This is a genomic window from Paenibacillus provencensis (genome assembly GCF_042678545.1).
GTDB classification, from domain to species: domain Bacteria; phylum Bacillota; class Bacilli; order Paenibacillales; family Paenibacillaceae; genus Paenibacillus; species Paenibacillus provencensis.
Map to the genome: position 1 here is coordinate 1,326,043 of NZ_JBHTKX010000001.1, position 114,377 is coordinate 1,440,419.

Genomic DNA, 114,377 nt, shown 5'->3' on the forward strand with positions numbered 1-114,377 from the left:
CACCCATGATATTGATGAAGCTGTGTTCTTGTCCACCCGCGTAGTCGTTATGGACCGCCGTCCAGGCCGAATCAAGGCTATCGTGCCCATTGATCTGCCTTATCCACGGAAACGGACCATCCGTGCCTTTACCGAGCTGCGCACCTTAGTATTGGATGAGCTGGATCATCGTGAGGAGCAGGAAGCATACAGTATTTAGGTTTGCTATAAACTTAATAGCATCTGATGTTTAGCATTAACGATATAGAATCCCCAAGAAATAAAACCAATTCTACCTTCTCAATAATGATACTGTTTTATCGAAGTGCATAGTTGAAAAGATAAATTCAATGTAAGAGCAAACGATATTGACAAACACGCTACTAAGTGTTACTTTATAGCGGTAGTAAGTAATACATTATACCGGTCGCAATGAATAACAAGGAGAGACTGTCTTGTATAACCTAACAGAAATGCTCAAAGGCGTGCTTGAGGGCTGCGTTCTTGAAATAATAAGTCGCGAAGAAACCTACGGCTACGAAATTACTCGGCGATTGAACGCCCTCGGCTTCACCGATGTTGTGGTCGGAACGGTGTATACTATCCTGATCCGACTTGAAAAGAACAAATTGGTGGAGATTACTAAGAAGCCGTCCGACATGGGACCACCACGAAAATTTTACGTGATCAATGACGCGGGGCGTGAGGAATTGCAAAAGTTCTGGGAAAAATGGGAGTTCGTATCTTCAAAAATCAATGAGTTAAAGGAGAATTAATAATGAACTTTTGGGAGAAAATCACTGGCAGCGACATGACTAAAGAAATGAAAGCTTTTGACTCGCGCGCCAAAAAGCTGCCGGCTGATTATCAAGCAGCATGGGATCAAATTAATGCCCATCTCTGGCCGCACTCCGATTTCACGGGTCGTAACCTCATGCCAATCCTTGACGGTGTACTTGGTCTGTTCGAAGAAACAGCGGCGGACGGTCAGAGTGTTCAAGAGGTTTTGGGTGACGATATAAAAGGTTTCTGTTCAGCACTGACCGGCGAAGAAGGGGCAAAATCTTTTCGCGACAAGTGGCGCGAGCAACTCAACAATAATATTGCTAAAAAATTAGGTAAATAGGAGGGTAAAATGAGAATACAAGATATCATCGAAGGCAAAAAGGAGTGGCGAGCGCACGTTGCACGTGTCAAAGCGCTCCCGCAAGATTATCAGATGGTCTATAAAGAAATTCAAAAATATCTCTTTAAGGTTGGTCCTGTTGAGCTAACCGAAGGAACGGATTTACTCTCGGGGATTGTCGATCTTTTTGAAGAAGGTGCGGCCTCGGGCAAAGGTGTGCTCGAAGTAACGGGCAGTGACGTAGCAGCTTTCTGTGACGACCTCATCAAAGGTTCAAAAACATATGCTGATATCTATCAGGAGTCCAATAACCAAAGTACAGAATAATACGGGAAATAAAAGTCAGAGACATGGCAAAAGTGCAAGATATCAATTTCGGAAAAGGGTAAAATCCAAGTGAGTGTCTTGCAAGAGGACCAATTATTTCCTTTACTTGAGCGAGGATTGAGGCGTATAATTCGTTCAGACATCGTAGCGAGAAGAAAGGAAATTAAATATGAACAATGGGTTGGTTAACGCTATTATTGCGTATATCATGTGGGGAGTTCTCCCGCTTTATTGGAAGTTGTTTGACGATGTGCCGGCAGGCGAAATTCTGTCACATCGGGTTGTCTGGTCGTTCGTCTTCATGGGTATTCTTGTTACCGTCCAGCGCCGCTGGGCTGACATGAAGAGAATTGCGGCTAGCCGCTCACTCTTACTGTCGCTCGGCGCAAGCGGGCTACTGATTGCTGTTAACTGGCTCATCTTTATCTGGGCGGTTAACAATGGGCATGTCGTTGAGACAAGCCTTGGTTATTATTTGAATCCGTTACTGAACGTGCTGCTAGCGGTTGTCTTCCTTCGTGAGAAGCCAAACCGAGGCCAATGGCTTGCCATTGCCATCGCTGGCGCTGCTGTGCTCATCATCGCCATCGACTACGGACGGTTCCCGTGGGTCGCGATCTCACTGGCTGTGTCGTTTGGGTTGTACGGCCTCGCGAAGAAGAAAATCGTACAAGACGCTTCTGTAGGTCTGCTGTCAGAGACGGCTGTAGTCCTGCCCTTCGCGCTTGGCTATTGGGTCTATTTGGCCGCTGTAGGAAAGACAACGGCATGGACACTGCCTGCCCCTACGTTCGTTGAACTGCTGCTATCCGGAGTAGTAACGGCGCTGCCGCTGCTCTTTTTTGCCCGGGCAGCTGCCCGGATGGCGTTGTCTACGTTAGGTTTTGTACAATACATCGGACCGACGATTATGCTGTTTCTAAGTGTGTTCGTGTTCAAGGAATCGGTTTCGCCGGTTCTGCTCGTTGGTTTCGCGCTCATCTGGACAGCCCTCGTCGTATACGCTATAGCATCGGTTCGCAGCACGAAACTCGCGAAGGCGAGCTGACAGAGAAACGTTCTGGTACCATCTAAACGGCTATTCCCGCGGCATAGGAAGGGAATGGCCGTTTTTCGTTTGCAACTGCTCCCTATTGTAATTATTCTACTGACTATCACCGCGGACCAAATCAATACAGCGCTGTCTTAATCTAATATCACAAACCTTTACTCGTTTACTGTAAATTGAACGAATGATCGACCCACCGTTTGCGGTATTGAAGAGGCGTGACACCCATGTGTTCTTTAAACAATTTGCAAAAATACGACACATTCGTCAAGCCGATTTCCTCTGCAATTACCATAATCGGTTTGTTCGTCGTCGTTAACAAGTGAACAGACTGATGTATTCTGCGAGCTGCGATATATTGAGAAATACTGACCCCGGTTGCTTCTTTAAATACATGAGAAAGGTGGTAGGAGGATAGGTGCAAGGAATAGGCTAAGTCGTCCAAACGATAAGGAACATGATAGTTCTTTTCAATCCAGCTTAATATTTTTTCCACCTGGTGATTTCTGCGCTTGGCCGGAAGAACCCCCGAATTTCCTTCCCGTTCAACCCATAGGGGATGAAGAAAATGAAAAATATTGACGAGAAACAGTGAAATTTCCTCCGTGCGATTTGATTCATCTAAATAAGGCATACGCGCTTGAAAGGTTTTAAATTGATGAACCAGGATATGCTGCTCGTCAACGTTATACAGGCATGGGAAGAGCAGCTTCCCCAGACAGATATGTTTAAAAAAGGTATGAAGCTTAGGCCATTTTTCGAAATAGGATTCGAACAGCGTTGGTTCAAAAATAGCCAAAGATCTTTCGAAACATTGATCATTGGAATAATCTAATTTTAGATGATGAAGTTGATAAGGCTGAAAAATACAGAGCATGCCTGGTTTAATCTCATAGCTCCGGTTATTTACGATCATTGTTCCGCACCCTTTGTGGATTAAGAGCAATTCGATGCCTAGGTGGGAGTGAAATGTTTCGATATGTTCATTGTTCACACTTTTGCGTTTATACGCGAAATGAAGGGTTTGTTCATTAAAATTATAAAGATCATATCGCATAGTACTTCACCCTCCCGGCATGTTTGTATCCAACGTTACCAATATACCGGACCTGTTATAAAACCGCAATCCAGCGTTATTTAATCCACACTATAGCATCACATTGGAAAGTCTTGTTGAGGTACTATCATGTTGAGAACATCTTTAGGTAAGGGGAGGAGTTATTGTGCAAAAGGTTGCGATCATAGGTGCTGGAGCAATATCCAGAGCTCATATTCATGGTTTTTTACAGTTCAAGGATCGCTGTCAGATTGTAGCCCTATGTGATATGTATCCCGACAAGGCTGAAGCAAAGAAAAACGAATATGGACTTGATGCTAAAATTGTTAGCGATTACAAAGAGCTGCTTTATGAGGGAATCGATCTCGTCTCCATCTGTTTACCTCCATATGAGCATGCACCGATAGCGATAGATTTTCTGAACGCGGGATGTCATGTATTGGTAGAAAAGCCCATGGCATCATCGTTGGAGGAATGCGACCTCATGATAGAAGCAGCTCAGAACAGCGGCAAAGTACTGTCGGTTGTGGCTCAGAACCGATTCACAAATCCGATTATGAAGCTAAAAAAGATGCTGGACACCGGACTTGCGGGACCGATCTTGCATGCCCAGGTAGATTCCTTCTGGTGGCGCGGCCATTGCTACTATGATCTCTGGTGGCGTGGTACCTGGGAGAAGGAAGGGGGCGGCTGCACGCTGAACCATGCGGTTCATCACATCGACGCATTGGTTTGGATGATGGGTCGACCGAGCCAGGTTCAAGCGTTCATGAGCAATGTTGCACATGACAATGCCGAGGTTGAAGATTTATCCATTGCGATGCTTCGTTTTCCGAATGGTACACTGGGGCAGATCACAAGTTCGGTTGTGCATCATGGTGAAGAACAACAGTTTATTTTCCAGGGACGGCATGCTCGAATTTCGGCTCCTTGGAAAATTTCCGCTTCGTCGTCGAAAACGAACGGTTTTCCTGAAAAAAATGTTGTACTGGAAGAACAGCTGCAGCAAGCGTATGACAGCCTGCCAAATCTGCGGTATGAGGGACATATTGCTCAAATCGACAATGTCCTGTATGCCATTGAGTCGGGCGAGCCTCCATTGATTGATGGAGTTAGCGGACGTGCCACTTTGGAAATGATAATGGCCATCTATAAAGCAGCCAGCACGGGAGAGAGTGTCAGTCTTCCGCTGGCTGCTGGGGATCCATTCTATACACAAGCAGGCGTTAAACAGAATGCCATTCATTTCTATGAGAAAAGCGCCCATATTGATAATTTCACTGATCAACAGATTACGGTCGGACCTTCATTGGAATAGCGTAAACCTAGCCCAGAAAGAAGCATTGATTATTCAATAGTAGATTGCTCTACAGTTGCACAAGCATATATTCCCATTGAAAGTCGCTAATTTAGCGGCTTTTTTATTTCATCGTGCAGGAGTTCTATTGTTATCGTGCTGTCGGAAGGTGCTCCTCGGAGTATCTTATATCTCTGCCGCACAGTTTGTTGTATCCAGACATTATGTTCGACAATCATCGACACAGACTTGGCTCTGTCGGCGGGTTGAGAGGTTAAATATACGAAAATATTAAGTAACAAACTATCAAAATACTAAAAATTATTTACCTTTATTTTCCATAAATATGTTATTCTGTTGGTGTTAGACCAGTATTGTGTTTGATCGATAGAGAAAGGAAAGGAGGGGCGAATTCTCGAATCAATCAATCTATATAGGAGAGTAGCTGTACTGCTGATTAAGACAAAAATAAGATAAGCGGAGGTTTGGTTATGCTCACACAAATGAAGAAATTTGGCGTTCTCAGCTTAGCTCTTGTATTGCTGGCGACTGTTGTCCTTACAGGGTGGAACACCCGCGTATCAGCAGCTAATTTCAGATCATTGTCGGCTTCTCAAATAGTGCCGGAGATGGGTGCAGGATGGAATTTGGGTAATCAGCTGGAAGCATCGGTGAATGGTACACCGAATGAGACGGCCTGGGGCAATCCAGTCATTACCCCGCAGCTGATTCAAAAGGTAAAGGCTGCCGGCTTCAAAACAATTCGAATTCCCGTATCCTATTTGAATCATATTGGAAGCGCTCCCAATTATACTATTGATTCTGCATGGCTGAATCGAATTCAAACAGTGGTTGACTATGCTTACAATGAAGGGCTTTATGTCATTATTAATATTCACGGTGATGGATACAATTCCGTGCCCGGTGGATGGTTACTGGTGAATGGAAGCAATCAAAATGCCATTAAGGAAAAATACCAGAAGGTGTGGCAGCAGATTGCTACCAAGTTCAGCAACTATAATGAACGTCTAATTTTCGAATCGATGAACGAGGTGTTTGATGGAACCTACGGCAATCCGAATTCGGCATATTACGCTAATCTGAATGCCTACAATCAAATCTTCGTGGATACGGTCCGTAAGACCGGAGGCAATAACAATGCCAGATGGCTGCTCATTCCAGGCTGGAATACCAATATTGATTACACGGTAGGTAATTACGGCTTCGTTCTTCCAACGGATAACTTCAGATCCTCAGCTATTCCTAGCTCGGAGAAGAGAATCATGATCTCGGCACACTATTACTCTCCATGGGATTTTGCAGGTGAGGAATCGGGTACCATTACACAGTGGGGAGCAACAGCAACCAATCCTTCCAAGAAGTCTACTTGGGGACAAGAAGACTATCTGGAATCGCAAATTAAATCCATGCACGATAAGTTTGTAACCCAAGGTTATCCGGTGGTCATTGGTGAATTCGGCTCAATCGATAAAACAGCGTATGATTCAAGTAATAATGTATATCGTCAAGCTTTTGCCAAAGCTGTAACGGCAACCGCCAAGAAATACAAATCAGTTCCGGTTTATTGGGACAATGGTCATAACGGTCAGCATGGTTTCGCTTTGTTTAACCGTTCGAACAACACAGTTACCCAACAAGGCATCATTAATGCCATCATGCAAGGTATGCAATAAACAAACCTTGCGCCTAAAACGTATAAACGGCGTGTTCCCGTAGAAGGGGACACGCCGTTTTGATGCGAACGAATGGTACACCAGAAACATACGTTAATTTTTCTGATGGAATAGGTAACCAACACCAGTTGTATGTCTAAATCAAAACACAAGCGACAGAGAATGTAAAACTGGAATTTGAGTGGTGAAATTCGCTGATTCTTAGAACTCTTCTATTGAAGCGATATGTTATTAAAACCGTAATAAAGAGATCAACTAATTCATTGGGATGTAGACACTAAATGTGGCACCTTCCCCTAAGCGACTATTCACTATCACTGTCCCACCATGAGCATGAACGATGGTTTGAGTAATAGAAAGACCTAGACCGGCTCCACCATGCTGTCTTGTTCGAGAACTGTCAACTCGATAAAAGCGATCAAATACATATGGAAGGCTCTCGGCTCCTATTCCTGGACCGTTATCCTGAATCGACAACACAAATTGCCTGTCAGTGACCATCAAAGCCATTGTTATTTTTCCTTTTACCGGATCTGTATGCTGAACCGCATTCTGAAACAAATTTAAGATCACTTGTTTTATTTTATCGGCATCATATTCACCCTCTATGCCTTCTGTGAGGTCATAAATGATCTCCCGTTCTCCTCCTAGAACGCGAAGTTGTGATTTCATTTCCCGAACAAGATTGGTGATATTGGTTTTTGATAAATGGAGCCCGGGCTCACGGTCTATCTTAGCCAGGAATAAGAGATCTTCTACCAGCTTGATAATTCGCTTGGATTCACCATGCATACTATTTAATGCATTATAGAGCTGCTCAGGGCGTTCAGCCGCACCACGCAGCAACACTTCCAGAAAACCATGAATCGACGTCAGTGGGGTTCGCAATTCATGAGAAGCGTCTGCGATAAATCTCCCCATTTGCTCTTTCGTTTTCTTTTCATGTTCAAAGGAGGTTTCCAATCTCTTCAGCATCTCATTAAAGGTATTCGACAAGCGATCGATTTCCTCTTGACCTTGTCGTGTAGGTAAATGCTGTTGTAAATTTCCTGCGTTTGTATTTTCAACAGCGTCCACAATGTTAGAAAGAGGTACAAGCGTTTTTCTTAGAACTGTTAAATAAAGCGCCAGACCAGCAAACAATGCAAAGACGGAAAGGCTGATGAAGGTGAGCAGCTGCTGAAACAGAACATCACGTAAAGTGCCAGTTTCGGTTCCTACTTGAAGAAAATATAAAGGACGGTCAATTGTACTATTAGGTATTCCGCCAATGGGTCTGAATACTAATAATTGCTCTTCTCCGTTTTCATCATGTGCGATTCTATAATCCATTTGTTGTGGATTCATTAAATCTGACATAGTGCTCGTATACTCTTCAAGTGACAATTGGGGGGAGGATAAACCGGTATTGCCAGTAAGATCTTCAAAGGCGCCATTCTGTCCGATAACGGCGACCGAAATATCTTGTAAGAACAAAAATCTGGAACGAACAGGTGCAGGAACCTCTTCCTCTAATCCTCGAAATGGAGGAACGATCATCAACAATTCTGATTCTGACCACAGCTCGTGAGGCAAGGACATCATTTTTGTTCGTAAAGACTCGGCTTCATTGTTATATAAAAAGTCTTTCATTACCCAATATTGCAGCAAACCGATGATGACAAGAATGAACGATAGAATAAATAATGTTCGAATGAGGAGTTGATTACGTAAGGATTGGGGAGAAAACACTCTTTGTATAAAGGAAGTAATCGTCTTCATCATGGAAGATCCACGCGATAACCCGCTCCCCTAATCGTACGAATGAGTCGATGCTCCTTGTCTTTCAATTTATCTCGAATAGAACGGATGTAAACTTCGACAATGTTCTGTTCTCCTTGAAAATCGTAGCCCCATACCTTCTCTAGTATCCTTCCTTTGCTCATTACGATGCCGTTATTAATGACTATGAATATAAGAACCTCGTATTCTGTGGGGGAGAGCTCTAATACGTTGTTGTTATAAACGATCTCTCTTCTCCGTTCATCAATCTTAAAAGGACCGTACACAACTTCTCCTAATAAACTTGGAAATTGATTACGTAGACGGGCGTGGATACGAGCCAACAGTTCCTCGAAACTGAAAGGCTTTATTACATAGTCATCTGCACCTAATGTAAGCCCTTTGACCCGGTCATCTACTTCATCCTTTGCCGTGAGCATGATGACAGAAATGTTAGTTCTATTCTTTTTGATCATACGGCATACTTCAAACCCGTCGATACCAGGCATCATGACATCAATGATAGCAACATGGGGTTCAAATTCTTCGACTTGGTTGATGGCGTTTATTCCATCTGCAGCTGTTCTAACCTCATAGCCCTCGCTTGTTAATCCGAGTTCCAAAAATTGTAATATATGTGGTTCGTCATCTACAAGCAATATTTTTATTCCTCTAAGAGAATTCAATTCTTATACCCCCTGAGTTGTACATGCTCCTATTATCAATGATGATCTTAAGTAATTTCAACTCATACTTTCATATTCAGGAAACTTTCAGCTTACCTTCAAGTCCGCTTCAGTTAGAAGATTCATAATACGACTTGTTAAATAAAAACCACATGTAAAATTAAGGAGTTGTATTCTATGATTTCACGATTCAGGACCCGATTGGATATACCTCTACTAGTAATCGCCATATTGGCTATCGTATTAAACTGCTTCAATATCTGGAACGATCAATACGCCAATACTTATTACACCACTGCAGTAGCAAGTATGTTGGAAAATTTACATAATTTCTTTTATGCCTCTCTTGATTCAGCAGGCTCTGTAACCGTAGATAAACCACCTGTCACATTTTGGATTCAAACTATAAGTGCCTGGATATTTGGATTACACGGCTGGAGCGTCATTCTTCCACAGGCATTGGCTGGGGTTGGGTCGGTGCTATTGATTTATTTTCTAATTAAACCGTCATTCGGTTCAGCTGCTGCAAGGATTGGAGCATTAGTTCTGGCGTGCACACCTATAGCAGCTGCTGTGAGCCGGACAAATAATATTGATAGTATGCTTGTGTTTACACTATTGTTGGCTACCTGGTTGTTGTTTAAGAGTGTTCAACGTACTAACATAGGCAGTCTCCTGGGAGCCTTCATGCTGATAGGTTTGGCCTTCAATATGAAGATGCTGCAAGCTTATATGGTGCTTCCTGCATTTTATCTATTCTATTGGTTGGCCGGCAATTTAAATTGGAAGGAAAAAATGAATTATCTTTCCATAGCAACAGTGAGCATGCTCGTCATCTCCCTCTCCTGGGCAGTCATTGTGGATTTAACTCCCGCAGACGAACGTCCTTATGTTGGCAGTAGTGAAACGAACTCCGTTCTGGAATTAGCATTTGGTTACAATGGTCTGACACGTTTGACCGGAAATCAAGGAGGCCAAGGAGGACCTTCGAGATCGGATAGACCTGACAATCAGCAGCAACCACCTCAATTCAACACCTCGGCTGGATTCAATGGAGACGCTGATACCGAAAATCTTTCTCCAAACCGTAATGATACTAATCAAGGAGTGCAGCCTGGCAGTTCAGCTGAAGGATTTCCAGCAGGTGATATTAGAGGTATGGGCGGTATGGCTGGCGGAAGTTTCGGTACGGGTGAACAAGGTCCCCTCCGTTTATTTCAATCAGGCTTATCTGGACAGGCCAGCTGGCTGCTCCCATTTGTAGGATTCGCTGTCGTATGCTTACTCGTCGGTTTACGGAGAAACCGTATCACAATGAAGCATAAAGAAACAATATTTTGGCTTGCGTGGTTAATCCCGGCAATGGTTTTCTTCAGTATTGCAGGATTCTTCCATCATTATTATCTCATTATGCTTGCTCCGCCAATTGCAGCTCTGTTTGGCGCTGGATGGATACAGCTCTTCAAAGACTACAGAAATCATGCAGGTTGGAAAGGGTGGTTATTACCGATTGCTGTAATATTAACTGCCGGTTTTCAATGGTATATCATCCATCCCTACAATGATGTAATTGGGCCTGCATGGTCTATAGGGATTGTTTTATCAGGAGTCATTTTCACTGCTGCTCTCATCATTTATAAGTTACGCAGAGTAGAATTCAATCATATCGCAAGCATTTTAGGATTATTTGTACTTTTGATTGGACCGCTGTATTGGGCTTTCACACCCATTGCGTATGGTGGAAACAGTATGCTGCCGCAGGCAGGTCCGGGAGGTAGCGGGAATATGAATAATTTTGCAATGTCTCCACCTGATGATAACCCGGATGTTCCCTCAGCTGAGGGTCGAACGATTGTAATGCCGAGAAATATGCAAGGAGGAATGGGTAATGAAGCGAGTCTTGATAGTAAAACGCTGGCATATCTGAAGGAAAACAATACGGGTGAGCCATATTTGTTTGCCACAACAAGCTATCAAACCGCCGCTCCTTATATGATAGATGAAAAAGAATCGGTGATCATCATGGGGGGATTCTCCGGTTCTGATCCCGTGTACACGATTGACGAATTAGAAAATTTGATTTCAACCGGGAAAGTTAAATACTTCCTTATTTCAGGAGACGGCATGAGAGGTGGAAGTTCCGAACTGACACAATGGATTCAGGAAAACGGAGAGGAAATACCTTCAGAAGAATGGCAGACGATGCAGAATACTGACGAACAAACGTTTAATATGGGTGGTTTCGGACGATCAAATACTTTATATAAAGTGACCCTGTGATAAGGAGGAAGGTAAATGACGAACAATGTCCGCTATTCAATCGTAGTTCCCATGTATAACGAGGAAGCTGTTATTGAAGAAACTTACCGGAGACTGAAGAAGGTCATGAAGGAAGTCAATGATACCTATGAGTTACTGTTTATCAATGATGGAAGTCAGGACAAATGTTTAGATATTATAAGAAACATTGCCAAATGGGATAAAACAGTGAAGCTTATTGACTTTTCCCGGAATTTTGGTCATCAGATAGCTATTACAGCAGGAATGGATTACGCGGTAGGAGATGCGGTGATTATCATTGACGCGGATTTACAGGACCCGCCTGAATTAATTCTTGAAATGATAGGAAAGTGGAATGAAGGCTACGAGGTAGTTTATGCAAAAAGAGTGAAACGTAAAGGGGAAACATGGTTCAAAAAGATGTCGGCAAGCCTGTTTTATCGAGTCCTGCGGGCATCCGCAGATATCAATATACCATTAGATACGGGAGATTTTCGTTTAATGGATCGGAAAGTGTGCTTGGAAATGAAAAGGATTCCTGAGAATAACCGTTTTGTCAGAGGCTTAGTAAGCTGGGTGGGATTCCGGCAAACGGCTGTGGAATATGTGCGGGATGAAAGGACGGCAGGAGAAACGAAGTATCCACTCAAGCGTATGATCAAGCTCTCTTTGGACGGAATTCTATCTTTCTCGTATAAGCCTTTGAAGCTGGCCATATATTCCGGATTAACCTTGTCCGGAACAGGCTTCCTGTACTTACTATACGTCATTTACCTTGCTTTATTTACCGACGCAACGATGCAAGGCTGGCCATCCATGATTAGCATTACACTGATCTTTAATGGCTTTATACTGCTTATGCTTGGCATAGTTGGAGAATATGTGGGGCGAATTTACGATGAAACCAAAGGGAGACCTTTATACATCGTACGAGAATTTTATTCGGGGCAGAACAACGAAAAGCCCGCTAACCATCCTGCGTCAGTATATGAATAAGACTTCGATGCAAGCCCTGAAATTCTTGATGGTAGGTGTATTAAATACGAGTATCGATCTTGCGATTTTTTTCGTGCTCTCGATCGCCGGTCTCCCGATTTTACTGGCACAGTGCTTATCTTATAGTTGCGGCTTAGTGAACAGCTATTTAATAAATCGAAAATGGACGTTTCAGCGCGCAGAAAAGCAGAGCATGCAGGAGCTGCTTAAATTTATAGGCCTCAATATACTGACACTTGGTGTAGTATCTTTATTACTTCTTGAACTGCAGTCTCTTGGGAATCAATCCTTGACCATTTCTAAAGTGATTGCAACCACAGCTGGTATCCTGATCAATTATTTAGGAAGCAGGTATTGGGTATTCCGTGTTTCCCAAGCTAAAGGAGGTAAATCCCATGAAAGTTAAAAAAGCAATAATACCAGCAGCAGGATTAGGTACCCGGTTTCTGCCAGCAACAAAAGCACAGCCGAAAGAAATGCTGCCGATTGTTGATAAACCTGCTATTCAATATATCGTTGAAGAGGCGGTGCAGTCTGGCATTGAGAGCATTATCATTGTAACGGGGAGAAATAAAAAATCGATCGAAGATCACTTTGACCGTTCAATTGAGCTGGAGCAAATGCTGTCTATAACAAATAAAACGGAACTTCTGGAGAAGGTCCGCTCCATTAATAATTTGGCTTCTATTCATTATATTCGGCAAAAAGAGCCGCTTGGTCTGGGACATGCGATCTTATGTGCCAAGCAATTCATAGGAGATGATCCGTTCGCTGTACTTCTAGGTGATGACATCTTCGTATCAGACCCACCTGCGATAGAACAGTTGATACAGACATATGAGGAGTATGACAAGCAGGTAATTGGAGTCAAACCCGTCTCGAAAAATCATGTAAATAAATATGGTATTGTACAGACAACCAGTAAAAAAGGAAGTATTCATGAAGTTAACGGACTCGTGGAGAAGCCATCTATTGAAGAAGCTCCATCCAATATCGCTATCATGGGGAGATATGTATTAAAACCGACTATATTCCCAATTATAGAAAAGCTGCAGAAAGGAGCAGGAGGGGAATATCAATTAACGGACGCACTACATCAAGTAAGCAGAGCAGAAGGCCTGCTCGCATTAGAATTGACAGGCAGCAGATATGATATTGGAGACAAGTTTGGTTACTTGCAAGCCATATTAGAGATAGGGCTGCAGAGCGAAGAGCTTGCTCCCGTATTGTACCCATATTTATTGGAATTGGTAGAGCGGACCACAGAACCCAAGATCAGCAAGTTGTAATCCATCTCAATAGCTTAGTTGTACAATAAGATTAGTACAAAACAAGGCAGCCCGTTACATTAATGGCCTGCCTTATCTTATTATTAGTATTGTAATTCAAGCGGAGTCAAGTACATATGATTATTGCTTTCCTGTCGCCTGAATGCTCCGGGAGTCTGACCGGTCCATTTGGAGAATTGCCTAATAAAGCTTTGAACGTTGCCGAATCCGATACGATATGCAATTTGTTCAATCGTTTCTTCACTGCTCATAAGTAATTGCATGGCCTCTTGCTGTCTCAAAATAGAAAGATACTCCCTAGGAGACATGGCAAAGGCTTCTTTGAACACTCGGCTGCAGTGCCTTCTGCTATGTCCTAGCTTGAAGGAAATATCCTCAAACCAATTGGTGTTCAGATCGGCCTCTGTGTTGATAGCATTTACCAACAATTCATCAATCTTTCTGGCGATCTTATAAGACAATTCAGTACCCAACAACAGTGCAGAAGCCTTCTCATCGCAGAATCTTTCAATATGAACTGAGATATTCAGGATAGTTTGGAAGATGGATACATAAGAAGCGTTATTCTCAAGTTTGCTCATTAAATCATAAATCAGAGGCTTCAATTGAACAGTTAATTCCATATTTCTCTGATGAATAAACAAGGGAGCAATGTTAGCTATTTTCTGCAAGAAATCTGCATCAATTATTTTAATGTGAGAAACAAAATACTTTACATATTGAGCTTTCTCTGCTTTGCACTGATGGACTGTCATTGGTGGAATTAATACCAGTTCTCCGGCATGTTGTTCATAGGAGAAGTCGTTAAACATCACAACCTGTGAACCCACAAGCACCATGTTTAGCTCAAACATCATATGATGCAAATGTTTTTGACATATCGTTCTTGCATTATTAAATCCTGACATATGTGCGCCATGTAAGTAGATTTCCATGCGTCTATCTTCAAATATGAGATGATGAGGTTTCGTTTTCTCCATATTCATTCCTCCCAAACGTAATACTCTGCAGTAATAAGGCCGAAAATTCATGTCCCAGTTTGTTCATTAATAATGCCTTGGAAGTCCTTGTTGGTTATCCATATACTTATTCGATAGCTATATAATAAATCTAAATATATTGTCCATATCTCATATACAAGAAGGAGCCAGCAACTATGGACTTATTAGATTATAGCCGCTTCACTTCGCATATGAAAGCGTTCTATTTTAATATCTTGACGAGGAGTGGATAAGAACATGAGAAGTAATACGACTGATAGGACCAAACACTTCTACCTCTTCATTTCACCGTGGTTGTTTGGATTCTTGGCTTTTACCGCCGGACCGATGATTTACTCCTTGTACATGTCTTTCACAGATTGGAAGCTATTTGGAGGCTCTGACTGGATCGGAATGGAGAATTATCGTTTGTTAACTCAGGATTTTATCTTTTGGAAATCTCTCTGGAATTCGTTCTATTACACTTTTGTTGGAGTGCCTTTGGGACTCGTGGTGGGCTATATGCTTGCTGTCCTGCTAAACACCAAAGTGAAATTTATGGGAGCTTTTCGTACATTATTTTATTTGCCTTCAAGTTAGTTCAGTATTAGAAGCTTCTATGTCTGAAAAGGAGAAAAAAATATTCGATTATTTAATTCTTAAACTGGATGATTATCTATATTTCATTTAACAGACTGGGTTGCTCTATAGAGCGGCCCTTTTTCGCTTCTCTTCACTTCCATCTATGCTAAAATAAGGAATGTAATATCGGACGTTTTAGGTAACGGAAGTGTATCATGATAGGAACACAAAAGGAGCTTTATGGAGATGACCAATGAGCAAATAAAGCATCTGCTAAATGCATACGAGATGGATCGGCCGGAGCCGACCTTTTTGCGGCATAACGAGAATAGGACTTACCGGGTGCAGGATAGCGACGGCAACCGGTATCTACTTCGTATCCATGAACCTTTTGTGCAGGAGATGAAGGGATTACAGCATACTGAAGCAGGTATTTTGGCAGAACTGGATATGTTGGAGCAATGGGGGCACTGGAGCCAGGATGAAGTGCAGATGCCAGTACGGAACAAGAGCGGTCAACTTGTCACGACTCTTGAAATAGATGGACACAGACAGAATGCATCGCTCCTTACTTGGATGGAAGGACGTGATCTGAGCAAGGAAGATACCCAAGATGCAGAAGTTGCTAAGAAATTGGGCACGCACTTGTCGGAACTCCATTCCTTTTTTAGGAAGTACAATCCATCCGGCATGGAATCACGTCCAAGCCAGGGGAAAGTTTATAACGAACGAATGGCGCAGGTGATATATTCAGGCATATCTCAAGGTCTGTTTAAGCCTGCCGATGCGGCAATCATTGAGGACACGTTGCGATTGGTAAACTCTCGTTTATCGGATGAAGGTGGGAATGACGGACCAGACCTTATTCACGGCGATATATGCTTGGGGAATGTGATCTTAACGGTGAACGGTGATGTACGTTTTATCGACTTTGGCTTCTATGGGAAGGGTTACGCACAAATAGACACGGCTATGAATGCGATGATGTTGCCTGCAAAACGACGGGATGCTTTCCTTGAAGCATATTATGGTGGACGCTGCTCAGAAAATGAGTTGTTGCAGTTGGAAGGTTTTATGCTCGCAGCGATCATCGGTTTCTATGTTTTTCAGTACGGGAACGTGAAGATGCATGATTGGATGCGTGAGCGAATGCCGATATTGTGTGCGGAACGCTGCCAACCTTTTTTGCAAGGAGAACGGATTTTTTATCAATAAATACTACCTCAGATTTCGATGTCATTGATTTAAGGAGGCTAAGGTAAGGAAGCATTTTTTAATAACATTATACTGCCTTACTCATTAAGCTAGCGGGCATATAATCGAAGAAATATAAAGATAAGAGCAAGTGGGCTATGATTCATATATTTTTCTAAAGGATGTGTCTCTACAATGAGATATTTTATTGGAATTACCCCTCCAGATGATTATAAAGAAAAAATAATGACATTTCGTGATCGTTGGTCCAGTAATCGTCTTAACGATGTAGTGGAGCCTCACATCACTGTAAAAGCGCAAGGTGGCCTTACAGCAGATCTACATTGGTTAGAAAGAGTAAGACAAACATGTTCTTTAATGCAAAGTTTTCAACTATCATTATCAGATCCAGGATCGTTTGGAAGTTATGTTACATTTCTTAGTGTTGATACGAGTGATGTAACCGAATTACATAGAAGATTGGTAAAAGCGGCTTCTCCATCACAAGAACTTATAGATCGTTATTTTGAAATGGATAAATATCATCCCCATTTGACCTTAGGACAAACCTATTGGGGTATGAACGAGACGGAGATTCAAGAGATGAAGCGGTTAGCAATTAATGACTTAGCTCCTTATCCAACCTTTGATGTAAATTATGTACGCGTATATAAAGAAGTTGAACCAAACAAATATCAGCCGTTTGTAGATATTCAATTGGGGAGTACTAATAATTAATGGGAAGTGTTTAATTTGAATAGCAGACTACAATCAGATTGTGAAAACTGTTTTGGGATATGTTGCGTGGCTTTACCGTATGCACAATCAGCCGATTTTTCTTTTGATAAAGAAGGGGGAGTCCCCTGTCGTAACTTGTATTCAGATCATCGCTGCAGCATACATGAGCATCTAAGAGAAAAGGGGTTTAAAGGGTGTGTTTCCTATGAATGCTTTGGAGCAGGACAACATGTTTCACAGGAAATTTTTAAAGGCAATGATTGGAGAGCGAATACAGAGTTATCCAAGCCAATGTTTGACGTGTTTCCTATAGTTCAACAACTACATGAAATGCTTTATTACCTAAATCAAGCTATAGTTCTGGAAGACGCTCAAACCATACATCATGAATTGCAAATTGTTTTTGATCAAATTTTAGCTCTAACCTATCTTAATCCAGAGGAAATTTTGAAATTAGATATACCTTTACATAGAAAAAATGTGAATGATTTACTATTGATAACAAGTGAATTAACTCGTAAAGATTTCATTCATCGTAATAAAAAACGTAAAGTGCGGACGGGTCTGGATTATTTGGGTGCAAATTTGAAAGGTGTTGACTTAAGAGGTGCAAATCTGAGAGGAGCATTATTGATAGCATCTAATTTGAGGAACGCTGATTTAAGAAAAGCAGATTTTATTGGCGCAGACTTAAGGGACGCTGACTTATCAGGTGCGAATCTTACGGGATGTATTTTCCTTACTCAAGCACAAGTCAATTCGGCTATAGGTAATCAACACACTATATTACCTCATTATTTAAAATTTCCTGCTCATTGGTTAATAGAATCGTAGTTTGCTATGAATAGTCAAATCAGAATATATAGTCCATTAAGTACAGAGAATTGTCAATTGTTCGCCTACTCTGAATCTTGTAATCTTGAGCTATGGCATGAATGCTTCGTATATCCGCATTCAGTCATCGACCAGATTAAAATCCGAAGAAAATTCAGGAATAAGCTTTGGAGTAGCTAGGATTGAGGGAGGTTACCAGAAGCTGCCGATGATTTCCAATAGGGTGATGGATCTGGATCCAGACCATCAAGGCGCATTGATCCACTGGGAGGAGAAAATATGAAACCGCTTACATTGAAGCTTAAGTCTGATGTGAAGACGATTCATTCGGGCAAGCTGGGAGATTGCTAGGGAACCAACCCAAAGGGTGAAAGCTGGAAGCCTTTGGAGCGGGTATCGCCCCGCTTGGAACTGAGCTGCCGCCGGGTTAATCCGAAATCCTGCCGGAGGACACAGAACAATTCGCTGGTGTGTACGTCAAGGGAATGGCAGCGGCTTTCTATTTTTGAATAACTTTCAGGATCATGCGGAGACGATGGACCATACCGAGGTACGTATTGAGCTTGACACAGGCAGAGGCATTGCTGCTTTCCCTCGACAAGGAACTCTTACGATGAGAAGCGGGATGGGGGCGGTTCTCTCATTTCATATGATCATACATGATATTGGGATTGTAACTGCTACCATACAGCCGTTGACCAAGCTGGATAACGGAAGCGGTGGAGCGAGGATACAATACGATTCGCATATGTGCCATGCCATTCATGCTATTCACGAGTGAAGGGAAACGTCCAGGTCACTTGAAATTCGGTAATCTAGGAAAGGTCGGCCAGCGCACCCGCTGGTACAATTGCCGGGGACGGACATGCTCATCTGCTGGAACTGTTTAAGCAGGCGCAAGCTCATAACTGTTATATTATGTTATCCTCCTGGGAGTATCAGCAAAGCCCCAAGGAATTCCAGAGACAAACACCCCAGAGCTTGTTGAAGTGATGCAGCCATATATTGAAGAGGCAGTAGGCTATCTACGCGAGCGCCACCCTGATATATTGATAACGGCTAGCTTACCCTGAATGAAGCATATTCAAAAAGCTATGTTGCTCGCAACCTTCAGGTCGCTCATTTTCATTTATACATAAAAGGCGTGCTGAACGAGCTAATGGATTTGGCTGGTCTGAACGATGATAAGCTGTTCCCGAATCCTTTTGTACAATCATTGCTTAGAGACGATGCGCCACCATTCGAGGATTGGACTCTGCCGAAAGGACAAGAATGGCGGATGGAAGGCGATCCGGTCGGGATGAAGCTAATATATTTACATGACTGGGTACGGCATAACGGTATTCCGGTTGTCATCGGAGAAGGTTATGTCGGTTATACACCGCTAAATGCAAGCTTTGAAGAAGGACCGGGCGGAAAGTATATCGCCGAATATGCAATCCGCAAAGGAATGGCGCTTGGCTTCTGGGGGATGACACTATGCTCCAACTGCGCACCGCATCATCCGTTCTGGGCCGATATCCCTTGGCAGCAGAGATGGAATCGGTTTATTTTGGATTATAAATAGACTTACTTCGTTTATCTGTGCTTATGTTTATTCCCAACATAATCGGACAATTAATTGTAGATTTTTTACATTAGTTTTGCCTATAATTAGTGTACAATTATAATCATTGAGAGAATCAAACAGCTGCAGTGATATAATTGTGGAAGCGCTTCAATCAAAGTATAAAATGGAGGAATAACCCATGAGATTTGAGGTGAAGAGCTTTGAGCTAAAGTGTTTGTTGAATGTATTAAGAAATACACGGGTGAGTGTAAAGCCGCAATATATTCGTACTATCGTAAAATTGTAATCATATAGGGACCTCTACTGTATGTTGAGTTTCCGGAAATGGAGGATTTATGAAATTAAATATTCCTAACACTGCTGCGGATTTAAGGCATATTACTGATCGTGTGGTGGATTACACATTTGGTATGGATTTAACTTGGGACTGGCCAGGCGGGGTTGCCTTCTACGGCGTAAGCCGGGCATTTGAAGTGACAGGTGAGCAGGCCTATTTGGAACGGATGGCGGATTGGGTTGATGAATATTTGGAAGCCGGTCTTCCGCGATGGACAGTGAACACTTGTGCCATGGGGCATATGCTGGTTACTTTATATGAGCAAACAAATGACCAGAAATACCTCGATCTTATTCTCAGCAAGGTGGATTATTTGGAGAACAAAGCACTGCGTTTTGGAGATTGTGTACTTCAGCATACCGTGTCTTCAAAAAATGATTTTCCAGAGCAATGCTGGGCAGATACGTTATTTATGGCCGCCTATTTTATGCTTCGTGTTGGGGTCAAGCTGAAGCAGAAGCAATTGATTGATGATGCACTTCATCAGTATTTCTGGCATATCAACTATTTGCAGGATGAGGACAACGGGCTATGGTATCACGGCTATAATCATATTAACAAAGACCACATGTCAGGAATTCATTGGGCGCGTGCTAACGCTTGGGCCGCCTATACGATGTCACGTGCAGCGAGAGGACTGCCGGAAAGCTATTTATATCCTCCGATGATGCATATATGGAGTTCACTTCGGGATCAGCTTGCAGCAATTAAAAAGCTGCAGAAGGAAGACGGACTCTGGGGAACCGTACTTGATTACCAGGATTCATATGGTGAAGTATCCGCTACATCGGGTATCGCTGCCGCAATGCTAATGCAAGGCAATCCGCTTCATGCTAAGTACGTTCGGAAGGCTCTGGACGGTGTGCTTGCCAACATCTCCCCGAACGGGCGAGTTATGAACGTATCCGGTGGAACAGCCGTTATGAACAACATTGAAGGATATCTCCTCATCGACCGGAAGTGGGCACAAGGCTGGGGGCAAGGCCTCGGTCTCGCTTTCCTTGCGGCAGTAATTGAGATGGTTCAAACACAGGAAGAAGGCTTAGTAGCTGAGGAATTGAAATCAATTCCTCCTAAGGAAAAGAACGAAGAAGAAATAGAAGCAAAATGAATGCAAGGCAGTACAGCTTACAATTAAGACGAATGGCTATAATTTTCTAAGATCGGGACGGAAGCTGCACGGACAATGCGGCTTCCGTCCTTTCTTTATGATATGCCGCGCTTTTTGCGACGACCTCATCAAGGCCTCGAAAACGTACGCTGAAATCTATCATGAGTCGGTTCGTAAAACAGATGAATAAAGTCGCTATTAATTGCGGCTTTTTTGGTTTGCAGAGGAGTTATATTGACACAAATAAAAAATAGGATTATAGTATTGTTTAATCGTAATCATTACGAATAAACTCATTTTCATCTCGAAGTACAAAGGAGGATTGAAATGGAATGAATACGGAGAAGGATGTGCGTATTCCCGTTACCATTATTACGGGATTTTTGGGAGCTGGCAAAACAACCTTGCTTAACCACATATTAAATGAGGATCATGGTCATAAAATGGCAGTCATTGTAAATGAATTTGGTGAAGTAGGCATTGATAATGAGCTGATTGTGAAATCCGATGAAGAGATTATCGAGATGAATAATGGCTGCATATGCTGCACGGTTCGAAGTGATCTCGTAGATATTATGGAGAATCTGCTGCATCGCAAATTTGTAAGTTCTCCTGAGCGTATTCATTATGATTGGGTGGTTGTTGAAACAACGGGATTGGCTGATCCTGCTCCTGTTATTCAGACTTTTCTCGCTGAACCCCTGATCTCCCAGTTCTTCAGAGTTGATGCAGTAATTACGGTTGCGGATGCAAAGCATGCAGAGTATCACCTGGACCACAGTCGTGAAACGAAGGGGCAAGTGGCTTTCGCTGATGTCATCCTGTTAAATAAAACAGATCTCGTCACCCGGGAAGACCTCGCACGATTAGAATCCAGATTAAAAAACATAAATAGTCATGCCCGCTTATTGTACACACAATATTCGGTGATCGACTTGAATGAGATTTTGGGAATTTACACCTTTGACATGGATCACAAGCTGGAGGTTGATCCTCATTTTATGGATCACCACCACCACCACCATCATGAAGATGATGTTTTTTCCATTGTACTAACTGAATCAAGACCGCTGGATTTGGAGAAGGTGAATAAATTTATCAATACATGGTTAGTTGAGCACGCCACTGATACTTACCGGTACAAAGGAATTCTCAATGTACAGAGAACGAACAAGCGAGTCGTGTTTCAGGGAGTACACATGATGTTCGGAGTGGATGCGGAGAGAGAATGGAATGCAGGAGAGGACAGGACAAGCAGGATTGTAATTATTGGGAAAAACCTGGATGAAGACTGGTTTAGATCCCAATTCAGCGAATGTGCGGTTGTCTGAGCGTGATCAGCTCATTCGGAAAGATTTGTGCCGGAGGATTTATATAAATGAAGATTATTGACAATAGAGTGAGTTTACTAGAACTAGATATGTTCTTCATGGGAGAACAGAGCATGATTCATCCCATGTTGATTCGAGATGACAATGTCCAAATTCTAATTGACGCAGGATTGCCCGGACAATTCGAACAATTAGAGAATGAGATGCTTCGTGCAGGAAGCTCGGCTGCGAGCCTGGATTATTTATTACTGACACATCAGGATCTGGATCATATCGGATGTCTTCCAGAAATCTCGGCGGTTAACCCTAATGTTCTGATCTGTGCGCATCCATTTGATGCTCCGTATATTCGTGGTGAGAACCGTCTACTGAAGGAGAACGTTGTACCTTGGCAAAAAGAATTGGAAGTTTTGCCATCTAGCAGAGTAGACCAGCTATTAACTCATAAAGAACGGTTAAATCTATGCGGAGGTATACATGTTATTCACACCCCAGGCCATACCGATGGACATATAAGTTTCCTATTGGAAGAAAGCCGTCAATTAATCATTGGAGATGCACTCTTTTATACGAACGGTGAAATTCAAGTTCCACCTCAGGAGCTGACGATCAATATGCCCCAAGCGATGAAATCGCTCGAACAGCTGCTTGATTATGACTTTGATCAAATTCTCTTCTACCATGGCGGCATTTGTCCAAATGGCAAGAAGAAGCTTGAGTCTTTGATTCATAGCTACTCCGGATAAGAGCAGGGGATTTATACAGGAGAACAGGGGGAGAACATCTGAACATTAACTTAAGAATCAATATATCCAATCCTGCTTCCGTTACGATTACTCCCTATTTACAATATGAATCTCGTGGCTTTTTCAGCTTTGAAGGTCATCATTTTAATTGTGATACACTCCCCATTTTTCATCATATGCAAATGATTATTCCGCTCGATGAGATTGATCAAGGGTTACTTTTTGAAGAAGAGTTCAACAGAACATGTGAGAACTATTGGGTAGACGAATATCAGAAAAAACTGATGATTGCAAAACTGGACATATCAGAATTTCGAAGTGAATGGAAAGAGAAAATAGGAGGAACTTGGTTTGATTGGTTAGATTCCGTAGACGGAGAACATTCCATTATTGGGGTTCGAGCAGATGAGATTGTGCAAACGAATAAGTATCCCAATTCACTGGATCATGGGAGTCTCTTTTATATTCAGAATTTAATCGTTCATCCTTTATTCAGAGGGAATAAATTAGGGGCACATCTAATCAAGCATTCGATTCAGAATCTATTTACCAATCAGCATGGCATTGTGTTCTTAATTGCTCAACCCCATGTGGATAACGCGCATTGTTCTCATTCCAAAGATCATTTGACTCATGGGTTGATTGATTACTATAAAAATATTGGGTTTGTTGAGACCGAACACTCTGACATTGATAAACATAACGTGATGGAATTGAAGCTTAGAAATTCGAAAGGTGAAAAATATGAAATTACTAAAAGATTATGACTGCGTAATTATTGGTGGAGGTCCAGCAGGAATAGGCATGGCTTCTGTCTTACAAGATCTTGGTATGAAACGGTTTGTTATCTTGGAGCAGCACGAGATTGGCGCAAGCTTCATGGCATGGCCGAAGGAAATGAGGCTTATTACTCCTTCGTTCACTAGTAATGCGTATGGAATGTTAGATTTGAATGCGGTTGTTCTAAACACATCCCCGGCATATACCCTCGGTTCAGAGCATCCAACCGGCAAGGAGTACGCAACGTATTTGCAGGCTGTGGCGCAGTATAAGAAATTACCTGTTAAAACAGGGGTCGTTGTCTCGGAAGTAATTCCGCAGGGCCAGGAGTATAAGCTGATGACATCACACGGTGAGATCAATTCACGGTTTGTAATTTGGGCAGCAGGGGAGTTTCAATATCCTAAATTGGATTCGTTCCCGGGTGCTGAATATGGTATCCACAGCAGCTTATTCACCGAATGGGCTGAAGTTCAAGGAGAGGAATTTATTATTGTCGGCGGTTATGAGAGTGGTATTGACGCAGCAATCCATTTAAGCGGCCAAGGCAAACAAGTGACAGTCATTGACCGGGATCACAGAAGCTTGGCCAAAGGTTCAAGTGATCCAAGCGTTGAACTTAGCCCTTATACAAAAGATAGGCTTCGATTAGCCATGGCAAATAATAAGATCACTATACTACACGGGTTCGAGGTACAGTGGATCGAAGCTGAAGACGATGGGGGCTACGTGCTGTATTGTGAGAATGAATCTGCTGATACACGCCTAATAAAAACTATGCAGCCGCCCATACTAGCGACCGGTTTTCAGAGCAGTTTGAAGACAATTGAACATCTGATTGAGCGTAATCAAGAGGGCGAATTAAAATTAAGCACTGCAGATGAATCCACTATAAATCCTGGTTTGTTTATAACGGGTCCACAAGTGGTACATGGTAATCTTCAATTATGCTTCATATACAAATATAGACAAAGATTTGCAGTTGTAGCACAGGCTATTGCACAGAGATTGGATATGGATGTCTCGATTCTTTCACAATATCGTGAGGCAGGCATGTTTCTCGATGATCTTTCTTGCTGTGGTGAAGATTGCAAATGCTAAACCAAGCCATTACCACAAGAGATGCCCTCAAGAACGTAGTATTCGTAGGCTTTGAATCAGCGGGTAAATCCGCTCTGTTCCGTTGTATTACCGGTATGGACACTGGAGAAGAATCCAATTACCGCGGTTCTACCGTTACCGTTCGCAAGGGTCAACTGTTTGATGTTCCATTAGAAGTTATTGATACTCCAGGAATACAATTGAAGGATGATTCTGCTACAACAATGCTTGCCTTGGAGCAACTCGCAGTTGGAGATACGATTGTACTTGTTGTACGTGGAACGAATGTCAATGAAGAGTTACCCTTGCTTCTTGAAATGCTTGATTTAAAAGAAAAAAATGTAGTCTTAGTTCTATCATATGCGGATAAGTGTTCTCCTGAGCTAGCCTCGCAGGTAGATTACTATCGCAAAGGTCTTGGCATATCTGTAATTCCCGGAAATACGAGACAATTAAGTGAAGATGAAAGATCGCTGATTCTAAAGGCAGTTTCTGTCGCCAGGCCCATGAAGAAAGTGCCAGAGATTGATGATCCACCCGTTTCATATGCAGTAAAACCACAATCGACTCTGTTTGAACACAGCTTCTTGGGGAGAATTGCAGCTCTAGTTGCACTTTTATTGTTATTTGCAGTGCCGGTGTACATTGCCTACTTATTCTCAGACTGGATTCAGCCGTTTATGGAATCCTGGATCCTTGATCCTTTAAATCGGATAACATCGGGTATAAGTGATCCGGTTAGATCATTCTTCTTGGGCGACTATGGAATGATTAGCTTGGGATTGTACTCCTTTATCTGGGCGTTTCCAGTAGTTCTGCTAATCGGTATCAGCGTCGCTATAACAGAAGAAAGTGGACTCAAAGATCGTATCACCGATTCTCTAGATGGTTGGATGATCAAGATTGGATTAAATGGTAAGGATCTAATCCCCGTACTTAGTGGATTTGGATGCAATGTCGTTGCCGTTTTTCAAAGTCGTACATGCAGCTCATGTACCCGAAGGGCTTGTATTTCCATGATTTCATTTGGATCAGCCTGCAGTTATCAGATAGGGGCATCATTATCCATTTTCAGTTCAGGGGGCAAACCTTGGTTATTTGTTCCTTATATTATTGTTCTTGTTCTTGTGGGAGCTATTCATACACGTATTTGGAATCGGGATAAGCTAGATGATCAGCAATTCCTCTATAATCGAACATATTTACAAATGCCAACGTGGAAATCCATAAGCTGGAGAGTTCGATCTGTTATTAAACAATTCTTGACACAGGCCATGCCGATATTCATAGGTATCTGTCTGCTAGCTACCATACTCGATCAGATAGGAATTATCACAGGACTAGTCCAAATTGTCGGTCCATTGCTCTCCGTCTTCCAATTACCAGAACAAGCGGCCAGCGGCATTCTATTCTCTGTCTTGAGAAAAGACGGACTACTCCTGCTGAATCAGGGCCAAGGGTCATTTGTGGAGTCATTAAGTGGTGGTGAGCTCTTTATATTGGTCTACTTAGCATCTACCTTGACAGCATGTCTGGTGACACTGTGGACAATCAACAAGGAAATGGGAGCTTCTTTTGCACTTCGGTTAGCGGGCAGGCAAATCGTTATGTCTGTGGGAAGTACTCTGCTGCTCGCCTGGTTGATCATATAAGCAATAAGTTTTCTAAAAAAGAAGGGGGATAGATATGGATCATTTTACTATAAAAAGAATCTGCTCCATTCTGGATGGTTATATCAGCTTGAAAATCCCTGCCGATTTACGCGGAGAAGTTCGTATTACTTACCATATTGGGGATAGAACGGTTACCATGTCCGAGGAAAGACCCGATTGGACCGAGAGAATGTGGGACTCAACTGACTTTGTTCAGTTTCGCCTTGAGGATCATGCATGGGCAGTGTATACCAAATCCGATGGTAATGAATGGCGTTCATTATCAACGATTACTCCCAGCCGTCATTTTGAAGAAGTGCTTGAGCAGGTTGAAATGGATACCAGTGAAGTGATTTGGGTCACCTAATTTTTGAATTAAAGAGGTGCCACGTAAATTTGTAGCCACTTACTTCATCAGAGCTAGATACTTTCACAATCATTATATAGGAATGACTAAGATGTCAGCTTATCATGATAAAAGCCTGCTTCCCATCATCAGTATTTAGCCTTTTATCAATACCTTCACAATGAATTTGAGGCGGATGCGATTCTGCATGTTGGAACCCACGGTACTTTGGAATTTATGAGTGGCAAAGAAAGTGGAATGTCTGGTGACTGTATACCTGATGCGTTGATTCAAGATATCCCGCATTTTTATATTTACTATGTAGGCAATCCTTCCGAAGCGATGATTGCGAAACGAAGATCTCATGCATCCTTAATCGGCTATCAATCCCCTCCGTTTACGTTATCGGGATTATATGGAGAATACGCTGGGCTGGAAGCGATGCTGCATCAATACCGTGAAGCGGGGCATATAAATTCTGCACGGCTTCCGGATCTATGGGAGCAAATACAGGAGCAGGCAGAAGCGTTGTTTATTGAAGCCTCCGACTTGGAGACACTAGAGTCCGAGCTGTATCGAATACGCAGATCTTATATCCCAAATGGCCTGCATATTTTCTCTAGGTCAGCAAGGGGGATAATTTCATACTCCATTTGCAAATTCTTCAGCTGCTTAACTCTGGCGCCTAAATAACCCAGAATTTGACCTATCGTCTCTCCTTGTGTTCGAGCCGTCTCCAGCCCCCACATCACAAGCGCTGTCGTATCTGGATAAGTCTGATGCGTCTGAGCGTACAGTTAGACTCAATATACTAGTCCATATCTGTGGATTTTTCCGTGATATGTTTCCAGATCAGCTGTCCAGGCTTCATCAATTGTTTAAAGATATTGCTGAATTGGATGAGCCCTTGGATCAGAATCGGATTAAACAGCATTCGGAGAAGTTGTATCATCAATTACGCAGTACCGGCGCTGAGCATGATGAAGCTTGGGACTTGGCATGCGCCCGCCTATATGGTCCGGCTGAAGGAGAATACGGAACCTCAGTAGGCAAACTGATTGAAACGAAGCAATGGGAAGAAGAAGAGGAACTTGGCGCAGCCTTCATAAACAGCCTTAAGCATGTGTATAGCTCCCAATACAGAGGCAAGGATATGCATGATTTGTACAGGGCGAATCTAACTGCCGTTGACATTGTTTCTCAAATCAGGAGCAATCATGAGCATGAAGTTACCGATCTCGATCATTATTATGAGTATTTTGGAGGTTTGGCTAAATCAGTTGAGATGACTAAGGGCACAAAGGCTGAAATTTATATCAACGATACTACACGCGAACACCTATTAACAGAAGAAGTAAGCAAGTCGATTCATCGCGCTGTACGAACCCGCCTAATAGATCTGGTGACCAAAATGAGAAATCTATTAAATTGAACTAAATCAAAGCAGTAGCTGCATATATCCAGCAGCAGCTGCTTTTTTATTACAATAAGATGGATGTATGAGAATTGTAAGAATGAAACGCACTTCTCAAAAGACGTCAACTGACGAAGACGTTTCTATTCTGGTTGATGTTTAGGATCCGGATAGGAAGAGAATGTATAATATAATTACTACTAATGACAGGGAGATAATACAAAATGAAACGATACTAATAAAATATGTTAGCTTTGTCAGAGCGACATGGATGGAGGGAAATGGATGAAGCGCAGCTTCGTGAATTCACCGTATGCATATTCGCTTGGCATGTTTGCCATGATGGTCCCGAGCCAGGCGTTCAGCTCGTTTTACATCTTTTTTTACGTGGATACATTGAGCCTTGGCATAGGGCTTGCCTCTCTGGCACGAACCGTATTTCTGATCTGGGATGCCTTAAACAATCCACTTATGGGATATTGGTCCGACCGCACGAAAACCAGGCTGGGACGTCGCAGACCGTGGGTATTCGGTGCTATTCCACTGTTTATGCTTACCTTCGTACTGGTGTTCTCGCCACCGGAAGGATTATCACAGAACGGATTGTTTATGTGGTTCATGGTTGCCCTTATTCTATATGAAGCGGCTGCAACCGTATTATGGGTCAATTATGGAGCCCTGTTTCCCGAATTGTATCGCGGAGACCGCATTCGTGCGAAGGCGTCTGCCATCCAGCAGGGCTACCAGGTCGTGGCACTATTGATCGGTACCGCGCTGACTCCGGTGATCTATAATGCAATGGGATTCTCAAATATGGCGATACTGTATGCGCTGCTGTTCGGCGCATTTATGTTTCTCTGCATGATGAGCGTTAGGGAGCAAGATGTATACAGCACAAGCGAACCACTCAAGTTAATTCAAGCGTTCCGAGAAACCCTGCGCAACAAGAAATTTTGGGTATTTAATATCTCCAATTCATTTGCCCAGACGGTAAATGGACTGATTAGCTCGACGATTCCTTTTTACGCAAAATATGTACTGAATATTCCAGATAATCAAGTGTCGATTCTGCTCGCGGCTGTATTTGTATCTGTTATCCCTTTGGTGTTCTTCTGGTATTCAATCATTCGTAGAATGGATGGTGTGAAGGCATGGCGATTGTCGCTCTTCGTATACGGTGTATCCGTTATTCCCCTCTGGTTTGGCAACGATCTGATCAGCGGAATTCTGGCAGGCATTTGTGTTGGGTTTGGTCTGGCAGGATTTCTGGTAACACCGGCCATGGTTAACGGCAGTATCATTGACGAAGATGCGGAGCGGACGGGACAACGCAGAGAGGGGATATATACCGCTGTCAGCGGATTTATTACACGTTCCAGTGGTTTGATCTCTGCTCTGGCGTTTTTTGTTGTAGGCATGATATTCGGATATGAAAGCGGTGATAATCCGGGGAGTAATCCGGAATCAACCTTCAGGTATTTGATTAGCATCGTTCCCTTATGCTTACTTGCTATTTCATTCCTGTTCTCGTTTGCAGCCAAAATCGAATTCTCAAAAAATATGAGAGGAGGCGGGCATGATACTGGATCGAAGACTCATCATCAACTGTGATGATTTTGGGCAGAGCAAGGCCATGAATAAGGCGATACAGCATCTGCTGGAGGAGAATAAAGTGTCTTCGGCGACCATTATGACCGTGGCTCCCGGCTTTGAAGAGGCTGCGTCTTGGGCGGCACGCCGAGGTCAACCGAATGTCGGGCTGCATCTGACCTTGACGAGCGAATTCGAAGCCCTTCGATGGAGCAGTTTAACGAGGCATTCCTCTCTTCACGATGACAGTGGTCATCAGTACCGGACCGTTCGTGAGTTTGAACGAGGGGCAGAGGACAGTGCCGTGTTAAAAGAGCTGGAAGCGCAGTACCAGCTGGCGAGCAAGGCAGGCATTCAAATCAGCCATGTGGATAATCACATGGGTAGCCTGTACGGTATGGAAACAGGACGTAGTCTCATTCCGCAGATGCTGTGGAAGACGAAGCGTTGGCGCCTCCCGGCTCGATTGTTCCGCTATATCGATCCTGAAGACCCACTGCTCAGCTCACTGCCGAATATTGAGCGTCCTGTTGCGCTCGCTTCAGGCCTAGCTGACACGTTTGGCGTTCCCATCCCGGATTATCTGCTCTCGCATCCTTTTTCTGTTATGGAGGGGGAGACCTATGAGAGCTTTAAGCAATCACTGATTGATAAGCTGTACAGACTTCCTGAAGGGGTCAGCGAAACCTATGTCCACCCCGGAGCGGAAGATGAGTGGATGCTGACGAACATTCCGCATTGGGAAAAGCGGGTATGGGAGTATCAGCTGCTGTTTGACGATGATTTTTCTTATGGACTGCGAGATGCCAAAGTGATCCTGACGGATTACCGCTATGTGGAGGAGTATTTGAAGCGACCCCGCATGCGCTCGGCCATTAAGCTTATGAAAGTTTTGGCACAAAAACCGTGATTCTTGCATTAACTCTTCGACTGACCAACCCAGTGACTACACTATAAATTTGATACTATTTGCCTACACCAGCGCAACCCTTCTACCATATGATAAAAAATCATGGATAGAAGAGAGGTTAAGCGTTGAAGAGAAAAGAGAGTAGATATGGCGTTTCTATCGTTGTATGTACGAATCGACCGCAATTTTTTAATAATATCCTGACAAATTTTAATAGACAGCAATATAAGAACAAAGAGCTAATTATCATTCTGAATCATGACAGCATGAATCTAGAATCATATCGAAACCGCGTTCGACATTATGCCAATGTAAGTATATTCCAAGTACCCGAAAGGATTTCATTAGGACAATGTTTGAATGCAGGGATTGAACGTGCACGGTTTCCGTTAATTGCGAAGGCTGATGACGACGACTATTATTCCGCCTACTATTTGAAAGAACAAGTAGGAGCACTGAGAAGAACCAACAGTGATATCGTAGGTAAACATTCCTGTCTCGTATATCTAGGTGCTTCAAAGAAGCTCTTGGTCAGGTCCCCTGAAGAAGCTAGTAAATTTGTTGAATTTGTACAAGGGGGGACGATACTGTTCAAGAAGGAAGTGCTCAGAAAGGTTCGATTTACCGATCGTTCTGTAGGCGAAGATGTTACGTTTCTGAGGCAGTGCAGGAAGAAAGGATTCAAAACGTATGCTACCACACCCTATAATTATGTATATCATCGCAGGCAGAACAAGAAGAGCCATACATGGAGAGCAGATGACGAGTTTTACCTGAGAGGCAGCAAACTGATTACAGTCACAGACCAATTTCGTCCAATTGCGGATAAAGAATTTTAAAAATATTTACTTCAAGAAGCAGATTGCCATTGCAGACTGCTTCTTTGTCATCAAGAGGCAGCATCTTATGCCACTGAGCGTACTACAGAACGGCTGTTTCCTCTCAACCCCCGTTTTTGCACATATCTGAGTTCATATTGCCAGTTGGGGCGGTAGTGCAATTAGTATTAGTAATAAGAATGCTTGAAGACCCAAAATTGAGGGGAATAAATTCTGTATTGGCTTGGTGATTGTGTATTTGTATTAAAATGAACTCTTTAAACATAATAATTGCAAAATGCAAATATGTATGGTACAACTGAATCTAGAGGTGAGCTTAGATGGAAGAAAGTCTTAGAGAATTACTACAAGTGACTGCACGCCGATTCGGCCTTTTGAATAAGAATTGCTGTAGTGTAGGAACTAATGATATATCAATGATCCAAAGCCATATTCTTTATGAAATTGATCGACAGCATGAGCCATCTATGCAGCAGATCGCGGATACGCTTGGCATCGATATAACCACATTTAGCCGTCAGGTGCAAACATTGATTAAAAAGAATTTAGTCAAGAAAACAACACTTCCCGAGGATCGTAGAGTATATATCCTACATCTGACGACAGAAGGGAAATTCGTGGCTACCACGATTGATGAGAATATGAACAGTTACTTAAATGAGATTTTCTCTTTTATGAATGAATTTGAGCGAGAAACCGTTCTCAGATCGATTAAATTATTAAATGAAAGTATGCTTAAATCGGACAAATGCTGTACTCCTATGGGGTGATCTTCAAGGTCACCCTATATAATTAATATATACTTGCAAATTGCAAATAAAAAAGTGAGGTATGTGAAATGAAGGAAATCCAATTTAAACAAGTTCAGAACAGTTGTTGTTCACCTGAAATCAACAGAGATTTAGTTAAGCCGGACAGTAACCCGTCCACCGATCTTCCTGTGGTCATCATTGGTGCCGGTCCGATCGGACTTGCTGCAGCTGCACACCTTATTGAAAGAGGAGAACGTATTATCATCTTTGAGTCGGGATCTGAGGTAGGAAGTCATATTAAGGCTTGGGGGCATGTACAGGTATTTTCCCCTTGGCAATACAACATCGACAAAGCAGCGGCTAGATTACTCGAGAAAACGGATTGGGAACGACCAAATGATGACGATTTACCTACAGGTAAAGAGCTTTTGGAGCAGTATCTATACCCTCTATCACGATTGCCTGAAATAGAGTCCAGCTTAAAGCTAAATGCAAAAGTAACAGCAGTCAGCAGAAAAGATATGGATAAAATGAAAACCTTAGGGCGTGAAAGCCAGCCATTCATTGTTTTCGTGGAGGAAAACCAGTTAACAACCCTTTATGAGGCAAAAGCAGTTATCGATGCATCAGGCACTTGGGGGAAAGCGAATCCGATCCATAGCAGTGGGATTTGGACGAAGGAAGAAGGAGATCTTAAAGAGCATATTTATTATGGTATTCCTGACATTAAAAACAGAGATGGAGAACGGTTCAATGGTAAAAAAGTGGCGGTAATTGGAGGAGGGCATTCGGCTATCAATTCAATGCTGGAACTGTCTAAAGACCCAAACACAGAAATTTTCTGGATCATGCGGAAGAGTAAAGTAGGAAATGCGTATGGTGGGGAAGACAATGACCAATTGAAGGCTAGAGGAGCACTCGGAAGTCGAATTCATCGACTTGTAGATCAAGGTAGAATAAAGGTCTTTACACCATTCCGTATTCATCAGTTGAAACAGGTGGAGGGTAAAATCAACATTATCGGCATGAGTCTTGGTGAAATAAAGCAAGTTGAGGGCATAGATGAAATTGTTGTGAACACAGGAAGTCGTCCGGATTTCTCGTTCATAAGCGAGCTCAGGCTCAGTATCGATCAAACTACGGAGGGTGTAGAAACTCTAGCCCCACTTATTGATCCTAATGTACACAGCTGCGGAACGGTTCGTCCACACGGTGAGAAAGAACTTCGGCATCTGGAAGAGAACTTTTATATTGTAGGCATGAAGAGCTACGGCAGAGCCCCAACCTTTCTAATGGCGACAGGCTACGAGCAGGTGAGATCCATTGCTGCATATCTGGCAGGAGATTACGAAGGAGCCGAAAAAGTGGAGTTGGAATTACCAGAGACGGGTGTGTGCAGTATAAATAATGTCTCAGATCAAGTTGAGGAGAGCTGCTGTTCTACAACACCTGCTACTAAAGTGTCTTCATGCTGTAGCTAAACTAGCGAAACTCAAATATATAAAATAACTATAAGAGCCCGCCGGATGACGGGCTTTTTTGATGTTCATTAGATTATATTTTCGGAAATGGTTTTCTCGACTATAACAACATCGAGCCACTCATCCCCTAATTTTGCGTGTTTTTCATATATCCCAACTTCTCTAAACCCACAACGCTCACATAGTTTACGACTTCCTTGATTAAAGGTGAAGATACGAGAGAGCAGCTTCCAATAACCTGCATCCTTGCATACCTTAAGAAGTTCATCGAGTAGCTTGTAACCTACATTTTGCTTTCTAAAGTCTTTATGTACATATACAGAGAATTCGCCAACTCCGCGATAACATTCTCTTGTCCGGTAACTAGAGACAGATGCCCAGCCAATAATCTGATCATTTATTTCTGCAACTAAAATCGGATACCGATCTCCTTGGGATCGTATCCACTGGGTTCGATCTTCTAACGTCTTAGGTGTTGTCTCATAGGTTGCATTTCTCTCAACTACGATTGAGTAATTATAGATTTCCATAATACCTTGAGCATCATTTTCGATAGCAGGTCTTATACGTATCTGCATTTTTGCTGCCTCCATTGTAGACTATTTTCTTTAATATAAAACAAAAGCTCATCAAAGTGTTTGATGAGCTTTTTAAAAAAGATTATTGATTTAGAATCCCACTTCAGTCCTGTATGGCAGAACCCTCCAGGAATTTTTCGGAGTCCATAGCAGCCATACAACCTGATCCGGCAGCGGTAATCGCTTGACGGTATTTAGAGTCCTGTACGTCTCCGCAAGCAAAGACACCTGGGATATTGGTTTCTGTCGTTCCTGGATTTACAACAATGTATCCATGAGCATCGGTATTGATTTGTTCACCTAAGAAAGAGGTGTTTGGCGTATGTCCAATAGCGACAAATAACCCGTCTGCTTCACTAATGAGGGGGTTCAAATTAGCATTTGGATTGACTGCTGGTAGTACTACTCGGTTTTGTGAACATACAGCACAATTCCGGAGACAATACTTTGTTAATTTCTCCTTCATTTAGTCGGTAGTAGCTCCAAGTACCCCTGGTTTCTTTGAGTATAAAGCCGGCATCAAGAAGTATTTTAAGGTGGTAAGAGAGCTTGGACTGAGGTATATCCATCTTTTCTACAAGATCACAAACACAAACCTCTTCATATTGGCAAAGCTCATTGATAATGAGAAGTCGCTTCTGATCAGCTAATGCTTTAAACTTAGCCTCGTAACTGGCCAAGAATGTCGCGTCTATCGTCATGAGAACATACTCCCTTTTATAAATCAAATATTTTTGATTAACTAAACATTAACATAGAGTCAGTGTTATATCAATACATCAAAATTATTTGATAAATGTAATGATGTTATGTAAGATGGATACATAAGAAATAATCGACAGGAAGAAAGGGGAGAAGGACCGTGAGTGAAGTTGTAACCACATCTGATTTATCTCTCGCTGCGGATCGTCTGAAGCTTCTGGGAGATAAAACAAGACTTACGATGATGTTGCTTTTACAAGAACGCGAATGGTGCGTATGCGAATTTGTGGATATCTTTGAAATGTCTCAGCCGGCGATAAGTCAGCATATCCGGAAGCTGAAAACCCTGGATCTTGTAAAAGAATCAAGAAGGAGTCAGTGGATTTACTATTCAATACATGTGGAGGACAAACCTTATATTCAGGCGGTTCTGCATAATTTACCGAATGCTCAGCAAATTCTAACGGACCTTAATAAACAAGGATTACAATCTTCTTGTATTGGAGGAAAATAAAAAGCAGGTTGTATATATAAGTATATGCTTATATAATGATTTCGGAATAGAGGAGGCGGTTGATGACAAATCTTAGAGCTAGTACTCTGGTTCTGTGATGTTTTTATGGAGAGGGTAAGAGCATGCTGTTTGTATGTCTTGCCAAACCTTAGAAGATAGTCAAGTTGGAGGGTTTATAGTTGGTATCGACAATCTTAGCTTGTATCATTTTTTTAGTTACACTTGTGCTTGTCATATGGCAGCCGAAAAATTTAAACATCGGTTGGTCTGCATGTGGCGGTGCTGTTCTTGCTCTGTTAGTTGGAGTTGTCAGTTTCCAAGATGTTTGGGACGTTACGCAAATCGTATGGAATGCAACATTAGCGTTTGTGGCCATTATTTTAATTTCGTTAATCTTGGATCGAATTGGATTCTTTGAATGGGCTGCACTGCATATGGCTCGGGCAGCCAAAGGAAATGGAATCCGTATGTTTGTGTACATTAGTGTACTCGGTGCAATCGTTGCTGCTTTCTTTGCGAATGACGGAGCTGCACTCATTCTGACACCGATTGTGCTTGCTATGGTACGAGCCCTAAATTTTGATGAGAAAAAAGTATTTCCGTTTATAATTGCCAGTGGTTTTATTGCAGACACTACATCGCTTCCTCTGGTTGTAAGTAACCTGGTCAACATCGTGTCTGCCGATTTCTTTGGGATCAGCTTCACTGAGTATGCGAGTCGGATGATTATTCCGAATGTTTTTGCTTTGGTGGCAAGTATTCTTGTTCTATATATTTTCTTCAGAAGAAGCATACCTAAGAGATTTGACGACTCTGATCTTAAAGCTCCAATGGAAGCGATAAAGGACAGAGCCATGTTTCGGGTTTCTTGGTACGTTCTGGCCATCCTCGTTATCGGATACTTTGCAAGTGAGTTCGTCGGTATTCCGGTTTCTATCGTTGCTGGAATCATCGCGTTAGCTTTCTTAATGCTTGCAAGAAGAAGTCCAGCTGTACAAACGAAAGAAGTGGTGAGAGGCGCGCCTTGGAACATCGTATTCTTTTCGGTAGGAATGTACGTTGTTGTGTACGGTCTTCGAAATGCAGGCATGACAGATCTCTTGGCTGATGCAATTGGAACAGTCGCAGAGCAGGGACTATTTGTAGCAACGATGGGAATGGGATTTATGGCTGCTATTCTTTCATCCATTATGAATAACATGCCGACAGTAATGATTAATGCGCTTGCTATTGATGCGACTCATACAACAGGAGTCATAAAAGAAGCTTTAGTATACGCAAACGTCATCGGATCCGATTTAGGACCTAAAATTACTCCAATCGGTTCATTAGCAACGCTTCTATGGCTGCATGTACTTTCAACCAAAGGCATCAAAATATCATGGGGAACCTACTTTAAGACGGGGATTATCATTACGATTCCTACTCTGTTTATTACACTCTTAGGTTTGTATCTATGGCTCCTCATTTTATAAATATAGTTTCAAATTTACCTATTTAATGATTTATGAAATTGATTCTAAAGGAGAGAGTATCAAAATGAGTAAAAAAATGATCTATTTCTTGTGCACAGGAAATTCTTGCCGCAGTCAAATGGCTGAAGGTTGGGCTAAAAAACATCTGGGAAACGAATGGAATGTGTATAGTGCCGGAATTGAAGCCCATGGATTAAATCCCAATGCAGTGAAAGCAATGAACGAAGTAGGAATTGATATTTCCAATCAGACATCGGATATTATCGATCCAGCTATTCTGAACTCAGCTGATCTTGTAGTGACTCTATGCGGTGATGCTGCCGATAAATGTCCAATTACTCCACCAAATGTACGCCGTGAACACTGGGGATTTGATGATCCAGCAAAAGCTCAAGGAACAGACGATGAAAAATGGTCAGTATTCCAACGTGTACGTAATGAAATTGGACAACGTATTGAAACGTTCGCGAAAACGGGCGAGTAAGTGTACAATCCAGCCGAGATGAAAATTCTCGGCTTCTTTATTAGAGAGGAGAATCTAATGAAGAAGATTGAAATTTATAATTCGCCTATGAAACTCACTTCCATCTGCTAGGCTGTAAAAACAAAAGCTTGTACCCTCAATTATCACTTTTTGGTGACTATATCACCAAAAAGTGGGTACTGTTTTTCTTGTAACTTTTCCTCCATACTATCGTGCATAGGAAGCTCATGAGGTAGACAGAGCATCCTATACAATTTAAAAAATTATATGAGGAGTGTCATAGAATGGGGAAATTTGACGGAAAGGTAGCAGTTGTAACCGGAGGTACAAGCGGTATTGGTCTCGCGACGGCACAACAGTTTGTACAAGAAGGGGCTTACGTATTTATCACGGGACGCAGACAACGTGAACTGGATGAAGCAGTAAAGCAGATCGGCAAGAATGTTACAGGCGTCCGAGGTGACATATCAAAGTCGGAAGATCTAGATAGATTGTTCGAAACAGTAGAGCGAGAGAAGGGACACATAGACATTCTCTTTGCAAATGCCGGACTAGGGTCATTGCTTCCATTAGGAGAAATTACAGAAGCACAATACTACAAGACTTTCGATGTCAACGTGAAAGGAACCATCTTTACAGTACAAAAGGCATTACCTTTGTTTCCAAATAAAAGAGGTTCGATTATTCTAACGGGATCCACTGCTGGCTCGACGGGGATGCCAGCGTTTAGTATCTATGGTGCCTCAAAGGCAGCGATCAGACAGCTCGTCCGCAGCTGGATTCTTGATATGAAAGGGACCGAAGTTCGTATGAACATCCTTAGTCCAGGAACAATCGTAACGCCGGCGTACGATGAGTTATTTGGCTCCGAACTAGATCATTTCCTAGAACAGGCAAAAAATGATATTCCGCTCGGCAGAGTTGGACAGGTTGAAGAGATCTCAAATGCTGTCATGTTCCTAGCCTCTAATGAAAGCAGTTATTTGAACGGCGTTGAATTATTTGTAGATGGCGGAGTAGCTCAAGTTTAACAAGGATATAATAATTCTTAAAACGACAAATTTTTTTAAATCAACTTAACGGGCTTGTATTATTCCCTTCATGTAACGTTCACTTTTTCTTTCAGTGATTCTCGAAGGATCGAGCGATACATGAAGGGGATTTTCTCAGGTCGGGAGATGGTGTATTGATATGAAAACTTTTTACTGTGAACTGGAAGTTACACTAGAGGTTATTGGAGGAAAGTGGAAGGGACTTGTTCTGTATTATTTAATAAAAGGACCTAAACGGACGGGGGAGCTTAAGCGACTCGTTAATAATATATCGCAAAAGATGCTGATCCAAACACTTCGGGAACTGGAAACAGACGGATTAATTCGCAGAAAAATGTACAATCAAGTACCGCCTAAGGTAGAATATTCAACGACGGAACTGGGTCAATCACTAGAACCCATTTTGAGATTGCTTTGTGATTGGGGGGGGAATTACGCAGAGCAATCCTACGCTCCGGGTGAGATTGAGATTTTGTATCTGGATTAATATCGATTCCCGTAAGGTTGAAACTACAACTCTGAGCGATATCAGTGGATATTAAAAAAGATGACCCCCGACGAATTCAGAGGTCATCTGCTTGCTGGTTAGGCTTAGGGCTGTTTCTTTTAAACCGTGCACAATCCGGGTTACAGTTCAATAAATGCGAAAGAGCCGTTTTATTTGATATCGATTGAAATTAATTGAAGTTACCTACAATATTTATGCCATTGTTGATAAAGGTATTGTTATTTTGGGTTATTGTAACTGTTGTAACGTTTTGCAGGCCTATTTCATTGTTTTCAATAGTTGCACCGGTTACAATCGTATCTGTCGGATAATTGTTGTTTTGACCGGTCTCTCCAAAACGTATTCCAACTGGGGCATTGGAGTAAGTGCCGCCGGATACGGTCACATCAGTAAGCGTACCGTTGTTGGTACCGTCATCCCTGCCTTTTATTACTGCAGCCGCACCGTTTACAGGGTCGCCGTTCCCGCTGTTTGTTACCATATTGTTTATGAGGTTGATATTCTGGTAGTTGCCGTGTTTGAGGTTGATATCTATACCGGCTGCAAAACTCCCGACCGTACCACTGCTATCGATCGTATTATTTGTAAGAAATGCATTGCTCAACGCTTCATAATACATTCCCTTTGTGGTGTTGTTGTTGAACGTGGAATTTGAAATATTAATGTTGTTAAATATTGCTGTTCCTGAAAATACAAGTATTCCAAAGGCATTTCCGTTAAACATGCTGCTGCGGATAGTTAAATTTGAAACCTGCGCGTAAGTCGGGACTCTGAATCCCGCAGTAACGTTATTGGAGAAGTTACTGCCTGTTATAATCAGATCGTTCATACGAGGAAAAGAGGAACTGATATTAATACTAAAGCCGTTATTCAAATTATTCAGCAAGGATACGTTTGAAAGAGTAATAAAGCTGGGCTGATTGTTTCCGATGGTTGAAATACCCTGGGAAGCGCCGGTGACCAGCAAGTCTGATATTACCAGCCGATTTGTCGAATTCAACCCTCCGTTTGATATTGATATGCCGACTCCTGACGCCGGATTAATTATAGTTCCGCCAACGTCGCTTCCGGAGCCATTTAGAATAATACGCCTGTCAATTGTCACGTTTTCGGGATAGTTTCCAGGTCCGACCTGAATAACATCGCCTGGATTGGCAGCATTTATGGCCTGTTGAATCGAAGTATAGAAAGTCCCCTGAGTTTGATTATATACCGAATTGCTTTCTATGGCGATGACTGTAAATGATATGCTGGGGCCTTCAATATTTTTTGTGATAACGGTTATTACGGCAGAGCCGGAATTATTTATTGAAATAACGCCGGTATTTGGGTCTACAGGAAAATCAGGATTGTCTGAACTAAAGGTAAGCGGTACATTATTCGGATTGAAAAGGTTGTCGTTTGCATTCAGGGTATCACCAACAGCTCCGGAAATAATAGGATCAATGATACCGACAATTGATATTCTTTCATCAAGCCTGGATGCTGTGGTGGATAACACCTTTGTCTGTCCGGGGCTTACTTCTGCCGACTTCTCATCCACCCAGATGCTGCTGCCGTTCAGTATTTGAAGTACGGCAAGTCCATTGGTAAACCCGGTATTTTCAACACTGAAAGTACCAAGTATTCTTTGGTCTAACAAAAGCGTGTTTGACTCGTTAATAATGTAATCTCCGGATTGAGTTACTTCATTGATCATGTCACTGGTGTTACTACCTTCCTGGTAAGTTACCTGAAGAAATGGATATAAGCTGCTGTCGGATAAGTTTGTACTGTAACTGCCAACTAATGAATTGGTATTTTCCGGGCCAATTATTGTAATACCGTTATTTGCTGCAGGATTCGTATACCATTGTTGCGCAAGCGGAGTTATATCAATACTGATAAAATTGTTTACATCTGCGTCATTAACGGTTTTAGTAATGCCCGTAGGCGTAACAGCAGGTGCATTTAAATATGTTACCGTATTCTGGTTGAAGTCGCTTTGATTTAAATAAACACTTATAACTTCCGGACCTGGGACGTCTTTTCTGAAGATATAAAGTTTTAATATTGCCTCAAGGATGTCACTTCCTTGAGGAATAACGAACAGGTCAAATTTTAACAAAGTCCTGTAATTATCTCCCGGAGCTACATATCCACCTACATATAATAAGGGATAACTGCCGAATACGGTTGTAGGGTAACTTGAAGCAATAAACGTATCATCACTCGGAAGTAAATTTGATACTGGCATGAAAATTCCTCCTTCGTACGGCGGGGTATGCTCTCGAAGCAGGCTTTGGTGAGCGCAGCTGGTTATGGGTCAGCACGATAATGCTCATCGTCATTGCGGATCCTTTTCGGCGATTTTCGGCTTCCGTTGCCGCACGGCGGCTTTCAGCCTTCTTTCATTTTCCAGCAGGTTGGGATCGTTCGGGAAATAAGCCAGCGCTTTTTCGTTATGCGCCACAGCCTTCTCCAATTCCCCGAGTTTTCCGTAGCAGAGCATCAGCTGCACGTGGGGGGCCCAAGTCCAGCAGACGAGATTCATCAGGCCGAAATAGTCGACGGGAATGTCCTGCTGCGCGGCCACTTCGTACCAGAAAGCCGCTTGCCGGTATTCGCCCTTTTGTTCGAACCAAAGCCCGATCTGGCAGCAATAATCCGCCCGCGGCACGTCGAATTCGAACGTCTTGAACAAGTAGTGCAGCTCTTTGGCGGCATCGCCGCGATCGTGGTACAAGTGGGCAAGCATGCCGCAGGCGGCGATATGATCCTCGAAGTTCTCGACGCTTCCCTCAAGAAGCGCTTCGTAAATGGTCAACGCTTCGTCCCGGCGCCCGTTGTCAAACAACTCGTTGGCCAAGTAAAACTGGGTTCGGCGTGTCGGCCCGTTCTTGTGGATGTGCTCCTGAAGAATGGTGAGGTTGCGGGTGCGGTCTCTTTTTTCCAGCTTCGGCTTGTGGGTGATCTCGACGGGGGAGAAGAGGAGCTTGCCGCGGACGACGAGGATTTCGTGGATCGGATAGATCCAGCGCGGCCCGATCGAACGCTTGACGAGTCGATTGTGGCGGGTGACGTCGTGCGGGTTGCCGGCTGCGTCGCGCGAGAGCACGTAGCTCATGATCACAGAATCGAACCCCGTATCGAGCGTGTTCTTGAGCTCGCGGAACCGCTCCCGGTCCCGTTCCAGCAGCACGTCGTCCGCATCGAGCCACATCACGTATTGTTTCGTCGCCTGGTCGAACGAATAGTTGCGGGCCGCGGCGAAGTCCTGAATCCATTCGAAATCGAAGATGCGGTTCGTGTAACGGGATACGATTTCCTTGGTCCGGTCGGTCGAACCCGTGTCGACGATGTTGATCTCGTCAACCAGGCTCCGGACGGAGTCCAGGCAACGCCCGATCGTCTCTTCCTCGTTCTTGACAATCATGCATAAGCTGACGGTGATCAAGACTTCCATCCTTTCCGAAATAAAGTCGTTATGGAGAAGAGGAAGCTTGCGAACGAGAAAATATTCGTCCTCGTCCGCAAGCTTCCACGCGATTAGCCTTGGGAAGCTACGCCCCAGAAAGCTTCGGGTCCGATGCGGGTACCCAACAAAACGCCCGCTACGCCGGTGCCGCTGATAAAGGCTGTGTACTGCGTTAGTAGAGCGGCGGGAGCGAGCAGGTCCTGCGCGTTGAAGGAGACGATCGTGCTGATGTTCGACAGAATCGGAAGAACGGCCGTGTAGATGATCGTGCCTCCGGCAATGGTGCTGCCGCGTACAACATTGATCGTGACTGTGTGTGGCGCAACAATTGAGAGTCCGACGGTACCGGCCAGGTCGACGATCAGAGAGCCGTTGTTTCCGAATCCGTCGCCGGTTACCCCTTGGGTCTGCAAGCCGATGTCGCCGAACAGAGCCGGAGTCGTCGTTGCGGCTATCGCGATGGTCGTGCTTGCGTTCATCGAGCTTCTTTGGTCAAGAAAGGTTCCCATAGATGCTCCACTTCCTTTCGTTGTTGCGTGGTATATCCTATGTACCCCTATCTGTGGCAGTATGGACGAACCGGTTGGTGCGATCGCGGAATCTTCCGGGCGCGTTCTTCGCGGGGGACAAGTGAAGGACAACCCCCGTTCAAAAGTTTCACGGTGCGGAATATGCTGATGGCATCTCTTTACGAAAAGCCATGGGTTCCGGGTCGAAAATTATTATCATTTCGAATAGCTTGTAAGATTTTGTTGTCCTCTTTCTTTTGAATGGGATTGTCCCCATTGATGCATCGCTTCAAGAATTGGCTGTAAAGTTGCTCCATAGGGAGTCATTGAATATTCAACTTTGGGAGGAACCTGAGCGTAAACGACCCTGTTGATAATACCTTCATTTTCTAGTTCCCTTAACTGTGTGGTTAAGGTTTTTTGTGTAATATGCGGAAGCTTCCTCTTTAGCTCGTTAAATCGCTGTGTACCTCCATATAACAGATGTATTAAAATAATTACCTTCCACTTTCCAAATAGTACATTCATCGTTTTATCCACTTCACATAGATCCGGCACAACCTCACCTTTTTCTTCAGAGAGATTTGAATTCTCCATCGTCATATCTAGCCTCCAAAGTATGTTTTAAGATACTATGTATCATTAAAGATCGTACTTATTTAACATTACTTACTTAAGCTATACTATCAGCGTAATCCATAATTTGGAAGAATAATGAAGGGAGAAATTAATAATGACTGCTAATTTGTTCATAAAAAATGCTACTATCATTACGATGGACCCGTCTTTAGGTACTCTGCACAATACGGATATGATGATCAGCGATTCTCTTATTGTTAGGATAGGAGCTCATTTAGACGTCTATGAAGAAGAGAATTCCGAAATAGTGGATGCTAGTGGGATGATCGTCATTCCGGGCTTTATAGATACTCACAGACATGTGTGGGAATCATTGGTTCGTAATATCGGTGCGGACTGGTCGCTTAACACATATATGCAGCATATTTATTATGGAGGATACGGAAGTAGACTTAGAGTAGAGGACAGCTACATTGCAAATTATCTTGGTGCGATGGAGGCTATAAATGCAGGAATAACAACATTGCTGGATTGGAACATGACGTATTCTTCGGAGCATACGGACGAATTTATACGAGGACTTCAAAGATCGGGTATTCGAGCGGTATACGCTTTAGGTGCCTCTGGCGAAAGAGAGTATTTGGATCGTGAAAGCAGGCTGACTACTATAGGAGATATAAAACGAGTAAGTGAGCGTTTTTTTAATTCAAAGGATCAGCTGCTTACACTGGGATTAGCGATAAGAGGTCCAGAATACAGCCATTGGGATACCTTTGTCGAAGAAATTAACATAGGACGTGATTACGGTGCGCTCATTTCGATGCATCTAGGAGTCGGAAATTGGGGCGCACAGCAACGTTCCATAACGAAAATGTTTAAGGAAGGCCTGCTAGCACCCGATATCAACATTGTGCATGGAAATATGATGGGAGACGATGAATTTAAAATGATGGCTGACACAGGGGCTTCTTTATCCGTCACGCCAGAAATTGAAATGATGATGGGACATGGCTATCCGGTTACCGGTAAAATGATCGAGGCTGGGGGAGTTCCCTCTCTTGGTATTGATGTTGTAACCTCTACTGCCGGCGATATGTTTGGTCAGATGAGATTTGCACTGCAAGCAGAGAGAGCCAAGGTTAATCAGGAAATGTTAGAAGAGGGGGGTATGCCTGATCAGTTGAAGCTGACCGCGTACGATGTACTTAACTTCGCCACGATCGGAGGAGCAAAGGCGCTTGGCCTGGATCATAAGGTAGGCAGCTTGACACCAGGAAAAGAAGCCGATTTCCTGCTGATTTCTACTAAAGAATTAAATATGTTTCCAATCCATGATCCTATTGGGGCTGCTGTACAATTTGCCAATCCATCAAATGTGGACAGTGTATACATCGCAGGAAAAGCAATGAAGCGTGGCGGAGTTCTTATCAATTCTGAAATGGATAGTTTACGAAAGAAAGCAACAGCAAGTGCAGAATTTATATTAGGTAGTCGAGGGGCAAGTATATCGTCCCATTGAAAGCAGCTAATTTAGCTGCGTTTCGAAGGGTTGGGAAGCATTGTGGGAATGCGGACAAGTTTGCTAGAGAGGTTGTCATGGAATAAGGGATAGGATTAGACGATTGAGAAGGTAGTCGTGTATCGAAGCTTTTCAGGAAGAAGATATTTTGGAATTGGTTGCGTAAATTAAACAAACTGACGCCGATAGAATATCGACGTCAGTTTGGATAGGTGTTTTTTCAATGTCCACTCAATTGCTGAAACACACTGTGAGACGAATACGAACAAATGATAGGATGCCGTGGGGGTTAGTTACCTAATTTAATCTAAAATAATCTCTTGCGTAAACTTCATCTAACTTCATTTGCCTAACCAACAGATCAAGATTGTCAAACTTGATTTCTTCCCTGACAAATTTTAAAAATTGAAGTGATACCTTCCTGTCATATAAATCGCCTGAATAATCAATTAAATAAGCTTCAATGGAATAAGATTGCCCATCCACTGTCGGGCGGTAACCCGCGCTGATTAAGGCATTATAATGCTGAGTCTCCTTATCTCCATTAAATATTCCCGCAGTGCCCAAATATATACCAGGTTTAGGAGGCACATAATGGTCAGCATCCACTCCCAGATTAATCGTTGGATAACCTAAAGTTCTTCCCAGAGCATCACCATGGACCACCGTCCCATTTATGGTATATGGGCGTCCATACAGACGTATAACTTTCTCCATATCCCCGTTTTTCACTAATGAGCGTACGGCCGTAGGGGTAGAAACAGTCATGGATTTTGATGTAGTATCCTTATATTTCATAATAAAGCCCCCTTAGAATCCGTATTTTTCTTCTTCAGCCTTTCGGACTCTAGCATAAGTTTCCGCTAGTATGAAGGTATCTTCTACTAATCGGTCTATTCGGAATAGGACATCATCATTTACAAGTTCTTTTCGATGAAAATCCTTTTCTTCTATAAATACATAAGTTTGTACAATTTGTGCTTTCATGTAGGCCAAAATTGGTTTCAATTGTTGCTCAGCAATAAGGTAGTGTCGCTGAGATCCTGCCGTGACAATCATACTTACAACCTTATCACGAAATGCTTTTTCAGGTGCTAAATCAAATATATTCTTCAGTGTTGCTGGAATTGAAGCTTGAAAAACAGGCGTACCGATTATGATTATATCTGCCTCCATGATTGTTTGAATAACGTATTTAGTGTCTCCTTCGTATTCCAGATAATTCCGACCATCACTGAACTCTACATCAAAGAGAGCCAGATCTAGAAGCGTGACTTCAAAGTCTTGGTACTTTTTTTGAAAAGCGTTCACTGTGTAATCCATAGCGATTCTGGTTTTTGAGCCTATTTTCGAACCGGATAATGCAACAACTTTCATACTCTCAACTCCTATGTCTTATTTTTTGGCTGTATATTTTTTTATACTTGGTAAAATCTCATTTCCGATTAGTTCTATGTTTTTCAATTGATTCTCAAAAGGTACTCCGCCAAAATCCATTTGCGCAATATATCTTTGATTACCGAAGAGTTCATGTTGATATAAAATTTTCTCAATAATTTCTTGTGGGCTACCAATATTCATAACATCGTGCGAGTGGGCTCCTTGTGCAAAAGCCTGTTTAGGAAAACTACGTCCGTTGGTTAATTTCATTCCTTCGTTAATGTATGGGTAATAAGCTCTTTGTGCCTTTTGTGTCGTTTCATCCACATAAAATAATCCTGCAGTCGCTACAGGTAATGTCGACGGATCAAATCCATTCTGACGTGCAGCTTCTCGATAAGCATCAATAGATCTTTTAAACAAGACAGCAGGTCCTCCTAATTGAGCCAGAAACATAGGTACACCTGCAAGGCCTGCTTTAATCGCGCTAGCAGGAGTACCTCCTACTGCTCTCCATATCGGTAGACTGCCTTCATTAGGCCGAGGAAGAACTTTTGCCTGGTTGAGTGGAGCACGAAATTCTCCTTTCCAATTTAAAACTTCATTTTCATTTATCTTTAATAGCAAATCAAACTTTTCTTCAAATAATTCCTCATAATTATTAAGATCATAGCCTAACAATGTATATAGCCCTACTCGTGATGCACGACCTGCAATAATTTCGGCTCGACCATTGGATATTAAATCAATAGTAGCGAAATCTTCGTACACCCTAACTGGATCAGAGGTACTAATAATTGTAGAGGAACTACCTATTTTCATTTTCGTTGTAGCCTGTGCTATTGCTGCCAGCACAACGCTATGCGCCTGAGTGGCAAAATACTCTTGATGACTCTCTCCAACACCAAAGAAATCAATACCCGCTTGCTCGGCTAATTTGGCCAACTCAATAATTTCATGAATACGTTGTTTGACTGGTACTCTATTTCCAGTTTCCGGATTCGCTAAATGATCTCCTAAGGTATATAGTCCAAACTCCAAACCTTTATCTGCATTAATCCGATACTGTTCCATATTAACCCTCTTTTCTTATAATTAGTATATAAATAAGTGTACTTTTTAATCATTATTGATCTGTGTAATCAATATTATTCAATATTACACTATATTTTAGTAAGTTACTTTTTTTATTATAATAACGAAAATACCTCATGTCAAACTACCGCAAATGACTGGTTAGCCACTATAATGGTCGATGGCAGCACAGCTATCTAAAAAAATGAATAAATTGTGACAATCATATTGCTTATACAATTAAAGTTTATATACTTAATAATATATAATATATCTTAATATAGTAACAATGGGATGAATTTTTACTCAGGTCTCATTGCTTAACAACAGCCTGAACTAACATGGCTGCATAAATAAAATCATATGAGAGAAGGAATATAGGATGAATGAATTTTCTTTTGATCAAAAGAAGATTTTCATTGCACATAGAATTATTAGTACGAAATGGAATATTCATATACTTTTCATTCTGTCACATGGTCCATCTAAATTCTCAGAAATTCTTCATATCATACCTTCAATATCTGATACTTCTCTTTCTAGATGTTTGAAAGGATTACAAACAGATGGAATTGTTAAGAAAACAGTTTCTATGGATAGGCCTTTGCAAATCGTTTATGAGTTAACACCTAAAGGGTTATCACTTGCTGAAATTATACCTTACTTAGTAATATGGACAGGAATCGTAGATCCGTACAAAAAGGTAAATGCTCAGTACCCTAATTGTAAAATTATTAATCGTCAGTAATTAAAAAAAACAGTCCTTGTACTTGTACAAGGACTGATTCTGAATAACATATTTATCTTTATCTTTAAGATGTGGAGTCTATCTCATTAAATTTAAACAGAAACTTACAGTTCTTATCTCCTTCAGTACGACAGTGTGTTCTCAATACTTGAGAAGATCCTAACACATTCTTAAACATGGCCGTTTCACAGTGACATGCTAACTTAAATTCATTTGCTACAGATAGTATTGGACAATTGTATTCAGTCAATTCAAAAGTAGTGTCATCAATTTGAGTCACATCTGTCATATAGCCTTTTTCATTTTGAATTTTTGAGATTTCCGATACTTTTTCAGAAACCGATTTATCTTGCATTCGAGAAGTGTATTCTTTAGTTAATCGTTCTTCTCTTTTATTAAAGACATGATTGATGGATTCAATACCATACAATTCCTTAATGTCGTGCAAAAACTCAATGCTGATACCTTCATAATTTTTAGGAAAATATGACTCGGCTTTTTCAGACAGAGAAAATGTTTGAAGAGGTCTTCCCATCGGCTGCTTGACAAGCTCAGACACAATGAAGCCTTCTTTTTCAAGGGCACTAAGATGATTACGTACAGCCATGTGTGTTATATCTAATAGCTCAGTGAGTTCATTAACGGTGAGGATTCCTTCTTTTTTTAGAAGATGAAGTATTTTATCTTTAGTACTGCTTCGTGTGTTGGTTTCCACTATAAACACCTCCATACAGTGGAGTAAATTAGGTTATCAATATATTATAAGATAAAGTATAAAAAATTTAAAGCTGATTAGTAAGTGTGAAATTTACCATCCTCACTGTGTTATGAAAAAGTTGCTTTTTCGTTAAATTGAGAATATTATATTATTATACTAAATAATATAATAAGTATAATTAAATTATTGGAGGTTTTCATTGATGACGCATCAACTACCTATTTTAAACTATGATTTTAATGCTCTAGAGCCTTATATTGATAAATTGACTATGGAGATACATTATGGCAAACATCATCAAACATATGTAACGAATTTAAACAATGCGCTTGAAGGACATGCAGATTTGGCAGCAAAGCCTTTAGTAGATCTGTTGGCCAATCTTGACGCAATACCAGAAAAAATAAGAACAGCAGTAAGAAATAATGGTGGGGGACACCTCAACCATACGCTTTTCTGGGACATTATTAAGCCTTCAAAGGATGTGACTAAGCCTAGCAGTAAATTGGTGGAGGCGATTAATCAGGCTTTTGGCAACTACGAAAATTTTGAAAAAGAGTTTACTGCAGCTGCTGTATCTCGGTTTGGTTCGGGTTGGGCTTGGCTGATCATAGATGAAAAAGGTGAGCTTAAAGTAACAAGCACACCGAATCAGGATAATCCCATTATGGATGGTAAGATTGCCATTCTCGGCTTAGATGTGTGGGAACACGCTTACTACTTAAATTATCAAAACAGAAGAGCTGATTACATCTCTAACTTCTTCAAAATCATAAATTGGGATATAGTATCTGAAAAATTTGAAATTAACAATTAATCAAGCTTGCGCAATAATGTATTGCTTTCATGTGCATTATTGCGCATTTAAATCATTACATAGGGGGAAATGGCATGATATACGTAAGTGACGTTGCTTCGGAGAAGATTAATGAAATTTTACAAGAAAATATTCCAAATGCATATCTCCGTGTAGGTGTGGATGAGGGAGGCTGCAGTGGGTTATCTTATTCATTAATCGTAGATGATCAACAAAGAGAGGGGGATATTGTCGTAAATCAAGGTGATTTTAATATTCTAATAAATTCTGACAGTCTTATGTATATTGAAGATCTCCAAATAGATTATGAAGAGTCTGGCATGATCGGGGGCTTTACTCTGAACAATCCTAATGCAAGAGCAACTTGTGGATGCGGGGCTAGTTTTAGAATAGCTAATTATCGTGGGAAAGCGAAAAAATGTGATTAATAACATAGATTAAGGCGGGCGAATTCAATGACATTTATAGTTTCTGATAAAGCAATTAAAACTTTTAAAGATGAATGGGCCTTAGAGCAAGGTGACTCTATACGGATATATGCTAAGTATACCGGTGGAGGAAATGATGCATTTAGCCTTGGATTAAATGCTCACGCTGAACCGATCGATCCGGCAATAACCAAATTAATTGGTGGTTACTATTTCTTTGTTGAAAAAAGTGACGAATGGATTTTGCAAGATAAGATACTAAAAGTGGATAGTAATAAAGAAGGTATCATTTTCAGTTATTAATGTAAACGTATGTGATATTCATATCCATTCAGATAAAACAAAGACTAGCTAATTTTGAGCTAGTCCTTGTTTTATTTATGCAAAGCGTTAGAGTCGAATAATGTGGTCAGCTAAACTTGAAATCATGTCACCATTACGTGATTCGCTAGGAAAAATAGGTGAAAAGTGAGAAGGTGTGATTTCTTTCATTTGCTCTGGAGAAATGATCTCAAGTTGACCAAGGAACTGGGTTTGGAGTTTCTTGGCTAACTGAATTCCTCCGTTTCTTCCAAATAGATAATGTTTTTGTCCTGAATTATCTTCAAAGAATGACATATTCTCAATAACCCCAATGAGATGATGTTTGGTTTGTATAGCCATTGCACCCGCACGTGCAGCGACTTCACTGGCAGTAGAAGCTGGTGTTGTGACGATGATTTCAGAATACTCAGGAACTATAGATTGTAAACTTAATGCTATATCTCCAGTCCCTGGAGGCATATCGATTATCATGTAGTCCAATACCGGCCATTCAACATTGTTAACAAAAGTCGATAGCATCTTACCTAATCGGGGTCCTCTCCAAATGACAGGATTATTATCTTTAACAAAAAAATCTGTTGACATAATGTGCATGCCATTACTTTCTACCGGAGTTATGCTATTGTTTAGGGATTTCGGCTTCTGTTTAATTCCTAACATGTTAGGAATACTAAAACCATAGATATCTGCATCAATAATACCGACACGTTTTCCGGCTTTATTTAAAGCAGCAGCTAGGTTTAAAGTGATAGTAGATTTACCAACACCACCTTTTCCACTGGCAATGGCAATAAATTTTAATGCGGGTTGGCCAAGCAAAGAGGTGTTGTTTAATAATGCGCTTTTCTTGCCACTGGTTTGGCTAAACTGAGCTTGATCAGTGAGAAGCTGATGTTCTTGTTCATTTATTAATTTTATCCTGATATGGAAGTTATGGACGCCTGCTTTAGTTAATTCGTTCTCTATTTCCTTTTTGTAAGGAACTGTTTGTTTATTTTCATTATTTGAAGTAAGTAGAGTAAGGGCTACCATATTTGAATTAGCAACAATATCTCTAATAAGTCCTTTTTCAAGTATCGACTTATCAGAATCCGTATCTCTGATGTCTTGCAGTATTTTTTCAATATCATCTTTCGTCATTTATATCACTCACCGTTAAATTTATAGTAAATTTTATGGATAAAATAAGAATACTTGATCGACACGTGTTGATTAGAGAGAAGCAAAGGATGTGAGGTTCAAAACCCCACATCCTTTTGCTAATAAGCTATTTAAAGAAGCTCGTAGCTTTTTCAACATATATCATTTGTTCTTCAGTAAGTTCATCTTCATGATAAACCGCTTCCACAGGGCATTCTGCCGCACATGCGCCACAGTCGATGCAGTAATCTGGGTCAATGAAATATTGATCCTCACCTTCATGTATACAATCAACAGGACATACATCCACACAATCTGCAGCTTTTTGAGTTAGACAAGCCTCTGTTATAACAAATGCCATAAATCCTACCCCCCTCTATAAAAAGTAGAATAATATCTCCACTTTTTATTAAAATATATTATCAAGATTGAACATTGATATATTTGATAATACTCGATAGAAAATACTTTTTCAATATTTTTATATAAAAAATATATTTACCATTGACATCTGAATCTATTTTTTTTAATACTTAGAAAGTGAAGCTCTAAAAAGTGAATTGAAGTTAGGGGGAGTAAGAATGAAGCTTGTCGGTTTGTCCGGTTCTCTATCGGGATCAAAAACAGCAAATATCGTAAATGATGTCCTTAAACATTCAAAATTAAATTATCCTGAGGTAGAAACAGAATTAATCGATTTGAAGGATTATGAAATCGAATTTGTTAAGGGAATGCCTCTCCAATTTTATAATAATGATACCGTTACTGTAGTGAAGAAATTATTGAATGCTGATTTAATTGTCATAGCTACACCCATATACCAAGCCTCGATTACAGGGGCCTTGAAAAATCTATTAGATCATCTACCGGTCGATGCATTTAAAAATAAAGTAACAGGTATTGTTACTATAGCTGGAACTGACAAACATTTTCTCGTAGCAGAGCATCAGCTGAAGCCGATACTCAACTTTTTGAAGGGAATTGTCCCGACTGGAAATATATTTGTTCACAGTGACTTGTTCGACGAAGATAATCAAATCGATGATCCCGATTATCATCGACGTATTAAAAAGTTAGTGGACGAGATGTTACATCTGTCAAAATCACTTTCTGTTTAGTACTTATATATTTAAATATAATTAGATTAAATAAGGAGTATGTAATGAATTCGTCCCCAGAAAATCAAATGGTTGATATGATAATAATAGGGGGAGGCCCCGCAGGAATGTTCGCTGCATTTTATGCAGGCATGCGTAAAGCAAGTGTAAAGATTATTGATAGCATGCCTCAATTAGGTGGACAACTTGCTGCATTATATCCCGAAAAACAAATTTATGATATTGCAGGCTTCCCTAAAGTAACAGGTCAAGAAATTGTAAATAATTTAGAAGAACAAATGAAGTTATTTTCAGTCGATATTAATCTGGATGAAAAAGTGCTTCAAGTAGTTAAGGAAGCTGAGCGTCAGTTCAAAATTATTACAAGTAAAGGAATTCATTATGGACGTTCAGTTATTATAGCGGGTGGAGTTGGAGCTTTTGAACCTAGGAAGCTTGATCTACCAGAAGTTCGAAAGTATGAAGAAAATGGAATCCACTATTTTATCAATGATATACAATCTTTTGAAGGTCAGGAAGTTGTAGTATGTGGGGGCGGCGATTCGGCAGTTGATTGGGCACTTATGCTTGAGAATATCGCCAAAAAGGTTACTTTGGTACACCGTAGAGATAAATTTAGAGCACATGAGCATAGTGTAGAAAAACTGATGAAATCAAGTGTAAATATCTTAACTCTTGTAGATATAAGTCAAATTCGAGGTGATGACCAGATTGAAGAGATTTCTATCAAAACCAAGTCAGGGGAAGAAATTGCGATACCTTGTCAATCACTAATTGTTAATTACGGGTTTATCTCTTCATTAGGACCAGTTGCTGAATGGGGACTTGATATACAGAATGGATCGATACAAGTAGACACAAGAATGGAAACGAGTATTCCCGGGATATTTGCAGCTGGAGATATTACGACCTATCCTGGGAAATTAAAGCTAATTGCAGTAGGGTTTGGAGAAGCTCCAACAGCGATTAATAATGCTAAAGTATATATAGATCCTACAGCCAAGCTTTCTCCTGGTCACAGCAGCCATATGAAGTTAAAATGATGTTTCATAAAGGGTAATTACATCCAATTGGGTTTTAGCATTTGTAAGAAAAGGAGATCATATTTTTTGGGAATCGTCATCGTTGAAATTTGTAGCAGCGGATTTATCTTAGACATCGATATTGAAGGAATATTGGAAGCTGAGTATCCAGACGTAGCCGTAATAGCAAATCAGTGTCTCTCCTTTTGTGGAATGTGTGGCAGAAGACCATTTGCTTTTGTTAATGGAAAAAGAATCTTTGCAAAAACATCTAACGAGTGTCTCATCCTGATAAAGAAAGAAATTGAAAAAGAGCTGTCGGTATACCAATAATTGTTTTAATTAAGAGAGAGCCTTCTTTCAAATTCAGTGCTGGATTATCTACGTCTGCTTTTGAGCAGAAAGATAGTGTAGCAGCAAATAAATATATTTGTCAGACAACAACAAGAACATGAATACCTTCAAAGTCGCATAATATGCGGCTTTTTTATTTTATCGGTACAAGTTCTTGGCCCGAGAACATGGTACTACTATTCGCTGTGATCTGTTGCGGGATGAACTGGTTATTAATCCGCGTTCAGGGAGAGTCTATGCTTGAAAAGCTCGAAGCCTTCACGAAGATTTCCAAATTGGAGCGGATTCCCTAAAGCCATCCCGCGAAAGCTGACAGCCCTGGCTACATGGGTCTCTTGAGCGATATCTACGCCGACCACCAAATGATGAACGGTAATAACATCTCACATTCCGAAGCCTTTTTTCGTGAGTGCCCCCTAGATGGAATTTTTTGGAATGCGGCAAAAAAGGAGGAGCCCGAATCAAGCCCTGTGCAGAGGGATAACCTATCCTTGCAAACATGTTAAATGAAGGAGGTACAAATTAACCGTGAAAGATAATTCACTCGCCCCTCACGAATCGCTTGATCTCCATGAAGTGCTGAATTTCAAGACGCTCTGTGCGGCAAAGTCCAAGCTAATGCAGGGGATCGTTTTCGATCAGGAATTGAAGGCGCTCATGCAAAAAGATGTTGAACAATCCACGGTGGCTATCCATGAACTGAAAGCTGTCTATCAAAGAGCTCCATTTCAGGCTCCAGTTCCCGAAAGCAAGCCTACCCCTATTCTAAATTAAAGGTGATGACCTAATGAACAACGATTATTTAGATCCAATCAATTCACTTAACATGCCGGAAATGGCCGATATGACATTCGCCATGGATTTTCTGCTCCGGGCCAAGGAAGGGGTCCGCAATACCGCCGTTGCCCTGACCGAGACCGTATCGCCAGAAGCCAGGGAGCTTCTCAAAAAACAGTTAAAACAGGGCATTGCCCTGCACCAGGAAATTACCGAGCTCATGATTCGCAAAAAATGGTTTCATCCGTATGAGCTGCAAGAGCAATATCAGCTGGACCAGCTGTCCGCCAAAAATACGGCGATGATCGCCGGAATGAACCTGTTTCCGGGGGATACGTCGCGCAAAGGGATGTTTGACAGGACGCCGGATGAGCATAAGGAGGAAAGTCAGGCATGATGAAAGCAGTGACGTACCAAGGGGTCAAAAACGTCGTTGTCAAAGACGTTCCCGATCCGAAAATTCAAAAGCCGGATGACATGATTGTCAAGCTGACCAGCACCGCCATTTGCGGCTCCGATTTGCACCTGATTCACGGCATGATTCCCAACCTGCAGGAGGATTACGTCATAGGGCATGAGCCGATGGGGATCGTAGAGGAAGTCGGACCCGAAGTCACCAAGCTGAAAAAGGGCGACCGCGTCATAATCCCGTTCAATATTGCTTGCGGCGAATGCTTTTACTGTAAAAATCATCTGGAGAGCCAGTGCGACAATTCCAATGATAACGGAGATATGGGAGCGTATTTCGGATACTCGGGAACGACCGGCGGATATCCTGGCGGGCAGGCCGAATACTTGCGGGTTCCGTTCGCCAATTTCACGCACTTTAAAATTCCGGAAAGCAATGAGCAGCCGGATGAAAGCCTTGCTTTGATCGCCGATGCGATGACGACCGCTTTTTGGAGCGTTGATAATGCGGGCGTGAAACAGGGCGATACCGTAATCGTGCTTGGCTGCGGTCCGGTTGGACTGCTTGCTCAAAAGTTCTGCTGGTTTAAAGGTGCGAAGCGGGTTATCGCCGTAGACTACGTAAATTACCGGCTGCAGCATGCCAAAAAGAACAATAACGTCGAAACCGTCAATTTCGAGCAACATGAAAATGTCGGTAGCTACCTGAAGGAAATCACCAAGGGTGGAGCGGACGTGGTCATCGACGCGGTGGGCATGGACGGGAAAATGAGCGATCTCGAGTACCTGGCGAGCGGTCTGAAGCTGCAAGGCGGCACCATGAGCGCTTTGATTATTGCTTCCCAAGCGGTCCGCAAAGGCGGTACCATTCAAATTACCGGCGTATATGGCGGCCGCTACAACGGATTTCCGCTGGGTGATATCATGCAGCGCAATATAGCCATTCGCTCCGGACAAGCACCGGTCATTCATTATATGCCCTACATGTATGAACTGGTAACGACAGGAAAGGTCAACGTGTCCGATATCATTACGCACGTTATTCCGCTGAGCGAGGCCAAACGCGGCTACGAAATTTTCGATACGAAGACGGATAACTGCATCAAAGTTATTTTAAAGCCGTAAAGAGCTTGATTAAACGAGGGAGTGAAATCTAGATGAATCCAACGTATGCAATGCATGAAGCCTTGGAGGTGCATGAGATTGCTGCCTTCAAGACGGTCTGCATGACGAAGTCCAAGACGATGCAGGCCCTGGTCATGGACCCCGAGCTGAAGCTTATTCTTCAGGAGGATGCCGCCATGTCATCCGATCAGCTGGTCGAGCTCGCTGAGATTTTGACAAAAGGAAAGGAGACGCTGCAATGAATCCCGTACTGAAATACATGACTGGCATGAACAAGATGACGGATGATGTGATCGCAATGGACTTTCTGGCTACGGCCAAGAGCGGCGTCCGGAATTTAGCGATGGCCGTAACGGAATGCGTCACCCCGGAAATAAAGGTTGTTCTGGAACGTCAATTGGAACAGGCGATCGATACGCATGAGAAGATCACCGAATATGCAATTGCCAAGGGATTGTATCATCCCTTCAGCGTGCAGGAACAGTTCAGCGTCGATCTGCAGCAGATTGAAACGGCGCAGAGCATTCCCTTTCCCACACCATAATATTTAGCACACATGATTAGCAGAGAGCCGGCTGTGGCCATACAGCCGGTTTTGTTGCCAATGCAAAAACACCTTCAAGATTGTCTCCATATCTAACGAAATGGTTCAATTTTCTTGAAGGTGTTTTAATTTGTATCACATTAAGAGGTCAGTCCCACCAGTCGCATGCATCTTTATACTACCCTTCAATTTTATATGACTGTTCAGCCGCTCGCGGCTTCCATGCGGAAGCCAAGATGACGACAGCGCTCCCCAGACCGATCCAAGTAAGAGTGGATACAGCATGATTCCTGTGCAGTCCGTTGCCGAAGAAGAACAGGTCTCGAAGTCCTTCCACCATAAAACGCATCGGCAGCCATGTGTCCACCCAGTCCCGGTAGAAAGGAGACATCATTTCCGGAGCTACAGCAAGCAGGGGTGCCCCCAAGAACAGAATCAAGGCAAAAATGGCAATTCCTTTGATGCTCACAAGGGACATCACCGCGGAGATCAAAAGGAAAAAGCTGAAAAAGGTAATGGAAAGGAACAGCGCTGTATCCGCAAACTGCGGGATATGCAGTCCGATCATGCTGTCAGCGAGCCAAGTTATACCAAATCTCACTACTAATGCTACAACGACACCTATGGCAATCTGGATGGATTTGGCTGCCAGGTTCTCTGCGCGGGAAGTTATCTTACTCCTGCTGACCGCTAAAAAGAGGACCGCACGTGCTAGGATGCAGATTCTACTGAACAAAATGCAAAATCTAAGCGACCGGATATTAATAAAATTCATGGATGTAAGTATCTGTCATTCGTCAGATCTCTTTGCTAAGAGAAGGTCTATCTTCTTGTGTAAATGTTCTAATTCTTTGTTGTAGTGATGGTACGTCATTATTCCAAGGATTGATTTAACAGCAAAGAAAATGATGGCTCCAACCACAATTAGGACATAATTATGCGCGAGGTGTCCAAGCCAATTGTTAACATTAAGCATAAAAATCCTCCTTCACATCATTAGCATTTCCTATTCAATGAAAAATATATGTATCTAGAGGGACTCATTTATGTTAGATCTTGCACACTGTCGTCTGTTCATTTTTGGTTTTTAACTACTCCTTTTATTTCGATTAGATAATGCTGCCGCATTTACACCTTTCAATATTAGGCCGTCCGCGAGAACGTCATGTTTATGAGGAGTGCCGCAAGACAGCGGTCGGATGGCTTTCGCTTGCCCATACTTAAAAGCATTTTTTGCCAAGTGATCTGTTTCCAGCATGAACATAACTTACTATTGGGTTTTGTTTTTTGGAAACAGTTAAGGAGTAGGGGGTTAAAATAAAGGTGGTTTAAAAAATTCACCCTAATATAAATTTCGTCAAGAAAGGTTCTTAACCGAGCAATAGTTCCTTATTTATAAATTGTTATAGAAACGGTAATTATTTTTACAAGGCAAGAATAGATATAGTATTGCTTTACGGTGTCTTCAGGCGTAATATCCCACCAACCCCAGTATTTAAACTGGGGTTAGGTCATTTAAATAAGCAAGTACGAGTAATTTGTGAAAAGAACAATAAAAAAGTTTACCGTAGTCTACGCTGTCCCCATTGATGCATTGCCTCAAGAATCGGCTGCAGCGTCGCCCCATTTGCAGTTTTGATAATCATCAAAACTGCGTCTTGAACTAGTTTTTACTGAGGTATATGAAATAGAAAATGGTAGAAATCACTGGTATACTGGTATATATTTGTATGTATTTCTATTAGAAAGGAAGATATATGTTATGGATATTACTCCACAAGAAGATAACATGATTAAGGCTCTCCGCGAGGCTGAATTACCTCCTTTATTTGTACTCATACGAATTAGAAATGATATATTAAACGACACTGTAAATGTCGAAGAGAGCAGAAGAGATGATATCGTAAAATCATTAGAAAAATACATCAGCCCTCTATGGGAAGATTACTATGAGAATTCAAAACCCAAAGAAATATCTTAGTGAATTAAACTTTTCTATATTTACGTTAAAATTTGATATTGTTCCTAAATATTAATACTACAAAAATTTTATTGTTAAATTGTTAATTATAAATTACATACATTCAAATAAAAATACACTGCGAGGTGTAATATGAACTCCAGTTACAAGGCACCTAAATTGCTGCAACAACTTGTGGAATGGGAAGGTTATTTTGCAAATGAGGTTGCATATCTAGAAAAACCATCAGGACTTTTCCTCGGATTAGATTATAGTCAAGATGGTTACTTCTGTACTCCCGTAGACAGCATTCCATTTGCCAGCACTGGTGGAGACGGAATACACTTTGCACTCCTAACGGATTTTGGAGTAGTTAAGGATTTAGAAGAAGCTTTAGTAGTTAGAGTATCTCCTATGGATAATGAACGTGTTCGTATAGTTGCGAAGAATATAAATGATTTTTTTTCACTTCACTTTTACAATGAATCGTTAGTATGGAATGAATTCCAAAATGAAGATCGATACTTAAGTCATCTCCAAGAAGAACAAAGTAGAGATAGTAATTCAGAATGGTTTGATCATGATCGGTGGAAGTTCGAAAAAGGAAGAGTGTTAAATGAAGTAAAGAATAGGTTCAACATTTTGCCTATAGGGCAGCCTTTTACCTATATAAACAATCTTCGTATAGAAAGATCATTCCAAGTAACTGTAAATACTCTAGATTCAGTAGGTATCAAACAATTCATGCCAGCAGTGTCTGATGAAATTATAGACATGTTAGCTCTCGTTCGCCATCTTCAACATACTTGCTCTGGTGATAAAACTTTAATTGATCGAATTGCCAATGATCTTCGTTTATTAGGGTATAATCATGAGGCTGACTCACTAGTTTCTCGTCTATTGATTTAACCATCGAACAGTTGCCGGTTGGCTGTTGCTCCTTTTTTCTTCGTTAAGCTATCGGGCAGGTTAGGGAAACAAGGATCAGATAATCGATAGGAGGAAACCGAAATGAAGACGATCAAATGCATGATGGATCATCTGTACTGGGCGGACGAGCAAATTATGGATGCGCTTGAGGAGAGTAAGATGAAGAACAGGGACCTTCTGAAGCTGGTTCGCCACGTCGCGGTCGCAGAACAAGTCTGGCTGTCCCGATTGCAAGGCAAGGAAAGTGCGCAATATTCGTTATGGGAAGAAGCGGAAGACCTTACGGCAATCCGGACGATGTTCAAAGAAAACGCCGAGCAATATCGCGTCTATATTGAAGGACTTGAAGAATCTGAGTTGGACGGGGTGATCGAATATACGAACCAGACCGGGGTTACGTTCAGATCGTCCGTGCGGGACATTTTGTTACAGGTCCTCTTACATGGGCAATATCACCGAGGACAGATCAACCGGGCACTTCGGATCGAATCAGCAGAGCCTGTCCAAGTCGATTACATCACGTTCGCGAGGCTCTAGCAGTGCCTAATCATCCATTACTCGGAACATTTCTCAAATGAGAGACTCTTTTGGTTTCTTGGGGTAGTATCGACAACATGATCGGCTGCTCTTTCGTTATGCTAAGTGGAAGGTAAGTTTAATGAAGTACTAATTGTTGATTCGGCTTCTCACTAGTACATCTTAAATTGACAATATCTTTAAATAAAATGACCCTCTATTCTATAGAAGGTCATTTTTGCTTACTCTAGGGTCAAATAACTTAATTCTTTGTTTGCGTGGAGAGCTATCCTTATTAAGGACAGCATACTGGATTGTTGATCTCATTTTTGTTTTCTTTAAGTACCATTCTTGTATTTTTCAAAATACCCATGAAACGCTCTATTATTCTGAATATCTATCCATTCTGTCGCTCAGGCTCAGCAATTGATCAAACTACGGAGAGTGTAGAAACGATAGCCTCATTTATTGATCCTAATGTACACAGCTGCGGAACGGTTAGTCTACACGGTAAAATTGGACTACAACTTTTATGGGTTATTAGCGTCATTATCATTAGACACCAGTAGAAGAGGGGAGATAGGAACGTAATGAACAAGGTTTTATCAGGACTAGTATTAGTATTGGTAATTTTGCTCAGCTTACCAGGAGAGACATCTATGGAGCAGGCATCCCTGGAAGTAAGTTTTCAAGACGAGCAATTGGAGCAAGCTATAAAACAAATCTTGAAAAAGGATAAAAATACGGCCATTATGCAGAAAGATATGCAATCATTAACCGTGGTAGATCTTTCAAAACGGGAAATTAAAAGCATTCAAGGGTTACAGTATGCTTCAAATTTGACACATCTTGACTTGTCCAATAATGAAATTGACGATATCATGCCACTAAAATCATTGACAAAGATTCGTGGCCTTGATATTTCTGGCAATCAGATCGCTTCAATCCAGGAATTGTCTTCTATGACGGATATGGGAAGGTTGAAAGTAAACCGGAACAGAATTTCATCGATTGATGTGATCAGGCAGTTTTGGCGTCTGCACACATTTGAAGCGAACGATAATCAAATTTCGAACATTGAGGCTTTATCGACGGCTACAGAATTAACATGGCTAAAAATGAACGAGAACCTGATAGCGAATATTAAGCCCTTGAGCAAATTGACAAAATTAAAGAATTTGGACCTAGCGAGCAATCGAATTTCGGACCTGAGTCCACTTAAGCCGCTATTCAAAAGTTTAATGAACCTTGACATCGGAAGCAATCGAATTTCAGATCTCAGTGCGCTTGAAGAGATGACGCTAATGCGATCACTTTCCGCGGAAAATAATCAGATTAAGGAACTAGATCCACTGAAAAAAATGTCAAACCTGACTTCCTTGAATCTGACCTCTAATTTGGTTTACAATCTTGAGCCTTTGAAGTCCCTAAGCGAACTTCATTACTTATATCTATCGGATAACCGTGTATGGAATTTGGATCCAATTCGATATCATGCGTTCGATACTCATTATGACACGGGAGCGCTAAGATACGCTTTGCAATTAAGCGGTAACTATTTGGATCTAAGAAGTACAACCAAAACATACCAACTTCTTAATAAGCTCGGTGGGGAAGGCTACCCCGGCTTTCAACTGAAAGCCCAGCGATTAGTAATCGGGAGTAGAACTGCTTATGTAGGGGAGGGATCCTTTGCGCTAAGCGCAGCCCCGTTTATAGCATCGAGCAGGACGTATGTCCCGATTCGATTTGTCTCAGAGAGATCGGGTTCGAAGGTAGGGTGGAATCAAAGCAATAAAGAGGTAACGATCAGCAGAAACAACACGGTTATCCGTTGGAAAGTGAATGAAAAGAAAGCAAACGTGAATGGAAGAACAGTTTCATTTGATACACCGTTACTGTTGAAGAAGAATAGCTCGTTCATACCAGTACGCTTAGTGTCTGAGTTGTTAGGATCCCCAGTAGAATACATGGCAAATCCCAAAACTGTAATAATATTTGAACAAAAATAGCTTAATTAATAACTGCCTGATCCCTCCGGCATAAATTGCTAGAGGGTTTTGTTTAGACTTTATTTTGGTAAAAGTGTGGATTTATCATTTTCACTAGACTAAGCAGTAGTTATTCGTTTATTTACAGGAAGATCCGTTCCGGCAGATCCCTTTCGATTCTGCGGCAGACGGGGAGCGATGTCATGATTCTTTGGACAGATAATCCTTTTCCCTGGTAAAATACCAAGTCAAATCATGGATTTAGGATTAATGAATTCATATAGGATAGATAATAGTTTCATATGAGCTAAGGGCCAAGAATGGAACCGTGGAAGGAATCATCTATGAGAAAAATAATAATCACACTAGCTCTTTCTTTAATGTGCACCTTATTAATCAGTAATTCAGCGATAAGCTTCGCCAATACTTTTTCGAATACGGTTGACAATGGAAAAATTGAAAATGGACGAATGCTGATTCCATTACGTGCTGTTTCAGAAAAATTGGATGCAGAAGTATTTTGGAACCAGGAGGATAAAAGCATTTCGATTACTCGTGGCAAACGAGAGCTATTGTTGCATATTAATTCTCGCGCTGCTTTATTAAATAACGCTGCTTTCAGCCTTGATGTGCCAGCGAAAATTTATAGTGGAACAACTTATATCCCAGCGCGTGTTTTTGCTGAAGCCTTTGGCGGAACAGCGCTGTGGTCTCAACAAGAACGAAAAGCAACCATTACGATCGGTCAGCAACAGGTTTATATCCATACAGAGCCGCTCAAGTCATGGAGAATGAGTCAGGAAAGAATAAATGTACTTAATGAAAAAATAAATGAGGCTACCGATCTCTCAAGCTATTCGCAAATCCGAACACATTTCAGACCTTATTTCACGGACTCATTTATAAACAAGATTATTCACAGTAATGGCATTACAAATAACGCTATACTAACAAAAAAGGCGGATATTACCTATAGTAGTACAACAGAAGCGAGAATGCACCAATCTGCTTACTTTGAAAGTGGTCCTGTCAACCTCGAGCTCGTTAATCGTTTTGTATTCTATAAATTTGCTGATAACCAATGGAAGGTAGACGATGTGAACGTGGGTAGACAAATTATTGTGCCATAGTACGGACAAAAGCAGGATTCTGTCGGGGGACAAGATTATGGTCCCATTGAAAGTCGCTAATTTAGCGGCTTTTTATTTTTATGTCATCAAGTTATTATAAAACATTTCCTATTGATGCATAAACGAGATATGTCCACACGGACGGATTGCATGGAAAAATTGAGGCTTGCTTATCAATTGACTATTAGTCGAAGTCGAATCAACATCTTTAAAGCACTGCTATGTTTATCTGTTTCAGCGCCCCTGAGCGAGCTAATACCGGTCAGGGGAGCACTACCATAGCCAGACAAAAATTATAGATTCCTCTCTAACAATGTTCCCAGTTGTTCAGCAAGTTTAACATGTGTAACTGGCTTATAATTAGTAAACCACCACTCAATAATTCCTACTTGGGCAGAAGCCACGAATCTGACGAGGATTTCTTCCTCAATTTCTTCATTTTTGCCTTTGGTTATATCTACGTCTTTTCTAAATTCTTCGATCAGAAAGTCAAGGAATCGTTTACGGAAAAAGGGTGCTCCTCTACTTGCTAACATCATCGAAAAAAATGAATAATTTTTCTCGAAATACTCTGTCCAAATCATGGTTCCTTCTACATAATCCATTTCGGCTGCTTCTTTACAGAATTCCCTAAGTTCGTCAATATGCGATTCGATCAGCTTATCCAACAAGTCATATTTATCTAAATAATGAAGATAAATCGTTCCCCGACTTAAATTTGCGGAGTCGGAAATTTCCTGTATCGTAATATCATCGAAATTTTTATTAGACATCAATTCAATTACAGCTTTTTTAAGTGCTTCTTGTGTTTTTAGTATTCTACGGTCCACTTTAGGCATGGAGAGTCACCAAACTTTCCGAAGATAATATACAATTCGCGGGTAGTTGTTCACTAATCAACAAATCGCGTTAATCTAACAATTGCAGGATTTTTGTATCTGTTTATAATTTTAGACACAAGCCCATTAATTTAACAAGTTTCATTATCGTCACTTCGTTTATTTTCCACGAAAAATACATTTTAAGGGGATGGGAAACCTAACCCACGTATTTCGGAAGAAGAACTGATTGGAGTCAATACACATTTAGCTTTCTATATAGACAGGATGGTCGCAGGCGATGTCTGCCATCCTGGTTGCAAAGGAACTGTTTGCAAAAGAAGAATAACATTCATCAGACCGAAAGGATGTATACGTACATGTCGAATATTCAGAATAAAATTGTTATTATTACAGGCGCATCTAGCGGGATCGGGGAAGCGACAGCAAAAGAGCTGGCTTCTAAAGGGGCAAAGCTTGTGCTGGCAGCTCGTCGCGAAGATCGGCTTAAAAGCCTGCAAGAAGAAATTCAAAAAAGCGGCGGTCAAGCGATCTACAAAGTCACGGACGTGACTTCCCATGAACAAATGGAACAGCTGGCTGCATATGCGCTTAAGGAATTTGGACAAATTGATGTTTTGGTCAATAATGCCGGAATTATGCCGCAAGCCTTTATGTACAAGAAAAAAATTGAAGAATGGGATCAGATGATCGACGTTAATATTAGAGGCGTTCTGTACGCTATCGGCGCAGTTCTTCCTTCGATGAGAGAACGCAAATCCGGGCATATCATCAATCTTTCTTCCGTTGCTGGACACAATATTTATCCGGGCGGAACGGTGTACTGCGGCACAAAACATGCGGTAAGAGCCATTTCGGAAGGGTTGCGTCAAGAGGAAGCCATGAGCGGTACGAATATCCGTGTAACCAATATTTCTCCAGGAGCGGTCAGCAGCGAACTGTTGGAAACAACTTCGGATACAGAAATGAAAGCAGGCTTGGATGATTTTTATCAAGTCGCTGTCGATGCTACTAATATTGCGCGTACAATCGCGTTTGCCATCGAACAACCGGCAGATGTAGCAATTAACGAAATGATTGTCCGTCCAACTGTACAAGTGGGCTAATATAATTTGGTCATCTGCCCCGGCTACTTACAACTGGGGCAGTATCTCTATTTATGGAGGTTTTTTATGATTCGTAATCGAAACTATGCAAATCGTCCATATATTGTTTGTCATATGATGACTGCATTAGACGGTAAAATTACAGGGCCGTTTATGAGAGCGCCTGAAACAAGAATTGTCGATGAAGAATACGAGCGTATCAATGAAACATATAGCCCACAAGCTTGGCTGTGCGGTCGAGTCACAATGGAGGAGAACTTTACGAAATGGCACAAGCCGGAAATGGATGAAACCAGTCCGGTTTATCCACGAACAGATTATGTGGCGGTGCCGGATGCAAAGATGTATGTCGTTTCCGTTGACCCTTCCGGCAAGTTGGGCTGGACACAAAATTATGTGGATTACATGTCAAGACCAAGGGCGCACATTATCGAAGTGCTTACCGATAAGACGTCGGACGCATATATTGCATATTTACGAAAACATGAAATTTCCTACATTTTTGCCCGTGACGATAGCTTAAACTGTACGCTGGCTGCCGAGAAGTTGAAATTCTTATTTGGCATTGAAGTCCTGATGTTGTCTGGGGGAGGCTTTATAAATTGGTCATTCCTTCAGGATGACCTGGTAGATGAACTCAGTATCGTCATGATTCCCGTGACGGATGGAGAAACCGAATACCGTGACTCTGTTTGAAAGAGCGGACTATTTGCCACCCAAAGCTCCAGTGGCATTTTTATTGAAAAGTGTCGAGCCTGTAAATGGAGATGGTGTCTGGCTTCGCTATACCCCTAAAAAGTAACCAACTCAACATCGAATGGAGAAGAATATGCATGACAAGGTCGTTTTCATCCATCATTTTGATTCTATTGATTTTAATTCTAGGGGAATTGCCTGATTTATCGGGCTATGAAACGATTTTGGTAGGTGGCCCAGTGTGGACTGGCACTTTTGCTCCCCCGGTCATGCGTTTTTTAGAATAGGTGGGTGTCGAGGGGAAAGAGGTGGCGGCTTTTTGGACACAGCGGAAATCCAGGAAACTATGCGACTTAAAGATGCCACTTGAAACAGAAGCTAACACAAGGAAAATAACCATTACTATTGGTAACCAGGTGATTGATGCGGAGCTGAATGACAGTAAGGCAGCACAGGTATTTAAAAAAATCCTTTCCTGCAACGATATCGATGAGAAAAGAAAATTTGATGAACCCGAGAAAGCTTCTTCGGGACTCATGATCCTAGGTAAAGTTACTTCTGACTTGTCTGTATTTGATACGATGAAGGGTTCCGTTGAGATGCAAATTAAAATGGCAGAGTAATCGGAGATGGGGAAGGAAAAGTATGATTCAGGAAAAAATATGGACAAAACCGTTTATTGCTTTATGTTTGAGCAACTTCTTCTTATCTCTTAATATTTATATGCTGAATACCGTATTCCCCCTGTATGTGAAAGAGAGCTTAGGCGGGAATCAACAGCAGATGGGCTTGGCTATTACGATGTTTGTCATCGGGGTTGTGATGATCCGGCTTTTCTCCGGTCAATGGGCGGATCGTTTTGGGAACAAGAAAATGGCTGTGATTGGCCTGGGCTTGTTTTTACTCGCAAGCCTAAGCTACTGGGGAACAAGCGGCATTTTAATTTTCTTGGTCATTCGTTATCTGCATGGCACAAGCTATGCAATCGCGTCTACGGCTATGGGTGCATCAGCTTCTTCCTTGATTCCAAGCGCCCGACAAGGATCTGGTTTAGGCTACTTCAGTATGTTCATGAGTATAGCGATGGTGATTGGCCCGGCTTGTGGGCTTTACTTATGGAAAGACAACGACATGAGCCTAATCCTAATGGTCGTCTGCTTGGTTGCGGCTTTATCCCTTTTGTTTACGATAGGGATTCCCAAGTCCAAACGGGTATTGCCAGCTACCGATTCGCATGCAGCTCCACAAAAGCAAAATAAGGGCTTGAATTGGCGGCGTTTCATTGAACCTAAAGCTTTACCGATTTCAGTGGTTGCTTTTTTTCTTGCTGTCTCTTACAGCTCATTAGGTGGATTTATTCCGTCATTTACATCTGAAATCCACCAAGCCCAAGTCGCTGGTACTTTTTTTGTTGCATTTGCGATCATGATTGTATTTTTACGGCCGGCAGTTGGCAGACTGTTTGATCATCATAATGAGCATTACTTATACTATCCAGGAATTATATTGTTTGCAGCGGGTATGATTCTGTTGAGCCAAGCTCGTTCGGGAGCCATCATTTTGATAGCAGGCATTATCATGGGATCAGGTTATGGGGCTTTATTCTCCTGCTTACAAACACTTGCCATTGTGCTTTCTCCCGAACACCGTAGAGGGAGTGCTAATGGGACATTTTTCTTGCTGTTTGATTTAGGCATTGGGGTAGGGTCCTATTTCATGGGACTGATCGCTGCCTTCACGGACTACCGCATGATGTTTACTGTTGCGGGAGGAATAGCACTGCTTTCAGCCGGATTATACTATGGGTTGCATCACCGAAGGCGAATGAAGCTTTCTGCCGAATCTTAACTTGCAAATAACTTGGCAGAGCGTGGTTTTGTGGCGCTTACATTTGATCCATCATACAACGGATACAGTAGTAGGATTCAGGATATGAAAACACAAAGCAAGCATTTGCAAGATCAATGGAAAGATTAAAATTGGATTATTTGGATTTATATTTGATTCATCAGCCATTTGGAGATGTATACGGTTCTTGGCGTGCTATGGAGGAGTTGTACCGTGAAGGAAAAATACGCGCGATCGGAGTTAGCAACTTTGAGATGGATCGCCTGGTAGATTTAATGCTTCATAATGAGTTTGCTCCGGCTGTGAACCAAATAGAAACTCATCCTTTCTGCCAACGAGTCGAAAGTGCTAAGTATATGAAAGAACATAACATACAAATTGAATCTTGGGGTCCATTAGCAGAAGGAAGAAATAACATTTTTCAGAATGAACTTCTAGTAACAATCGCTAATAAGTACAATAAATCCGTCGCCCAAGTGATTTTACGTTGGCTAACTCAAAGAAATATTGTTGTTATTCCAAAGTCAGTTCGTAAGGAGAGAATCATTGAAAACTTTAACATTTTTGACTTTGAACTAAATCAAGGCGACATGGAACAAATTGCTACATTAGATACAAAAGCGAGTCTATTTCCTTCAAAGAGAGATCCCGAGCAGGCCAAAAGATACGCTGCCATAAGATTCGATATTTGAAACCTACACCAACAAAAAGTTGTAAAAACACTTAAAACCTTTGCAAATAAGCTTGCCACTAAAATGGCAGGCTTATTTATGCTTTGTTGAGTGACCCCGGCAGCAACCTACACCTTGGATGGTTCGAAACTAGAGTTCCTCAATGTTTTATCACGGAGAGCATCTATGTTCTCTTCTAATTGAGATAGATGCTCTTGATACTGAAGAATGAGCGAAATCAAAACTCTTAGGTTAACCAAGTGACTAAAGTACATATTATGCTGAAAAGGATTTTGTTTTGCCGCATGTAGTAGACGCTTAACTCGCATATAGATGACACGGATAGAAAGTCAATGTGATGGATTAAAAGAATATCTTGAAGAAGCCTTTCTTAGGAAAATTGGACAAAATCTACATCAACCTATTGGAATACGATAGGTGTATAAAGCGAGATCAAAATCAGGACCATCCGGCGAAGGATGGCCTTTAAACTTGCCGTTACAGACAGCGCGGAGAACCGTATCCACAAATAGAGGCAATTTCTCCGCTTCCATAATCACCCAAAAGGGCATTAAGAACCAGAAAATGTTCTCTTTTGTCCAGACAATAGAGCGTATCTTGAACCGTATGCAGTATGAGGCAACTACTTTTCCACCGATGATGGAATTAATGGGAAGATGGCGCCAAGGGCAGGTACACCGCAATGCATCGACAACTGTTACTATTGCCAAACATCGGAATTCTCATAGGTCAACAGATTGTTCGGTGACAAATGAAATAATTCAGTAAAATGTAATTATTAAATGCCCATTGTTTAATCACTTCAAAACTTTCGGGTAAAGAACCCCAGGGAATCAGCTTCGACCCAAAGTAAGCTCTCAGTCGGATGAACAAGAATTTATATATCAGAAGAGGCATATTCTGCAGCTTTTTTATTTACCGAGACTGAATTGACTTACTCAAATATAGATTCTGGTCAGAGAAAGATAAGGATTAGAGTCAGCAGCGACAGCTGAAGAATGAGTTTGAGTTATTCAGAATGAATTAATCAAAAAAGTTTTTTGTGCTTTAGTGAACAAATATGTGAACCTCTTCGTAATATGTTTGATTGCATGAGTCGCGTACGGGCTGATGTGGTCATACAGCAAACTAGAAACCAAGGAAAGGAGCAGGGACTGCAGTTGGATGAGCTCAAACAAATAAAACGCGCACAGCGCGGGGATAGTCAGGCGATGGCGCAGCTGCTGCAGGCCCACTACTCCTTTTTAACAAAATATCTCATCAAAATGACGATGAATCCGGAGCTGGCCGAGGATGTGGCACAGGAAACCATGCTAAGGTGTATTGAGAAGATTCATCTATATAACGGAAAATCAAAGTTCTCTTCCTGGATGATTACGATCGCTACCAGGATTTATATTGACCAGATGCGCCGCACCAAGGTAGAGAAGCAGTGGAGGGACCGGGAGCAGGCATTACGACGAACGGAGTGGCAGATGAAAGCTCAGCAGGAGGAATGGACTGATGCAATGCAGGCTTTATCCAGGCTGGGCTACGAATGGCGGCTGCCGATTTTGCTCAAGCATTATTACGGCTATGCCTATGATGAAATCTCTGACATGATGGACATTCCACCGGGGACGGTTAAATCCAGAGTCCACCTTGGATTGCAGCAGTTACGAAAGGAGCTGGCGACTGATGAAAAGGAATAAAGGAACGCGGGAACGATCTGCCGATCTGAACGAGCAGGATCATACGTATGGCGAAAGCTTCCATAAAGAATCATCCGCAGAGGATCAGGCTCTGATCGCTGAACTGTTGCACGGATTCGACCAGATGGAGCTGGCCATCCGCAAGCCGGAGCCACCGCCACTGTATGAGCTAGAGCAGCTTGTCGCAGCCGAGCAGCAAAGGCTCCGCAAGCGTGCAGGACTGGAAGTTGCGCTGTTTTTGATCATTGCCCTGGTTTTAATAGGAAGCAATATGCTCTTGGCATCCATGAACATCATTGTTTTTATCGTCATCCAGGGGTTGGTCTTCGTCGGTGCGATCGCGTTTACTGTACGTTTTTTTTATCGTTCAAAGAAGAAGGTGAGATCCGGTCATGCATAAAACGAATCTCGAAACGGTTCCCGTGTGGGCCTTATTACTGGTCGCTTGCATACTGCTGATCCAAAGCCTATTTTTGTTCACCCATTCCCGTCGCCATACCAAATACTACTGGATCTGGGGAATTATCGGGCTGATTCAGGCTCCGGGACCGCTTATTGCCTATTGGCTTGTTCATATTTATTGGCCTAGGAGAAAAGAACACTTGAAGAGAGGGAATGGTTGCACCAAACCAAACGAATAAAAGGGGGAAACACTCATGGATACGATGAATTCAAGCATACCTTGGAATCTGATCATGCCTATAATCGTCCTGCAGCTGATTTTGGCTGTGGTGGGATTGGTATCTTTATATAAAGCGGAAGCAATTCGCGGACCGAAATGGTTGTGGGTCATCATTATCTTATGCGGTAACATTCTCGGCTCAGTCGCTTATTTTGTCTTCGGAAGGAAGGATGCCTCATGACTCGGACGTTGCTGCAGGTAAGGGATTTATCCAAGCGTTTTAAGGAGCGTGAAGTTGTCAAAGGAATATCGTTCAGTATCAACGAAGGTAGCTGCGCCGCTCTACTCGGTCCAAATGGTGCCGGCAAAACAACGACGATCAGTATGCTGGCTGGATTACTTCAGCCGTCAGGAGGATCGATTGACCTGCTGGTAAACGGAAGCCCGACTGCAGATCGGCGGCCATACATCGGCTTTTTACCGCAAATGCCCGTGTTTTATCCTTGGATGACCGGGGCTGAATTTCTCCTCTACGCTGGAGAGCTTGCCGGGTTGACAAGCCGTGAGGCCAAGAAGGAAACCGGCGAGTGGCTGGAGGCAGTAGGCATTCAGGATGCGGGCAAACGCAGGATCGGCGGCTATTCAGGAGGCATGAAACAGCGTTTGGGACTTGCCCAGGCACTCATTCATAGACCGAAGCTGCTCATTCTTGATGAGCCCGTGTCAGCGCTTGATCCCACAGGGCGGAAGTATGTGCTGAGTCTGCTCCAGCGCATTCGCCAGGAGACGACGGTCCTATTTTCCACGCACGTGCTGCATGACGCAGAAGAGGTTTGTGATGAAATTCTCATGATTCAGAGTGGCGATATTGCCTTTCAAGGAAGCCTTGATCATGTTCGCCGAACTTACAGCGAGCCAGTGATCAGGCTGGAGGTGAGTGGAGACGAGGCATCGCGGTCCTGGCTGACCGCTGTCTGCAGCAAGGATTTTGTCATCCAATCGGAGATTTCAGGAGGGCGTGCGAAGATTAGGGTGGCGAACGTCGAGCAAGCTTCCCTTGCGATCATGACCGACGCGGTATCCCACCGCATCATGATTCGTTCACTTGAAGCAGGCCATAGCACACTCGAAGATTTATTTATGAAGGTGGTGCGATCGTGAGGCAGTTCTTATTGTTTTTTCGTAAAGAAATGCAGGAGATGGGACGCAGTTATAAATGGCTGTGGGTGCCGCTCGTGTTTTTGATGCTAGGGATAATGCAGCCAGTGATGATTCGTTTTATGCCGGTAATTTTGAAATCCGCGGGTAATATGCCTGAAGGCATGACGATTACGATTGAGCCTCCTTCTGGAATGGAAGTGATGGCCCAGACGCTTAGCCAATTCAACTCAGTCGGGCTCATGATCTTGGTGCTGTCCATCATGACCTTAATTTCAGGTGAACGTCAAAGCGGAGTTTCACAGATGATCTTTGTAAAGCCAGTGTCTTACATATCCTATACGGCGGCCAAGTGGGCTAGCATGCTGGCTCTCGTCACCGCGTCTTTCGCGCTTGGCTTTGCGGGGGCCTGGTATTATACCGTGCAGATGATCGGAAGCGTCGAGACCGGGGCTGTCTTAAAGGCAGGACTCCTCTATTTGCTGTGGCTCTGGTTTACCGGATCGCTTACGCTGCTCATGAGTTCTCTTATGAATCCTGCAGCAGGCATCGCCTTCGTCAGCTTAGGAGCGGCAATACTGCTGTCCATGGCTTCGCAATGGCTTCCACGGATTACGGCCTATAGCCCAGGTTCCTTGCCGCAAATTTCGGTGCAGTCGCTGCAGGCAAGTGATGGACCCACGGGTGCCTTGAGCTCGGCAATTCTTAGTTTGATGTGCATTATCTTCTTTTTCATGATCGCAGCTTATCAAGTGAAGATAAGGAAATCCAAAGTATAAAAGATATTAGATGCGAAAATATGTATTACAAATAAATATAAAAGGAGCGTGTATTTTGAATTCATCTTACATCGAACACAGAACGTAATAAAGAGGAGTTTCCTTCTCGATGGAGTAGGGGTGCATAGTTGCCTGCTTTCATTGATCTATTGGCGGAGAGTTAGCAGAAAGGGTTTAGCATCCTTTTATACAAATAAATGAATGGTAGGAGAGGTAATTTGAGAATAAAAAAGGTGCCTGAATATGATATTAATAGGGAATTGGAGGCAATGATACAAGATTTATTAACCAACAGTTTTCCAAAAATTTATCCTACGAATAGGATTTATTTTAAGCAATTGCCGCATTTGAGATTTCTTGCGTTCAACCAAGAAAATCAACTCGTGGGACATGTGGGTTTAGATTACAGAGTGATGAGTCTAAATGGAGAACCGATAAAAGAATTAGGTATAATTGATTTGTGTGTTTCGCAAAACACTCGTTCTAAAGGAATAGGTACTACGTTACTATTAGAAGTTGACAAGTTTTCTAAAGGAAGAAATATAGATTTTATATTTTTATTTGCAGATAACATGACCTTATATTTGAATAATGGATATAAAACAGTTAAAAACAAGTGTAGATGGTTGAAAATTGATAATGAATCTCAGATTATTAAAGGAATAGGCTATGAGTCAGTGAACGAATTAATGATAAAGGAAGTAGGTAAGAGAGAATGGATCGAGGGAGACTTGGATTTATTAGGTTATCTTTATTAAACTAACGGGAAACGTTAGTCCAAAACAACAAGGAGCAGTTGGCCGGTTGGCAGCTGCTTCTTTTTTATTCAACTTACGGGCAGGTTAGCGCAGCCATAGCAGCTTAAAATATAGATGACCATTAAATTTAAAGTAAAAATTCCGAAATTAATGGATTATCCTTGTGATAAGCTTTAACTACCTTTAATGCGGTATGCAAAATGAGAGCTCATTTGTGTAAGCTTATGAAAGATAGCAAGTGGGCATTTGAGCTATCTCAAAATACAGCAAAAAGGAGAATTTTTGTGATCTCGAACGAATCGTATTCTGTCAAAGATGACACCGATACCAAAAAGGAAAGCCTTCCCTGGGCAAGTCTATTGGCGTTAGCCATGGCAGGATTTATCTGCATACTTACAGAAAGTCTGCCTGCAGGGCTACTGCCCCAGATTGCGATTGATCTTGGTGTAACGCAGGCGCTGGCCGGACAACTGGTTACGTTATATGCACTGGGCTCCCTGCTGGCTGCCATTCCGCTGACCACGGCAACACGAGGTTGGAGACGAAGACCGCTTTTGCTGCTCTGTATCATAGGTTTTCTGGTATTTAACACGGTGACTGCCTTATCTTCAATGTATGCTTTAACGCTAATCGCACGTTTCTGTGCAGGAGTAGCTGCGGGGGTGTTGTGGGGAATGACTGCAGGTTATGCACGCCGAATGGTGCCTGAGTCGCTAAAAGGAAAAGCCATCGCCGTGGCCATGGTGGGCACTCCTTTGGCATTGGCGCTTGGGGTTCCCGTAGGAACCTTTTTCGGAACATTTGTAAGCTGGCGCCTGATCTTTGGGATAGTGTCCATATTGACGCTAACCCTCATCGCATGGGTGCTCTGGAAGGTGCCGGACTATGAAGGAGAGCCCGCTCAGGATCAACTCCCATTGTATAAAATCCTTTTCATACCTGGAATTCGATCCATTTTATTTGTGGTTCTCGCCTGGGTACTGGCTCACAATATTTTGTATACTTACATTTCTCCTTTTCTTGCCGAGACGGCGCTGTTCCATAGAGTTGATCTGATTCTGCTGATATTCGGCGTGACTTCAGTCATCGGCATTTGGATAATTGGGTTGCTGATTGATCGTTATTTGAGAATACTGGTTTTATCAAGCATTGCGATATTTGCCCTTGCCTCAGCGACAATGGGTATCTGGATAAATCAGCCGTCCGTCATCATCTTCGGTGTCATCGCATGGGGATTGACCTTTGGAGGAGCAGCCACATTACTACAGACAGCCATTGCACATGCAGGAGGCAAAAGTGCGGATATCGCTCAATCCATGCTTGTAACGGCGTGGAATCTTGGAATAGGTGGGGGAGGAATTGTTGGTGCTATCTTGCTTGATTGGATCGGAGCCAGATTCCTACCAGTTTCGTTAGTTCTCTTGTTGCTAATTACCCTTCTTGTAGCTTGGACTGCCAAAAAACACGGATTTCCTAGAACTCGCTAAAAGCGTATTTTACATCGACAAAGACCAATTGTCAGGAATCCGTTGCAAAACGGCTTCCTGCTTTATAAGAAAGACCGACCCAAACCATGTAACCGATAGATGGCCGGCCGGTCTTTGAATAAATGCGCAATACTCAGATGAGGAGATCGGCTCCTTCAATCAGGTTTTTATGTGCAATAGGCGAAGACATCGCGATAAGCGTCGTGTAGGTCCCGTATTTGTCACACTGATCTCCGAACGCTTCTAGGTCCGCGATGGAGTCTGTCATGACTTTTAATAAATAATTATGTTCCCCGCTTACGCGATAACATTCTACAACTTCAGGCGAGGAACGGCAGAAATCAAGGAAAGCATGGCATTCTCTGGTCCGGAAAAGTAGATAGGATGTACTTTGTTTGCCTAATTTTTGGGGGTTGATAACGGTACGATACTCTTCAATCACCCCGCCTTCTTCCAGACGTTTCACACGTTCCGTGACGGCTGGCTGTGATAGCCCCACTAGCTTTCCCAATTCGGTCATGGACAATCTGGCTTGATTTTCCAGATGGAACAGGATGTTTTTATCGATCTGATCCACATTATCGCTTCCTTTTAATATATAGGTTATTTGAAAAAAGTCCCTTCAGATTGCCAGTAATTGAAGATCAATATTTTGAAAACCTTATGTAATGCAAAAGAAATTATTTATATAATAAACCCACTTACTTTGAATAATCAAGTGGGTTCCCTGAGAGAGGGAATGATGGGAGTCCAATATTGATTAACAATAGCTGGTCACCCTGCTTTCATTGATACATTAGTAGTTTGGAGAGTGCCGCGGAAAGACAATAGCCGGGAGAATTTGAAATAAGCGAACTAACAGTTCATTAAGCTAACGCGTAGGTTAGTTTAGTGAGGAATTTGAATATATTTACATAAAAGAACGCTTGTTCTATAATTAATTCAGTAGAAATAGGAGGTGCAATATGATTTTTGAAATGACTTATCAAGTTCGCGTTTCTGATATGAGTGATGGACAAAAGTGGTATGAAACTCTTCTCAATAAGGCTCCTGATTTTGTTCCCCATGAAGGATTTGTTGAATGGGAAATTGTTTCCGGGTTCTGGCTGCAAGTTACTGAAGGAGAACCAGCTGTAGGGAGCGGCCCACTTCGATTGGCAGTTGAAGATATCGATCGAGAGAAGAATAGAATGTTAAAGGAGTTGAATATTGAAAATTTTGAAATACATACAAGAGCTGAAGTACCAGTAAAGTGGGGAACATTTAGTGACCCATGGGGAAACAAACTAGGCTTTTACGAATACCTCAACAAAGAGGAAGAGAAAGAGCGAATTAGAAAAGTATTATTGAAAGAAATAATTTGATCAAGGGTATGAAATGGTTCGGCAGGCTTTTGGAGTAAGGTTGATTGAAGAATTGTATGAAAAGCAGCATTTTAATGGAGTTATAATTGAATAGCTTAAGGTCACGAACTGATAGTTATTACTTGGACCTTAAGCAAACGGGCAGGTTCGTGGTTAAAAAGGGGTGATAGCCAGTGTTTGTTAAAGTTTATCATTATCAAATTCAGCCTGATAGAATAGAAGAGTACTTAGATATTCAAAAAAAATCAGCAGAGATTTATGCGTCTTACATAGATTTTCATTCCTTCTGTATAAATAGTAATCAAGATAAAAGTAAGTGGATTGAAATATCAAAATATAAGGACGAAAATGAATATAGAAAAAGCATTAATTTAATTAATGATAATACCGAGTTAAAACAGCTTTTTAAAGAATTCTCATCTCTTTTAGTTAACGGTGAGACCGATTTAGTTGAAGAGGAATATACAATGAAATTTAATTTTAATGATATGGCATTGAACTAACGGAAAACGTTAGTTGAAAATAGAATGGAGCAGTTTGCCAGTCGGCAGCTGCTCCTTTTTGTTAAGCTAACGGGCAGGTTAGGAGTACCCTGTTCAAGGTCTGGGCTTCAAGACACGAGAAATTCGTTTTCATAAATCGCTTGAATCCTTTCCAAAACGTTCTGCGCCTGGTCTCTAAACTTTAATTCCGCTACCCGCCCTTTTAGCAAAAACACGCCGCTTTCATGACGGTGTTCACCGAGAGCCCCTTCATACAGCTTGTTGGCGCCGAGGGTAGGAGGAGAGAAAAATAGCTTCATCAATAATTCAACCAAAACGGGCAGTCCGGATTGTTTCCCTTTTCTTAGTGTATTGTTGCTACCCGGGTCAACGCTACGGATCTTGATACCATTCTTGGCGAGCTGCGAAGCGATGGCCTGAGTCCACAGAGAAAGAGCTAGCTTTGAGGTCGCGTAAGGACCAAGCAACTTGCGAAAGGTTTTGGGTTGCTCCAGGACTTCGATCGAAAACTCTTTTGTAAATTTTAGAGCTGAAGATGAGGTATTGATCACCGTTTTTAAACGACTGATTTCAATGAGTTCCTTCAACTCCATCAGAATAATATACGGAACGACAGTCATCAGTTCATAATGTTTCTCGCGTCCTTGTTTCGAATAACTCAGCTCGGGAAAAGACCCTCCAGCGTTATTGAACAAAATATCGATCCGCTGCTCCTTGCTTTTGATCTCTTCCATAGTAAGTCTCAAGCAGGCATAATCGGAAAGATCATCCGTTTTATAAATTCGAAGCGATCCGTTCTTGACCGCATTCTGAATACTCCTATCGTCGGCTGGAAAATCAGAACGGGTTACGGCAACCACATGGTAGTTCTCCGACAGTAATTTCCGTGTTAGTTCCAGTCCGATCCCGGCACTTGCGCCTGTAATCAATGCGATACGTTCAGGTTGGTCCTTGTTCATTGTACATCTCCTTTTATATCGGGATATTTGATTCGATAGTCCACATTCTAAAACTTGAAGTCGACTCCAAGTCAAGACGCGAAAATAAAGCTTTTCTCCAAGGATAAGAGATTTGACTTGGAGTCAGCTTCAAGATATATAATGTACAAAAATCGATCTTAGGGAGGGAACAGGATGAAGGAGGAGCAATGCTTTACGATAAAGCAAACCGCTAAGCAAACCGGAATTACTGAGGATACAATCCGTTATTACGAAAAGATCGCGCTGCTGCCTCGTGCAGAGCGGAAGGATAACGGGCACCGCATCTACCGGCAAGAGGACATCAGTACGATCCGGCTGATAGCATGCCTGAAAAAAACGGGGATGCCGCTAGAGGAAATTCGGCCTTTTTTGGCGGTCTCGGCCGATACTGATCCCGCGGAATATCCGGAGCTTGTGGAACTCTTAAGAAGTCATCGTGAAAATATTGTCAGCCAGATCACTTCACTGCAGCAAGTTGTTGATTTTATCGACATGAAGTTGGAGGAGGGGAGATATAGACAGGACTGCACGGATGAAGGTCTAGACGGCGTACCAGAGAAAATGTTGGGTGAACCGAAACCAAAGCCTGTCACACCTAGCGAGATGAGGTATTTTTCCGTATCGGCCAAAGCCGGCAAGACACAGGCTTCCGCTAGATAAGCTTGTCATAACAGAGAGGAATGGTTACATCCCCGCATAAACTGCTGTCGTCCGTTAAGCTAACTGGCAGGATTGTTGAATCGTTCCTCGAATTTTTTATCAGTTGGATAATTTAATGAAACTTGTTGAAATAAGGTTGTCTGAATGAAACGAAAATCTTATAGATAAGGGTGATTCATGTGAAGCAAGGACTCATTGTGTTTTTGAACGGAACGTCAAGTTCTGGAAAGACCTCCATATCGACTGAACTGATAAATCAGAAAGAGATTCCTTTTTATCATTTATCAATTGATGATTTTTTTAATAATTACAATGATTTTATTAATAATAAATTTCCAGATGATCCTCCAAGAGAAATAGATCACCAAGTTGTCTCACAAATCGTTGATCATTCCATATTCTCAGTGTACCATTCGACTATTAAATTGTTATCAGAATTTGGTTTTAATGTAATAGTAGATACCATAATCGCTAATGACAAGTCGTTTAATGATTTTTATGATTTACTTGTTGATCATCCTATATTGTTTGTAGGCGTACGATGCTCGAAAGAAGAACTCACAAGAAGAGAGCAAAGCAGGGGAGATCGATTAATTGGACTAGCACATTCCCAGTTTGACAGAGTATATTCCTATAATGAATATGATCTTGAAGTAAATACGGAAAAATTGAGTCCAACCGAATGTGCCGATAAAGTATTACGTTTTATTAAGTCCGATCAGGGTTACTCTGCATTTAAGAAATTAAGTAAAAGAGAGATTAGTGTTACATAGTAGGCAAATCCATCAGATAACAACATACATGCGGAAGCACCGCTGATAAGAAAGAGTGGCTAATTGAGCCGTTAGAAGGCGTGCGGAAACAGAGGTTGAGGTAGCCACACCTAATTTATTCCATTTTATATAAAATTCTCCACGATGCCCCTAACGAATTTCGCTCCCATGTCTCAACGGATCAAATCCCCTTTTATCGGTAATCGAGGTAGCTTGCTGTGTTAGAATAAATTAAATGGACCTGGATGATGGATCAGCGGGGGAAAAGAAAAATGAATAAAACCGAACGGCAGCTTGCCATAATGCTTGAACTACAACGGAGCAAGGTATTGAGAGCGGAAGATATGGCTTCTTTATTTGAGACGAGCGTGCGGACGATATATCGAGACATTCAAGCCCTGAGCGAAATGGGAGTCCCAATATTGGGGGCTCCCGGTCAGGGTTATTCCCTGATCGATGGATATTTCCTGCCGCCGGTCAGTTTTTCGGCGGAAGAGACCGTGGCCTTGCTTATGGGAACAGATTTTATCGAACAGAGGTTGGATGGTAATTACGAAACTGTGGCTCAGGCCGCCAGACGCAAGATTGAAGCTATTCTGCCGGAGCAAGTGCGAGATGAGTCGGCACGCGTTCGGGAAACCATGCGGCTTCTTCAAGCTAGTGAACCGTTAACTGGCTTGAGAGAAAAAGACTATCTTGGACAAGTGCGGCGGGCGATTTTGGAGCGGCGAAAAATAAATATTTCGTACCAGAAAAAAGTGCCGGAATCGGACGGCAATAGGAAGAGTATACGTGAGGTCGATCCGTACGGACTGGCGCTCGTTCAGGGCAATTGGATTTTGATCGGACGCTGCGACCTGCGGCAGGATATACGGCATTTCCGTTTGTCGCGAATGACTGAACTAGTCGTGTTAGATAAGTACTTTGTTATGCCTTATGGCTTTAACTTGAGCGATTACCGTCCGCCAGATGACCGCAACGAACGCGTGCTGGTTCGGGCCAATCCAGAAATAGCCGATAAAATCGTCGAGACCAGTAATTTTTATATGGAAGCGGTCGAGGAGCGGTTAGACAGTGTTTGGATCCACTTTCGTGTTCGAACGCCGGAGGAATTGCTGCATCTTATCCTTAGTTGGGGAGGAGACGTCGAGGTTGTGGAACCGGAGTCTTTACGCTGCCGGATTCGGGAAGAGGCCGAAAAAATTTTAAAACGCTACTGACATGCTGTTGTCAGGAGCGTTTTTTTATACTGGGATTATATCCAAGATGAATGAGGAGTGTTGTTTATATGAGAAGTACAGCAGAAGCATTGCAGGCGTTTGAGTCGACGGTTGGTCGGTATTTAGATGAACTGGAAAACCTCGATATAGAGCAACTACATGCAAAGCCGAACGAGGAGGAATGGTCGATTGGGCAAATGTATATGCATTTGATTCAGTCGGCTCAATTCATGCAGCTGCGTAATGCTGACCAATGTTTGGCGGGAAGCGGAGATGTGTTGGGGAGCACGGGGGAAAAAACGGAGAATGGCAGGGCCGCGTTTGAACTTGGGAGTCTTCCGCCCATTCGGATACGGGTCCCGGCTTCACCACAGTACACACCGCAGCAGCCGGAGAGTAAGGAGCAGCTGATAGAAGGACTCCGTGGCGTAGTGGAACGGATGAAACGTACTGAAATCGCTTTGAGTCAGGCGGTGGAAGGGAATAAAATCCTTCATCCAGGTTTAGGCGCGTTAAACGCTACAGAGTGGTTTTTGCTGGTAGAAATGCATTATAGGCATCATCTATTGCAACTGGAACGTTTACAAAATTTTTTAGAAAATTGCCAATAAGAAAGGGACGGAAAATGCCGAATGAAATAACCCAGCAAAGCCGTTATTGGATTGGCGTTGTATCTGCTTCACATGTACAACAAGCTGTGGGAAGAGCTGGCAGTTATATGGAGTAGAGCTTTAATGATCATACTTAATGAATAAGTTGAATTAATTTAGTAAAACATTATGCTGTACCACAATTTTCGCAAAACATCCCTCCTATATAGTATGCATATGGGGGGGAAGAATGTACTTCCCACCCTGACAATTGTGATGCACAAGAGTTAATGGAGTCACACATAGAAGTCAATTCGGATCGAGAAATCAATTCAATAAAAACGATATAGGAGGGCAAATAAATATGCCTGACTGGCTAGAGGTCTCACTCAGGACATTGGCAGCCGTAACTACTCTTTTTATTATCACGAAAATTTTAGGAAAACGACAGATTTCCGAATTATCTTTATTTGAGTATATTACAGGAATTACCCTAGGTAACTTGGTGGGCTACATCTCTCTAGATATTGATAATACTTGGTTTTTAGGTTTTATCGCACTTTTTGTATGGGTGGCTGTATCAACAGGAGCAGAATATTACACAATGAAAAATAAAAAGTTCCGTGATATCGTTGATGGAAAAGCTACCGTATTAGTGGAAAAAGGAGTATTGCTGGGGGAGAACCTTAAAAAAGAACGCCTGACCATAGATGAATTCTTGGAACAACTTCGCAAAAAAAATGTTTTTAGAGTTGCTGATGTGGAGTTTGCTGTAATGGAGCAGAGTGGGGATATTAATGTTATGCTCAAAAAAGAACATCAGCCTCTTACTGCTAACATACTCGGATACCAGCTCTCTTCAGAACGTGAACCAATAACGATAATTATTGATGGACATATTTTGCCCGATACTCTAAGGGCATCAGGCTACGATGAAAAATGGCTCTACAAAGAGCTTCGAAAGTTAGACCTAACACTAGACCAAGTGTTTGTCGGTCAAGTAGACAACAAGGGAGAGCTCACTGTACAGTCTGGAAAAGAAGGCTTACCCAAACAAACGCTACTAAAACCCAAAGATCAAATATCCGAATTGGTAAATGAATTACAGAATGATCTAACTGTACGTAAGCAGTTTGCATTAAACGAGAAAGAAAAATTTGAATATCAGCAGGCGCTAGATCAGTTAAAAAATGCGATGCATGCTTTTATCAAATAAATCCTAAGCCTTAGAATCCTGAAATGGAATGTGAGGCTTTTTTTGCTATATAGCCTTGACGAACCAATGTTCAACCTTGGTTTTAATGTAAACCTTGATTTGACACACTATATTTCCAGTAAAGATTTGTTAGTGTCAATTATGTTGAAAGTCGCTATTTTTAGCGGCTTTTTTGTTTTATCGGTACACGTTCGTGTCCCGAGCTAAGGACAAAAACTTGTACCGATTGCCGAAATGGACAGGAACTTGGTCCGATTCCTATTAGCCCTAATTCATTAAGGTACAGGAAGGATAAAACAATGCTTACGCGAATACTTTACTTTGGGGTTATTTGCGAAGTTCGTAGATAAGACGTTAGATGAAATCAACGAAAAGATAATTTAAGGAGCCAGTGATAATGAAACAAGTAGACTTCATTGCATCACTTGATAATGGATACATCCTTCAACCAAAAAATTCAAGGTTGGCAATTGCTGAGTGGACTGCTTCAGGTACATCCCTAGGTGATACACCTCAATTTATTGCACCATTACATATACATCATAACGATGATGAAGCTTGGTACATATTGGAAGGCACACTTGGTTTTAAAGTTGGAGATAAAGAAATTGAAGTTAACGCTAACCAAGCAGTGGTGGTACCACGTGGAACTCCACATACTTTTTGGAACCCAAAGCCTGTTACAGCACGTTATATCATCATAATGACTTCAAGAATTAGATCGTTGATTGATGCAATCCATGCAACAGAACAAAGAAATTTAGAAACTTTGAAAGAACTCTTTATAAGATATGAATCCGAACTACTTGAATTGTATGAATAACGACGGTGAGTGTTGTTCGAAGATGTCGTTTACATTACCTAACACTGTATTCACGTATCGCAGTCTGAACGGCTGCTCGGTCCGCCAGAGGCATTTAGGGAAGTTGATTCAGGCGGACAACCCTGCGAACCTAACCGCGCTGCGGCCGCCCCGTTGGGGCTTAAGGTTCTCGGGTTCGTGAATACACAGACGTTATGTGCAATTGCCGAGTGAAGGGGATTTCAATGAAGAGGATATTTCTTATAAGGCACTGTAAGGCAACCGGACAAGATCCGGATGCTCAATTGACAGTAGAAGGGATTAATCAATCGAATCAACTTAGTAGATTCCTGGATAATAAATCTATTGATTATGTAGTATCCAGCCCATATCTGAGGGCGGTAAATACAATTGCCCCTTTTGCAAAGAATAAGAACTTATCAGTGCACATCGATGATCGGTTAAGTGAAAGAGTTTTGTCTTCAGAGAATTTAAGTAACTGGATGTCACCACTAAGAGAGTCCTTTGACGACCTAGATAAAAAGCTCCCAGGGGGCGAGTCGTCGAGGGAAGCAATGCAGCGTGGCGTTTCTGTCATACAAGAACTATTGGATAATACATATCGGGATATTGTAGTTGTTACTCACGGGAACCTGCTGTCATTGATAATAAAGCATTATGATAAACAGTTTGGATTTAGTGATTGGAAGGGGCTCTCCAACCCTGATGTTTATATGATAACGATCCTTGAGACTGGGATCGAACTTAACAGGATTTGGGTGTAGTTCGAAGAGGTCGGAAATAGCACATAACAATGCATTCACGCTATGATACGCTGCCACGCTCCTTGGTCCGCCCGAGGATTTTCGGGGAATAGGAATCAGGCGGACAACCCTGCACCAGTCGGACCATGGCAAGAACGGAGCAAGCGAGGTTTACACAAAATTATTGACAGCCCCTTACTTCGCTTAATACCTTAAACTCCTGACCCATGATCGCCATAAAAATTGCACCCCCAAGAATTTCATCGGTTAACCTATGGGGTTTTCCAATGTCTATTATAAGGGGTGCACTTCAGATTTTGATTGCAAGGCTGTTTTTTGTATTTGCAGCACAATATTTGTGTTATCCTGTGAAGTGAAATTAGGCAAATAAACCTGACGATGAATGAGGGTCCGTCCAGTTATATCTCAGTAATCATGATTTTACCTCTACCGCCGCCACAAACAACGATGGCCTCAATAAGTTTCTTCTGGTCCTCGTTAGAAACACGTATACATCCATAGGTAGCTTTCAGGGGATACCATCCCTTCTTGCTGTCCGTTTCCGGATCGCCGCCGTGAATCAGTATGTCCTTACGACCATTGTCCTCAGCAATTTTGGCGTTTCCCATAATCGCAGGGAATAACTTCACTCGCTGATAAGGGCCATAGGTCGACACATCGGAACTGGCATCAATAATGGTCGTTTGATATTCACCAGTAGGCGTGTCCGCTTTTTGCAACTTCCACTGCGTATGATCGCCACCGTTTTCAGGCAAGTTTGAACCTCGCCCCAAAGCAGGGATTGGACCAAGTATTAACGTTTCCGTAGAATCGTAAAGCTCCAGTGTACCCTGTTTATTCCGATCTTTTGGAAATAAGGCGGAAATACGATAGGTCATCAAGACACCACCCATACATTCTTTGATATTATTCATTATGGAATTAATTTAATTATTTTATCAAATACAGCAAAATAATCTGAGAAAAACGACTTCAAGAAACCTTGAATAAGCTTATCTTTTTCTTTATCAATTTTTTCTTGAATCAATTCCAGTAATTTCGACTCTAGTTTATCTCTATTAAAGTTAAATTGAACGTCGACCTCTGGTGCCTCTAGTTTGGTAATTTCTTGTTTAAGTTCTGTAGTAAGGACAGCAATTGCATTTGTGGATGGATCATTTGCTTTATCAACATCGAGAAGAAAATAGATAAACACTTCAATTGTAATTGATGTAGTGGATAAATCTAATTTCACGTCGGGTACAGAGGTTAATGAAATAGATTGTGCAATAGGCTCTACTTTATTTTTTAAGTACTCTTCACTAAGTTGTTCTGCTTTTTCTAACAGCTTTCTTTTTAGAGCATCGATATTTGCTAATTCAATCAAATTTTGAATTTCAGACTCAATTTGCTTTATTAATATTTGTCCCTGCTCTGTGAAGCTCTCGATATTAGCCACCACTTCGCCTAATGCACTCTTAATTTGCTCTTTCACTAAATTCTCAGCTTGTTTATTCAATTCAGCTGCAGCTTTTTGGGCAGCTTCTACAAGTTGTTGAGCTTGTTCCTCTGCAACTCTTCTCGCTTCTTCTTCAGCCCTTTTTGCTTGTTCTGCTATTTCATCGGCTATCCTTTTTAGTTCAGCTTCTTTAGCCTGTCTGGCAAGCTCCTCAGCTGCTCTTCTTGCTTCATTTGCAGCAGCTTCTGCTGCACGCGCTGCTTCCTCTCTTACGGCTTTTTCCGTAGCAGCAGCCGCAGCATTAATTTTATCAGCTGCTTTACTGGCGGCCTTTCTTAATTTCTTCATTGATGCACCCACAGTAACACCACCTATATTTATTTAAGACACAATTTTATTTTCCCAATTATTAAAAGGTTATTCATAAAGAGCCATGCTCAGCTGCATTTTTGACTTCATTAGGAGTTGTGATAATGGAATCATTAAATGGATGGGCTTGGTTCTAAATCACGATAATTCACTGAACCTCCAACCGAAGATGAAAAAGAAGCGGCCCCTTCTCTACCTTTCAATAACATAGCAATAGCGTGTTCGGGAATTTTACCTGATCTCTCCAATATTTCTGGTGCCTCTCCGGATCCCGTTTTTTCATAGGAAATCAAAACAAAATTTTGTTCATCATCGTTCCCAAATTGAAGCGGCAAAGGTAAACGTGCAATTTGTGGTTTAATATTTTCTTTAAAAGTTATAGGATTGGGATTCACCAATATTTCATAAAATTTACCTTCAATTACAAATCCAAATACCATTCAGTTTCCTCCTTTTTTAGCAACCTGCTTTTTATTTTGTACCGTAATTTAATTTGTATTCCGCCATCGCTGATATCGGTGTATAAAAACGCAGGTAATTAACCACAAGTATTGTGGAGGAGGTGGGCTGGGGCCACCGAGAGTTAAAATAACACCGCATAATATTGTTTAAAATTGAATGAGAATATGAGTTGGTTGTCTACATTTTGAACAAACAATCCAAACGTGTCTAACTTTCCTAAAATTATTTGCAGGTGGTCTTTTTTTCACTTTTCTCATTCATGTCACTTTTCACGATTTCGGACATGGGTGAAGTCAGCCGACGGATGACAAGAACATTGTTGCATTCCCGATATGATTTCATCGAGGGCGGTAGACGCCCTTTTATTAAACTAACGGGCAGGATAGTTGAAGTCATTTCTTGAATATTTTATCAGTTTGATAAACTACAAATACATTTCTGGAGAGGTGTCTTCATGGACAAGAAGTCTGTAAATAGACCAATCATTATTAGCGCTGGCGAAGTTGGTGCTGCCATTTCGGAAAACATGGATATGAATGTTGTTCATAATACAAACAGCTTCTATTGGGATACACAAGGCAATGACTTCTTAAGAGCAATCGTGCTTCCTAACTATGGTGCGTTTGTCTCAGAAGAAAAATACCAGCTTTTTGGCGATATCTCAGGAAAAAAATTACTGGAGATCGGCTGCGGCAATGGTCAATCTTTGCAGTATCAAGCTGAACGCAACGCATCTGAACTATGGGCTGTGGATATATCGGAAAGACAAATCGAAAAGGCAGCGCAGCATTTGGAGTCACTCGGTCTATCGGCAAAATTGATCTGTTCTCCCATGGAAGAAGAATGCGGTATACCGGCGGATTATTTTGACTATGTTTATTCGATTTATGCCATCGGTTGGACAACCGACCTTGAAGGTACCTTTTGCCGTATCGCTTCTTACCTTAAAAAAGATGGTGTATTTATCTTCAGCTGGTCTCATCCTATACACAGATGTGTTACTGAAGATAATGATAGGTTTGTTTTTAGAAAGAGTTATTTCGATGAAGCTTGGTATCCGGTAGCTGTTGATGAAGGTGAATTATTATTAGCGGATCGCAAGCTATCAACCTATGTGAACGCGCTGGCGACAGCGGGATTTGTAATTGAGCAAATGATTGAGCAAACTGACGATGAGATGATGCAATCGCGGGACGATAACAGCGATCTGGCAAAGAGAGCAAAGATGTTTCCAGTAACTTTTGTGATTAAGGCAAGAAAACTATAATATCTGATGACAAAGCGAAACATACATAACGGAATCCGGCAATGCGATGATAAGAACATTGTTACATTCCCGATATAATTTCATCGATGGCGGTAGACGCCCTTTTATTAAACTTACGGGCAGGATAGTTACAATATATGGAAATATGTTGGTATATGAAGGATGCTGAACCCATTAAGCCGTTGAAGGTAAAGGGATGGATTCTGAGCTGGAAGCACTCAGTTCCTTAATAAAAACAGAAGCAGATGGTGGTGATCATTGTTAAAATGATGAGTCTTACTCAGGGAAGAATTTCGCAGTTAAGAAAATACATATAGGCAGAGGATAACAGCGAAGATATGGTGCATTACTAAAAACGAACAGATCTTTTCCGCGGACCATACTCTTTCGTGTTATACAGTAAATCTACGTAAAATTTAATAATATTTTCCTTAACTTCCACTTGACGGATGTCCAACTGCTCCGCATAATAGACTTTAGAATAATTTTACAACTATGAGCCGTCAGTCCTTATGGGATCTACAACATCGGATTCCATGCTTCTGGCGGCTTTGTCATGTTCGGTCAGCGTTCCACAAATTGATAATGTGAGAGGGGCCAAGTAAAATGACAACGACGTATGCCTCAAGCATGAGCTATGGATTCAACATCACGATCGGGCTCGGCAAGGACAACAAGGAAGTTAACATTACGGCGCAGGATCTGAACCATGTGAAAGAGAGAGGCTTGCATTTCCAACTGCCGCCCGACACAGAGGTGGATCTCGGCAGTTTGAGCGACCTGATCGATTGGCTGAACGACCAGCTCAAGAACATAGGAATAGATGAAACCATTCCTACAGAGGCAGGCTCAGAATGGCCGGAGACAATCAAAGATATTTTTAACGGCATACTTAATACCAACGTTAAAGTAACTAGCCTCTCCATCGATCAGGAGAAGCAGGATACCGACGGCAATTACCCGCCGATAAAGCTGAACCTGGCTGTAACCGGCACCTCAATGGATACGGATACCCATGAGCCGAAGCCGATTCCGATTATTGACGGCCTTTTCAGCGTAATAGGCGGAGGCATTTCCGTGAATCGTACATACACAACAACAACTGAATAATCACAAAGCAAAGGGCGATTTTCGACAATGTATCTGGTGGGAGTCCGCCCTTTCTTTTTATCTTCAGCCTTGTTAGGGGATAGAATAATGGCTTACCATACGACGACGCAAGGCACGTTATATTTGTTATCCTTGATGGAATTCGATTTAGGTTCTCCGGTCCTCCTTTACGGCGGCATGGAAGTGAGCACGGGGGAGGATCTTTACTTTACCGTATCCAATACAATACCCTTTGAGCAGTCTATGCTCCATCCGGGATCCATAACAACGTCTGTGGACGATCCGCTGGACATGACCGGCGTACGCTTGAACGAGTTCGATGTAAGAGCAAGGATCTATAAGCTTAACGGCAGCGTGACGGCAGATACGACGTTCAAGGCAACCGCTACATTCCCAAGCCTTGATGCATTTACCTTGTCCGGTCTTATTGTGTTTGAAGCGTCTTCTCCGAGATTGGTCCGGGTAGAGTTATCCGCCGATCCGCAGTTGACTTTAACCGACTTCATTACTAAAGTGATTGGCGGTTCATGGGACTGGGCAGATGAAGTGACGAATCAATTCGCTTTTAAAAGAGGAGCTTTATACGCTCTAAAACCTCCTCCCAATGCACCCGATACATACACCTATCCCTATACCGACCCCGAGAACACGTCCCAGACTATCCAGCTTAAACCCGGTTACTATGTCGAAGCCTTTCTGACTATTTTCGGAAAATATGACTTTGCCGTATCTCTCGGTGTCACGGAGCATACGTTTAAGCTGATGACCCGAAGCGTACAGCGGTTCGATTTCGATTTTATCGTGCTTAAGGATGCCTTTCTTGAGATAAGCTCAACGGCGGGACACAAATATTTCAGACTGGGCACCTCCGTCGTCATTATGAACACCCCGATCGAAGGTACCGTCAGCGCCAGCTACGATTTGTCCCGAAGCGCGTTTGTCGGCAGTGTCAGTGTTCCTTTGGGCAGCGTCGAATTACCTACCGGAAATGGAAGCAGCAGCCAGGACGTTACGCTGGACATAGAGTTTACATGGACTCGGGGAAGCGGCTCAAACAGCGGATTCCGCATTTCGAAGCTGGACGGGCTGCCTACCAACACCGTGGACTGGATCAATGATTACTTGTCTGTCCTCAATAGTGGAAGCGACTGCAGGAAAATCGTATCGGATTGGCTCGACGGGTTGACGGAAACGTCGTTGAAGCCCGAACTGAACGGCAGCCCGAGAAAAAATGACAGCGGACTGATGGAAATTCCGCTCAAGCTTCACTATACGATTAAAGCCGTCGGTTCCCAAATTGCAAACAATGAAATCACGTTCACAGTCAAGTTCGCCATCCCTGACAGTGTGCATGATTTGCCGAACGCATTATGGACCTCCTTGGTTTCCAGCTCAGAGTCTGTCATCGGTCAAATGCTGCAGCAGGAAGATACATATAAGGCTATTGCCGAATATGCCGCGCTGAAGGGTGGCGGCAGTGCCTTAGCCCGATTCATCTGCCGCGCCTTGGGGAAAGGGCTCGAGAATCTCGCCAAGGCGCTGGCCGATGTAGCTGAGAAATTGGTGACGAAAACGCTCGCCGAATTGGCCGAATTGGCTGCGGCACTAGCTGCCGTAGCTTTGCTTGGGATCCCGGCATTAATCAGCGGGTTGGCAGACTTGTTTGAAGATCTGTGGGATTGGCTGACGGGGAAAGACAAAGAGGAGGAGCAGCGAGCTATCGAACAGCTCGATGCGGCAAGGCAAAAAATTCAGGACGCTATCGACAAGGTGATGGCCGTTATTCGTCAGGTCAAGTCGAATGTTCAGGTCCAAGGCTTAACCGTAGGCATTGCACGAAACGGCGACTTTCACGCTAAATGGAAGATGGACGGGGACTCCGGTTACAATTTGGGCGACAATGCCGTGATCCAGTATAATTTCCAGCTGCTGCAAGGTGAAATCGGTTCCCATTCGCCGATCTGGGACGGGACCACAATAAAAGTGTGTAACGAGTTGAGGTACGACTTGCCTTTCGATAGCATCCCCCGGTATGAAAAGTATGGCATGAACGCATCTGTGAATGCGGTTGTGAAGAACCTTACGTTTATATATCCGGACACCGTTAAAGGCTTTGAAGTTGCCATCGACCAATTGGCGGGCATCGATAATGACAAAGCCAAGGAATATGCCGACGATCTTCGCTGCCAGATCGAGCAGTTAAAGTCTTACAACACGAACGGAGTAATAACGGATACGGTCTACGCCAAGGCGGCCATTCCGGATTATATGACCATCGGGCAAAGCCGGATTGGCCAAAACACCCGAATCCCTTAGCACGACTCACGATAAGCGAAAAAGGATGATGAACGATGGCTATAACGACCGTTCCGACGATCATTAAAGAACGGTATTATTCAAACCAGCTTTTGGGCGTTGAGGATTTTGAAAGAGAACGGGATTATCACGTATCGGAGCGTGAGCTGCTCGCCGGCGCCTTATGGGAAGCCGGTATACTATTCGATTTGGCCGTGAGTACGATTGTGAACGACAACACCGGTGCTGTCCAAATTTCTACCGGTGTTGCGCTGAATGCGGCAGGTAAACTGATCCCATTATCCAACCGGGCATCTTTTGCGGGTCAAGAAGTTACCGTGCAGTCCAATGTAGTTACGATTCACGCGGGAACGACAGACTATGCGGGGAAAACTTGGATTTTGTCTATCGAACCGAATGAAGAGCCGATCCCATTGACGGATAATCAGCTCCAAAGCGTTCCCTTGTTAAGCTTGACGGAAGAAGGTAGCAGCTTGACACCCGGTCAAATTCCTCTTGCAAGGCTAACCGTTCACGCTGTAGACGGGTCCGCTCCCGCAGCCTATACGTTAGACATCGACACTTCAGTTCGTAAGCAAGTAACGTTGCAAGACGGGCGGCTTGATGCTCTCGATGCCGGGATGATTCAGTCGGGGGTGCTTGATGTCGCCCGGATTCCGAAATTAAGCGCGGATCAGATTGATTCCGGGCAATTTGCAGTTGAACGGCTGCCCGGCTTGGACGCGGACCGAATCGTGTCCGGCACGCTAAGTCCGGACCGGATCCCTACGCTTCCGGCGGACAAAATAAGCGGCTTAACCGGATCCGAGCTTACAACATACTGGGCACAAAGCGTCGCTGTCGTGCCTCACGGCAGCGGTCTTAAAGCTTACCCTCTCGCTGCCGGCAAAGAGGAGGGAACCGTGATCGGGCTGCTGCATACCGTGACGGACAAAGGCAATGTTTATTACTCGATGGGCATCGGCTTTCCGCAAACGCTGGTATCGTTTGCCTCCAACGAGCTGATGTTTTCCGGGCTCAAATGCAACGTGTACTCGGATCGTCTACAATACAATCTTGCTGCGGAAGGCGGGATTGCCGAAGAGACTGTGACCGGCTTGACCTTTACCGGTGTGAGCGAGGCGTTGCAATTTTCCCTGCTGACGCCGGAATCCGAGCTGCCTCCCGAACACCGCAACAAAATCATCGGCTTGGTCACCTACGGAACGCAGCGGTATCAAGGCTCCGTAACCCCTACTATAGGCATTGGAGAAATCGTCGCCAACATCCGTGACGCCGTGTCGCCGTTTCAATATTGGGCTGCCGCCAACCCGTCTTTTTCACTTCCGACGGTGGAAGCTTTGGCACAGCAGCTTAAGAACAACGGCTTAATCGCCCCCGATGCGGCTCCGATTTTGGCAGGCCAACAGCCTTCACTTCACGCCAACGCGCTTTCGTTTATCGAACTGTTGGTTAAGGTGTTTCCCGAATCTGCCGCACAGCCCGCCCAAGTGGCTTGGTCGCTGAGCGCGGCACGTATTTCCGCTGCTCGCGCGAGCGCGGCTCTAGGCGTATTTTATAAAGGCAAAATCAGCATGCAGGATTTTATTACGCTCACAATCGGCTCCTTTCCGGCGCCACCAGTAGAACAAGTAGTTCTACAGCTTCAGCAGCAAGGCAAAACGGCTCAAGAGGCGGTCGCGGCGATTAAAGAAAGCAATTCGCAGTTCGACACTCAGCCTGTGCAGTTAGGCATCCTACTGCGAGTCTATTTTACGGACAGCTCCAATACGCCTTTGCTGATGGCGCAAGCGTTCTTTAACGCAGGGTACAAGGGCAAAGAGGCACTGTCGGCAGCGCTGGCCACATTGTTCCCACAGTCGGCCTCAAATGACATTCGGAACGCCATCGATTCGGCATTCAACAAATCGTAATCATGAGGAGTGGGAGAGAATGGACCTTTATGTACAGTTTGTCAAGAACAATCTTGACCAGAGACCCGAGGAAATTGCCGCTAACATATGTAAGGTGTTCCCGGAAATCACGCTGAACGAAGCCTCGGATGCATTCAGGCACTTAATACGGCCGTCGGGCGGTGCTGAGTATGCAGCTCTCATTGAAGCCGATACTTCCACAATCTCAACGGAGCATGACACAGCGGTTGAAGCCGCCTCCTACCAAGCATGGTTGCTGCGCCTGGCGTTTCCGCAGACGGAAGCCGCCGACATTGCGCAAGCGATTCACGTATCCTACACTTCGCTTACTTCCGTTCAGATGACGCTGGTTTTGAAGCATGGCGAGCCATATCCCGTTTTCCCCGATTTGACGCCGGAAGCCACCGCTTCCGTGCTGATTCGGCCGGAGGTCGGTTATGGCCAGCCGCCGGCTGTTGCCCAAGCGCTTCATTTATCCGGCGTGTTTCCAGAATGCCCTCATGCGTTAGATACGGCGAAGGTACTGAAATCGGCGCATGTATTTCCTCAACTGGATAAAGAAGCAATGAAGAATGCGCTGCAGTCGGCCCAGTTCAATGATACTGAAATCGCTGAAGCGCTCGCTGCGCTGTATCCCGATCCGATCGTGCTGCAGCCGCCTTCAGGGTTATCCCTGCAGTATGATGCGATTCAACAGCGAGTCGAAGCAACATGGCAAGCCTCCGTGCTTCCTCCGGCTTTACAAGGGAAGACCGCGTTATATTCCATCCGGCTCTATTCGGCCGGTTACACGGATCAGACGGCTGCGCAAATGGACGGCCTGACGAATCCAGAAGCACAATTAACGCTGGATAACGGTCAGCCTTTTGCGGAAGGAGATCAATATTCAGCGCAAGTGAAAGTTACAGTGGAAGGCTACTCAAGCGACTGGAGCACACACAGCAGCCCGGTGACGATTATTGGCCTTCAGCCGCCGCAGCAAGTGGCGATCGCTGTACAATCGGATTCTACGCTTCTGCTATCCTGGAGCCCCTTGGCGGGAACAACCGATTTTCAGATCCGGGTTACGAACGAGGCGGGTCAACCGATTGATCTACAGCCAAAGTACGCTATATCCGGAAACGAAGGAAAAGTAGATATGACGCTTCTTCCGCGCCCTGCACGTTATAACGCCCAAGTGCGCGGCATGTTCCAAGTACAAGCGGGACCTTGGTCTGCACCGGTTCCTTTTACCAATGGCAAATCCGGTCTGGAAGCCAACTTCAGCATTAACCCGCCTCAGCTGCATGGGTTCGGCATGGTCCATAGCGACGGCGCCTTTGAAAACGACCATATTAAGCTAGGCATTAGCCAAAATGTAACTCTTTCCTTCAATTGGGACGCCGCAGCCCATACATCGGACACCGCAGCCTTATCTCTAAGCGCGCTCGTATCCAGAACATCGGAAGGTGAAGGGTATTCGCCCATTACTATTTCGGTTAACGGAAATACCGTTATCACCGACTACACGATTCCGGGCGGTGGTTACGGCGCTTATCCCAATTTCTTCATCATTCCGCCAGTCTATCTCTTTCAAGGAGCCAACCAGTTGCAAATCCAGACTTCCCCGGCTGCTCGAACCTACTTGTGGCTGTATAACTTAAACTTGAAAATCTTTCGTTATGTTCAAGAAAACGATGTCGCGGATTTCTCGAAAAACCCCCCGGCAGTGAACCAAAATCTGCGGCTGATCGAGAATAGCGGCGAGTTTGCTGGCGATCATATCCGGATTGGAAATAACGACAGCGTTGCCGTTGAGTTCGGTTCGGGCGAGTTTCAGAATCAATTCGGCCACATCTTGTTTTCGGTCTATGGGCTTGTATCCAGAAGCAGCGAAAGTGAAGGGTACTCTCCCATTACGTTAACGGTGAACGGCCAGCCGATCATATCCAACTTCACAGTTCCAGGAGCAGGGTTCGCCCCGCATCTGATTCAATTTGTGATCCCTTCGTCACAGCTGGCTAATGGGACAAATACAGCCCGATTGCAGGTCGCTCCTGATGCACGAACGTTCTTTTGGCTGTATAACTTGCAAATTACAAGACTCACATATTATCAGGAAACCGCTAGCTGCAATCTGTCGACAAACCCGCCGGCTACCCACAACGTATCGGTTCAACGCAATGACGGGAGGTTCGCAGGGGATCATTTTGTCTATTACCGAAACGGCACTTTTCAAGCGTCAATGGAATTTCAACAAGGCTACGCTTTCCCGATTGTTGTCAACTATAACGGACTCGTTTCCCGAAACGGCAATCAAGCAGGAAAAGCGCCGGTTGAAATCAGCTTTAACGATCAGCCGCTTGCTGCCAATTACACGTTTCCCGGCGCGGGATTCGGTTATGTTGACAGCTACTTCGCGGCGGCGATTCCGATTCTACGGCCGGGCGCGAACACAACTTCATTAATTGTGAATGCCGACTCGGTCACTTTGTTTTGGCTCCGAGGGCTAAAAATCTATCAACTCCAAGGAGGCGATGGACTATGAGCGCGGAATGGTTATTGGGGTATTGACTTAGGGTACGAAGCAGAAGGCAACAAAGCTGGAGGAAGTTCCTGCAGAGGTAGACATTGTCACTTTGGCGTTCGGAGTAACATATCCCGAAGATTCGATTACAACGGATTTCTTTACAAGCAAGCATTCTCGGGAAGAAATCATGAACGGCATTGCCGTTCTTAAAGCCAGGGACCAGAAGGTCGTCATGTCGATCAACGGAAATCCGAACTGACCGGGCTTGGACGGCATTGATCTGGATAATGAAGCAGCGAAACGCCGGGCGACAGCTTTGTCGAGGTCATTCGCGAGCTGCGTAAAGCGCTTGGTACGGATACGCTAATTGAGGTTCTTAAATAATTTCATTCTATCGTTAATAAAACCAACATTTTTAATAATGGAAAGTTGAAACCCACAGCATCCATCACGATAGAAAAATTTATCAAGAACTAGGCACTAATAAAAATTTTCATCATATATATTTGATATCCGTTCGGATTTGATGAGGAGGATATCATGCAACCTATGTTACCTATGGAAAAATATTTTGGGCAGTTTGAACTGGTGCATGCTTTTTATGGGGCTATGCCTACAGGTGTCAGCGTTTCCGAAACCGATCGTATTTTTGTTTGCTTTCCGAAATGGGGAGACGACGTTCAATTTACTGTGGCGGAAATTGTTGAGGGTGAATTGCAGCCTTATCCCAGTTTAAAGACCAATTTGGTTAATAATGATAATATTACAATGTCTTTCGTCAGTGTCCAAAGTATCGTTGCTGATGGAAGAGGAACACTTTGGGTACTAGATACAGGGGCACCAAATTTTTCTGAACCTATTCAAGGGGGAGCAAAATTAGTTGCTGTTGATTTAAGCACGAATAAAATAAGGAGAATATATACCTTTACAGAAGATGTTGTCTTACCAACAACTTATCTGAATGATGTCCGTTTGGATTTTCGGGTTGGAAGAGCAGGCTATGCATATATAACGGATTCTTCTTCCAGAGGGCCGGGGGCTATTATCGTCGTAGATTTAGAAAATGGGAACGCGTTTAGACGGTTAAATGGGGCAATATCAACTTCACCTGATCCCTATATTTTACCGAAAGTAGAAGGTGAAATTTTGATGAATCGAAACCCGGACGGCTCGACTTCCCCATTTAGATTGGCTTCCGATAGTTTAGCGATTTCTCCTGATGGAAAGGTTTTATTTTATGCTCCGCTAACCAGCCGTCAGCTGTTCTCGATCTCAACAGAAGCCCTAAGAGACAGAAGGATACAGGACATGAATTTATCCCAATATGTCCAGTATTGGGGGGGAAAAGGTGCGTCTGATGGAATGATCACCGGCGCAAAAGGAACCGTTTATGCGGGAGACTATGAAAACAACAGTATCCGGAAGATATTGCCGAATGGCGCAATGGAAACCATCGCACATGACCCGAGAATTTTATGGCCGGATACTTTCTCGATTGGCCCCGATCAATACTTATATGTCATTGTGAATCAATTACATCGGCAGGCGAGATTTCATTATGGAAGAGACCTGCGGGAAAAACCATATAGTTTACTTCGTATGAGAATTGATCAATTCCCTGCTCCTACCTTTTCATAATAATCTTAAACGAAGGTAGCTACCCCTCATCAGGGAGCTGCCTTTTTTGTCAGTTAAAAATTATATTTTTGTAAAACTGGGTCCAATTACAGATTAGATAAATATCTAACTGGAGTTTACATCAAATTAATTAAGCTAACGGGCAGGTACTTTAATAAACTGAAATTGTGTTATTTTCCCGGAAGAATTGCTACGTATCATTCAAGAATACACAGCAAGAGAAGGGTCTCTGCTCGAAACGCTATATTAAATGTAGGTGCTATACCTTTTGAAGCCTTAAGGCAGTAAAATATCTTTGAAACTACTGCTGTTCAGCGAATAGCTTCTTCCTCCATCCGTTGTTGTTTTACGGTTCATATTGGTAAAGTTCTGTTCAACAATATTAGCCATGTCAGCCAAAATTTCTTCTTGGCATTTTGCCATTAAATCAGTGCTATTCGAATGAGTTCCTTCGTTTGAATAATTCGTAAATCCTTATCCTGTTCTCGCAAAACTAATTCACTCCTTTTTTTAAAACGTACACAATCTCAAATGGTGTTGGATATCCAGCACAATAGACATTATTGATTATTGTTGACTCTTTGTTTTGTAATTATAATAAAATACATAGAGATAAACAACACGTTGTTTGTTTTCGATTATTATATTCAGAAAGGGTGGATAACATAGTGCCCGTCATTGAAATTGAGCATTTGACCAAGGATTATGGTCATAATCGAGGTATATTTGATGTCTCCTTTAGTATCGAAAAAGGAGAAGTTTACGGATTCTTAGGTCCGAATGGTGCTGGGAAAACGACGACCATCCGGCATATCATGGGCTTTTCCCGTCCACAACAAGGGAAAACCTTAGTAAATGGCCTTAATAGTTGGGAACGCGCGGGAGATATTCAAAGGGAGCTGGGGTATTTACCGGGTGAGATTGCTTTACCAGAGTCTCTTACGGGGACTCAATTCATAAATATGATGGCTGAATTACGTGGTATCACGGATATGTCCCACACGGAATCCTTGATTAAGAAGTTTGAACTCGATCCAAGTGGGAGCTTGAAGCGGATGTCGCTCGGCATGAAGCGGAAGCTAGCTATCGTTACAGCGTTTATGCATGATCCATCTGTGCTTGTGCTTGATGAACCTACAAGTGGTTTGGATCCCATTATGCAAAATTTATTTATAGATTTCATTAAAGAGCAAAAAGAAAAAGGCAAAACCATTTTGATATCGAGTCATATATTTTCGGAAATCGATGCAACCTGCGACAAGATATCGATTATTAAGGATGGTCGATTAATTTCTTCTTTCGTGGCGAATGATTTACGCCATAGTGAAATAAAAACCTATGAAATTGAATTTAAAACAGAGGACTCATTTCATCGTTTTGATAAGGAAGTAAAAGCTGAGCCCAAGATTAAGGTGCTTACTTTGATCCCAAGTAAACGTCAAACGACACTCCGTATCCACGATGCGGATATTAACCATTTTATCTCTTTCATCGCAGACTATGAAGTGAAGTTTTTTACAGAGATAAAATTTTCACTAGAGGATTATTTCATGAAGTTTTATGATCGCAACACCAACACAGACGGGAGGGGATGATCCTAATGCCATTTATCGAGATTAATAATCTAACTAAAGACTTTGGAGAAGGGCGAGGATTGTTTAATCTAAACCTGTCGATTGAGAGAGGCGAGGTATTTGGATTTGTTGGAATCAATGGAGCCGGTAAAACGACGACCATTCGCCATATGATGGGTTTCTTAAAACCGAAAAGCGGTACAGTGACCATTAATGGAATGGATTGTTGGACTGAATCTGCTGAGATCAAAAAGATGATCGGCTATATACCCGGAGAAATTGCATTTCCCGATGCCCCTACAGGAACAGAGTTTCTGAAGAGACAAGCAGAAATTTTGGGTTTAAAAGATATGTCGTATGCTGAAAGCATTATAAAGAAGCTACAGCTTGATCCTACAGCCAACTTAAAGAGAATGTCTAAAGGAATGAAACAGAAAACGGCGATCGTCGCAGCATTAATGGCCGACCCTGAGATATTGATTTTGGATGAGCCAACCACGGGACTCGACCCCCTTATGAGATCACAATTCGTTGATATCCTCAATGAAGAGAAGAAGAAAGGAAAGACGATCTTTATGTCGAGTCACATGTTTGAGGAGGTAGAGCATACGTGTGACAAGGTTGCCTTAATTAAGGGAGGACAATTAATAGCGGTCAAGCCAACGGTTGAGGTTAAGCATAATGAAAACAAAGAGTATAAGATCGAATTTCTTACGCCTAAGGATTATGAACGTTTCTTATCTGAACCATTCCAGTTCACGGAGAAACGAGAGAGTCAGAACCAAGTACTCATTAAAATAAACGATCGGGATATCAATTTGCTGTTTACAACACTAAAAGATTACCCCATCAAATTTATAGTAGAGAAAAAATATACGCTTGCTGATTATTTCAACGGTTTATATGAGGGGGAAAGAGCAAATGTTTAGCAAACCAATCTTCAAACAAACACTCAAATCGAACTTAAAATTGTGGATTGTTTTCACGTTGATCATGACCGTGTTTCATGTTGCTCTAATTGCGGTATTCAATCCAAGTACCCTAACGGACATGTCTGGTATGGTAAAGGATACACCGCTTGCTGGTCTGCTTGGAGATGCCACTTTCCTAGGGATGCTTTCCAAAACCTTTTATGGCATTCAGGGTGTTCTCATACCGATTGTATTCATCATTATGACCGCTAACAGTCTGATCGCATCACAAGTGGATCGAGGTTCCATGGCATACTTGTTGTCTACACCTACCAAAAGAAGTACCGTTGTGCGGACTCAAGCAGTTTACTTGGTTATGTCGCTTATTGTCATGTTTTTAATTGTTACTGTTTCTGGTATTGTATCGATCAATGTGTTCCAAAGTGAGATTGACATCAACATGACGGAATATCTTATGCTTAACTTAGGTTTGTTTCTCTTAATGTTTGCAACTAGCGGGATTTCGTTCTTCTTCTCCTGTTTATTCAATCTCACGAAGAACTCTTTGGCTTTTGGCGCGGGAATACCAATGGCATTTTTCCTCCTGAAGTTGATGGGAGATGTGGATAGCAGCTTAGAAGGATTGAAATATGTATCTCTGAACACGTTATTCGACACCAATGCGATTACGACCGGTGGTAGTTACTCCATTCAATTTATCATTCTTGCGGTTGTTGGACTTGCGCTTTATATACTCGGAATGCGTGTCTTTATGAAAAAGGATTTACCGCTGTAAAGTTTGGATCTGTAACATGAGCTTAAAGCCCCCCCCCTTAAAATAGACATTGAAAAACCCTCGGGTCTAATCGATGAATTTAAGGGGGTGTATTTTTATAATGATCTTATAATAACTAATGCATATACTTACTTTCGCATGTCATCGTTAATTGAAAGGGAAGAGGACTATGACTATGAATGTTTATGAACAGATATAGGATTAATTATTGAACAACGTGTTGATTGTCGTTCTAATTAAATCTTAGTGCGTCCGTTATTCCTAATTCAATCAACAATATGGACTTTTGTGTTGAGAGGATAGAACTACTCTTCAAATGTCGAGGGGTGGTATATGGGCTCATCACTCGTATTTTTATTTCTATAACTGTGTTACTCCGGGTATAGTACGCTGTCGGAGTAAATCGCAAAGGCAGGGATAAATGTCATCGTCGATACCGCAATTGACTTGTGTTCAAGAAAAAGAACTCACGAGAAGAGAGCAAATTAGAGGGAATCGGGCAATTGGCTAGCTCATTCCCAGTTCGACAAAGTATATTCCTTTAATGAATATGAGCTAGTTTGTAATCTCAACTGCTTCTCCTTGTAACAATGATCATGGCGTTACCTAATAGATATTCAATTTTGGTTAAATCATCAACTGGTAGTTCGTCTATAATTAATTCCGAAATGACCGGGGAAATATTGTTCGTTTTTTTGGACTACATTTCCCCGGCAGCCGTGCTGGGTTAGTCCGTGTGTGCGACGGCTCTAATTTCGATCAGTTGCTCAGGTGACGCTAAGTAAGTCACGCCGATAAGACTGCCGGCCGGCCGATGTTGTTCCACGTATTCTTTGAACAAATGGACGACTGACTCGGAATGCTCTTGCGCGTTTGTTAGATATATCTCCACATAAGCGAGATTGTACTTCGTGACACCAAATCCCGCCAGTACACGATCAAGATTTTCCAGCGTCTGCCGTGTCTGTACTTCGATATCTCCCTCGCCAATGAATACGCCCTCCATATCGTGAGAAAATTGTCCCGAAATGTAGATGGTACCGTTGACACTGTAACCTTGGGTGATCCCGTGATCCCAAAGATCGTGATTAAAGCTTTTAATATTGGTCATTTATTTCACCCTTTACTTCAAAGTAAGATCAGTATAAACTGAGCACAAATTATTATGTAGTACGCACTATTTTGATAGGTACTACCCGAAAGGATAGTGTAAACATGAGCGTGGCTGACTATAAGGGTAATATTAAAGAGACACCTTTTGGTTACACCTTGTCTGTGATTGGCGGCAAGTGGAAATTGCTTATTATTTACCTTCTGGCAGAAAACCAAACGGTTCGCTTTAATGACCTGAAAAGGCGGATAGGTGCTATTACTTATAAAACATTGAGTGCACAACTGAAAGAACTAGAGAATGACGGTATGGTAAAACGGAAAGAGTATCCTCAAGTTCCCCCTAAAGTCGAGTACAGTCTTACAGATAAAGCAAAAACACTCTTACCCGTTTTGGAAGAGTTATGTGAGTGGGGAATGAAAAATCAATCCTAGAAATGGGAGGATAATTCAAGAATGTGTCGATATCATTCCGCTAACGAGAGACGTTAGTTCAATGATTCAGCGGTAGTCTAAGACTTTATTTTCTTAAGACAGCATCGGCATGAACAAGAAGGAGCTTAAACGGATTGGCTTGCCTTTCTACGCCCTTATTACGTCCGGTACAGGTATAGAATTCTGCAGCGTTTGGTATAAAAGACGGCATTAGATGTTCAGGCTCAAAAAAGGAATGGTCTTAGATGGCAAACAAGAGCTACAGCCTAGCTCACACAAAGTAATGTGCAAATGCCACATTGTATTCACCCCGAAGTATAGACGGAAAGAAATTATATTCAAGTGAGAAGAGACTTAATAGAAAAAATTTGCAACTAAAGATAATCTCATCTCCTTTCCTACTTGTTTAATATTGTAATGGTTTTGATAATATTATCCATGGACTTATATAAATAGTTCCAGTATCATGTCCAAAGTATCTAATATTTTGGGTGATTGAATGCAAGATGTGGCAGTGGCTTATGGATTTATTTTCATGCCAATTTTTCTATTCATTTCTATTTATCTTCTATTGAGCGAGAAGAGAACAACAGGAAGCAGAATGTTTATCTCCTTTAGCTTCACAATGACAGCATGGTCTTTCTTTGTGGCCTTGCTAATCGGGAAATAAGAGGGCATTTGCCCATTTTTTAATTGAAAGTAAACTTTTATAAGATTACAATCTTCTTACTTTTGACACGTTAACACCTCAAAAAATGTCGAAGGACAAGAACATAGGCCCTTTGGAAGTCGCTATTTTGAAGGCTTTTTATTTATAGGTACAAGTTCTTGTCCCGAGCCGTACCGATTACCGATTAGATAAGTATCTAACTGTGTTTTCATGGAATTTCATTAATCTAACGGGCAGGATTGCTCAATACAATCATAGAATTCTCAACGATTATCCAAATCGGTTAAATACTCTGCATCCTAGTCTTACAGAGTACGGTAAATTCCAAGTAATGCAGCTACGAAATGAAATAAAAATTGATCCTGAAGATTTAGTTCTTGTCAGTCCAACTAAACGTACAATTGAGACGGCAACTATTATAAAAAAATGGTGTGGACTTCATTATTTCTCCATTTGTTGGTCGAAGGAGATATTGAAATTCTTGATTTCAATTTGGATTGCTGGAAAGAAGGGATTAATAGGATAGAACAAGATATCTTTATCTTTGAAGGATATGCTAAGGAGTTATTAGATTGGATCGGGGAAGCTATAAAAAATTTTCATTATTTCACATGATGGTACGATAAAATTATCGGATATTGCCTGGAGAAAATGGATTGACCAGAAAAGATTTTCTTGGTGAGGCTGGGGTATATCGAATGAAGTTGTAGTCTATCCGGTTGGCTGCTGCTTCTTTTTCTCTTAAGATAATATTCAGATTAGTCTCCAACTCTTGGTCAAGGAAACGATGGATCCGTGTAAGATCTGGAAAAGAATCAAACTATTATTTTGATAAATATCTGTTTGAATCCAATCCCGCCTTACTTGAACATTTGTCAGAGCTAATTCCCTCTGGAACCGAGGTTTTTGTGGGACTAGAAATGGGTGGTATTCCAGTCGCAATGGCACTACGCTTGATTTTTTTATACAGGTAGTTATAATTATGTTTAAGTGATTAAACGAATGAGCGAAAAGGATGGATCGTATGAGCCAGGGAACCGAGCAAGTTTTACAACAATTCAAAGAGTCCATCCCGTTGTTGGAAGTGCTGACTGATGAAAACCGTCAAGCTATTATTATGGTGCTGGCACAGAACAAATCGGGACTTAATGTAAATGCGATATCAGGTCATATCAATTTATCTAGGCCAGCTGTTTCCCATCATCTGAAGGTGCTGAAACAATCTGGTTTTATTCAATCCGAGAAAAAGGGCGTAGAAAATTATTATATATTAACTGTCCGTAAACCGCTGGAACAACTGAAAAACTTGATTACTGTCATTGAAGCAGAGTGCACTTGGCCTCAGTGACTAGAAAATGACTTAAGTGAATACTGTAGAGCAGATTATTTTTGTTCTTTTGGTTCATTCGTTTAAACTAATGATCATAACGGGAGAGATATTAAATGAAGGCTATAACCATTGAGAAATATGGGAAAGATGTTCCCTTGGTTTTGACTGAACAACCAATGCCTCATATCGGAGAACATGATGTGTTAGTAGAAATTCATGCAGCCAGCCTAAATCCTATCGACTATAAAATTAAGGAAGGGAAAGTAAAACTCCTGTTGAGTTACTCTTTTCCTCTAATATTAGGCAATGATTTCTCCGGGGTCATCGTTAAGGTTGGTGAACGGGTAAGTGCATTTAAACCCGGTGATGAAGTTTATGGTAGACCACGCAAGAGCCGTATCGGTACATTGGCGGAATACATTGCTGTACATGAGGAAGATATTTGGTTAAAGCCGCAGAATCTAAACTTTGAAGAAGCTGCATCTATTCCACTGGTTGGACTTACGGCTTACCAAGCCTTTACCGATATTTTGCATCTCCAAAAGGGCCAAAAAATTTTGATTCACGCAGGTTCAGGAGGTGTGGGGACGTTCGCCATTCAACTGGCTAAATTGATGGGAGCTTTTGTTGCAACAACAGCCAGCGAGAAAGGGTATGAGTTGGTCAAGTCGATGGGCGCAGATCTGATCATTAATTATAAAAAAGATAACTTTGAAGAAATGCTTACCGGATATGACGCTGTTTTTGATACTCTTGGAGGAACTGCTTTGGAAAAATCGTTCCAAGTTCTAAAGCCAGGTGGACATATCGTATCCATCTCCGGCATGCCAAACGCAAGATTTGGCAAAGAAACAAAGTTAGGTTGGATGAAAACAGCCATTTTGTCCATCGTGAGCCGAAAGATCACAGCGCTTGAGAAGAAGTACGATACAAGATATCATTTCCTTTTTATGAAATCGAGTGGAACACAACTGAAGATTTTAAAAGAATTTATTGAAGGAGGCCACATTAAGCCAGTTATTGATAAGGTGTATCATTTGGAAAAGACTGCGCAAGCATTCTCGTACCTCCAAGGCGGAAGTGCCAAAGGAAAGGTGGTTATTAAAATTAAGTAACTCCTATGTTTATACTAACTACGTATGCGAACATGTTCACCATCTATGATTCGGCGGCTGTTCGAGGTTGCTGGCGGTAACCTTGAACGGTCGATTCGCAGTTGTGTAAGACGTTTGTTGTAATAGAGGTACAAACACTATTTGACACATGTCAGGAGACAAGAATATATTCCCATTGAAAGTCGCTAATTAAGCGGCTTTTTTGTTTTTTCAGTACATGTTCGTGTCCCGAGCAAAGGACAAGAACTTGTACCGATTACCGATTAGATAGATATCTAACTGAAGTTTACAGCTTTTTTCATTAAGCTAACGGGCAGGTTAGTTTAAAAAAGCATTGCACCAGGACTGCCAATCAAAGCAATTAGTTACTTTTTTTGTTGGCAGTCATTACTAAACAGAAAACCGGTAGTAGTTATAGTTTATTCTAAGATGAAATTGCATCTCGCCACATATTACATTGTACTACATAGTAATATGTGGTACGATGTATGTGGAGGTGAACAAAATGACGGAAAGCAGTATCAGCCGAGATTTGCTTCGCGGTAACATGGATACGATCATCTTACGTGTTTTAACCGAAGGAGATAACTATGGCTATGAAATTATAAAAGCTATTTCGAAATATAGTTATGGCCAGTATGAATTAAAAGAACCATCACTTTATACGAGCCTCAAAAGATTGGAATCCCATGGTCACATAAAATCGTACTGGGGAGATGAAAGCCATGGAGGTAGGCGTAAATATTACACTATTACTTCTTCTGGTCATGAAGTATATTTACATAACCTCTTAGCATGGAAAAACGCCAAAAAGCTAATTGATCAATTAATTGAATCAGAGGGGGGAGCAAAATGAACAAATTAGAAAGATATGTGGACCATTTATTTACCGGATATAAAAAGACTCGGCAAGTGCAAGAACTTAGAAATGAGATTCTAAGCAATCTTCAAGCCAAAGTAGATGATTTGACAGCACATGGTGTGGAATACGAAGTTGCAGTACAAGAAGCAAAAAGTAGCATCAAGAGTGTAGAAGGCTTGGTGGAAGGACATTTCCCATATTACGTGAGTAAATACAAAGCGGAACTTCTTCAAACCGCAGCGCTCTATTTTTTAATTGCCTGGGTTGTAACTATACCTTTTAGTCTTATCGAACAAGCAGGTATTCTCTTAAGCGTCATTCTGCCGATTTTGGCAGCAGTCTGTTATATAAGTTATCTTATGAATACTAATTCAAATCAAAATAATAAAGTTGTAGCTATTTCTCATGATGTCTCGAATAAGCGTCATCGCAATATAGCTTGGGCTATTTGGACTGTATTTTTCCTTATCCAATCGTTGTTCACGACAGCTGTCCATTTTGGAAGCGATATATGGTTTGGAAGAGGTATCCAGATACTAGGACCCTATCAGTTTGCAGTTCTTGCAACTCATTATATTTGGCCCTTAATTACTGGTATTATTCCATTATTGTTCCAAGCTTCATTGAAAATAAAACAAAAACATATGGTAGGTGAATCTTAATGAATAAAAAAAACACAGCGATTTTTGTTCTCGCAACGATAGGGGTTATTCTCTTTGTCACCGTTTATGGAATCTTATTGCCGAGAATGGAACGCGAAGATCAAGTCTATGCAGCTCAACAGACTGACCCCCTAACTCACAATATTGAAGAATCCATCAGATATAAAAATAAATACATGGGTAATGCGGGGAATTTATCGGGTTTAATTCATTCTCTTCCTCTAGGCAATATTGAGAGTGAACTTGAACTCTTTCCTGATACGCTGACAGCAAATATATTATATAAATCTTCTACTGCTGACATCACACCAGAACTGATGGAACGTTCATTAATATATAATGCAACAGCAACCTTTGCATTAATTGATAACTTGCAGGAGATTCGTTATACATTTTCTGACTTATCGTATGTAGTATCTAGAGAAGATGTAGAAATGTGGCAGGGGCAAGCCGACTCTCCATTAATTAATTCACCTAATAAATGGAGAACTGAATTTCAAAGTAAATTAGAAGATTCTAAATACGTGGATATGGGAATGAAGACGTTGTTTTAAATGATTGATTATTATCTATGAAATTAGATTAGAGTGCAAAGATTAAGCTAACGGGAAACGTTAGTTCAACATAGAAGGAGCAGTTCGCCGGTTGGCAGCTGCTTCTTTTTCATTAAGCTATCTGTTAGGTTAACTTTATTGGGCTAACAACTCAGTATTTGTAGAACAGCTCCATGTTGGAACTTTATGGTATAGATAGCGTATCTAATTTAGAAAAGGATAAGGGCAAAGTTTTGTAATTGTATGAGATATAAAGGCTATTGTTTATAGATTTCGAGTATACTTTAGCCACTTTAGAGTCGGGTATATATACGAGGAGGGATCAAATTCCGATGAATTTAGCCGCCAAGTTGATACAAAAAATCAATAACCGTGAAACTCAGAACAAGCTGAAGATCTATCAGGACAAAGCGAAACTCATTAGAAAAGGGAATTTGGAAGTATGGGACGACCAGCAGTTAAAAGCAGAATCTCTCAGGCTGAAAAAGGAAGCAAAATCGGGTACTCCTTTGGACGAGCTGCTGGTCGATGCCTATACGCTAGTCTGCGAGGCAGCGAAGAGAACGCTTGGATTACAGCCCTACGCTGTCCAGATCATGGCTGCCATCGCTCTGCACGAGGGATTTTTAATTGAGCAGCATACGGGCGAAGGAAAAACGCTCTCTGCGGTTATGCCTACTTATCTAAATGCGCTGACCGGCGAAGGTGTTCATGTGCTGACTTTTAATGATTATTTGGCAAAGAGGGATGCGGATTGGATGGGTCCGATCTATCGTTTTCTCGGATTAACGGTAAAATCGGTCCAAGCGGGCATGAGCTTGTCCGAGAAACGAGAAGCGTATGCCGCGGATATAACCTATGTTACGGCTAAAGAGGCGGGATTCGATTATTTGCGCGACACGATTGCACTGGGAGAAGCCCAAACCGTGCATCGTCCCTTCCACTACGTTATCGTCGACGAAGCGGATTCGCTTCTTCTGGACGAAGCACGGGTGCCGCTAGTCATTGCCGGCGAGCCGGGCTTTTCCATAAGCGAGGGCACTTGTTTCGCAGAAGTGGCCAAGCAGATCGTTCAATATGAGCATTACGACTTCGACGAGTTTATGCGGAATGTATATTTGAATGAAGCGGGATCTACCAAAGCGGAAGGGCTGCAAGCCGCGCTTGCGGCCAAAGAAGGACTACAGCTAAAATCCGGCGGGAAAATTCTCGGTACGATTACCCTTCAACACTTCATAAGCCTATATCCGAAGATTTGCGGAATGACGGCTACTGCGCACGCTTCCGCAATAGAATTCGAAGATATTTATTCGCTGCAGGTAGTGCAAATTCCACCGAACCGTCCAAACATACGGATTGACCATCCGCACCGGATTTATACCCATAAAGAAGCCAAGCTTAAGGCACTTGTAAACGAAATCTCGTCCGTTCATAGGACGGGACGTCCAATTCTAATTGGCACTTCAAGCGTTGAGGAGTCTGACATACTAGCAAAGGCGCTAGCGATTGCCGACGTACCTTGTCAAGTACTTAATGCAAAAAATGACGCAGAAGAAGCCAGGATTATCGCCAATGCAGGAGGAATTGGCGCGGTGACGGTATCTACGAATATGGCGGGACGCGGCGTCGACATTCGGCTAGGGGGTGGCAAACCCACGCAAGCAGAAGTTGTCGCCAAGTTAGGCGGATTGTACGTGATTGGTACACATGTGCACGAAAGCGTGCGGATCGACGACCAACTGCGCGGGCGTTCCGGCCGCCAAGGCGACCCCGGAGCTTCCGTATTTTTCGTAAGCTTGGAGGATGAGTTGTTGCTTCGGTTTGGCATTGATAAAATGATTCGCAAGCCCAGGCAGGATGAAGCTCTCGAAGAGCCGGTACTCCACAGCAAAATCGCCCATATTCAGCGTGTTATTATGGGCCAAAACTTCGATATACAAAAGGAACTGAACGGTTATTCGGATATGTTGGAGGATCAGAGGCGAATTCTATACGAGGAGAGACTCAGAATTTTGAAAGGCGAGAAGCCGATGAGCCCTTCGGAGCAGCGGGTAAGGCTATTTTATATCGACCAGTTCTGGGCTGACCATCTAGAATACGTTTCTTACCTTCGCGAAGGTATTCATCTGGAGAGCCTTGCTAGCCGTAATCCGATCGACGAATTTCATGCGCAAATCACCCGAGCATACGAGCAAATTCCGGCTAAAGTAAATAGTGAGTCTACGAATATGCTTATAAAGCTCGAAGGTTCAGATGATCCAGCGAAGTGGGAAATGTTCGGTCTAAAGAATCCTACTTCCACTCGGACGTATATTATTAACGATCAATACATACAGAATAAGCGCAGCTCATGGACTACCACGACCGTATTTGCTTATTATATTCGCAAAATGTTAAGGCCGATATTTGGGTGGGGAAAATTATAATCGGGACGAGAGCGAACACTCAATTCATCGTTAGCTGAGGGCATTAATATATGGATATATCTATCAAAAACGCTCATCAAGATGACTACGAGTCTTTATTGCCTTTATTTAGGCAGATTCATGATCTCCACGTTTTTGAAAGACCCGATTTGTACAAAAAAAACTCAACTCCAGTCGGGAAGGAATTCTTCTTATGCCAGCTGATTGATCCCAAACAGCATATTTTTGTTGCTACCATAGGCTTAGAAATAATCGGCCTGGTTGTGACGAAAGAAGAAGAAATAATTGAAAATTCTTTTGTTAATGCGAGAAAGATTTTATATATAAATAGTTTGTCTGTTTCCGAAACGTACAGAAATAAGGGCGTTGGAAAGAAACTTATGCAATATGTAATTGATTTCGGAGGAAGTCTGAAAGTTGATAGTATTGAATTAGGGGTATCGGAGAACAATGCTGCTGCAATTTTATTTTATGAATCATTCGGGATGACAACGAAGAGTAGAAAAATGGAGTTTAGGTTGAACTAACAGGAAACGTTAGTTCAAAATAGAATGGAGCAGTTTGCCGATCGGCAGCTGTTCTTTTTTTAAAAATAACGATCAGGACAGCACGAAGGCGTGTAGAATATATAATTCGGAATTGAGAAAATACTCTGAAAAAGGGCAGACGAAAAATGAACCTCCAACATCTTACAACAAATTAAGTCTTAGCGATATTGTTGTTACTTCTGCAATGTTATCAGGTTGGTTCATCCTGCGGGATGCGTTTCGATTAATTGAACGGATGATTGCGCATGGGAAACAGTTTTGCCCCCGAATCATGTGGCAACCCTCAAACAGCTGCAAGAAATGCAGGTCGAGCAACTCTCGCTGCCTCTGGCAGCGTAAAATTGTCTCCACGCATAATCGAAAAAAGGATCATTACGGCACAGGGGATACGTCTGTTCAAATTTAGCGACTGAAATGGAATCGGGATGAGAAGTGACTGCCCGCTATGCTGATCTCCCTTTCATTTCCAATATTGGTCGCTCAACATTTTTTTATGCTGCTCTCTTTAAACTGAAATGGTGCTTTTTGAACAGCCTCTTATAGATGGTGACGTAGCGTCCCCCGCAAAAGCTTTTTCCAATTTACTCGGAATGGAAACACAACGGATGACATTAGGTATTTGTATTGAGTTCATCATTGTAGCATTTAGAAGTCACTAGGGACTTTCCATTATGCTGACAATTTAAATTTTTCCGTTTATGAAAAATCTGCTTTTTCTGCCGTACTTAAGTAAAATTGTATGTATGACCTTGAATGTCGAGGAATAAGAGTATTAGCCTGTTGAAACATTTCGTTGTTGTGTGGTCTGCTTCGATTACATAGTCACTGTCGATCTTTCAGTGTGAAAAATGATGAATATAATTATGATTACGGGCAATTCTAACCTCTAGAAATTAATGAAGAAGATGAGGAGGGGATAGTTATGATCCATAAGCCAGCTTTATTGATCGTAGATGTACAAACCGGATCTTTTATGGATCCTCTCTTTATTCATAACAGTGAAAAATTATTAACCAATATCAAGCAACTTATTACTTGGGCCCACATAAGTAAGATTCCAGTCATACTTACTCAGCATAATGGGAAATTAGGGACGATTACCTCAAAAACATCTTCAGGGTGGTGTCTTCATCCCGCCTTACCCTTGTTAGCTCAAGATACGAAAATAGAAAAGGACTTTCCAGATTCATTTCAAGGTACCAACCTTGAATCACATTTAACTCATCTTAACGTTAATCGACTGGTTGTGGCGGGAATTCAGACTGAGATATGTGTTGATTCGACATGTCGTAGAGCATTTAGCTTGGGATATGACGTTATTTTAGTAAAAGATGCCCACAGTACCGCGGACTCTTCCTTTTTAAGTGCAGATCAAATCATTTCACACCATAATATGGTTCTACAAAACTGGTTTGTTTCTTTAAGCGATACTCAGAATATCATAATGTCGGTTTCAAGATAAACAAATATCCATCTATGTTTTTGTTGGAGATACAGCAGAGAAGATGCTTTGCTTTCATATAATTGTCCCACTAAAAAATCAGTCAATTTCGATAGGTACATATGTTTGATGGAAGAGGGACGATTCTCATTGAAAATGCAACATTGTTTGGGGAAATGCCCCCGATTTGGGGGCATTTTATGTATAAGTTAATTAAAGCTACTGATGCAAATGGTAAAGAAACAAAGATGGAGTATGATGCAAACGGTAATTTACTCAAAACAATCTATGCAAATGACCAAACCAGAGAATTAAAATACAATTCTCAAGGGAATATCATCAAAGCAGCTGATGTTTTAGGTAACTCTTACGTTTATGAGTATGATTCAAATGGAAACAAAACAAAGACTCAAAAGGATGATCGTTATGAGACAAAAATTAAGATCAACAACTGAATGCCATGGTTAATAGAAAATAATGAGGAATCAAAAAGTAGAATCTTTAAACTTGGTGTTAAATCAATTCATTCTTTGCTTAGAGATTCAAAAACAATTTCCTATCGAAATATTGCAGAAAGATCAAAGGAATTTGATGTATCGGGAAAGAGTATTCACATATTCACCCAAATAGCGTCAAAAACAATACGGATCTATACTTAGAACTTGTGGAAGTGCTTATTTATTGCAGTGCAGAATCAGACATGGCTTAAATCTCAGTTTGAAAATTTCAAATAAATGTTTGGGGTATTTCATAAGTCATTAAGTGACGATGAGATACCCTGATTTTTTTAGTTCCGATTTAAAGAGATCCATGCAGTTTGAAGTGTGATGTCAAGACTCGAATTATAACAATGCGTTCTCATTATAATCGCCCTGCCGGCTTGATCAGCAGTTTGTTCAGCTATTGGGCGGGATAGAATCGTTCGAATAAATCACTCTTGGAACGCTTAGAGAGGAGTGGTACCATTCATCAACATTGAACGAATTAAAATGGCCAACTGCTCATTAGTTATTGGTTTCTCATTATCATACCAGTGTCCAATGGTAGAAATAATGCCGGCAATTCCAAACTCAAAAATTAGTTGATTGTACACATCGTTTTTTGATAATCCAAACTCATGAAACAACATAGGCCGAAGCGATTCTTTTAATTTTTGGTGGAAATTGGGGTCGCCGCCTTTTCCTAATAAGATACTTAAATATTCTCCTTGAGTCTCATACATATTCGCAAGTATTTCAATTATATCTTTCTGCTGTTTCATTACGAGACTATTCTGAACGTTTTCTTTTAGTGTAAGGATAAGTCGTGTTTCCAATTGCTCAAGGACATCATAAATATCAATAAAATAATCATAAAACGTGCTGCGATAGTACCCAGCTTCATCTGTTATTTCTTTTACTGTTATTTTCTCAATCTTTTTTTCCCAATAAAACTTCCAAAATGATGCCATCAGTTTTTCTTTTGTTACAGCAGTGACTTCAGGTTTTTTTTCATACAAAATCCTCTTTTCGTAAATAAAACGACAAAAGTTGCTTTATTGTCGGTTGATGAATTCGTGGTGTATTTTATAATGAAAATTATAACACGACATGTTGTTGGATTAAACTAGTTGGAGTGATAATGATGAGGTTTTATTGAAACACTGGTATTACATCGGAGGCATTCTATTTGTCGGATTGGCGTTATTTTTGATTTTACTATATGGCCTTATTGGTCCACTAGGAATTCCCGATCGCTATCCCTTAAACAAAATGGAATGATTTCTTGGATAACATTAAAGTAAAGGAGAGGCTATTATGAAATTCTATAGCAGAAACTGGTACTACATAGGCGGAATTTTGTTCGTGATTTTATCCTTCGTCATGGGATTTTTCGGTGATCAATTTAATCTGAGATAGATTTTTCTGATTTAAAAATGGACAAGAAATATAGACCAATGGCAGGATACAATCGCTCGAAACTTTCAAACATACTGTGTGCCCGAGAATTAAATCGACGTGCGAAGAAGAAAGGTATCACTTCTATAGCAGTACATCCTGGTACAAGTCCTACAGGAATCGGGAGAAACGCACCGAAGGGAACCAAAGCATTCGGACTGTTATTAATGAAAATATTCGGAACTCCTCCTGATCAATCATCTTGGCCATCACTTATTGCGGCGACGGATTCGACAATCACCGGAGATATATATGTAGGGCTAGGAATGAATCCTCTAAAGGCTAAGAAACCGAAGTTTGTAGACTTCCCCAAAAAGGCATTGGATGTGCAGCTTGCTGAAAAACTTTGGTTACTATCCGAGAAGTTAACCGGAGTACATTATGACTTGTAAAAAAACTATCAAAGATGGCTCCTTTTTTTCGCTTATAGACCCGTTAAGATGAACTTTATCATATATGCCAGGTCATTAGGCAAATGGGAGACATTAAATTAAAAAAGGACGGCTTTTTGTCGGAGGACAAGTACATTATCCCATTGAAAGTCGCTATTTTAGCTGCTTTTCGTATTATCAGGTTAGCCAGTAATTACTGGTTGGCCTTTTTTTGTGGTCGTTTTACGATGGGGGAAGCCGGGAGAACGCAGGGGCTTTAGGGGCTTTGACCTCGTAATAAAAACGGTTCTCCCACGACCTCCAAAACACCATGG

The 114,377-nt window shown here is 42.1% G+C and carries 123 protein-coding genes and 8 pseudogenes (1 of these 131 running past the window's edge); 102 read left to right on the forward strand and 29 right to left on the reverse strand.

Going from position 1 to position 114,377, the window contains the following annotated elements:
- The 5 genes from ACFQ3J_RS06285 to rarD all read left to right on the forward strand — a co-directional run.
- On the forward strand, window positions 1–199 hold the final stretch of the coding sequence (locus tag ACFQ3J_RS06285; RefSeq protein ID WP_251581549.1) for an ABC transporter ATP-binding protein. 578 nt of this gene lie to the left of the window's left edge; 199 of the gene's 777 nt are visible here — the last part of the coding sequence; the start codon falls outside the window, past its left edge; its stop codon occupies window positions 197–199.
- A gap of 253 nt (window positions 200–452) precedes the next feature.
- On the forward strand, window positions 453–755 hold the full coding sequence (locus tag ACFQ3J_RS06290; RefSeq protein ID WP_285850016.1) for a PadR family transcriptional regulator: 303 nt from the start codon (window positions 453–455) through the stop codon (window positions 753–755).
- Between the two features lie 2 nt (window positions 756–757).
- The gene (locus ACFQ3J_RS06295) at window positions 758–1,105 is read left to right on the forward strand and encodes a DUF1048 domain-containing protein (RefSeq protein WP_251581553.1); all 348 of its coding nucleotides are present in this window, start codon (window positions 758–760) and stop codon (window positions 1,103–1,105) included.
- A 9-nt stretch (window positions 1,106–1,114) separates the two neighbouring features.
- A complete protein-coding gene (locus tag ACFQ3J_RS06300; protein ID WP_091156747.1) occupies window positions 1,115–1,432 on the forward strand; it encodes a DUF1048 domain-containing protein in 318 nt (105 codons plus the stop codon).
- Window positions 1,433–1,601: 169 nt separating this feature from the next.
- On the forward strand, window positions 1,602–2,480 hold the full coding sequence (gene rarD, locus ACFQ3J_RS06305) for an EamA family transporter RarD (RefSeq protein ID WP_251581554.1): 879 nt from the start codon (window positions 1,602–1,604) through the stop codon (window positions 2,478–2,480).
- Window positions 2,481–2,646: 166 nt separating this feature from the next.
- Here the strand turns inward: rarD and ACFQ3J_RS06310 are convergent, their stop codons facing one another.
- A complete protein-coding gene (locus ACFQ3J_RS06310; RefSeq protein ID WP_251581555.1) occupies window positions 2,647–3,537 on the reverse strand; it encodes an AraC family transcriptional regulator in 891 nt (296 codons plus the stop codon).
- Between the two features lie 166 nt (window positions 3,538–3,703).
- Between ACFQ3J_RS06310 and ACFQ3J_RS06315 the strand changes: the two genes are divergently transcribed.
- Window positions 3,704–4,855 carry a Gfo/Idh/MocA family protein gene (locus ACFQ3J_RS06315; protein ID WP_251581556.1) on the forward strand — a complete coding sequence of 384 codons (1,152 nt, stop codon included), beginning with the start codon at window positions 3,704–3,706 and terminating at the stop codon, window positions 4,853–4,855.
- Between the two features lie 470 nt (window positions 4,856–5,325).
- Window positions 5,326–6,528 (forward strand): glycoside hydrolase family 5 protein, encoded by a 1,203-nt coding sequence (locus tag ACFQ3J_RS06320; protein WP_251581557.1) that lies wholly within the window; start codon window positions 5,326–5,328, stop codon window positions 6,526–6,528.
- 255 nt (window positions 6,529–6,783) lie between these two features.
- On the opposite strand, the gene ACFQ3J_RS06325 is transcribed toward ACFQ3J_RS06320, so the two are convergent.
- Together ACFQ3J_RS06325 and ACFQ3J_RS06330 are read right to left on the reverse strand one after the other, a co-directional pair.
- Window positions 6,784–8,292: a sensor histidine kinase gene (locus ACFQ3J_RS06325; RefSeq protein WP_251581558.1), complete on the reverse strand. Its 1,509-nt coding sequence runs from the start codon at window positions 8,290–8,292 to the stop codon at window positions 6,784–6,786.
- Window positions 8,289–8,975 carry a response regulator transcription factor gene (locus ACFQ3J_RS06330; RefSeq protein WP_091156732.1) on the reverse strand — a complete coding sequence of 229 codons (687 nt, stop codon included), beginning with the start codon at window positions 8,973–8,975 and terminating at the stop codon, window positions 8,289–8,291. Before ACFQ3J_RS06330 ends, ACFQ3J_RS06325 begins: the two co-directional genes overlap by 4 nt.
- 177 nt (window positions 8,976–9,152) lie before the next feature.
- Between ACFQ3J_RS06330 and ACFQ3J_RS06335 the strand changes: the two genes are divergently transcribed.
- The 4 genes from ACFQ3J_RS06335 to galU are packed head-to-tail and all read left to right on the forward strand — an operon-like array spanning window position 9,153 to window position 13,540.
- Window positions 9,153–11,255 (forward strand): glycosyltransferase family 39 protein, encoded by a 2,103-nt coding sequence (locus tag ACFQ3J_RS06335; protein WP_251581559.1) that lies wholly within the window; start codon window positions 9,153–9,155, stop codon window positions 11,253–11,255.
- Between the two features lie 15 nt (window positions 11,256–11,270).
- On the forward strand, window positions 11,271–12,251 hold the full coding sequence (locus ACFQ3J_RS06340; RefSeq protein ID WP_251581561.1) for a glycosyltransferase family 2 protein: 981 nt from the start codon (window positions 11,271–11,273) through the stop codon (window positions 12,249–12,251).
- 7 nt (window positions 12,252–12,258) lie between these two features.
- Window positions 12,259–12,657: a GtrA family protein gene (locus ACFQ3J_RS06345; RefSeq protein ID WP_251581564.1), complete on the forward strand. Its 399-nt coding sequence runs from the start codon at window positions 12,259–12,261 to the stop codon at window positions 12,655–12,657.
- Window positions 12,647–13,540, forward strand: coding sequence for a UTP--glucose-1-phosphate uridylyltransferase GalU (gene galU, locus ACFQ3J_RS06350; protein ID WP_251581566.1), 894 nt, complete (start codon window positions 12,647–12,649; stop codon window positions 13,538–13,540). The genes ACFQ3J_RS06345 and galU overlap by 11 nt, the downstream gene beginning before the upstream one ends.
- 83 nt (window positions 13,541–13,623) lie before the next feature.
- Here the strand turns inward: galU and ACFQ3J_RS06355 are convergent, their stop codons facing one another.
- Complete coding sequence (locus ACFQ3J_RS06355) at window positions 13,624–14,520, reverse strand: helix-turn-helix domain-containing protein (RefSeq protein ID WP_251581568.1); 897 nt, start codon at window positions 14,518–14,520, stop codon at window positions 13,624–13,626.
- 258 nt (window positions 14,521–14,778) lie between these two features.
- Between ACFQ3J_RS06355 and ACFQ3J_RS06360 the strand changes: the two genes are divergently transcribed.
- The 15 genes and pseudogenes from ACFQ3J_RS06360 (at window position 14,779) to ACFQ3J_RS06430 (ending at window position 27,535) form a co-directional block, all read left to right on the forward strand.
- Entirely contained in the window at window positions 14,779–15,120 is a 342-nt protein-coding gene (locus ACFQ3J_RS06360) for a carbohydrate ABC transporter permease (protein WP_211753654.1), read from the forward strand.
- Between the two features lie 228 nt (window positions 15,121–15,348).
- Window positions 15,349–16,317 carry a phosphotransferase enzyme family protein gene (locus ACFQ3J_RS06365; RefSeq protein ID WP_091156720.1) on the forward strand — a complete coding sequence of 323 codons (969 nt, stop codon included), beginning with the start codon at window positions 15,349–15,351 and terminating at the stop codon, window positions 16,315–16,317.
- 174 nt (window positions 16,318–16,491) lie between these two features.
- A complete protein-coding gene (locus tag ACFQ3J_RS06370; RefSeq protein WP_251581570.1) occupies window positions 16,492–17,034 on the forward strand; it encodes a 2'-5' RNA ligase family protein in 543 nt (180 codons plus the stop codon).
- A gap of 15 nt (window positions 17,035–17,049) precedes the next feature.
- A complete protein-coding gene (locus ACFQ3J_RS06375) occupies window positions 17,050–17,868 on the forward strand; it encodes a pentapeptide repeat-containing protein (protein ID WP_251581571.1) in 819 nt (272 codons plus the stop codon).
- A gap of 97 nt (window positions 17,869–17,965) precedes the next feature.
- Window positions 17,966–18,151, forward strand: a complete 186-nt coding sequence (locus ACFQ3J_RS06380) for a hypothetical protein (RefSeq protein WP_379292405.1) — start codon at window positions 17,966–17,968, stop codon at window positions 18,149–18,151.
- A gap of 222 nt (window positions 18,152–18,373) precedes the next feature.
- The gene (locus ACFQ3J_RS06385; protein WP_139236969.1) at window positions 18,374–18,649 is read left to right on the forward strand and encodes a hypothetical protein; all 276 of its coding nucleotides are present in this window, start codon (window positions 18,374–18,376) and stop codon (window positions 18,647–18,649) included.
- Window positions 18,612–19,435: pseudogene (locus ACFQ3J_RS06390) on the forward strand (cellulase-like family protein); the annotation flags it as partial. The gene ACFQ3J_RS06385 and the pseudogene ACFQ3J_RS06390, both read left to right, overlap by 38 nt.
- A gap of 338 nt (window positions 19,436–19,773) precedes the next feature.
- Entirely contained in the window at window positions 19,774–20,886 is a 1,113-nt protein-coding gene (locus ACFQ3J_RS06395; protein ID WP_251581572.1) for a glycoside hydrolase family 88/105 protein, read from the forward strand.
- Window positions 20,887–21,218: 332 nt separating this feature from the next.
- Window positions 21,219–22,217, forward strand: a complete 999-nt coding sequence (locus ACFQ3J_RS06400; RefSeq protein ID WP_251581573.1) for a CobW family GTP-binding protein — start codon at window positions 21,219–21,221, stop codon at window positions 22,215–22,217.
- 47 nt (window positions 22,218–22,264) lie between these two features.
- Window positions 22,265–22,963, forward strand: a complete 699-nt coding sequence (locus ACFQ3J_RS06405; RefSeq protein ID WP_251581574.1) for an MBL fold metallo-hydrolase — start codon at window positions 22,265–22,267, stop codon at window positions 22,961–22,963.
- Between the two features lie 182 nt (window positions 22,964–23,145).
- Window positions 23,146–23,730, forward strand: coding sequence for a GNAT family N-acetyltransferase (locus tag ACFQ3J_RS06410; RefSeq protein ID WP_251581575.1), 585 nt, complete (start codon window positions 23,146–23,148; stop codon window positions 23,728–23,730).
- A complete protein-coding gene (locus ACFQ3J_RS06415) occupies window positions 23,708–24,844 on the forward strand; it encodes an NAD(P)/FAD-dependent oxidoreductase (RefSeq protein WP_091156697.1) in 1,137 nt (378 codons plus the stop codon). The genes ACFQ3J_RS06410 and ACFQ3J_RS06415 overlap by 23 nt, the downstream gene beginning before the upstream one ends.
- Window positions 24,838–26,496 carry a nucleoside recognition domain-containing protein gene (locus ACFQ3J_RS06420; RefSeq protein WP_251581576.1) on the forward strand — a complete coding sequence of 553 codons (1,659 nt, stop codon included), beginning with the start codon at window positions 24,838–24,840 and terminating at the stop codon, window positions 26,494–26,496. Before ACFQ3J_RS06415 ends, ACFQ3J_RS06420 begins: the two co-directional genes overlap by 7 nt.
- Before the next feature lie 34 nt (window positions 26,497–26,530).
- Window positions 26,531–26,863: a DUF3024 domain-containing protein gene (locus ACFQ3J_RS06425; RefSeq protein ID WP_251581577.1), complete on the forward strand. Its 333-nt coding sequence runs from the start codon at window positions 26,531–26,533 to the stop codon at window positions 26,861–26,863.
- A 180-nt stretch (window positions 26,864–27,043) separates the two neighbouring features.
- Complete coding sequence (locus ACFQ3J_RS06430) at window positions 27,044–27,535, forward strand: cobaltochelatase subunit CobN (protein ID WP_251581700.1); 492 nt, start codon at window positions 27,044–27,046, stop codon at window positions 27,533–27,535.
- Here ACFQ3J_RS06430 and ACFQ3J_RS06435 read toward each other — a convergent pair.
- Window positions 27,520–27,591: pseudogene (locus ACFQ3J_RS06435) on the reverse strand (hypothetical protein); the annotation flags it as partial. The gene ACFQ3J_RS06430 and the pseudogene ACFQ3J_RS06435 sit on opposite strands and share 16 nt — an antisense overlap.
- Between ACFQ3J_RS06435 and ACFQ3J_RS06440 the strand changes: the two are divergent.
- The 6 genes from ACFQ3J_RS06440 (at window position 27,564) to ACFQ3J_RS06465 (ending at window position 33,828) form a co-directional block, all read left to right on the forward strand.
- Entirely contained in the window at window positions 27,564–28,274 is a 711-nt protein-coding gene (locus ACFQ3J_RS06440) for a cobaltochelatase subunit CobN (protein ID WP_311285931.1), read from the forward strand. The pseudogene ACFQ3J_RS06435 and the gene ACFQ3J_RS06440 sit on opposite strands and share 28 nt — an antisense overlap.
- Window positions 28,275–28,541: 267 nt before the next feature.
- On the forward strand, window positions 28,542–29,867 hold the full coding sequence (locus tag ACFQ3J_RS06445) for an MFS transporter (RefSeq protein ID WP_251581582.1): 1,326 nt from the start codon (window positions 28,542–28,544) through the stop codon (window positions 29,865–29,867).
- A complete protein-coding gene (locus ACFQ3J_RS06450) occupies window positions 29,833–30,756 on the forward strand; it encodes a polysaccharide deacetylase family protein (protein WP_091156691.1) in 924 nt (307 codons plus the stop codon). The genes ACFQ3J_RS06445 and ACFQ3J_RS06450 overlap by 35 nt, the downstream gene beginning before the upstream one ends.
- Window positions 30,757–30,881: 125 nt before the next feature.
- Entirely contained in the window at window positions 30,882–31,595 is a 714-nt protein-coding gene (locus tag ACFQ3J_RS06455; RefSeq protein WP_251581584.1) for a glycosyltransferase, read from the forward strand.
- 320 nt (window positions 31,596–31,915) lie between these two features.
- Complete coding sequence (locus tag ACFQ3J_RS06460; protein ID WP_251581586.1) at window positions 31,916–32,365, forward strand: MarR family winged helix-turn-helix transcriptional regulator; 450 nt, start codon at window positions 31,916–31,918, stop codon at window positions 32,363–32,365.
- A gap of 68 nt (window positions 32,366–32,433) precedes the next feature.
- Window positions 32,434–33,828, forward strand: a complete 1,395-nt coding sequence (locus ACFQ3J_RS06465; RefSeq protein ID WP_251581587.1) for an FAD-dependent oxidoreductase — start codon at window positions 32,434–32,436, stop codon at window positions 33,826–33,828.
- Between the two features lie 68 nt (window positions 33,829–33,896).
- Here ACFQ3J_RS06465 and ACFQ3J_RS06470 read toward each other — a convergent pair whose 3' ends face one another.
- The 3 genes and pseudogenes from ACFQ3J_RS06470 to ACFQ3J_RS06480 form a co-directional block, all read right to left on the reverse strand.
- Entirely contained in the window at window positions 33,897–34,406 is a 510-nt protein-coding gene (locus ACFQ3J_RS06470) for an arsinothricin resistance N-acetyltransferase ArsN1 family A (protein ID WP_251581588.1), read from the reverse strand.
- A 103-nt stretch (window positions 34,407–34,509) separates the two neighbouring features.
- A pseudogene (locus tag ACFQ3J_RS06475) lies at window positions 34,510–34,761 on the reverse strand (NAD(P)/FAD-dependent oxidoreductase); the annotation flags it as partial.
- Window positions 34,762–34,780: 19 nt separating this feature from the next.
- A complete protein-coding gene (locus tag ACFQ3J_RS06480; RefSeq protein ID WP_251581589.1) occupies window positions 34,781–35,107 on the reverse strand; it encodes an ArsR/SmtB family transcription factor in 327 nt (108 codons plus the stop codon).
- 161 nt (window positions 35,108–35,268) lie between these two features.
- Between ACFQ3J_RS06480 and ACFQ3J_RS06485 the strand changes: the two genes are divergently transcribed.
- The 6 genes and pseudogenes from ACFQ3J_RS06485 to ACFQ3J_RS06510 form a co-directional block, all read left to right on the forward strand.
- Window positions 35,269–35,622, forward strand: a complete 354-nt coding sequence (locus ACFQ3J_RS06485) for an ArsR/SmtB family transcription factor (RefSeq protein WP_251581590.1) — start codon at window positions 35,269–35,271, stop codon at window positions 35,620–35,622.
- Between the two features lie 179 nt (window positions 35,623–35,801).
- Window positions 35,802–37,097, forward strand: a complete 1,296-nt coding sequence (locus ACFQ3J_RS06490) for an arsenic transporter (protein WP_251581591.1) — start codon at window positions 35,802–35,804, stop codon at window positions 37,095–37,097.
- 64 nt (window positions 37,098–37,161) lie between these two features.
- Complete coding sequence (arsC, locus tag ACFQ3J_RS06495) at window positions 37,162–37,581, forward strand: arsenate reductase (thioredoxin) (protein WP_251581592.1); 420 nt, start codon at window positions 37,162–37,164, stop codon at window positions 37,579–37,581.
- Window positions 37,582–37,865: 284 nt separating this feature from the next.
- A complete protein-coding gene (locus ACFQ3J_RS06500) occupies window positions 37,866–38,612 on the forward strand; it encodes an SDR family NAD(P)-dependent oxidoreductase (RefSeq protein WP_251581594.1) in 747 nt (248 codons plus the stop codon).
- A 160-nt stretch (window positions 38,613–38,772) separates the two neighbouring features.
- Window positions 38,773–39,120, forward strand: coding sequence for a winged helix-turn-helix transcriptional regulator (locus ACFQ3J_RS06505; protein WP_091156669.1), 348 nt, complete (start codon window positions 38,773–38,775; stop codon window positions 39,118–39,120).
- Window positions 39,121–39,150: 30 nt separating this feature from the next.
- Window positions 39,151–39,222, forward strand: a pseudogene (locus ACFQ3J_RS06510) (hypothetical protein); the annotation flags it as partial.
- A gap of 88 nt (window positions 39,223–39,310) precedes the next feature.
- Here ACFQ3J_RS06510 and ACFQ3J_RS06515 read toward each other — a convergent pair.
- From ACFQ3J_RS06515 to ACFQ3J_RS06530, 4 genes are all read right to left on the reverse strand, one after another.
- Complete coding sequence (locus ACFQ3J_RS06515) at window positions 39,311–41,377, reverse strand: DNRLRE domain-containing protein (RefSeq protein ID WP_251581596.1); 2,067 nt, start codon at window positions 41,375–41,377, stop codon at window positions 39,311–39,313.
- A gap of 90 nt (window positions 41,378–41,467) precedes the next feature.
- Entirely contained in the window at window positions 41,468–42,577 is a 1,110-nt protein-coding gene (locus ACFQ3J_RS06520) for a glycosyltransferase (protein WP_251581597.1), read from the reverse strand.
- Window positions 42,578–42,669: 92 nt separating this feature from the next.
- Entirely contained in the window at window positions 42,670–43,107 is a 438-nt protein-coding gene (locus tag ACFQ3J_RS06525; RefSeq protein ID WP_211753653.1) for a hypothetical protein, read from the reverse strand.
- 216 nt (window positions 43,108–43,323) lie between these two features.
- On the reverse strand, window positions 43,324–43,710 hold the full coding sequence (locus tag ACFQ3J_RS06530; RefSeq protein ID WP_280142849.1) for a winged helix-turn-helix transcriptional regulator: 387 nt from the start codon (window positions 43,708–43,710) through the stop codon (window positions 43,324–43,326).
- A gap of 130 nt (window positions 43,711–43,840) precedes the next feature.
- Here ACFQ3J_RS06530 and ACFQ3J_RS06535 point away from each other — a divergent pair, with 130 nt between their 5' ends.
- Window positions 43,841–45,205 (forward strand): amidohydrolase family protein, encoded by a 1,365-nt coding sequence (locus tag ACFQ3J_RS06535; protein WP_251581598.1) that lies wholly within the window; start codon window positions 43,841–43,843, stop codon window positions 45,203–45,205.
- 297 nt (window positions 45,206–45,502) lie between these two features.
- Here ACFQ3J_RS06535 and ACFQ3J_RS06540 read toward each other — a convergent pair whose 3' ends face one another.
- From ACFQ3J_RS06540 to ACFQ3J_RS06550, 3 genes are read right to left on the reverse strand one after another with little or no spacing between them, the layout of a single operon-like run.
- The gene (locus ACFQ3J_RS06540) at window positions 45,503–46,003 is read right to left on the reverse strand and encodes a riboflavin kinase (protein WP_091156659.1); all 501 of its coding nucleotides are present in this window, start codon (window positions 46,001–46,003) and stop codon (window positions 45,503–45,505) included.
- A 12-nt stretch (window positions 46,004–46,015) separates the two neighbouring features.
- On the reverse strand, window positions 46,016–46,582 hold the full coding sequence (locus ACFQ3J_RS06545; RefSeq protein WP_091156657.1) for an NADPH-dependent FMN reductase: 567 nt from the start codon (window positions 46,580–46,582) through the stop codon (window positions 46,016–46,018).
- Between the two features lie 18 nt (window positions 46,583–46,600).
- Window positions 46,601–47,659, reverse strand: a complete 1,059-nt coding sequence (locus tag ACFQ3J_RS06550; RefSeq protein ID WP_251581599.1) for an LLM class flavin-dependent oxidoreductase — start codon at window positions 47,657–47,659, stop codon at window positions 46,601–46,603.
- Between the two features lie 382 nt (window positions 47,660–48,041).
- Between ACFQ3J_RS06550 and ACFQ3J_RS06555 the strand changes: the two genes are divergently transcribed.
- Window positions 48,042–48,407, forward strand: coding sequence for a winged helix-turn-helix transcriptional regulator (locus tag ACFQ3J_RS06555; RefSeq protein WP_091156653.1), 366 nt, complete (start codon window positions 48,042–48,044; stop codon window positions 48,405–48,407).
- Between the two features lie 64 nt (window positions 48,408–48,471).
- On the opposite strand, the gene ACFQ3J_RS06560 is transcribed toward ACFQ3J_RS06555, so the two are convergent.
- Complete coding sequence (locus tag ACFQ3J_RS06560) at window positions 48,472–49,122, reverse strand: helix-turn-helix transcriptional regulator (RefSeq protein ID WP_244533185.1); 651 nt, start codon at window positions 49,120–49,122, stop codon at window positions 48,472–48,474.
- A 205-nt stretch (window positions 49,123–49,327) separates the two neighbouring features.
- Here ACFQ3J_RS06560 and ACFQ3J_RS06565 point away from each other — a divergent pair, with 205 nt between their 5' ends.
- From ACFQ3J_RS06565 to ACFQ3J_RS06575, 3 genes are all read left to right on the forward strand, one after another.
- Window positions 49,328–49,942: a superoxide dismutase gene (locus ACFQ3J_RS06565; protein WP_251581600.1), complete on the forward strand. Its 615-nt coding sequence runs from the start codon at window positions 49,328–49,330 to the stop codon at window positions 49,940–49,942.
- Window positions 49,943–50,016: 74 nt separating this feature from the next.
- Window positions 50,017–50,370, forward strand: a complete 354-nt coding sequence (locus tag ACFQ3J_RS06570) for a HesB/IscA family protein (protein WP_251581601.1) — start codon at window positions 50,017–50,019, stop codon at window positions 50,368–50,370.
- A gap of 27 nt (window positions 50,371–50,397) precedes the next feature.
- Window positions 50,398–50,673 carry a HesB/YadR/YfhF family protein gene (locus ACFQ3J_RS06575; RefSeq protein ID WP_091156645.1) on the forward strand — a complete coding sequence of 92 codons (276 nt, stop codon included), beginning with the start codon at window positions 50,398–50,400 and terminating at the stop codon, window positions 50,671–50,673.
- Window positions 50,674–50,760: 87 nt separating this feature from the next.
- Here ACFQ3J_RS06575 and ACFQ3J_RS06580 read toward each other — a convergent pair whose 3' ends face one another.
- Together ACFQ3J_RS06580 and ACFQ3J_RS06585 are read right to left on the reverse strand one after the other, a co-directional pair.
- Window positions 50,761–51,834 (reverse strand): P-loop NTPase, encoded by a 1,074-nt coding sequence (locus tag ACFQ3J_RS06580; protein ID WP_251581602.1) that lies wholly within the window; start codon window positions 51,832–51,834, stop codon window positions 50,761–50,763.
- A 127-nt stretch (window positions 51,835–51,961) separates the two neighbouring features.
- Window positions 51,962–52,195 (reverse strand): indolepyruvate ferredoxin oxidoreductase subunit alpha, encoded by a 234-nt coding sequence (locus tag ACFQ3J_RS06585; RefSeq protein WP_091156641.1) that lies wholly within the window; start codon window positions 52,193–52,195, stop codon window positions 51,962–51,964.
- Window positions 52,196–52,415: 220 nt separating this feature from the next.
- On the opposite strand from ACFQ3J_RS06585, the gene ACFQ3J_RS06590 reads away from it, so the two are divergent.
- From ACFQ3J_RS06590 to ACFQ3J_RS06600, 3 genes are all read left to right on the forward strand, one after another.
- Window positions 52,416–52,952 (forward strand): NADPH-dependent FMN reductase, encoded by a 537-nt coding sequence (locus ACFQ3J_RS06590; RefSeq protein WP_091156638.1) that lies wholly within the window; start codon window positions 52,416–52,418, stop codon window positions 52,950–52,952.
- Between the two features lie 44 nt (window positions 52,953–52,996).
- Complete coding sequence (locus ACFQ3J_RS06595) at window positions 52,997–53,995, forward strand: NAD(P)/FAD-dependent oxidoreductase (RefSeq protein WP_251581603.1); 999 nt, start codon at window positions 52,997–52,999, stop codon at window positions 53,993–53,995.
- Between the two features lie 66 nt (window positions 53,996–54,061).
- Entirely contained in the window at window positions 54,062–54,307 is a 246-nt protein-coding gene (locus ACFQ3J_RS06600) for a DUF1450 domain-containing protein (RefSeq protein ID WP_091156634.1), read from the forward strand.
- Window positions 54,308–54,576: 269 nt separating this feature from the next.
- On the opposite strand, the pseudogene ACFQ3J_RS27080 reads toward ACFQ3J_RS06600, so the two are convergent.
- A pseudogene (locus ACFQ3J_RS27080) lies at window positions 54,577–54,705 on the reverse strand (IS110 family transposase); the annotation flags it as partial.
- 151 nt (window positions 54,706–54,856) lie between these two features.
- On the opposite strand from ACFQ3J_RS27080, the gene ACFQ3J_RS06605 reads away from it, so the two are divergent.
- The 5 genes from ACFQ3J_RS06605 to ACFQ3J_RS06625 are packed head-to-tail and all read left to right on the forward strand — an operon-like array spanning window position 54,857 to window position 57,182.
- Window positions 54,857–55,102 (forward strand): spore gernimation protein GerQ, encoded by a 246-nt coding sequence (locus ACFQ3J_RS06605; protein ID WP_251581605.1) that lies wholly within the window; start codon window positions 54,857–54,859, stop codon window positions 55,100–55,102.
- Between the two features lie 13 nt (window positions 55,103–55,115).
- Entirely contained in the window at window positions 55,116–55,502 is a 387-nt protein-coding gene (locus tag ACFQ3J_RS06610; protein WP_091156629.1) for a spore coat protein, read from the forward strand.
- On the forward strand, window positions 55,502–56,638 hold the full coding sequence (locus ACFQ3J_RS06615) for a zinc-dependent alcohol dehydrogenase (protein ID WP_091159129.1): 1,137 nt from the start codon (window positions 55,502–55,504) through the stop codon (window positions 56,636–56,638). The genes ACFQ3J_RS06610 and ACFQ3J_RS06615 overlap by 1 nt, the downstream gene beginning before the upstream one ends.
- A gap of 32 nt (window positions 56,639–56,670) precedes the next feature.
- Complete coding sequence (locus ACFQ3J_RS06620) at window positions 56,671–56,880, forward strand: hypothetical protein (protein ID WP_091156626.1); 210 nt, start codon at window positions 56,671–56,673, stop codon at window positions 56,878–56,880.
- A complete protein-coding gene (locus ACFQ3J_RS06625) occupies window positions 56,877–57,182 on the forward strand; it encodes a spore coat protein (RefSeq protein ID WP_091156624.1) in 306 nt (101 codons plus the stop codon). The genes ACFQ3J_RS06620 and ACFQ3J_RS06625 overlap by 4 nt, the downstream gene beginning before the upstream one ends.
- 178 nt (window positions 57,183–57,360) lie before the next feature.
- Here ACFQ3J_RS06625 and ACFQ3J_RS06630 read toward each other — a convergent pair whose 3' ends face one another.
- Window positions 57,361–57,918 (reverse strand): hypothetical protein, encoded by a 558-nt coding sequence (locus tag ACFQ3J_RS06630; RefSeq protein ID WP_379292425.1) that lies wholly within the window; start codon window positions 57,916–57,918, stop codon window positions 57,361–57,363.
- Window positions 57,919–58,944: 1,026 nt separating this feature from the next.
- Between ACFQ3J_RS06630 and ACFQ3J_RS06635 the strand changes: the two genes are divergently transcribed.
- The 5 genes from ACFQ3J_RS06635 to ACFQ3J_RS06655 all read left to right on the forward strand — a co-directional run bounded on the left by ACFQ3J_RS06635 (window position 58,945) and on the right by ACFQ3J_RS06655 (window position 63,709).
- Window positions 58,945–59,163, forward strand: a complete 219-nt coding sequence (locus ACFQ3J_RS06635; RefSeq protein ID WP_251581606.1) for a hypothetical protein — start codon at window positions 58,945–58,947, stop codon at window positions 59,161–59,163.
- A 132-nt stretch (window positions 59,164–59,295) separates the two neighbouring features.
- On the forward strand, window positions 59,296–60,051 hold the full coding sequence (locus ACFQ3J_RS06640) for a hypothetical protein (RefSeq protein ID WP_251581607.1): 756 nt from the start codon (window positions 59,296–59,298) through the stop codon (window positions 60,049–60,051).
- Between the two features lie 102 nt (window positions 60,052–60,153).
- The gene (locus ACFQ3J_RS06645) at window positions 60,154–60,609 is read left to right on the forward strand and encodes a DinB family protein (RefSeq protein ID WP_251581608.1); all 456 of its coding nucleotides are present in this window, start codon (window positions 60,154–60,156) and stop codon (window positions 60,607–60,609) included.
- A gap of 569 nt (window positions 60,610–61,178) precedes the next feature.
- Complete coding sequence (locus tag ACFQ3J_RS06650) at window positions 61,179–62,600, forward strand: stalk domain-containing protein (RefSeq protein ID WP_251581609.1); 1,422 nt, start codon at window positions 61,179–61,181, stop codon at window positions 62,598–62,600.
- A 323-nt stretch (window positions 62,601–62,923) separates the two neighbouring features.
- On the forward strand, window positions 62,924–63,709 hold the full coding sequence (locus tag ACFQ3J_RS06655; protein WP_251581610.1) for a copper amine oxidase N-terminal domain-containing protein: 786 nt from the start codon (window positions 62,924–62,926) through the stop codon (window positions 63,707–63,709).
- Between the two features lie 293 nt (window positions 63,710–64,002).
- On the opposite strand, the gene ACFQ3J_RS06660 is transcribed toward ACFQ3J_RS06655, so the two are convergent.
- The gene (locus tag ACFQ3J_RS06660) at window positions 64,003–64,548 is read right to left on the reverse strand and encodes a TetR/AcrR family transcriptional regulator (protein WP_251581611.1); all 546 of its coding nucleotides are present in this window, start codon (window positions 64,546–64,548) and stop codon (window positions 64,003–64,005) included.
- 359 nt (window positions 64,549–64,907) lie between these two features.
- Between ACFQ3J_RS06660 and ACFQ3J_RS06665 the strand changes: the two genes are divergently transcribed.
- The 5 genes and pseudogenes from ACFQ3J_RS06665 to ACFQ3J_RS06685 form a co-directional block, all read left to right on the forward strand.
- Window positions 64,908–65,654 (forward strand): SDR family oxidoreductase, encoded by a 747-nt coding sequence (locus tag ACFQ3J_RS06665; protein ID WP_251581612.1) that lies wholly within the window; start codon window positions 64,908–64,910, stop codon window positions 65,652–65,654.
- 66 nt (window positions 65,655–65,720) lie between these two features.
- The gene (locus ACFQ3J_RS06670) at window positions 65,721–66,350 is read left to right on the forward strand and encodes a dihydrofolate reductase family protein (protein ID WP_251581614.1); all 630 of its coding nucleotides are present in this window, start codon (window positions 65,721–65,723) and stop codon (window positions 66,348–66,350) included.
- A 308-nt stretch (window positions 66,351–66,658) separates the two neighbouring features.
- Window positions 66,659–66,973 (forward strand): hypothetical protein, encoded by a 315-nt coding sequence (locus tag ACFQ3J_RS06675; RefSeq protein ID WP_251581616.1) that lies wholly within the window; start codon window positions 66,659–66,661, stop codon window positions 66,971–66,973.
- 22 nt (window positions 66,974–66,995) lie between these two features.
- Window positions 66,996–68,198, forward strand: a complete 1,203-nt coding sequence (locus ACFQ3J_RS06680; protein WP_251581618.1) for an MFS transporter — start codon at window positions 66,996–66,998, stop codon at window positions 68,196–68,198.
- A gap of 74 nt (window positions 68,199–68,272) precedes the next feature.
- A pseudogene (locus ACFQ3J_RS06685) lies at window positions 68,273–68,890 on the forward strand (aldo/keto reductase); the annotation flags it as partial.
- A 395-nt stretch (window positions 68,891–69,285) separates the two neighbouring features.
- Here the strand turns inward: ACFQ3J_RS06685 and ACFQ3J_RS06690 are convergent.
- Entirely contained in the window at window positions 69,286–69,600 is a 315-nt protein-coding gene (locus ACFQ3J_RS06690) for a hypothetical protein (protein WP_251581620.1), read from the reverse strand.
- A 450-nt stretch (window positions 69,601–70,050) separates the two neighbouring features.
- Here ACFQ3J_RS06690 and sigY point away from each other — a divergent pair, with 450 nt between their 5' ends.
- The 8 genes from sigY (at window position 70,051) to ACFQ3J_RS06730 (ending at window position 75,385) form a co-directional block, all read left to right on the forward strand.
- The gene (gene sigY / locus ACFQ3J_RS06695) at window positions 70,051–70,581 is read left to right on the forward strand and encodes an RNA polymerase sigma factor SigY (RefSeq protein ID WP_251581702.1); all 531 of its coding nucleotides are present in this window, start codon (window positions 70,051–70,053) and stop codon (window positions 70,579–70,581) included.
- Window positions 70,568–70,981, forward strand: a complete 414-nt coding sequence (locus tag ACFQ3J_RS06700) for a YxlC family protein (RefSeq protein ID WP_251581622.1) — start codon at window positions 70,568–70,570, stop codon at window positions 70,979–70,981. The genes sigY and ACFQ3J_RS06700 overlap by 14 nt, the downstream gene beginning before the upstream one ends.
- On the forward strand, window positions 70,974–71,222 hold the full coding sequence (locus tag ACFQ3J_RS06705; RefSeq protein WP_251581624.1) for a transcriptional regulator: 249 nt from the start codon (window positions 70,974–70,976) through the stop codon (window positions 71,220–71,222). The genes ACFQ3J_RS06700 and ACFQ3J_RS06705 overlap by 8 nt, the downstream gene beginning before the upstream one ends.
- A 15-nt stretch (window positions 71,223–71,237) precedes the next feature.
- Window positions 71,238–71,444 carry a PLDc N-terminal domain-containing protein gene (locus tag ACFQ3J_RS06710; protein ID WP_251581626.1) on the forward strand — a complete coding sequence of 69 codons (207 nt, stop codon included), beginning with the start codon at window positions 71,238–71,240 and terminating at the stop codon, window positions 71,442–71,444.
- Window positions 71,441–72,364, forward strand: coding sequence for an ABC transporter ATP-binding protein (locus ACFQ3J_RS06715; RefSeq protein WP_251581628.1), 924 nt, complete (start codon window positions 71,441–71,443; stop codon window positions 72,362–72,364). Before ACFQ3J_RS06710 ends, ACFQ3J_RS06715 begins: the two co-directional genes overlap by 4 nt.
- The gene (locus ACFQ3J_RS06720) at window positions 72,361–73,140 is read left to right on the forward strand and encodes an ABC transporter permease (RefSeq protein WP_251581630.1); all 780 of its coding nucleotides are present in this window, start codon (window positions 72,361–72,363) and stop codon (window positions 73,138–73,140) included. The genes ACFQ3J_RS06715 and ACFQ3J_RS06720 overlap by 4 nt, the downstream gene beginning before the upstream one ends.
- A gap of 218 nt (window positions 73,141–73,358) precedes the next feature.
- On the forward strand, window positions 73,359–73,898 hold the full coding sequence (locus ACFQ3J_RS06725; protein WP_251581632.1) for a GNAT family N-acetyltransferase: 540 nt from the start codon (window positions 73,359–73,361) through the stop codon (window positions 73,896–73,898).
- A gap of 371 nt (window positions 73,899–74,269) precedes the next feature.
- The gene (locus ACFQ3J_RS06730; protein ID WP_251585012.1) at window positions 74,270–75,385 is read left to right on the forward strand and encodes an MFS transporter; all 1,116 of its coding nucleotides are present in this window, start codon (window positions 74,270–74,272) and stop codon (window positions 75,383–75,385) included.
- A 133-nt stretch (window positions 75,386–75,518) separates the two neighbouring features.
- Here the strand turns inward: ACFQ3J_RS06730 and ACFQ3J_RS06735 are convergent, their stop codons facing one another.
- Complete coding sequence (locus tag ACFQ3J_RS06735; protein WP_091156611.1) at window positions 75,519–75,962, reverse strand: Lrp/AsnC family transcriptional regulator; 444 nt, start codon at window positions 75,960–75,962, stop codon at window positions 75,519–75,521.
- A gap of 388 nt (window positions 75,963–76,350) precedes the next feature.
- On the opposite strand from ACFQ3J_RS06735, the gene ACFQ3J_RS06740 reads away from it, so the two are divergent.
- The gene (locus ACFQ3J_RS06740) at window positions 76,351–76,749 is read left to right on the forward strand and encodes a VOC family protein (RefSeq protein ID WP_251585010.1); all 399 of its coding nucleotides are present in this window, start codon (window positions 76,351–76,353) and stop codon (window positions 76,747–76,749) included.
- A 173-nt stretch (window positions 76,750–76,922) separates the two neighbouring features.
- Window positions 76,923–77,252, forward strand: a complete 330-nt coding sequence (locus ACFQ3J_RS06745; protein ID WP_251585008.1) for a hypothetical protein — start codon at window positions 76,923–76,925, stop codon at window positions 77,250–77,252.
- A gap of 107 nt (window positions 77,253–77,359) precedes the next feature.
- Here ACFQ3J_RS06745 and ACFQ3J_RS06750 read toward each other — a convergent pair whose 3' ends face one another.
- A complete protein-coding gene (locus ACFQ3J_RS06750; protein WP_251585006.1) occupies window positions 77,360–78,211 on the reverse strand; it encodes an SDR family NAD(P)-dependent oxidoreductase in 852 nt (283 codons plus the stop codon).
- Window positions 78,212–78,385: 174 nt separating this feature from the next.
- On the opposite strand from ACFQ3J_RS06750, the gene ACFQ3J_RS06755 reads away from it, so the two are divergent.
- The 7 genes from ACFQ3J_RS06755 (at window position 78,386) to ACFQ3J_RS06785 (ending at window position 84,278) form a co-directional block, all read left to right on the forward strand.
- Window positions 78,386–78,892 carry a MerR family transcriptional regulator gene (locus ACFQ3J_RS06755; RefSeq protein WP_091156606.1) on the forward strand — a complete coding sequence of 169 codons (507 nt, stop codon included), beginning with the start codon at window positions 78,386–78,388 and terminating at the stop codon, window positions 78,890–78,892.
- A 179-nt stretch (window positions 78,893–79,071) separates the two neighbouring features.
- The gene (locus ACFQ3J_RS06760; protein ID WP_251585004.1) at window positions 79,072–79,665 is read left to right on the forward strand and encodes a chloramphenicol phosphotransferase CPT family protein; all 594 of its coding nucleotides are present in this window, start codon (window positions 79,072–79,074) and stop codon (window positions 79,663–79,665) included.
- 272 nt (window positions 79,666–79,937) lie between these two features.
- On the forward strand, window positions 79,938–80,885 hold the full coding sequence (locus ACFQ3J_RS06765; protein ID WP_251585002.1) for a helix-turn-helix transcriptional regulator: 948 nt from the start codon (window positions 79,938–79,940) through the stop codon (window positions 80,883–80,885).
- 68 nt (window positions 80,886–80,953) lie between these two features.
- Window positions 80,954–81,496, forward strand: coding sequence for a DinB family protein (locus ACFQ3J_RS06770; RefSeq protein WP_251585000.1), 543 nt, complete (start codon window positions 80,954–80,956; stop codon window positions 81,494–81,496).
- A 343-nt stretch (window positions 81,497–81,839) separates the two neighbouring features.
- Window positions 81,840–82,691: a DUF421 domain-containing protein gene (locus ACFQ3J_RS06775; RefSeq protein ID WP_091156598.1), complete on the forward strand. Its 852-nt coding sequence runs from the start codon at window positions 81,840–81,842 to the stop codon at window positions 82,689–82,691.
- 397 nt (window positions 82,692–83,088) lie between these two features.
- Window positions 83,089–83,514, forward strand: coding sequence for a cupin domain-containing protein (locus tag ACFQ3J_RS06780; protein WP_251584998.1), 426 nt, complete (start codon window positions 83,089–83,091; stop codon window positions 83,512–83,514).
- Window positions 83,515–83,738: 224 nt separating this feature from the next.
- Window positions 83,739–84,278 carry a histidine phosphatase family protein gene (locus ACFQ3J_RS06785; protein ID WP_251584996.1) on the forward strand — a complete coding sequence of 180 codons (540 nt, stop codon included), beginning with the start codon at window positions 83,739–83,741 and terminating at the stop codon, window positions 84,276–84,278.
- Between the two features lie 398 nt (window positions 84,279–84,676).
- On the opposite strand, the gene ACFQ3J_RS06790 is transcribed toward ACFQ3J_RS06785, so the two are convergent.
- From ACFQ3J_RS06790 to ACFQ3J_RS06800, 3 genes are all read right to left on the reverse strand, one after another.
- Window positions 84,677–85,156, reverse strand: a complete 480-nt coding sequence (locus ACFQ3J_RS06790) for a L,D-transpeptidase (RefSeq protein WP_251584994.1) — start codon at window positions 85,154–85,156, stop codon at window positions 84,677–84,679.
- 35 nt (window positions 85,157–85,191) lie between these two features.
- A complete protein-coding gene (locus tag ACFQ3J_RS06795; protein ID WP_251584992.1) occupies window positions 85,192–86,076 on the reverse strand; it encodes a hypothetical protein in 885 nt (294 codons plus the stop codon).
- A 122-nt stretch (window positions 86,077–86,198) separates the two neighbouring features.
- On the reverse strand, window positions 86,199–86,525 hold the full coding sequence (locus tag ACFQ3J_RS06800; RefSeq protein WP_251584990.1) for a hypothetical protein: 327 nt from the start codon (window positions 86,523–86,525) through the stop codon (window positions 86,199–86,201).
- Between the two features lie 476 nt (window positions 86,526–87,001).
- On the opposite strand from ACFQ3J_RS06800, the gene ACFQ3J_RS06805 reads away from it, so the two are divergent.
- The 10 genes from ACFQ3J_RS06805 to ACFQ3J_RS06850 all read left to right on the forward strand — a co-directional run bounded on the left by ACFQ3J_RS06805 (window position 87,002) and on the right by ACFQ3J_RS06850 (window position 100,581).
- On the forward strand, window positions 87,002–87,814 hold the full coding sequence (locus ACFQ3J_RS06805) for a class I SAM-dependent methyltransferase (protein WP_091156585.1): 813 nt from the start codon (window positions 87,002–87,004) through the stop codon (window positions 87,812–87,814).
- Between the two features lie 606 nt (window positions 87,815–88,420).
- Complete coding sequence (locus tag ACFQ3J_RS06810; RefSeq protein WP_251584988.1) at window positions 88,421–88,924, forward strand: hypothetical protein; 504 nt, start codon at window positions 88,421–88,423, stop codon at window positions 88,922–88,924.
- Window positions 88,925–89,011: 87 nt separating this feature from the next.
- Entirely contained in the window at window positions 89,012–91,240 is a 2,229-nt protein-coding gene (locus ACFQ3J_RS06815; protein ID WP_251584986.1) for a hypothetical protein, read from the forward strand.
- A gap of 35 nt (window positions 91,241–91,275) precedes the next feature.
- Window positions 91,276–93,153 (forward strand): hypothetical protein, encoded by a 1,878-nt coding sequence (locus tag ACFQ3J_RS06820; RefSeq protein WP_251584984.1) that lies wholly within the window; start codon window positions 91,276–91,278, stop codon window positions 93,151–93,153.
- 19 nt (window positions 93,154–93,172) lie between these two features.
- A complete protein-coding gene (locus tag ACFQ3J_RS06825; RefSeq protein WP_251584982.1) occupies window positions 93,173–95,680 on the forward strand; it encodes a hypothetical protein in 2,508 nt (835 codons plus the stop codon).
- A 91-nt stretch (window positions 95,681–95,771) separates the two neighbouring features.
- Window positions 95,772–95,921: a hypothetical protein gene (locus ACFQ3J_RS06830; RefSeq protein ID WP_170862399.1), complete on the forward strand. Its 150-nt coding sequence runs from the start codon at window positions 95,772–95,774 to the stop codon at window positions 95,919–95,921.
- Window positions 95,922–96,202: 281 nt separating this feature from the next.
- A complete protein-coding gene (locus tag ACFQ3J_RS06835) occupies window positions 96,203–97,300 on the forward strand; it encodes an L-dopachrome tautomerase-related protein (protein ID WP_091156575.1) in 1,098 nt (365 codons plus the stop codon).
- 668 nt (window positions 97,301–97,968) lie between these two features.
- A complete protein-coding gene (locus ACFQ3J_RS06840; RefSeq protein WP_091156573.1) occupies window positions 97,969–98,895 on the forward strand; it encodes an ABC transporter ATP-binding protein in 927 nt (308 codons plus the stop codon).
- 5 nt (window positions 98,896–98,900) lie between these two features.
- Window positions 98,901–99,803, forward strand: a complete 903-nt coding sequence (locus ACFQ3J_RS06845) for an ABC transporter ATP-binding protein (RefSeq protein ID WP_091156570.1) — start codon at window positions 98,901–98,903, stop codon at window positions 99,801–99,803.
- On the forward strand, window positions 99,796–100,581 hold the full coding sequence (locus tag ACFQ3J_RS06850) for an ABC transporter permease subunit (RefSeq protein WP_091156567.1): 786 nt from the start codon (window positions 99,796–99,798) through the stop codon (window positions 100,579–100,581). The genes ACFQ3J_RS06845 and ACFQ3J_RS06850 overlap by 8 nt, the downstream gene beginning before the upstream one ends.
- Window positions 100,582–101,308: 727 nt before the next feature.
- On the opposite strand, the gene ACFQ3J_RS06855 is transcribed toward ACFQ3J_RS06850, so the two are convergent.
- Window positions 101,309–101,692 (reverse strand): RidA family protein, encoded by a 384-nt coding sequence (locus tag ACFQ3J_RS06855; protein ID WP_091156565.1) that lies wholly within the window; start codon window positions 101,690–101,692, stop codon window positions 101,309–101,311.
- A gap of 104 nt (window positions 101,693–101,796) precedes the next feature.
- Here ACFQ3J_RS06855 and ACFQ3J_RS06860 point away from each other — a divergent pair, with 104 nt between their 5' ends.
- The 13 genes and pseudogenes from ACFQ3J_RS06860 (at window position 101,797) to ACFQ3J_RS06920 (ending at window position 112,189) form a co-directional block, all read left to right on the forward strand.
- Window positions 101,797–102,126 (forward strand): winged helix-turn-helix transcriptional regulator, encoded by a 330-nt coding sequence (locus ACFQ3J_RS06860; RefSeq protein ID WP_091156563.1) that lies wholly within the window; start codon window positions 101,797–101,799, stop codon window positions 102,124–102,126.
- 245 nt (window positions 102,127–102,371) lie between these two features.
- Window positions 102,372–102,469 (forward strand): annotated as a pseudogene (locus tag ACFQ3J_RS06865) (IS200/IS605 family transposase); the annotation flags it as partial.
- Between the two features lie 658 nt (window positions 102,470–103,127).
- Complete coding sequence (locus ACFQ3J_RS06870; RefSeq protein ID WP_379293266.1) at window positions 103,128–103,322, forward strand: hypothetical protein; 195 nt, start codon at window positions 103,128–103,130, stop codon at window positions 103,320–103,322.
- A gap of 220 nt (window positions 103,323–103,542) precedes the next feature.
- Window positions 103,543–103,752: pseudogene (locus ACFQ3J_RS06875) on the forward strand (hypothetical protein); the annotation flags it as partial.
- A gap of 59 nt (window positions 103,753–103,811) precedes the next feature.
- On the forward strand, window positions 103,812–104,144 hold the full coding sequence (locus tag ACFQ3J_RS06880; protein ID WP_244533180.1) for an ArsR/SmtB family transcription factor: 333 nt from the start codon (window positions 103,812–103,814) through the stop codon (window positions 104,142–104,144).
- 95 nt (window positions 104,145–104,239) lie between these two features.
- Window positions 104,240–105,241: an NADP-dependent oxidoreductase gene (locus ACFQ3J_RS06885; RefSeq protein ID WP_091156558.1), complete on the forward strand. Its 1,002-nt coding sequence runs from the start codon at window positions 104,240–104,242 to the stop codon at window positions 105,239–105,241.
- Between the two features lie 505 nt (window positions 105,242–105,746).
- The gene (locus ACFQ3J_RS06890) at window positions 105,747–106,097 is read left to right on the forward strand and encodes a PadR family transcriptional regulator (RefSeq protein WP_091156556.1); all 351 of its coding nucleotides are present in this window, start codon (window positions 105,747–105,749) and stop codon (window positions 106,095–106,097) included.
- Complete coding sequence (locus ACFQ3J_RS06895; protein WP_091156553.1) at window positions 106,094–106,765, forward strand: hypothetical protein; 672 nt, start codon at window positions 106,094–106,096, stop codon at window positions 106,763–106,765. Before ACFQ3J_RS06890 ends, ACFQ3J_RS06895 begins: the two co-directional genes overlap by 4 nt.
- Window positions 106,765–107,319 carry a DUF4825 domain-containing protein gene (locus ACFQ3J_RS06900; RefSeq protein WP_091156550.1) on the forward strand — a complete coding sequence of 185 codons (555 nt, stop codon included), beginning with the start codon at window positions 106,765–106,767 and terminating at the stop codon, window positions 107,317–107,319. Before ACFQ3J_RS06895 ends, ACFQ3J_RS06900 begins: the two co-directional genes overlap by 1 nt.
- Before the next feature lie 332 nt (window positions 107,320–107,651).
- Entirely contained in the window at window positions 107,652–109,745 is a 2,094-nt protein-coding gene (locus ACFQ3J_RS06905) for a preprotein translocase subunit SecA (protein ID WP_091156549.1), read from the forward strand.
- A gap of 50 nt (window positions 109,746–109,795) precedes the next feature.
- The gene (locus ACFQ3J_RS06910) at window positions 109,796–110,272 is read left to right on the forward strand and encodes a GNAT family N-acetyltransferase (RefSeq protein ID WP_091156546.1); all 477 of its coding nucleotides are present in this window, start codon (window positions 109,796–109,798) and stop codon (window positions 110,270–110,272) included.
- A 943-nt stretch (window positions 110,273–111,215) separates the two neighbouring features.
- Window positions 111,216–111,755 (forward strand): cysteine hydrolase family protein, encoded by a 540-nt coding sequence (locus ACFQ3J_RS06915; RefSeq protein ID WP_091156544.1) that lies wholly within the window; start codon window positions 111,216–111,218, stop codon window positions 111,753–111,755.
- A 179-nt stretch (window positions 111,756–111,934) separates the two neighbouring features.
- Window positions 111,935–112,189, forward strand: coding sequence for an RHS repeat domain-containing protein (locus tag ACFQ3J_RS06920; RefSeq protein WP_170862478.1), 255 nt, complete (start codon window positions 111,935–111,937; stop codon window positions 112,187–112,189).
- Between the two features lie 491 nt (window positions 112,190–112,680).
- On the opposite strand, the gene ACFQ3J_RS06925 is transcribed toward ACFQ3J_RS06920, so the two are convergent.
- Window positions 112,681–113,232, reverse strand: a complete 552-nt coding sequence (locus ACFQ3J_RS06925; RefSeq protein ID WP_244533179.1) for a TetR/AcrR family transcriptional regulator — start codon at window positions 113,230–113,232, stop codon at window positions 112,681–112,683.
- A gap of 438 nt (window positions 113,233–113,670) precedes the next feature.
- Here ACFQ3J_RS06925 and ACFQ3J_RS06930 point away from each other — a divergent pair, with 438 nt between their 5' ends.
- Window positions 113,671–114,063, forward strand: coding sequence for a hypothetical protein (locus ACFQ3J_RS06930; protein ID WP_091156539.1), 393 nt, complete (start codon window positions 113,671–113,673; stop codon window positions 114,061–114,063).
- Window positions 114,064–114,377: the final 314 nt, after the last annotated feature.

Coding starts and splice junctions, on each gene's coding strand:
- ACFQ3J_RS06410 (WP_251581575.1), top strand. CDS start 23,146: ATGATTATTCCGCTCGATGAGATTGATCAAGGGTTACTTTTTGAAGAA.
- ACFQ3J_RS06355 (WP_251581568.1), bottom strand. CDS start 14,520: ATGGAGAAAACGAAACCTCATCATCTCATATTTGAAGATAGACGCATG.
- ACFQ3J_RS06360 (WP_211753654.1), top strand. CDS start 14,779: ATGAGAAGTAATACGACTGATAGGACCAAACACTTCTACCTCTTCATT.
- ACFQ3J_RS06860 (WP_091156563.1), top strand. CDS start 101,797: ATGAGCGTGGCTGACTATAAGGGTAATATTAAAGAGACACCTTTTGGT.
- ACFQ3J_RS06625 (WP_091156624.1), top strand. CDS start 56,877: ATGAATCCCGTACTGAAATACATGACTGGCATGAACAAGATGACGGAT.
- ACFQ3J_RS06420 (WP_251581576.1), top strand. CDS start 24,838: ATGCTAAACCAAGCCATTACCACAAGAGATGCCCTCAAGAACGTAGTA.
- ACFQ3J_RS06415 (WP_091156697.1), top strand. CDS start 23,708: ATGAAATTACTAAAAGATTATGACTGCGTAATTATTGGTGGAGGTCCA.
- ACFQ3J_RS06535 (WP_251581598.1), top strand. CDS start 43,841: ATGACTGCTAATTTGTTCATAAAAAATGCTACTATCATTACGATGGAC.
- ACFQ3J_RS06400 (WP_251581573.1), top strand. CDS start 21,219: ATGAATACGGAGAAGGATGTGCGTATTCCCGTTACCATTATTACGGGA.
- ACFQ3J_RS06635 (WP_251581606.1), top strand. CDS start 58,945: ATGGATATTACTCCACAAGAAGATAACATGATTAAGGCTCTCCGCGAG.
- ACFQ3J_RS06365 (WP_091156720.1), top strand. CDS start 15,349: ATGACCAATGAGCAAATAAAGCATCTGCTAAATGCATACGAGATGGAT.
- ACFQ3J_RS06920 (WP_170862478.1), top strand. CDS start 111,935: ATGTATAAGTTAATTAAAGCTACTGATGCAAATGGTAAAGAAACAAAG.
- ACFQ3J_RS06295 (WP_251581553.1), top strand. CDS start 758: ATGAACTTTTGGGAGAAAATCACTGGCAGCGACATGACTAAAGAAATG.
- ACFQ3J_RS06895 (WP_091156553.1), top strand. CDS start 106,094: ATGAACAAATTAGAAAGATATGTGGACCATTTATTTACCGGATATAAA.
- ACFQ3J_RS06405 (WP_251581574.1), top strand. CDS start 22,265: ATGAAGATTATTGACAATAGAGTGAGTTTACTAGAACTAGATATGTTC.
- ACFQ3J_RS06545 (WP_091156657.1), bottom strand. CDS start 46,582: ATGAAAGTTGTTGCATTATCCGGTTCGAAAATAGGCTCAAAAACCAGA.
- ACFQ3J_RS06890 (WP_091156556.1), top strand. CDS start 105,747: ATGACGGAAAGCAGTATCAGCCGAGATTTGCTTCGCGGTAACATGGAT.
- ACFQ3J_RS06585 (WP_091156641.1), bottom strand. CDS start 52,195: ATGGCATTTGTTATAACAGAGGCTTGTCTAACTCAAAAAGCTGCAGAT.
- ACFQ3J_RS06540 (WP_091156659.1), bottom strand. CDS start 46,003: ATGAAATATAAGGATACTACATCAAAATCCATGACTGTTTCTACCCCT.
- ACFQ3J_RS06805 (WP_091156585.1), top strand. CDS start 87,002: ATGGACAAGAAGTCTGTAAATAGACCAATCATTATTAGCGCTGGCGAA.
- ACFQ3J_RS06525 (WP_211753653.1), bottom strand. CDS start 43,107: ATGGGAACCTTTCTTGACCAAAGAAGCTCGATGAACGCAAGCACGACC.
- ACFQ3J_RS06450 (WP_091156691.1), top strand. CDS start 29,833: ATGATACTGGATCGAAGACTCATCATCAACTGTGATGATTTTGGGCAG.
- ACFQ3J_RS06880 (WP_244533180.1), top strand. CDS start 103,812: ATGGATCGTATGAGCCAGGGAACCGAGCAAGTTTTACAACAATTCAAA.
- ACFQ3J_RS06670 (WP_251581614.1), top strand. CDS start 65,721: ATGATTCGTAATCGAAACTATGCAAATCGTCCATATATTGTTTGTCAT.
- ACFQ3J_RS06570 (WP_251581601.1), top strand. CDS start 50,017: ATGATATACGTAAGTGACGTTGCTTCGGAGAAGATTAATGAAATTTTA.
- ACFQ3J_RS06480 (WP_251581589.1), bottom strand. CDS start 35,107: ATGACGATAGACGCGACATTCTTGGCCAGTTACGAGGCTAAGTTTAAA.
- ACFQ3J_RS06705 (WP_251581624.1), top strand. CDS start 70,974: ATGCATAAAACGAATCTCGAAACGGTTCCCGTGTGGGCCTTATTACTG.
- ACFQ3J_RS06300 (WP_091156747.1), top strand. CDS start 1,115: ATGAGAATACAAGATATCATCGAAGGCAAAAAGGAGTGGCGAGCGCAC.
- ACFQ3J_RS06815 (WP_251584986.1), top strand. CDS start 89,012: ATGGCTTACCATACGACGACGCAAGGCACGTTATATTTGTTATCCTTG.
- ACFQ3J_RS06765 (WP_251585002.1), top strand. CDS start 79,938: ATGAATAAAACCGAACGGCAGCTTGCCATAATGCTTGAACTACAACGG.
- ACFQ3J_RS06700 (WP_251581622.1), top strand. CDS start 70,568: ATGAAAAGGAATAAAGGAACGCGGGAACGATCTGCCGATCTGAACGAG.
- ACFQ3J_RS06530 (WP_280142849.1), bottom strand. CDS start 43,710: ATGACGATGGAGAATTCAAATCTCTCTGAAGAAAAAGGTGAGGTTGTG.
- ACFQ3J_RS06590 (WP_091156638.1), top strand. CDS start 52,416: ATGAAGCTTGTCGGTTTGTCCGGTTCTCTATCGGGATCAAAAACAGCA.
- ACFQ3J_RS06665 (WP_251581612.1), top strand. CDS start 64,908: ATGTCGAATATTCAGAATAAAATTGTTATTATTACAGGCGCATCTAGC.
- ACFQ3J_RS06820 (WP_251584984.1), top strand. CDS start 91,276: ATGGCTATAACGACCGTTCCGACGATCATTAAAGAACGGTATTATTCA.
- ACFQ3J_RS06680 (WP_251581618.1), top strand. CDS start 66,996: ATGATTCAGGAAAAAATATGGACAAAACCGTTTATTGCTTTATGTTTG.
- ACFQ3J_RS06800 (WP_251584990.1), bottom strand. CDS start 86,525: ATGGTATTTGGATTTGTAATTGAAGGTAAATTTTATGAAATATTGGTG.
- ACFQ3J_RS06825 (WP_251584982.1), top strand. CDS start 93,173: ATGGACCTTTATGTACAGTTTGTCAAGAACAATCTTGACCAGAGACCC.
- ACFQ3J_RS06515 (WP_251581596.1), bottom strand. CDS start 41,377: ATGCCAGTATCAAATTTACTTCCGAGTGATGATACGTTTATTGCTTCA.
- ACFQ3J_RS06610 (WP_091156629.1), top strand. CDS start 55,116: ATGAACAACGATTATTTAGATCCAATCAATTCACTTAACATGCCGGAA.
- ACFQ3J_RS06320 (WP_251581557.1), top strand. CDS start 5,326: ATGCTCACACAAATGAAGAAATTTGGCGTTCTCAGCTTAGCTCTTGTA.
- ACFQ3J_RS06650 (WP_251581609.1), top strand. CDS start 61,179: ATGAACAAGGTTTTATCAGGACTAGTATTAGTATTGGTAATTTTGCTC.
- ACFQ3J_RS06715 (WP_251581628.1), top strand. CDS start 71,441: ATGACTCGGACGTTGCTGCAGGTAAGGGATTTATCCAAGCGTTTTAAG.
- ACFQ3J_RS06870 (WP_379293266.1), top strand. CDS start 103,128: ATGCAGCTACGAAATGAAATAAAAATTGATCCTGAAGATTTAGTTCTT.
- ACFQ3J_RS06460 (WP_251581586.1), top strand. CDS start 31,916: ATGGAAGAAAGTCTTAGAGAATTACTACAAGTGACTGCACGCCGATTC.
- ACFQ3J_RS06910 (WP_091156546.1), top strand. CDS start 109,796: ATGGATATATCTATCAAAAACGCTCATCAAGATGACTACGAGTCTTTA.
- ACFQ3J_RS06835 (WP_091156575.1), top strand. CDS start 96,203: ATGCAACCTATGTTACCTATGGAAAAATATTTTGGGCAGTTTGAACTG.
- arsC (WP_251581592.1), top strand. CDS start 37,162: ATGAGTAAAAAAATGATCTATTTCTTGTGCACAGGAAATTCTTGCCGC.
- ACFQ3J_RS06550 (WP_251581599.1), bottom strand. CDS start 47,659: ATGGAACAGTATCGGATTAATGCAGATAAAGGTTTGGAGTTTGGACTA.
- ACFQ3J_RS06335 (WP_251581559.1), top strand. CDS start 9,153: ATGATTTCACGATTCAGGACCCGATTGGATATACCTCTACTAGTAATC.
- ACFQ3J_RS06445 (WP_251581582.1), top strand. CDS start 28,542: ATGAAGCGCAGCTTCGTGAATTCACCGTATGCATATTCGCTTGGCATG.
- ACFQ3J_RS06740 (WP_251585010.1), top strand. CDS start 76,351: ATGATTTTTGAAATGACTTATCAAGTTCGCGTTTCTGATATGAGTGAT.
- ACFQ3J_RS06905 (WP_091156549.1), top strand. CDS start 107,652: ATGAATTTAGCCGCCAAGTTGATACAAAAAATCAATAACCGTGAAACT.
- ACFQ3J_RS06660 (WP_251581611.1), bottom strand. CDS start 64,548: ATGCCTAAAGTGGACCGTAGAATACTAAAAACACAAGAAGCACTTAAA.
- ACFQ3J_RS06500 (WP_251581594.1), top strand. CDS start 37,866: ATGGGGAAATTTGACGGAAAGGTAGCAGTTGTAACCGGAGGTACAAGC.
- ACFQ3J_RS06930 (WP_091156539.1), top strand. CDS start 113,671: ATGGCAGGATACAATCGCTCGAAACTTTCAAACATACTGTGTGCCCGA.
- ACFQ3J_RS06505 (WP_091156669.1), top strand. CDS start 38,773: ATGAAAACTTTTTACTGTGAACTGGAAGTTACACTAGAGGTTATTGGA.
- ACFQ3J_RS06310 (WP_251581555.1), bottom strand. CDS start 3,537: ATGCGATATGATCTTTATAATTTTAATGAACAAACCCTTCATTTCGCG.
- ACFQ3J_RS06325 (WP_251581558.1), bottom strand. CDS start 8,292: ATGATGAAGACGATTACTTCCTTTATACAAAGAGTGTTTTCTCCCCAA.
- rarD (WP_251581554.1), top strand. CDS start 1,602: ATGAACAATGGGTTGGTTAACGCTATTATTGCGTATATCATGTGGGGA.
- ACFQ3J_RS06395 (WP_251581572.1), top strand. CDS start 19,774: ATGAAATTAAATATTCCTAACACTGCTGCGGATTTAAGGCATATTACT.
- ACFQ3J_RS06915 (WP_091156544.1), top strand. CDS start 111,216: ATGATCCATAAGCCAGCTTTATTGATCGTAGATGTACAAACCGGATCT.
- ACFQ3J_RS06555 (WP_091156653.1), top strand. CDS start 48,042: ATGAATGAATTTTCTTTTGATCAAAAGAAGATTTTCATTGCACATAGA.
- ACFQ3J_RS06380 (WP_379292405.1), top strand. CDS start 17,966: ATGAATGCTTCGTATATCCGCATTCAGTCATCGACCAGATTAAAATCC.
- ACFQ3J_RS06710 (WP_251581626.1), top strand. CDS start 71,238: ATGGATACGATGAATTCAAGCATACCTTGGAATCTGATCATGCCTATA.
- ACFQ3J_RS06620 (WP_091156626.1), top strand. CDS start 56,671: ATGAATCCAACGTATGCAATGCATGAAGCCTTGGAGGTGCATGAGATT.
- ACFQ3J_RS06340 (WP_251581561.1), top strand. CDS start 11,271: ATGACGAACAATGTCCGCTATTCAATCGTAGTTCCCATGTATAACGAG.
- ACFQ3J_RS06370 (WP_251581570.1), top strand. CDS start 16,492: ATGAGATATTTTATTGGAATTACCCCTCCAGATGATTATAAAGAAAAA.
- ACFQ3J_RS06790 (WP_251584994.1), bottom strand. CDS start 85,156: ATGACCTATCGTATTTCCGCCTTATTTCCAAAAGATCGGAATAAACAG.
- ACFQ3J_RS06345 (WP_251581564.1), top strand. CDS start 12,259: ATGCAAGCCCTGAAATTCTTGATGGTAGGTGTATTAAATACGAGTATC.
- ACFQ3J_RS06595 (WP_251581603.1), top strand. CDS start 52,997: ATGAATTCGTCCCCAGAAAATCAAATGGTTGATATGATAATAATAGGG.
- ACFQ3J_RS06845 (WP_091156570.1), top strand. CDS start 98,901: ATGCCATTTATCGAGATTAATAATCTAACTAAAGACTTTGGAGAAGGG.
- ACFQ3J_RS06645 (WP_251581608.1), top strand. CDS start 60,154: ATGAAGACGATCAAATGCATGATGGATCATCTGTACTGGGCGGACGAG.
- ACFQ3J_RS06755 (WP_091156606.1), top strand. CDS start 78,386: ATGAAGGAGGAGCAATGCTTTACGATAAAGCAAACCGCTAAGCAAACC.
- ACFQ3J_RS06640 (WP_251581607.1), top strand. CDS start 59,296: ATGAACTCCAGTTACAAGGCACCTAAATTGCTGCAACAACTTGTGGAA.
- ACFQ3J_RS06730 (WP_251585012.1), top strand. CDS start 74,270: ATGGCAGGATTTATCTGCATACTTACAGAAAGTCTGCCTGCAGGGCTA.
- ACFQ3J_RS06850 (WP_091156567.1), top strand. CDS start 99,796: ATGTTTAGCAAACCAATCTTCAAACAAACACTCAAATCGAACTTAAAA.
- ACFQ3J_RS06775 (WP_091156598.1), top strand. CDS start 81,840: ATGCCTGACTGGCTAGAGGTCTCACTCAGGACATTGGCAGCCGTAACT.
- ACFQ3J_RS06655 (WP_251581610.1), top strand. CDS start 62,924: ATGAGAAAAATAATAATCACACTAGCTCTTTCTTTAATGTGCACCTTA.
- ACFQ3J_RS06785 (WP_251584996.1), top strand. CDS start 83,739: ATGAAGAGGATATTTCTTATAAGGCACTGTAAGGCAACCGGACAAGAT.
- ACFQ3J_RS06425 (WP_251581577.1), top strand. CDS start 26,531: ATGGATCATTTTACTATAAAAAGAATCTGCTCCATTCTGGATGGTTAT.
- ACFQ3J_RS06780 (WP_251584998.1), top strand. CDS start 83,089: ATGAAACAAGTAGACTTCATTGCATCACTTGATAATGGATACATCCTT.
- galU (WP_251581566.1), top strand. CDS start 12,647: ATGAAAGTTAAAAAAGCAATAATACCAGCAGCAGGATTAGGTACCCGG.
- ACFQ3J_RS06580 (WP_251581602.1), bottom strand. CDS start 51,834: ATGACGAAAGATGATATTGAAAAAATACTGCAAGACATCAGAGATACG.
- ACFQ3J_RS06855 (WP_091156565.1), bottom strand. CDS start 101,692: ATGACCAATATTAAAAGCTTTAATCACGATCTTTGGGATCACGGGATC.
- ACFQ3J_RS06770 (WP_251585000.1), top strand. CDS start 80,954: ATGAGAAGTACAGCAGAAGCATTGCAGGCGTTTGAGTCGACGGTTGGT.
- ACFQ3J_RS06575 (WP_091156645.1), top strand. CDS start 50,398: ATGACATTTATAGTTTCTGATAAAGCAATTAAAACTTTTAAAGATGAA.
- ACFQ3J_RS06290 (WP_285850016.1), top strand. CDS start 453: ATGCTCAAAGGCGTGCTTGAGGGCTGCGTTCTTGAAATAATAAGTCGC.
- ACFQ3J_RS06465 (WP_251581587.1), top strand. CDS start 32,434: ATGAAGGAAATCCAATTTAAACAAGTTCAGAACAGTTGTTGTTCACCT.
- ACFQ3J_RS06885 (WP_091156558.1), top strand. CDS start 104,240: ATGAAGGCTATAACCATTGAGAAATATGGGAAAGATGTTCCCTTGGTT.
- ACFQ3J_RS06470 (WP_251581588.1), bottom strand. CDS start 34,406: ATGCAGATACGTATAAGACCTGCTATCGAAAATGATGCTCAAGGTATT.
- ACFQ3J_RS06565 (WP_251581600.1), top strand. CDS start 49,328: ATGACGCATCAACTACCTATTTTAAACTATGATTTTAATGCTCTAGAG.
- ACFQ3J_RS06615 (WP_091159129.1), top strand. CDS start 55,502: ATGAAAGCAGTGACGTACCAAGGGGTCAAAAACGTCGTTGTCAAAGAC.
- ACFQ3J_RS06900 (WP_091156550.1), top strand. CDS start 106,765: ATGAATAAAAAAAACACAGCGATTTTTGTTCTCGCAACGATAGGGGTT.
- ACFQ3J_RS06810 (WP_251584988.1), top strand. CDS start 88,421: ATGACAACGACGTATGCCTCAAGCATGAGCTATGGATTCAACATCACG.
- ACFQ3J_RS06750 (WP_251585006.1), bottom strand. CDS start 78,211: ATGAACAAGGACCAACCTGAACGTATCGCATTGATTACAGGCGCAAGT.